Below are 107,850 nucleotides of genomic sequence, written 5' to 3' on the forward strand. Positions count from 1 at the left end.
CCGTCGCACGGGGCCGTGTCCGCCCTGCCGGCCGTGCCGTCAGGCGTCGACCTTCTCCATGACCTCGTCGGACACGTCGAAGTTGGCGAAGACGTTCTGCACGTCGTCGCTGTCCTCCAGCGCGTCGATGAGCTTGAAGATCTTGCGGGCGCCCTCTTCGTCCAGTTCGACCTGCATGGTCGGCAGGAAGTTGGCCTCGGCGGAGTCGTAGTCGATGCCCGCCTCCTGGAGCGCGGTGCGCACCGCGACCATGTCGGTGGCCTCGCTGACCACCTCGAAGGTCTCGCCGAGGTCGTTGACCTCCTCGGCGCCCGCGTCGAGGACCGCGCCGAGGACGTCGTCCTCGCCCAGCTCGCCCTTGGGCACGATCACGACGCCCTTGCGGTTGAACAGGTACGAGACGGAGCCCGGGTCGGCCATCGAGCCGCCGTTCCGGGTCATCGCGACACGTACGTCGGAAGCGGCACGGTTGCGGTTGTCCGTGAGGCACTCGATGAGCACCGCGACACCGTTGGGGCCGTAACCCTCGTACATGATCGTCTCGTAGTCGGCGCCGCCCGCTTCGAGACCGCCACCGCGCTTGACCGCGGAGTCGATGTTCTTGTTCGGGACGGAGCTCTTCTTCGCCTTCTGGATGGCGTCGACGAGCGTGGGGTTGCCGTCGGGGTCCACGCCGCCGGAACGCGCCGCGACCTCGATGTTCTTGATCAGCTTCGCGAAGAGCTTGCCGCGCTTGGCGTCAATCACGGCCTTCTTGTGCTTCGTCGTAGCCCATTTAGAGTGGCCGGACATCTGCCTTCTCCTTCGCGTCACCAAAATCGAGTCGAACCCGAGAGATCCTACCGGGGTCCGCTCAGTTCACCGCGCGCACCATGTCCACGAACAGAGCGTGTACGCGATGATCGCCGGTCAGTTCGGGATGGAACGACGTAGCGAGGACATTTCGCTGCCGTACGGAGACGATGTGTCCGCCGTGCTCCGCGATGACCTCGGCCTCGGCTCCGACGGACTCGACCCAGGGCGCCCGGATGAACACGCCCTCCACGGGACCGCCGTCGATCCCGTCGACCTCGACCGCCGCCTCGAACGACTCGTTCTGCCGCCCGAAGGCGTTGCGCCGCACGATCATGTCGATGCCGCCGACGGTCTCCTGACCCGAGCGGGGGTCGAGGATCTTCTCGGCCAGCAGGATCATTCCGGCGCAGGTGCCGTAGACCGGCATCCCGGCCCGGACCCGCTCGCGCAGCGGCTCCATCATGCCGAAGAGCACGGCCAGTTTGGACATGGTGGTGGACTCGCCGCCCGGGATGACCAGGCCGTCGACCTCGGAGAGCTCCTCGGGGCGCCGGACCGGCCTGGCCACGGCGTCCGCCGAGGCCAGGGCGATCAGGTGCTCCCGTACGTCGCCCTGGAGAGCCAGAACACCGATCAGGGGGGTGTCGCTCATCAGTGGTTACCAGCCGCGGTTGGCGTAGCGCTCGGACTCGGGCAGCGTGTCGCAGTTGATGCCGACCATGGCCTCGCCCAGGTTGCGGGAGGCGTCCGCGATGACCTTCGGGTCGTCGTAGAAGGTGGTGGCCTTCACGATCGCGGCGGCGCGCTTGGCCGGGTCGCCGGACTTGAAGATGCCGGAGCCGACGAAGACGCCTTCGGCGCCGAGCTGGCGCATCAGCGCGGCGTCGGCGGGGGTGGCGACGCCACCGGCGGAGAACAGCACGACCGGCAGCTTGCCGAGCTCCGCGACCTCCTTGACCAGCTCGTACGGAGCACGCAGGTCCTTGGCGGCGGCGTACAGCTCGTTGTTGTCGAAGCCGCGCAGCCGGGCGATCTCGTTCTTGATCTGGCGCAGGTGGCGGACGGCCTCGACGACGTTGCCGGTGCCGGCCTCGCCCTTCGAGCGGATCATGGCCGCGCCCTCGGCGATCCGGCGCAGGGCCTCGCCCAGGTTGGTGGCGCCGCAGACGAAGGGGGTGGTGAAGGCGAACTTGTCGCTGTGGTTGACCTCGTCGGCCGGGGTCAGGACCTCGGACTCGTCGATGTAGTCGACGCCGAGGGACTGGAGCACCTGGGCCTCGACGAAGTGGCCGATGCGGGACTTGGCCATGACGGGGATGGAGACGGCCCCGATGATCTCCTCGATCATGTTGGGGTCGGACATCCGGGCCACGCCGCCGTCCTTGCGGATGTCGGCGGGGACCCGCTCCAGGGCCATGACGGCCACGGCGCCCGCGTCCTCGGCGATCTTCGCCTGCTCGGCGTCGACGACGTCCATGATCACGCCGCCCTTGAGCTGCTCGGCCATGCCGCGCTTGACGCGGGCGGTGCCGGTTGCGGGGTACTCGGCGGACTGCGGGGTGCTGGGAAGCGTGGACACGGGACCTCACTCGGTTTAAGACGCTGGATACTGCATCGCCGAGCAAACGCTGTGGGACCAGTCCACAGCAAGGGCCAATGGGCAGGGCGTGGATCGTTTTGGCCCTGGACCGTTCCCCGACTCAGGTGCCGGGGCGGTCCGCGAGAGCCACCGGCGGGGCGTCGTCCATCTCGAAGGCGAGCGGGAACGGCGCGTGCCCGGCCAGCTTGAAGAGCCGGACAGTACGGTGCCGGCGCAGGGCGCGGGCGGCGCGCACGGAGTCGTTGTGGAAGCGCCGGGCCATGGGGACGCGGCGTACGGCGGCGGCCAGTTCGGTGGCCGCCTCCTCGCCGCCGGGGATCTCCTTCACCACCTCGACCTGGGCCGGTTCACCGAAGACGGCGCGCAGGGCGGTGCTCAGTTCGCTCTCGGCGACCTCGCGGTGGTCCTCCTCGGCCTGCCGGGCGGCGTGCGCGGCCTCGTACAGGACGATCGAGGCGGCCGGATCCAGGACGCCGGAGGTGGCCAGCTCCTGGGTGACCGAGGCGCGGCGCAGCAGTTGGGCGTCGAGGGCGGCGCGGGCGGCGTCGATCCGGGAGTGCAGGCGGTCGAGCCGGCCGGCGGTCCAGCTGAGGTACACGCCGACCGCGATGAGGGCGAGGACGATCCAGACGATGAGGGTTACGGTCACGGGCCCACACGCTACCGTCGCCGGAGGCCCCGGCCCGCACCCCCGTCAGGAACGGGCTCCCCGGGGCTCACTCCCGCGCGAGTCCGAACCGGGCCCGCAGCCCCGGGCGTTCGTCCGCCGCGACCGAGGCGGCCCCGTCGGTCACCGTCTCGTACACCGCGAGGATGTCGGCCCCCACCGTCGCCCAGTCGAAGCGCCGTACATGGGCCTCGCCGCGCTCGCGCAGTCCGGCCCGGCGCTCCGGGTCGCCCAGCAGCCGGATCGCGGCGGCGGCCAGCGCGTCGGCGTCCTCGTTGGCGAACAGGTCGCCCGCCGCGCCCTGGTCCAGCACCTGCGCGAAGGCCTCCAGGTCGCTCGCCAGCACCGGCGCTCCGGCCGACAGCGCCTCGACCAGGATGATGCCGAAGCTCTCACCGCCGGTGTTGGGGGCCACGTACACATCGACGCTGCGCAGCAGCCGGGCCTTGTCCTCGTCGCTCACCATGCCGAGGAACTCGACTCGCTCGCGCAGTTCCTTCGGCAGCGAGGCCACCGCCTCCTCCTCGTCACCGCGCCCGGCGACCAGCAGCCGGGCCTCGGGGTGGGCGGCGAGGATCGCGGGCAGCGCCTTCATCAGGACGGGCAGGCCCTTGCGGGGTTCGTCGATGCGACCGATGAAGCCGAGGGTCCGGCCCTGCCATTCGGCCTTCGGCTCGGCCTTGGCGAAGAAGCCGACGTCGACGCCGTTGGGGATGAGGACGGCGTCCCCGCCGAGGTGCTCGACCAGCGTGCGCCGGGCGTACTCACTGACGGCGATCCGAGCACTGATCTTCTCCAGCGCGGGCTGGAGGATCGGGTACGCGGCGATCATCGCCCGGGAACGCGGGTTGGAGGTGTGGAAGGTGGCCACGATCGGCCCCTGCGCCGCCCAGCAGGCCAGCAGGCCCAGCGACGGTGAGGTCGGCTCGTGGATGTGGATGACGTCGAACGTGCCGTCGTGCAGCCAGCGCCGCACCCGGGCCGCCGACAGGAAGCCGAAGTTCAGCCGGGCGACGGAGCCGTTGTACGGGACGGGAACGGCCCGGCCCGCCGAGACCACGTAGGGCGGCAGCGGTGTCTCGTCGTCGGCGGGGGCCAGGACGGAGACCTCGTGGCCGAGCCGGATCAGGTGTTCGGCCAGGTCCCTGATGTGGAACTGCACACCGCCCGGCACGTCCCAGGAGTACGGGCAGACGATGCCGATCTTCACGTGGGTTCCCCCCGGGGGTCCAGGTCGTCCAGCCAGAGCCGCTGGAGCATGTGCCAGTCCTCCGGGTGCTCGGCGATGCCATCGGCGAAGGCGTCGGCCAGTGCCTGGGTCATGGCGGAGGTCCGCTCGGCGCGGGTGCCCTCCCGCGTCGCCTCGACCGCCGGGTGGATGCGCGCCTTCATCACCGGTGTGCCGTCGTACCAGAGGGTCACCGGCAGCAGCAGCGCGCCCGTCTGCTGGGCGAGCAGCGCCGGGCCCGCGGGCATCCGCGCGGTGGAGCCGAAGAACGACACCTCGACGCCGGACGCGGACAGGTCCCGGTCGGCCACCAGGCAGATCAGGCCGCCCGCGCGCAGCCGCCGGGCCAGGGTGCCGAAGGCGGCTCCGCCGCTGTGCGGCAGGACCTCCATGCCCAGGCCCTCGCGGTAGGCGACGAACCGGTCGTAGAGCGTCGCGGGCTCCAGGCGTTCGGCGACGGTGGTGAAGGGGACCTTCAGGTCGGTGGTGACCCAGGCTCCCGCGAGGTCCCAGTTGCCCAGGTGCGGCAGGGCGATGATCACGCCGTTTCCGGCGTCCAAGCCCTCGGTGAGGTGGTGCACGTCGGCTACGTCGATGCTGTCCTTGATGCGCTCCGGGGTCCAGGTCGGCAGCCGGAACGACTCCCTCCAGTAGCGCATGTAGGAGCGCATACCGGCGCGGGACAGCTCGGCCAGTCGCTCCGGCCCCGCGTCGGGGACGACCCGGGCCAGGTTCGACTCCAGGCGCAGCACGCTCTTGCCGCGCCGCTTCCACGCCTGGTCGGCGATGGTGCGGAAGAGGCGGGCGGCGGCGGGCTCGGGCAGCTTCTTGACGGCGCTCCAGCCCAGCCCGTACAGCCCGTCGGTGATCCGGCCCTTCAGGTCGGACGCGCCGGCGCTCACCGGTCGGCCTCGCTCCCCTGGCCGGCGGAACCGGTGGAGGACGCGTCCGCGGCGGCCTGTCCCCCGGCGGCGGCCTCCGCGGCGTCCGCCTCGGCGGATTCGCGGCGTACGGTCACCACGCGCTGGATCAACGTCACCAGGCTGCCCGCGGCGACGATCCACAGGGCGATCGGCAGCAGGACGTCGATACCGGGGACACCGAACGCGTGCAGTCCGGCGAGACCGGCGGCGACCAGCGAGATCACCAGGCGTTCGGCGCGCTCCACGAGGCCGTTGACCGCGACCGGCAGGCCGATCGACTCGCCGCGCGCCTTGGTGTACGAGACCACCTGGCCGCTGGCCAGGCAGAAGATCGCGACGGCACACAGGATGTTGTCGTCGCCGCTGCCCGCGTACCAGAGGGCGAAGCCGGCGAAGATCGCCCCGTCGGCGACCCGGTCCAGCGTCGAGTCGAGGAACGCGCCCCACCGGCTGGAGATCCCGGCCTGCCGCGCCATGTTGCCGTCGACGAGGTCGGAGAAGACGAAGATCGTGATGACGATCGTGCCCCAGAAGAACTCCCCCATCGGGAAAAAGACCAGCGCACCTGCCATCACTCCGGCCGTGCCGATGAGAGTGACCGCGTCGGGGCTGACCCCGAGGCGGAGCAGCAGAGCGGCGAACGGTGTGAGGACACGCGTGAAGAATGCACGCGCGTACTTGTTCAGCATGGCCTTCCCGAGGGTTCGGTTGGCCGAGCGGCCCCTACGGCCACCGGCTGGCCCATCGTAGTCACCACCGGTGCCTTCCACCTGACGGGCACCCGCCGCCGGGCGTCACGCGGGCTTCCCGCACCGGCCGGACGGCGCGCGTGCGCGACGTATGGACGCGGTCCCGCTCCGGTGCCAAGCTCGAAGGACCGCGGGCGTCGCCGAAGCCGCCGCGGCGGCCTCCCCGTGCCCGTGACCACCGCTGCTCCGCGCGCGGTCGCCCTCCCCCGCACCGCGCCATCGACCGGGAGGCACGCATCATGGGCGACAAGGCACACGCACACCCCGGGGCCGCCGGAGGAGCACCGACGGCCGGCCACCCCTCCGCCGTACGGAACGTGGTGCTGGTCGGCCCCAGCGGATCGGGCAAGACCACACTGGTCGAGGCGCTGGCCCTGACGGCGGGCGCCGTGAACCGGGCCGGGCGGGTCGAGGACGGGGCGACCGTCTCCGACTACGACGAGATCGAGCAGCGCCGACGGCGTTCCGTACAGCTCTCGCTGGTCCCGGTGGCCTGGGGCGGCTGCAAGATCAATCTGCTGGACACCCCCGGCTACGCGGACTTCGTCGGGGAGTTGCGGGCCGGTCTGCGTGCGGCGGACGCGGCCCTCTTCGTCGTCTCCGCGGCCACGGACGCGGCGTCCGTGGCCGCGACCACCCGGGCCGCCTGGGAGGAGTGCGCGCTCGTCGGCATGCCGCGCGCGATCGTCGTCACGCACCTGGACACCGCCCGCACCTCCTACCGGGAGATGAACCGGATCTGCGCCGAGGCCTTCGGGGGCGATGACCCCGACGCCGTACTGCCGCTGTACCTGCCGGTGCTGGGGCCCGAGGGTGCCGACGGGCACGCCCCGCTGACCGGGCTCACCGGGCTGCTGAGCCGGCGGATCCTCGACTACTCCTCCGGGGAACGCGCCGAGCTGCCGCCCGCCCCCGACCAGGAGGAACCGCTGCGGGAGGCCCGGGACCGGCTGATCGAGGGGATCGTCGCCGAGAGCGAGGACGAGTCCCTGATGGACCGCTATCTCGCCGGCGAGGACATCGACGTCGCGGCACTGATCGGCGATCTGGAACAGGCCGTCGCCCGGGGTTCCTTCCACCCCGTCCTCACCGCGGCCCCGGCGGCCGAGGGCGCCCGCCAGGGCATCGGCACCGTGGAGCTGCTGGAGCTGATCACCCGCGGCTTCCCGACCCCGCTGGAGCGCACTCCGCCCGTCGTCACCACCCCGTCGGGCAAGCCTCGGACCGCTCCGGTCTGCGATCCGGAGGGTCCGCTGGTCGCCGAGGTCGTCAAGACGGCCTCCGACCCGTACGTGGGCCGGGTCTCGCTGGTCCGCGTCTTCTCCGGCACCCTGCGTCCCGACGACTCCGTGCACCTGTGCGGCCACGGCCTGACCGCGACGGGGCACGCGCCGCGCCCCTGTCACGAGGCGGAGATCCGCGTCGGGGCGCTCACCTCGCCGTTCGGCCGCCGGCAGCACGCCCTGGACCGGTGCGTCGCGGGCGATCTGGCGTGCGTGGCCCGGCTCGGCGAGGCGGAGACCGGCGACACGCTCTCCCCGGTCGGCGACCCCGTCCTGATCGAGCCCTGGTCGACACCGGACGCGCTTCTCCCGCTGGCCGTACGGGCGCACGGCAAGGCGGACGAGGACAAGCTGTCGCAGGGCCTGGCCCGACTGGTCGCCGAGGACCCCACGCTGCGCCTCGAACAGAACCCGGACACCGGTCAGGTCGTCCTGTGGTGCCTGGGCGAGGCCCATCAGGAGCTCGCCCTGGAGCGGCTGCGCAACCGTTACGGCGTCCAGGTCGACGCGGAGCCGCACCGGGTGCCGCTGCGGGAGACGTTCGCCGGGCGGGCGGCCGGGCGCGGACGGCACGTCAAGCAGTCGGGCGGGCACGGACAGTTCGCGATCTGCGAGATCGAGGTGGAGCCGCTGCCGCCGGGCTCGGGCATCGAGTTCATCGACAAGGTCGTCGGCGGTTCGGTGCCGCGTCAGTTCATTCCCTCGGTGGAGAAGGGTGTGCGGGCCCAGGCTGCCCGGGGGCTGGCCGCCGGGCACCCCCTGGTCGACGTCCGCGTCACGCTGCTGGACGGCAAGGCGCACTCGGTGGACTCCTCCGACACCGCCTTCCAGACCGCCGGGGCGCTCGCGCTGCGGGAGGCCGCGTCCGACACCCGTATCCAGCTCCTGGAACCGGTCTGCGAGGTGAGCGTCCTGGTCCCGGACGACTACGTGGGCCCGGTGATGAGCGACCTGTCGGGGCGGCGGGGCCGGGTCGTGGGCACCGAGCAGAATCCGGGCGGGCGCACCCTCGTACGGGCCGAGGTGCCGGAGATCGAGGTCGGCCGGTACGCGGTGGACCTGCGCTCCCTGTCGCACGGCACCGGCCGCTTCGACCGCGCCTACACCCGGCACGAGGCGATGCCGCCGCAGGTCGCCGAACGGGTCCGCGCGGAACGGGCGGACGGGGCACCCGGCGCGTGACCGGCGCACTGTCGCACACGCCGCCCGCGTCCACACCGGTGGCAGGTGGTGCGGCGATCCGGACGATACGCTGTGGTCGCAGCTCAGAAGGTATGCCGCGTACGGTAGTTGGGCACACCGCAGGAGCAGACGTGCGGCGAGTGGGGGCGACAGGTGGCCAACGACGGATTCGACTTCTCACCCGGGGCCCAGATCCCGATCCAGGGTTCGGGCGGCCAGAGCGTGGCGACCAACGCCCTGGCCTCGGCGGCGTATCGGGACAGTCCGGTGGAGACGATCCTCGACGCCAACAGCGAGTGGCACAAATCGGAAGTAAAGCCGGGCTCCTCCAAACTCTTCAAGTCCGACTACTTCAAGCCGAATCTCGGTGAGGCGTTCGCCCGTGCCGTCCAGGAGCGCATGCTCGGCGGCGCCCGCAAGGCGCTCATCCAGTCCTTCGGCACGGACCCGCAGACCGTGGTGGAGCACTGCCTGTCGGCGAACAACCTGCGCAAGGCCCGGGACACCCGGCTCACCCTGGTGACCGTGGTGTGCGGTGTCCTGTTCCTGCCCGGCATGCTGGCCTGGGTGATCGCCTTCCGGATCCGGGACGTGCTCGACAAGTCCAAGGACACGGCGTTCCGTGCGGTCGGCACGGTGCTCCTGGCCGCCTTCGGGATCGGCGCGGCGGTCCTGATGGTCAAGCTCCCCCTGGACGGGCTGCTCGCGCTCTACCTCCGGGGCGCGCTCGTCGCCCCGGTGATCGGCTGGCTGATCGCCAAGCGGATCGCGGAGACCTCGGCCAAGGACATGCGGGCCCGCTGGGAGGGCCTGCTCTCCGGCACCGGGGTGATCGCGAAGATCCCCGAGGCGGTGCCGAAGAACCCCAACGAGACCGCGCGGGAGGCCCTGCGCCAGGGTCTGGAGAAGCTGTCGGCCGAGCAGCAGTCGAACGCCGTCTTCTACGCCGGTCCCAAGGGCGTCCTCGGGATGGGCACCCGCTGGGGCAGCTGGCAGCTGGCCGAGGAGCTGCTCCCCAAGGACCCGGCGAAGGAGATCCACCAGTTCCGCAGCTGGGACCTGATCCGGATCATCCACGACCAGCTGAAGATGCTGGAGCGCGGACCGCTGAACACTGGCGGCTTCCCCAAGCCGTCCGTGAAGCACTGGGTCGTCTCGCCCATCGGGGAGAACGCCGACTCCGTCACGCGCCCCGAGGGGGAGGACGTCGCCACCTTCCAGGTGAAGCCCCACGAGATACAGCGGATCTGCAACCACCAGCAGTTCGGCAGCGGTGACCGGCACTATCTGGGCGTCCAGTTCACCCTGTGGGACGGCCAGCTGGTGATCACCATGATGATCACCGTCACCGTGCTCCACGAGACCCTGCGCATCGAGGTCACGGGCCATGCGCTGGGGCCCGTCCACGGCTTGTTCCTCTCCAAGCCGGCGGCGAAGAAGAAGACGGTCAACAAGACCGTCCGCTTCTGGGAGACCCGGGACGTCCAACTGGCCCTCGTGGACGCCAAGGAGGTCGTGCGGCTCGCCCTGCGGGCCCCGCTCACCTGGTATCCGCCGCTGCTGGACTACCTGGGCGGGAAGATAGTGCTGCCCGAGCCGTTCGGGCTGCGGCACGCCTGGGCGGCCAAGCCGTGGAACCACCGCTTCATGGCGGACGACGCGATGCGCGCCGCCACCCCGGTGCTGCGGGCCGTCCACACGGCGGCGATGCGCGTCCTCACGGAGAACGGCGTCGACACGGAGCGCTTCGACAACCGCTCGATGGTACTGAGCGGCCTCGTTCAGGACTCGGCCCCGCGCAAGGCCGACGTCTACGACGCGTAGCCGGACGGGAGGGGAGGCCCGGCCGGGCCTCCCCTCCCCCGTACAGCACGCGCTCAGCGGGCCGGCAGTTCGCCCGTCGGCCAGGCGTCGGCCAGCATCGCCCGGGTGTCGCCCAGCAGCTGGGGCAGCACCTTGGTGTGGCCGATGACCGGCATGAAGTTGGTGTCTCCGCCCCAGCGCGGCACCAGGTGCTGGTGCAGATGTGCGGCGATCCCGGCCCCGGCCACCGAGCCCTGGTTCATGCCGATGTTGAAGCCGTGCGCCCCGGAGGCCGCCCTCAGCGCGACCATCGCCCGCTTGGTGAAGTCCGCCAACTCCGCCGTCTCCGGGCCGTCCAGTTCGGTGTAGTCGGCCACATGCCGGTAGGGAACGACCATGAGGTGGCCGCCGTTGTACGGATACAGGTTCAGCACCGCGTAGACGTGCTCCCCGCGTGCCACGACGAGCCCGTCCACGTCGGATTTCGCGGGGATCGAACAGAACGGACAGCCGTCCTCGGCACCCGGGCCGTCCGGCTTGTTCTCGCCCTGGATGTACGCCATCCGATGGGGCGTCCACAGACGCTGAAACGCGTCGGGCGTCCCCACGCCGATCTGCTGCTCCGGCTCACTCGTCATGCCGATCAGCATATTGCGTCACCCCGGCGGAGCGTGTCGCCGGGGCCGCACCGCCCGGCAGCCCGCGATGCTGAGGCGATGAGCGACCGATCCGCCCCGGAGGCACCCGCCCGGCTGATCCGCTGGGAGCAACGCACGGAGGTTCCCCTCTTCGCCGCGGGGCTGCTCTTCCTGGCGGGGTACGCGGTCCGGGTGCTGACCCCGCACGAGGCCGAGCCCTGGAACGACATCGCCCTGATCCTCGTCTGGTCGACCTGGCTGCTCTTCCTCGCGGACTATGTGACGCGGCTGCGGCTCAGTGGTCCGGGCGCGCGCTTCGTCCGCGTCCACTGGCTCGACACCCTGGTCCTGCTGCTCCCGCTGCTGCGCCCGCTGCGCATGGTCCAGGTCTACACGGCGGTGCAGCGACGACGTGACCGGCCGCGGCTCAACCTGTACGCGCGGGTGATCTCGTATGCGGGCCTGACCTCCGTCCTGCTCGGCTTCTCCGCCGCGCTCGCGGTCTACCACCTGGAGCACACGGCCCCCGACGCCTCCATCCGTACCTTCGGCGATGCGGTGTGGTGGGCGTGCGCGACGCTCACGACGGTCGGTTACGGGGACGCCGCCCCGGTCACGTTCTGGGGCCGGACGGTCGCGGCGGGGCTGATGGCCGGCGGTCTGGCGCTGCTCGGCGCGGTCACGGGGTCGTTCTCGTCCTGGCTGATCCAGGTGTTCACCCGGGAGGACGAGAAACGGCCCCCGGAGCGCGGGTAGCGCTCCGGGGGCCGTCTCCCACCGGTCGGATCAGACCTGTACTCGGTCCTCGACGGCCTTCGCGATCTTGGCGATGGCGTCGTCGACAGGAATGCCGTTCTCCTGCGAACCGTCGCGGTAGCGGAAGGAGACGGCGCCGTTGGCCATGTCCTCGTCACCAGCGATGATCATGAAGGGCACCTTGGCCTTCTGCTGGTTGCGGATCTTCTTCTGCATCCGGTCGGACGAGGCGTCCACGTCCACCCGCAGCCCCTGCTTGCGCGCCTTGGCTGCGAACTCCTGGAGGTAGGGGATGTGGGCGTCGCCGATCGGGATGCCGACGGCCTGGACCGGGGCGAGCCAGACCGGGAACGTGCCCGCGTAGTGCTCCAGGAGCACGGCGAAGAACCGCTCGATGGAGCCGAACAGGGCACGGTGGATCATGACCGGGCGCTGCTTGGAGCCGTCCGGGCCGGTGTACTCCAGGTCGAAGCGCTCCGGCAGGTTGAAGTCGAGCTGCACGGTCGACATCTGCCAGGTGCGGCCGATGGCGTCCTTGCACTGCACGGAGATCTTCGGGCCGTAGAACGCGGCGCCGCCCGGGTCGGGGACCAGGGGCAGACCCTGCTTCTCGGCGACCTGCCGCAGCGTCTCGGTGGCCTCTTCCCAGGTGTCGTCGGAGCCGACGTACTTCTCCGGGTCCTTGGTGGAGAGCTCCAGGTAGAAGTCGGTGAGCCCGTAGTCACGGAGCAGGTTCAGCACGAAGGTGAGCGTGCGGTCGAGCTCCTCCGCCATCTGCTCCTTGGTGCAGTAGATGTGCGCGTCGTCCTGCGTGAAGCCGCGCGAGCGGGTCAGGCCGTGCACGACGCCCGACTTCTCGTAGCGATACACCGTGCCGAACTCGAAGAGGCGCAGCGGCAGTTCGCGGTAGGAGCGGCCGCGCGCGTCGAAGATCAGGTTGTGCATCGGGCAGTTCATCGGCTTGAGGTAGTAGTCCACCCCGTCGTCGAGCTGCATGGGGGGGTACATGCCGTCGGCGTACCAGTCCAGGTGGCCGGACTTCTCGAAGAGCTTGCCCTTGGTGGCGTGCGGGCTGTAGACGAACTCGTAGCCCTCCTCCTCGTGACGGCGGCGTGAGTAGTCCTCCATGGCCCGGCGGATGACGCCACCCTTGGGGTGGAAGACCGCGAGGCCGGGGCCGATCTCGTCGGGGAAGGAGAAGAGGTCCAGCTCGCTGCCGAGCTTGCGGTGGTCGCGCTTGGCGGCCTCCTCCAGGAACTCCAGGTGCGCCTTCAGCTCGTCCTTGGTCGGCCAGGCGGTGCCGTAGATGCGCTGGAGCATCGGGTTCTTCTCACTGCCGCGCCAGTACGCGGCGGCGTTGCGCATCAGCTTGAACGCCGGGATGAACCGGGTGGTGGGCAGGTGCGGACCCCGGCAGAGGTCCTTCCAGCACAGGTCACCGGTCTTCGGGTCGAGGTTGTCGTAGATGGTCAGCTCGCCGCCGCCCACTTCGACGTCCGCGCCGTCGTCCGAGGAGGCCGAGCCCTTGATGCCGATGAGCTCCAGCTTGTACGGTTCGTCGGCCAGCTCCTCGCGGGCATCCTCGTCGGAGACCACGCGACGCGAGAACTTCTGGCCCCGCTTCTGGATCTCCTGCATCTTCTTCTCGACGGCCTTGAGGTCCTCGGGCGTGAACGGCTTCTCGACGTCGAAGTCGTAGTAGAAGCCGTCCTTGACCGGCGGGCCGATGCCGAGCTTGGCTTCGGGGAAGAGCTCCTGCACGGCCTGGGCCATGACGTGCGCGGTGGAGTGGCGCAGGATGTTGAGACCGTCCTCGGAGGAGATCTCCACCGGCTCGACGCTCTCTCCGTCCCGGAGCTCGTAGGAGAGGTCCTTCAGCTCGCCGCCGATACGCGCGGCGACGACGGTGCGCTGACCGGGGAAGAGCTCGCCGGCCGTCGTGCCCGTCGTCACCACGTGCTCTTCCCGCTCGGAATCGCGTTGGATGATCACACGGACGTCTGACACCGGTCTCTCCTGTCTGAGGGGGCGCCTGCCTTCACATGGCCAAGCAATGCGAATCGTACCGAGCCGTACGCCCCCGACGCGAACGCCTTCCTGGTGGGGCCGGGGCCCGGCGTTCGGATCAGGCTGGATCAGGGACACGACAACGCAGCAGATGCGCGTGCCGGGGCCCGCGAGCCCGGCATGATCCGAACGACAGGCCCTACGGCTCCTCCCCCGCGCACGCCTCCTCGAAGAAGTCCACGTTCTCCTGGAGGGCCTTCATCAGCCGGTCCCGTTCGGCCTCGTCGACCTGGACGGGCGCGACCTGCGAGGCCCCGGTGAGCCGCCGGAAGCCGCCCCGGTTCTCCAGCCGCCCCTCCACCTGCAGCGGCAGCCCCACGAGGTGGGCGTGGCCCGCGATGCGGTACGCCTCCTCGTCCAGCTCCACACGGACGTGCGCGACCTCGGCCCCGGCCAGCACCCGCAGCCGTACGATCCCGGCACCGCGCGGCCCCGAGCGGCGCAGCCGGACCACCGCGCCGGTCAGCCGCACCTGCACAGCGGGTTCGTCGCGGAGGTAGCGGGCTCCGGCGGCACGCAGGGCCGGGAGGTCACCCGGGGAGAACTCGACGGGGGCGGGGCGGACCGGGCAGCCGTCCGGGGTGCCCGCCGCGGGCGCCCACCGCAGGTCGATCCCGGCCCCCTCGGTGCCGCACACCAGGGCGATCAGCGCCTCGGTCAGCTCCCGGCCGACGCCCGCCGCGACCGCGCTGTCGAAGGCCTCCATGCCGCCGGTGGCCCGCTGGTAGTCCACCGCCTCGCGGGTGGCGTGCAGGGCGTGGCAGAGCCGGACGGCGACGGCGCGTCCGGAGGAGACGGGGACGTACGCGGTGAGGCCCCGGCCATCGGCTCCGGGCCCGATCAGGGCGTCGTCCAGGGCGGCCCGCGCCTTCCTGCGGTGCCGGGCCCCGTGGTAGCCGGCCCGGCCGCGGGCCGCGAGGGCCCCGGCCATGAGGACCTGCCGGGCGGCCGAGCGCAGCTCCTCCGCCTCGGTCCAGCCCGAGGCGCCCGCGGCCGCTGCCACCGAATCGGGGACCTCGCGCCACCAGCGGATCTCGTCGCTGGGCACGGTGAGGGAGACCAGGACGTCGCGGGCGGAGGGGTCGGCGCTGCGGCCGAGGGCGTCGAGGGCCTCCTCGATCAGCTCCCCGCTGTCGGGAAAGGCCACGCTCTCGGGCACCAGCAGGCTCGTCGCCCCGGCGGCGGATCCGGGCGGGGTCCAGCGGCCGTACCGTCCCGGTGCTCCCCCGCGCCGCTGCCAGCCGTGCCGGCGCAGGAGGGCGGCGAGAACGGCGGGATCGGGTAGCTCCGCACCGGCCACGGCGACCGGCCGCGGCCCGGGACGGGCGGGGGGATGCGAGCGGGCGGCGGGCAGTCCCGCTCCGCCCGTGGGCTCGTCCATCGACCGGTGCATCAGGGTCTCCCTCCGGCCCCGACCCGGGCCATGATGTCGCAGAGTGCGCGGTCGTCGAAGATCCGCGAGGTCGGGATGCGCACAGTGGTCCGGTGCCGGCCCGTCACCGCGTGGCCGGCCAGGTTGGTCCAGTAGCAGCAGTGGCGCAGGTCGAGGCTCCCGGGCCCGGCGCGCAGCCAGTCGTCCTGGCTGCGGGGCACGAGCATCACGACCAGGATCTTGTGCACCGACACCGGGCTGCGGGCGAGCTTGACGAGGTGGGCGTTGTCGAGCGTGAAGGAGAACGCCCCGCCCGCCGGGTGCGGCGGTATCTGGTAGGTGCACTTGAGCTGCACCTTGATGGTCACTTCGTCGTCGACGGTGTGGGCCGGGGCGCCGTGGCTGACGTGCCAGTCGATGCCGTTGTCGGGGAAGGGCTGGGACAGCGAGCATCCCGCCGCCGCCGCGACGGCGTGCAGATAGCCCACCTGAAGGGTCTCCATGCAGGCGGTGGTGGCGAGGGAGCCGCGCAGCGGCGCGTCCGGCTGCCGCGGCAGCCGCGGCCCGAAGGCCTCGGCGCGGGTGGGTCCCCCGGGGTCGGGCTGCGCGAGCGCCATGGCTCCGTGTGCCTTCCGGGCGTGCCGATCGATGGCAGGTGGCCTGCCGGCGGGGTGTCGTGGGCTGGGCGGATCGACGGACGTCGGAGGTAACTTCCGTACGTCTCAACTGTGTTGTCACCGCATCGGACCGCCCGCAAACGGCGTATCAGGCAAACAGCCCGGGTATCACCGATATCGGGCAGAGGAATCATTCCATCTGCCGTGCAGGTGCGAGGAGTTCGGGGATGATGCACTGGTTCGAGGGGCCACTGGCCGCTTTTGACACGGAGACGACAGGCGTGGACGTCGAGCAGGACCGGATCGTTTCGGCCGCTCTCGTCGCGCAGGACACCGCGGGCGGTCGCGTCCGCGTCACCCGCTGGCTGGTCAATCCGGGGGTTCCGGTCCCGCCCGGGGCGACCGAGATCCACGGTCTGACCGACGATCACCTTCAGCGCAAAGGGCGTTGGCCCGCCCCGGTGATGGACGAGATGGCCCGCTCGCTGGCGGAGAGCTGCGCGACGGGCCGGCCGCTGGTCGTGATGAACGCCCCCTTCGACCTGACGCTGCTGGACCGGGAGCTGAGGCGGCACCGGGCATCGTCACTGGCCGGCTATCTGGACGGCGTACCGATGCGCGTAGTGGATCCGCGGGTGCTGGACAAACACCTGGACCGCTACCGCAAGGGCCGCCGCACGCTCACCGATCTCTGCGCGCGTTACGAGGTGGTGCTCGACGGGGCCCACGACGCGGCGGCCGACGCCACCGCCTCGCTGGAGCTGGTGCGGGCGGTGTGCCGGCGCTTCTCGGCCCGGATGGAACGGCTGTCGCCGTCCGAGCTGCACACCCTCCAGGCGACCTGGCACGCGGCCCAGGCGCGTGGCCTGGAGGCGTGGTTCGCGAAGAACGGGACGCCGGAGGCGGTGGACCCCGCGTGGCCGCTGCGCCCGGAACTGCCCGCGGCGGCTTGAGGGGGTCGAGGGGGTGGGACATGCGAAAGCCGGTCCGCGTGATGCTGGCGGACCGGCTTTCCCCGGTGGGCGATACTGGGTTCGAACCAGTGACCTCTTCGGTGTGAACGAAGCGCTCTCCCACTGAGCTAATCGCCCGGGAACGGGTTGAACCATACAGGGCTCCGTGGGCTTCGTTCAAACTCCTTCCGGTAGCGCTCTACTCAGGACGTCGTGGCCGGGAAGTGAGTATCCGAGCGCATGTACGGGCAGCATGGCCGGGGCCACACTCCCGTACATGGAACATGTGCCCCCGCCCGCCGAGGAACTGGCCCGCCTCGACCGAGAACTGGCCGAGCTGGACGCCCGCAGGGCCCAGCTGCTGACCCGGCGTGCCTGGCTGCTCGCCGCGCTGCGGCCGCCCGCGCCGACGGCCGCCCCGGGCTGGAACCCGTCGGGCTGGGGCGCACCTCACGGCGCCCCCTCGCAGCCGTGGGGCTACGTGCCGAAGCAGCCGTCCGCCCCGCGCAGCGCCCAGAACGTCCTGCTGACCCTGGGCGGCCTGCTGCTGACCATCGCGGCCGTCGCGTTCACGCTGGTGAGCTGGGGATCGATGGGGATCGGCGGCCGGTCGGCCGTGCTGGCCGCGATGACCCTGGGGGCGCTGATCGCACCGGCGGTGCTGCTGCGGCGGAAGCTGGCCGCCACCGCCGAGGCACTGGCGGCCCTGGCCCTGGTGTTGACGCTGCTGGACGTCTACGCGGTCCACGCGGTGGCCGCGCCCGGTACGGACGGGCTCGGTTTCACGGCCGTCGCCTCGGTGGTGCTCGCGGCGCTGTGGACGGCGTACGGGCTGACGCTGGGCAAGCTGCGCCTGCCGTTGCCGGCCGCCGTGGTGCTGGCCCAGTGGCCGCTGCTGTTCTGGGCGTGGGCCGCCGGCGCACCGGCGCTGGTGGTCGGGTGGGCGCTGCTGGCCACGGCGGTGCTGGACGGGACGATCGCGCTGCGGGGCAAGGGCACCGGGGTGCGGGTCACGGCGTGCGTCGGCGGGTCGGTGATGGGCTTCTCCGCCCTGCTGGTGGGCCTGGCACTGTCCATGACGGCTTCCGGTCCGCTCGGGGCGGTGGCTCCGGGCGCGGTGCTGCTGGCGGCCGCGGCGGCGGCCCTGGCCGGGGCCTGGCGCGCGCCCAAGGGGTTCGCGCAGCTGGGCGGCGTGGTGGTCGGCCTCGCCGCGGTGGCCGCGGTGGGAGGCGTACCGGTGGCAGCGGTGCCGGACGCCTGGCACATGCCGGCGTACCTGCTGTGCGGCCTCGCCCTGATGGCGGTCGTACGGACGCGGCTGCCGAGGAACGCGACCCGCGGGGTGCTGGCGGCGTCGGGGGCGGTGGCGGCCTGGGCCCTGGTGTGGACGCTGCCGCCGCTCGCGACGGTGCTGCTGGGCCCGGTGACGCTGCTGTCGGACGTGTGGGCGGGGGCGCCGGAGGGCTTCCGGTCCGCGCTGGGGTCGACGCTGCCGTGGCCGGAGCAGGCCGGGGCCCCGGTGGTGCTCGCCCTGGTGGCCGGGCTGCTGGGGTCGGCGTACCGGTGGTGGCCGTCGGTCGTGCGGATCACCGCGCCGTTGGCCGCACGGGTGGAGACACCCGGGCCGGACACGGCGGCTGGTACGCCGGGCACGGCCTGGACGGCGCCGCCCGGTGCCGGGGTGCCCTGGTACACCGCCGGTGGGGCCGGTGCCCGCAGGCGGCCTTCCGGGGCAGCCGTTCGCGGGGCCGTAGGTGCGGGGGCGGTGGCACTCGGCTGGGGCGCGTTCCTGCTGGCCGGGGCCCTGCTGGACGTGCCCTACGCGCTCGCGGTGGCCGGGGAGACGGCTCTGGTGGGCGGTCTGCTCGCCCTGGCGGTCCGGGGTACCGGGAGCGACCGGGACGCGACGGCGGCCGTGCCGGTGACCGCGCTGGTGGCGGCGGTGTCCGGGGCGGTGAGCGTCGGGGTGCTGTCGCTGGCGTCCGAGGGGGCCTCCTACGCGGTGTTCGGCACGCTGGCGGTGCTGTTCGCCGGGGCGGCGGTCCGGGCTGGGGGGTGCCTTGTCGATCAGGGTCGGATAGGCCGCGGCGTCTGGTGCGGTGCATCGCAAGGCGCTGGAACGTCCTCATCGCGGAGCGATTCGGGCGTTTCGGCAACGCCGCGAGGTGCCGTGCCAGGCGTCGCGGACCCGGCCATGATCGACAAGACACCCCCCAGGGCCGAGGTGCCGCGCGCGGTGTTCGCGGTCGCGGCGGTGGTCTGGGCCACCGTGCTGACGGGGTTCGCGGGCCGGTCCCTGGGGCTCGCCCCGCACGAGGCCGCGCCGCTGCTGCTCGTGGTGCCCGCGCTGACCGTGTTGCTCGGGGCACGGCTGCGGCGGAACCCGACGGCGTTGCCGGTGGAGCTGACGGGCGCGACGGGTGCACTGGTGGCCGTGGGGCTCGCGGTGTCCGACGAGCCGTTCCTGGCCCTGGTGCTGGCGCTGTGCGGGGTGCTGGCGGCGGGAGCGGCGGTGCGGCCCGAGCGGCGGCCGGCGGCGGGCTACCTGGCGGCGGCGCTGTTCGTGCTGGCCACCTGGGTGCGGCTGGCGGCCTCGGAAGTGTCGTTCCCGGAGGCGTACACGCTGCCGGTGACCGTGCCCGCGCTGGTGGTCGGGGTCCTGCGGCGGCGCAGGGACCCGGAGGCGTCCTCGTGGACGGCGTACGGGCCGGGGCTCGCGGCGACGTTGCTGCCGAGCCTGGCGGTCGCCTGGACCGACACGGACTGGCTCCGGCCGCTGTTGCTGGGGGTGGCGGCGCTGGTCGTCACGCTGCTGGGCGCGCGCTACCGCCTCCAGGCGCTGCTGCTGCTCGGCGGGGCGGTGCTGGCGCTGGACGGGCTGCACGAGCTGGCACCGTACGTGCTGCAGGTGGCGGGGGCGCTCCCCCGCTGGCTGCCGCCGGCCCTGGCCGGGCTGCTGTTGCTGATGGTGGGAGCGACGTACGAGCAGCGGCTGCGCGACGCCCGCCGGCTGAAGGACGCGCTGGGGCGGATGCGGTGAGCCGCGCCGATCCGGGGGCCGCTGTTCACGGCGGCTCCCGGGCCGGACGGAAACCGCGCCTCCCGGTCCGGGCAAAAGCGGGCCGGGCAACGCAGAGGGCCCGGGAGACGGATTCCGTCTCCCGGGCCCTCTGTCCGGGTGGGCGATACTGGGTTCGAACCAGTGACCTCTTCGGTGTGAACGAAGCGCTCTCCCACTGAGCTAATCGCCCGGGCGCACCGCAAACATTACCCCATGTCAGCGGTGCTCCAGGACCGTCCCCGGGCTACTCGCTGATCTTCCACGGCATGGTGAGCCCGAACTTCCAGACGTAGATCCCGACCAGCACCGCCATGATCACGAGCCCCACCGTGGTGAGGATGATGTTGCGCCGCCGGACCTTGGGATCGAGGGCCCGCTGCGCCGCCTCGGTGACCTTGCGCTTGGTCCAGCGCAGCACCAGCTGGGCCCAGACGAACTCGGTCGCCCAGATCGCCATGCCGCCGAAGATCACCAGCCAGCCGGGGCCGGGCAGCACCAGCATGAGCACGCCCGCGGTCACGACGCCGAGCCCGACGATGAAAACGCCGGCCTGCCAGCTCAGGTGGAGTGCTTTTGATGCCTTGATGAAACCCGGCGCCCGCGAGCCCAGCTCGCGTTCCGCCCGGTCCGATTCCCCCGTGGCGGATGCCGGGGCCGCCTTCTCGGCGACCTCACTCCGCTCGTCACTCTCCGCGTTCATGAAGCTCAACTTACCCGACCTGTCTTCGTCACCGGAATGGGCGCATAACCCAAAGTTACACGCCGCTGAGCGAGGGGCTCGAAGCATCACAAATGGGTCAGAGGGGTTTACAACGCCACCGTAGGTGGCATGTCGATTTCGCCGACGTGCGAATCCCCGAGCGCACACTGAGCGAAAGGCCCTGGCGCTTATGAACACCACGGTCAGCTGCGAGCTGCACCTGCGCCTCGTTGTGTCGAGCGAGTCCTCACTGCCTGTACCCGCGGGCCTGCGGTATGACACGGCCGATCCCTATGCCGTGCACGCCACCTTCCACACCGGAGCGGAGGAGACGGTCGAATGGGTTTTCGCCCGTGACCTCCTCGCCGAGGGGCTGCACCGGCCCACCGGCACCGGAGACGTCCGCGTCTGGCCATCCCGTAGTCACGGCCAAGGCGTCGTATGCATCGCCCTGAGTTCCCCGGAGGGAGAAGCCCTGCTCGAAGCTCCGGCGCGGGCCCTGGAGTCGTTCCTGAAGAGGACCGACGCCGCGGTTCCGCCCGGCACCGAGCATCGTCACTTCGATCTCGACACGGAGCTCTCCCACATCCTGGCCGAGAGCTGAGCCAGGCAGAGAGCCGCTCGACGCCGTCGACTCGGGGAGACGACGTCGTGCCGACAACCGCATAGGGCAGACACCGGCGCCGTCGTCGCGGAATCCACCGCGACGACGGCGCCGGTGCGCCCGCAGGACCCCTCCCCCTCCCGGGAGCCGGAGAAGCTGATTCCGCTCGTCGGCGGGTCCGCACCGGGCCCGGCGCCGATTGGCCGAGCCAGTAGAGTCAGCCGCCATCGGCAGGCGCCCGCCCGCCGGAAGGCCAGGGAGCGAAGCGTGCTGATCCCCCACGACACCCGGATCGCCCTCGACACGGTGGTCGATCTGGTGAACACCGCACCGGAGAGCCGGCCGCCTCGGGACGGGCTCGCGGGCGGATCCGAGGACGGTCTCGCCGATATCGCCGCGCTGTACGCCTTCGCGGAGCGGCATCTCATCAGCGGGGTCGGCGCACTCGGCGAGAAGGACCTCACCGCCGTGCGCGACGTACGGGCCCGGTTCGCCGAGGTCTTCGCGGCACCCGACCCCCGCACCGCCGCCGACCTGGTCAACCGGCTCGTCGCGGCGGCCGGGACCACCCCGCAGCTCACCGACCACGACGGCTACGACTGGCACGTGCACTACTTCGCCCCGGACGCCTCGATCGCCGACCATCTCGCGGCCGACTGCGGCATGGCACTGGCCTTCATCATCGTGGCGGGCGAGCAGGAGCGGCTGCGGCGCTGCGAGGCGCCGGACTGCGGGCACGCGTTCGTCGACCTGTCGCGCAACCGCTCCCGCCGCTACTGCTCCAGCCGTACGTGCGGAAACCGGCTCCATGTGGCGGCCTACCGGGCCCGGCGCAAGGAAGCCACGGGCTGACGCCCACCCCGCCCCGCACAGCCTCCCGACGTGTCACAGCACGAAGAGATCGTGCAGGGCGGCCATCAGCAGCAGACCCCCGATCACCGTCAGGAAGATCATCAGGGGCGGCTGGGAGAGCGCGAAGAGACAGCCGCGGGGCTCTTCGGCGGGGGGTGCGGGGGCATCGCCCCGGGAAGTGTCCACCATCTCGGGGTGATCATGACGCACCCGCGGCCGGGTTGGCGATCAACCAAGGTCATTCCCCCGGGAGTTCACCGTCCCGTGGCCCTCGGTAATCGCTCCGTCGTACGGGTCGCCGTCAGGCATTCGGACCGGCGGCCCGAGCACCGGGCCCGCGGGGCCCGGCCGACGTCTCAGATGCCGTGCTTCTTGAGGATCGCCTCGATGTCGCTGAAGTCGTCGCCGGGCGCGGCGGCCCCCTGCTTCTTCTTCGACTGCGCCTGCGGCTGCGGCTGCGGCTGCGAGGCCGCTGCCGGTCCGGCCGTGGCGCTGGCGCCGGCGCCGGCGCCGAGCGAGGGAGCGGAGGCGGCCGGGGCGACCGCCTCGTTCCGCCCGGCAGCCCGTGCGGCCTTGCGTTCCGCGCGGGTGGTGCCGCTGCGGCGCTCGATGGCGCGGGTGGTCATGAACAGCAGCCACGAGAGGCCGAGCACCCCGAAGCCGAGCCAGACACTCGGCTTGAAGGCGATCCCGGCGACCCACTCGACGACCCCGGTCAGCACGAGCCCGACCGGGACGAGGGAGTAGGCGGCGATCCTCGTCGCCGTGAGGAACCGTTTGCGGTACGCGGTCACGGCGGCGATGCCCAGGCCGGCCGCCGACACCGCGGAACAGATGGTCTCGGCAAGCATCAGGGCCTCCACGCGCAGGGGATACGTCCCTTCCATCCTGCACCGGCGAGCACCGTAGGGGCCATGGCGGCGGTCCACCTCAGGGACATTTCAGGGCCGGGCTCCTCCCCAGGGGGTGCCCGGGTCCCGATTGGGACGCGCCCGCCCGGCCTGAAAGACTGGCCGCATGAGCGATTCCACCCCCGCGGCACCGGTCGTCCTCGACCTCTGGTGCGATCTCGAATGCCCCGACTGCCACCGCGCCCTCGACGATGTGCACGCCCTCCGCGCCCGGTACGGGGACCGCGTCGAGATCCGGCTGCGGCACTTCCCGCTGGAGAAGCACAAGCACGCCTACGCCGCGGCCCAGGCCGCCGAGGAGGCGACCGACCAGGGCAAGGGCTGGCCGTACATCGAGGCCCTGCTGTCCCGCACCGCCGATCTCGGCCGCACGGGCGAGCCGGCACTCCTCGACGTGGCACGCGAACTGGACCTGGACGCCGAGGAGTTCGACACCGCGCTGATCGACGGCCGGCATCTGCTGATCGTCGACGCCGACCAGGCGGAGGGCAAGGCGATCGGCGTTACCGGCACGCCCACCTATGTGATCGGCGACGAGCGGCTGGACGGCGGCAAGAGCCAGGACGGGCTGCGCGAACGGATCGAGGAGATCCTCGACCGCACCCTGGCCTCGCGGGACCGGTAGTCGCGGAACCCGCACCGCAGGACCGGCATCGCGGGGGCCCGCCTACAACGCCTTGGCCAGGTTGTACCGCGTCGTCGTGTAGCCGAGGGACTCGTACAGCCGCAGGGCCGGGGTGTTGGAGGCGAAGACGTGCAGGCCGAGCCGGTCCGCGCCCCAGGCGCGGGTGACGTCCTCGGCGACCAGCATCAGGGCCCGGCCGTGGCCCCGGCCCCGGTGCTCCTCGCGCACCTCGACGTCGAAGACGAATCCGGACGGGCCCCCCGTCGGCAGCTCCCGCAGGGCCACCCACACATGGCCGACGACCTCGCCCGCGTGCAACAGCATCCGGAAGCGCACCCCCTTGGTCGCCAGCCCGTCCGGCAGGAGGGCTGCGTGGTCGGTCTCGGACTTGCGCCGGGCCTGCTCGGGCGGCACTCCGCGGTCGGCCCAGTCCTGCGCGTACGTCCGCACCGCGTCCTGCCGCCAGGCGGCGAACTCCTCCTCGCTCATCGCGCGCGAGGTGAGGCCCACGGGGAGCGGGGCGGCGTCCGGGCCGAGGTCCTTGGCCATGTTGCGGCTGCGTTCGGCGTAGCCGAGGGCGGCCGCGAGCCGCCGGGCAGGGTCGTTGCCGGCGGGGACCTCCACCCGTACCCGGGTACAGCCCCACCCCCGCAGCACCTCCTCGGCGGCGAGCGCGGCGATGGTGCCCCGGCCACGCCTGCGCCGGGACTCCTCCACGCTGAGGGAGCCCAGTACCCCGGCGGTCGCGCCGAACGCGTCGTCGGTGCTGATCACGACGGCGCCGACCGGCCGCCCGTTGTCGCACACGTCGTAGTGGCGGGCCCGCGCCCCGTCGGCGCCTTGCTGAAGCGGCCCGGAAGGCCGGAGTGTCGTGGTCATCAAGGGTTTGTATCCCCTGTGCGACGCCCCGTCACGCGCTTTTCGGGGCCGCCGGGGTCTTCTACGGGTCGAGCCCGGGTGCCCGTTACGGGTCGAGGTCGTCGCCGGCCCGCTCGGCGAAGATCCGCATGGCCTTCGCCGTCACCGGTCCGCTCTCCGGGGACAGCTCGCGGTCGTCGACCCGGTGCACCGCCTGGATGTCGCGGAGCGTCGAGGTCAGGAACACCTCGTCGGCCTCGTCGAGGACGTCCATCGGGAGGTCGGTCTCCTCGGCCCCGGTCCACTCCACGGCCAGCGCGCGGGTGATCCCGGCGAGACAGCCGGAGGCCACCGGCGGGGTGTGGATGCGGCCGTCCAGGACGACGAACACATTGGATCCGGTGCCTTCGCAGAGGCGGTCGGCCGTGTTGGGGAACAACGCCTCGGACGCGCCCCGTTCCCGCGCCCGTGCCAGGGCGACGACGTTCTCGGCGTACGAGGTGGTCTTCAGGCCCGCGAGCGCGCCGCGTTCGTTGCGCGTCCAGGGGACGGTGATCACCGCCGTGCTGTCCGGGCGGCGACTCACCCCGTCGAGGGCGACGACAAGGCTCGGCCCGTCGGTGCCCCGGTCCGAGCCGAGCGGGGACAGCCCGCCGGTGTAGGTGATCCGCAGGCGTCCCAGGGCGACGGGGTTGGCGTCGATGACCGCGGCGGCGGCGCGACGGACCTCGTCGTGGTCGGGGTCGGGCAGGCCCAGGCCCCGGGCGGACCGGGTGAGGCGGTCGAGGTGCCGGGTCAGGGCGAAGGGGCGCCCCTCGCTCGTACGCACCGTCTCGAAGATGCCGTCGCCCACGGTCAGCCCATGGTCGAGCACCGAAAGCCGGGCGTCGTCGGCGTCCCGCAGTCCGCCGTTGACCCAGATCCTCATATCGCGGTCCTTCCTGTCTCCTCGAACGCCCCTGACGCTACAGCGAGCAGCCGGGAGGCCTTGAGTTCGGTCTCGTCCCATTCGCGCTCCGGGTCGGATCCCCAGGTGATCCCGGCCCCGGTCCCGAACCGCAGCAGCGGCGCGGGCCCGGCCCGGTCGATCCAGAACGTCCGTATCCCGACGGCGAGCGAGGCCGTACCCCGGTCGGCGTCGACCCAGCCGACCGCACCGCAGTACGGCCCGCGCGGGGCCCGCTCCAGCTCGGCGATGATCCGCAGCGCGCTGGACTTCGGCGCCCCGGTGACCGAGCCGGGCGGGAAGGCCGCCGAGAACAGCTCGGGCCAGCCCGCCCCGTCGGCCAGCCGGCCCCGGACGGTGGAGACGAGGTGGACGAGGCCCGGGTGCTTCTCCACCACGCAGAGATCGGGCACGCTCACGCTTCCGGTGGCACAGACCCGGCCCAGGTCGTTGCGGACCAGGTCCACGATCATCACGTTCTCCGCATGGTCCTTCGCCAGCAGATCGTTCTCGGTCCGGCCGGTGCCCTTGATCGGCCCGGACTCCACGGTCCGCCCGTCGCGCCGCAGGAAGAGTTCCGGGGACGCGGTGGCGACCTCCACCCCGTGGCCGGGCAGCCGGATCGTTCCCGCGTACGGTGCGGGGTTGCCACGGGCGAGCAGGGAGGTCAGGGCGTCGATGTCGGCCCCGGCCCCGCCGCCGGGGAGCGGTGCGGAAAGCACCCGGCAGAGGTTGGCCTGATAGACGTCGCCCGCCGCGATGTGTTCACGGATCCGCCGTACGCCCGCTGTGTAGGCGTCACGGTCCAGCGAGGAGTTCCAGTCCCCGGTGGCGGGCCCACGCCAGGCTCCGGGCGCGGGAGGAGGCACCGGCTCCTTGCGTACGTCGGAGAAGCGGGCGCAGACGATACGGCCTTCAAAATCGGCGCATACCGCCCAGAAACCGGATGAATCGAGAGCCGCAGGATCGCGGGTCACATCCTGCAGACCGGAGGCGATGAGGCCGTCGAAGCGGGCCAAGGGGGCGAGATCGGACACGCGAATGAGTCTAGGACGGTGTGCGGTGACCTGCGCCGGGGCGAGGTCACCGCAGCACGCTGCACAAACGCGTTTTTGTACTGGCCCGGGAATCCGCTAGAGTTCAACACGTCGCCGGGACGCGCAAGCAGTCCGGGAAAGACAAGCGGACGTAGCTCAGTTGGTAGAGCGCAACCTTGCCAAGGTTGAGGTCGCCAGTTCGAACCTGGTCGTCCGCTCGCAGAAGGTGGGGATTCTTCCCGAACCCCCACCCCTGGTGGAGTGGCCGAGAGGCGAGGCAACGGCCTGCAAAGCCGTCTACACGGGTTCAAATCCCGTCTCCACCTCCAAGGACGATTAGCTCAGCGGGAGAGCGCTTCCCTGACACGGAAGAGGTCACTGGTTCAATCCCAGTATCGTCCACTGATCCGCAAGGATCATCGGTCCGCAAGGATCTCCGCGCGATTAGCTCAGCGGGAGAGCGCTTCCCTGACACGGAAGAGGTCACTGGTTCAATCCCAGTATCGCGCACGCAGTACACGCAGTTTCACCCCGCGCGATTAGCTCAGCGGGAGAGCGCTTCCCTGACACGGAAGAGGTCACTGGTTCAATCCCAGTATCGCGCACCACCGAGAACCCCTGGTCGTCTCCACGACCGGGGGTTCTTTCGTCGTACGGTCCGTCCCCCTGAGCGGCCCGGCGACGCGGTGACCGCCGGGCTGCTCAGGACGCTCAGGACGCTCAGGACGCTCAGGACGAGAACAGCATCCGGCCGAAGCCCTTCTGGCGGCGGTGGCCGTAGTGCCCGCCGTGCTGCGGTGCGCCCCAGGCCGGGGCGTGGGCGGCGGGAGCGGCCGGGTACGCCTGTGGGGCGGGAGCTGCCGGGTAGCCCCCGGGGGCGGGGGGCGCGGGCGGAGCCTGCTGGGACCACTGGGACTCCAGGCGGGTCAGCGACTCCAGCTCGCCGTAGTCGAGGAATATCCCCCGGCAACCGCTGCACTGCTCGATCTGGACGCCGTTGCGGTTGTACGTGTTCATCTGCGCGTGACACTTCGGGCACTGCATCATCGGCTCGGCTCCTCGCCCTCGTTGTGCCGTCGCCGGAATGCCTGCCCGGCGGCGGTCCGTTCACCCTACGACGCGTGGTCGGCGGCCAACTCGGACGGCAACGTAGCGATTCGGGCACAGGATTCGATCATCAACTGTTCGAGCTCGTCCGGATCCCGTTGCTCCGCGGCGCACTTGGCCAGGGCGAGGGCCGCCGTCTGCACCGTCAGCGCGCGGGCGGGGACGTCCAGTTCGGGCCAGGGGTCCCCGGCGGCGGGAACCGCGGGTCCCCCGGCGGAACGGTAGGCGTCCAGGCAGGCGGACCAGTCCTCGGGAGCCAGGAGTCCGGCCGCGTACCAGGCCGCGGGCCGGGCGAGGTCCCACGCCGGGTCGCCCGCCCCCGCGTCATCAACGTCGATGAGCAGCCAGGGCCCGTCCGGCGCGGGATGACGGACGAGCTGGCCCAGGTGCAGGTCTCCGTGGCACAGGAAGCCGGCCCTCCGCAAGGGCGCCGGGGACTCGCCCCGGGCCCAGGCCGGCAGGGCGCGCCAGCCGGCCAGCACGGGCAGGACGGCCGGGTCGCCGGGAAGGGCGGCGCGCATCCGGGCGACGGCCCTCGCCGCCTTGGCCGGTCCACGCATCGGCGGGATCCGGAACGGGGGCTCCGTCCGGTGGAGGCGGGCGAGCAGCACGGCTGCCTCGGCCCAGGGAGCCGCCTCGGGGTCGGTGGGGTCCACGGGCTCGCCGAACGGCCAGAGCGTGACCGGGCGGGGAGCGGGCGCGGGGCGCTCGGGGGGCTCAGACCGCTGGGGGGCGCCGGAGGGCTCTGGGTGCCCGGGGGCGGTGAGCGACTGCCCTGGGGCAGTGAGCGGCGGGAGCAGGATCCCGGTGAGCTGCGGGGCGGCGGCCAGGGCGGTCCGGGCCGCCAGTGCCTCGCGGTCGGTGTCGGCGGCGTGGGCCTTCGCCACGATCGCGCCGCTGCGGACCACCGTGCCGTCGGGCCGGTCCGCGAGGACCTGCGGCGGCCCGCACACGCAACGTGTCCTGGTGGGGTGCGAGAGGCGGTGCGCGAGGGTGCCCAGGTCATGGACGACTGAGGTCTCGGTGGTGGTCAACGGCTCCCCCGGCGTCGGTCGGCCCGGCCGTGGCACCGGTCCTGCGGTGAGCGTAACGCGAGAGCCGGTCCGGACCGTGCTGGTGCTGTGCGTGGGCCTGAACCGGGAAGCGCCTGAGCCCGGACAGCGCGATGCCCGGTCAGCTCCCCAGCTGACCGGACAAACGCTGCCGTCCGCCGCACCCCCGTCCCCACGGGGCTGTTGGCCGGATGCGTGGGTCCGGACCGCTCTTCCGGACCCCGGGCGCCGCTCAGCGCCCCAGCATCACCGCCACGGACGACGCATGTGTGACCACCGCGTCCCAGCCGCCGAAGACGACCACGAGCAGGGCCGCCAGGGGAAGGACCATCGCCGTCGCCACCAAGGGGTGACGGGTGCCGGACGAGCGGGCGCCGAGCGCGGCGTACGCCTCGCGTCCCTGCATACGGACCATCGTCCGCGTTGCCGTGTCCGACATGGTTCCTCTCCTGACCTGATGGGGGGCGGCGGGCGTGTGACCTCGGGGGACGAGTGCTGCGCCCGCCGCTTGATCTCAACATTAGGTAAGCGGCGAGCACAGGGCGTCATGCCCGCGTACCGAATCCCAGGCCTCCCGGAGGATGAGCCGTCGTCGATCGGCGTACTCCCCTGGGTGGAGACGGACCACCGGGGGCCGGGGTCATCCCGGAGGGGACGCCGGGCCGGGCCGGCACGTGCCCAGTACCTGATTCGGTAACGTTCTTCGGTACGTGACCCGTCGGCCCCGCGGGCACGCCCGGTGGGTGACTTCACTCACGCCCGCCGCCCCCGACGGGCGGCCACCCCTGTGCCGGCGGCCGCCCGGGACAGCACTACCCCGTATGCCGGGACGGTGGTCACCGCCTCCGTGACGACCGCGTCCCGGCGTCCCGCAGTGATCCAATCGCCCTTGCCCGACGGCCCCTTGAGCGGGCCGGCCGTCTGAGGGGCCCGGATCCGCCGCGCCCTGACCCCTCTTCACCCCTCCCGTACGGCACGGACAATCGAATCCCCGGCGAGGGCGCGGCCTCTGAGCGTGCCGGGCGCGGGGTACGTAAGCTGTGCCTCGTCAGGCGGACCAGGCAGCGGGGATGGGCAGACGATGGCGATGATGCGGCTCCGGCGCGAGGACCCGCGTCTCGTCGGCTCGTTCCGGCTGCACCGGCGGCTCGGCGCGGGTGGCATGGGCGTCGTCTACCTCGGCTCCGACCGGCGCGGCCAGCGGGTCGCGCTCAAGGTGATCCGGCCCGACCTGGCGGAGGATCAGGAGTTCCGTTCGCGGTTCGCACGCGAGGTGTCGGCGGCCCGGCGGATCCGCGGCGGCTGCACGGCCCGGCTGGTCGCCGCCGATCTGGAGGCGGACCGCCCGTGGTTCGCGACGCAGTACGTGCCCGGCCCCTCACTGCACGACAAGGTCGCCGAGGAGGGCCCCCTGGCCGCCGCCGAGGTCGCCTCGATCGGGGCGGCGCTCTCCGAGGGTCTGGTGGCGGTGCACGAGGCGGGGGTGGTCCACCGCGACCTGAAGCCGTCGAACATCCTCCTCTCCCCCAAGGGCCCCCGCATCATCGACTTCGGCATCGCCTGGGCGACCGGGGCGAGCACGCTCACCCATGTCGGTACGGCGGTGGGGTCGCCCGGGTTCCTCGCGCCCGAGCAGGTGCGGGGCGCGGCGGTGACGCCCGCGACGGACGTCTTCTCGCTCGGCGCGACACTGGCGTACGCGGCGATGGCCGACTCCCCCTTCGGACACGGCAGTTCCGAGGTGATGCTGTACCGCGTCGTGCACGAGGAGCCGCAGCTCCACGATGTGCACCACGCGCTGGCCCCCCTGGTGCGCGCCTGTCTGGCGAAGGACCCGGAGGAGCGGCCCAGCACGCTTCAACTGTCCATGCGTCTCAAGGAGATCGCGGCGCGCGAGGCGCAGGGGCTGCATGAGAGCCGGCCGCCCTTCCAGCGCTCCGCCCAGGAAGCCGACCGGCCGACCGGGCGGATGGCCGATCCGTACGCCGAGCAGCACACCCGCCGTTCGGATGGCCCGTCCGCCTCCCGCCCCCAGCCGGGCAGGCGCGGCGCGCCCGCTCGTTCGGGGCCATCGCGCACCGGTGGCTCGCGCCCGCAGCAGGCGTCGCGCAACACGACGCGTTCCGGGGGGAAGCGGCAGGGGCCCCCGGCCGGGACGAACGGCCGGCCCGGGACCCGCTCCGGGGGCCGCACGACCTCGGCGGGGCGTGGTCCGGCCAACCCTCGGCTGCTGCGTCAGCGGCTGGTGGTGTTCGTCGTGGTGACCCTGCTGGTGGCGCTGGGCATCGCGGCGGCGCAGGGCTGTCAGGGGCCGGCCCGAGGTCTCGGCGGGAGCGAGCAGCCGGAGCGGGCGCCCCGGGCGCAGGCCTGGCAGGACGACTCCGGCGGCTCCGGCGATCATCAGGTCCGGGGTACGCAGGGGGCGACGCGGTCGTCCTGACGCCAGGACCCGGCGGGGGCTTGCCCGTACTCAGCTCTCCGGGCGTCCCGTGGCCACCGCGTAGAACGCGACGGCCGCCGCCGCGCCCACGTTCAGCGAGTCGACGCCGTGCGCCATCGGGATGCGGACCCATGCGTCGGCGGCCATCAGAGCCTGTGTGGACAGGCCGTCGCCCTCCGCGCCGAGCATCAGCGCCACCCGTTCCAACCGGTGCGGGGCCGCCTCGTCGATGCTGGTGGCCTTGGTGTCCGGAGTGAGGGCGAGGAGCCGGAAGCCGGCCTCCCGTACCCCTTCCAACCCCTTGGGCCAGGCTTCCAGCCGGGCGTAGGGGACGGAGAAGACCGCGCCCATGGAGACCTTGACGGAGCGCCGGTAGAGCGGGTCGGCGCAGTCCGGTGAGAGCAGGACCGCGTCCATGCCCAGGGCCGCCGCGCTGCGGAAGATGGCACCGATGTTGGTGTGGTCGTTCACCGACTCCATGACCACCACCCGGCGCGCGGTGGCGAGCAGTTCGTCGGAGGCGGGCAGCGGCTTGCGCTGCATGGAGGCGAGCGCACCGCGGTGTACGTGGTAGCCGGTGACGCGTTCGGCGAGCTCGGGAGCGACGGCGTACACCGGGGCCGGGACCTCGTCGATGACGTCGCGCATGACGTCGACCCACTTGGCCGAGAGCAGCATGGACCGCATCTCGTACCCGGTCTGCCGGGCGCGTCGGATCACCTTCTCGCCCTCGGCGATGAAGAGGCCTTCGGCCGGTTCGCGTCGTCGTCGCAGCTCCACGTCGGTCAGGCCGATGTAGTCGCTCAGCCGCGGGTCGTCGGGGTCGTCGACGGTGATGAGATCTGCCACAGGGTGATACTGCCTTGTCCGGTGTGTGGTGCCAACGTCTGGGATCGAGATATGTAACCGCGGGTTACTTCGCTGCTGGTCACTCGGCCGGATCCGGGGCGGTCCTCGGTGCGGAGTCCGGGCCGACCGCGACGACCTCGCCGACGACGATCACGGCGGGCGGGCGCACGTCCTCGGCGACCGCCCGCTCGCCGACGTCCGCGAGGGTCGCGTCGACCCGGCGCTGGGCGGCGGTGGTGCCCTCCTGGACGAGGGCCACCGGGGTGGCCGGGTCCTTGCCGTGGGCGATCAGGGCGGCGGCGATGGCGCCGATCTTGTCGACGGCCATCAGCAGGACGAGGGTGCCGCGCAGCCGGGCGATGGCCGCCCAGTCGACCAGCGAGCGCGGGTCCTCGGGGGCGACATGGCCGCTGACCACGGTGAACTCATGGGCGACGCCTCGGTGGGTGACCGGGATGCCGGCCGCACCGGGGACGGAGATGGTGCTGGAGATCCCGGGGACGACCGTGCAGGCAATGCCCTCGGCGGCCAGTGCCTGGGCCTCCTCCATGCCTCGGCCGAAGACGAACGGGTCGCCGCCCTTGAGCCTGACCACGGACTTGCCCGCCTTGGCGTGCTCGATCAGCGCCTGGTTGATCGCCTCCTGGGCCATGAACCGCCCGTACGGGATCTTCGCGGCGTCGATCACCTCGACGTGCGGCGGGAGTTCGTCGAGCAGGTCGCGGGGGCCGAGGCGGTCGGCGATGACCACGTCGGCCTCGGCGAGGAGGCGGCGGCCGCGAACCGTGATCAGGTCCGGGTCGCCGGGGCCGCCGCCGACGAGCGCGACGCCGGGGGCGCGGGTGCGGTGGTGCGGGGCTGCGAGGGTGCCGTCGCGCAGGCCCTCGACGATGGCGTCGCGGATGGCGGCGGAGTGCCGGGGGTCGCGGCCCTGGGAGGTGGTGGTGAGGACGGCGACGGTCACGTTCTCGCTGCGGCCGGTGGCCGGGGTCCAGGCGGTGGCGGCCTCGGCGTCGTCGGCCCGGACGCACCAGGTGCGGCTGCGCTCGGCCTCGGCGGATGCGGCGTCGTTGGCCGTGGTGTCGGAGGAGGCGATCAGGGCGTACCAGGTGTCGGCGAGGTCGCCGTCCTGGTAGCGGCGACGCTCCCAGCGGATCTCCCCGGCGTCCGCCATGGCCTCGACGGAGGGCGTCGCGGAGGGGGAGACCAGGGTGATGACGGCACCGGTGGCGATGAGCTGCGGCAGCCGCCGCTGGGCGACCTGGCCGCCGCCGACGACGACGACCCGACGGCCGTGCAGGCGCAGTCCTACGGGGTACGCGGGGTGGTCGGCGCGGTCTGCGTGACCTGCGCGGTCGGCGTGGTCGGCGTGCTCGGCCATGGCGGTACGGGCTCCTCGTGCGGGTGCTGCGTAGGCCGCTGCGGCGGTGAAGCGGCTGTGACGTGCGGAAAGTGGGGTTTCCGAATGGGGAACACGATACGGGGTGGGGGTGGGAGGGGCCCCGGGGCGGTCGGGGGCGCCTGCGGCGGGCCTTGTCCCCTACCCGCCCCTTCCCGAGACCGGGGCTCCGCCCCGGGCCCCCTCCTGTCCTCAGGCGCCGGACGGGCTCGGGTTCGGGGCTTCACCCCCGGCCACGCTCTTCGAACGCCGGAAAGGCTGGGTAGGAGGGCCGGGGCGGGGCCGGCTACTTCTCCGTCACGCCCGCCGAGTCGAATGTCGCCACCTCGTGCATCGCGCGCGCCGCGCTCTGCACGATCGGGAGCGCCAGCAGCGCGCCGGTGCCCTCGCCCAGGCGCAGGTCGAGGTCGACCAGCGGGCGCAGGCCCAGCTTGTTCAGCGCGGCGACATGGCCGGGCTCGGCGCTGCGGTGGCCGGCGATGCAGGCTGCCAGCGCCTCGGGGGCGATGGCGCGGGCGACCAGGGCCGCCGCGCCCGCGCTCACACCGTCCAGGATCACCGGCGTACGCAGGGAGGCTCCGCCGAGGAGGAAGCCCGCCATCGCCGCGTGCTCCAGGCCGCCGACCGCCGCGAGCACGCCGATCGGGTCGGCCGGGTCCGGCTGGTGCAGGTCGAGGGCGCGGCGGACGACGTCGACCTTGCGGGCGTGCATCTCGTCGTTGATGCCGGTCCCCCGGCCAGTCACCTCGGAGGCGTCGATCCCGGTGTACACGCAGATCAGCGCAGCCGACGCGGTGGTGTTGGCGATGCCCATCTCGCCGGTGAGCAGGGCCTTGTTGCCCGCCGCCACCAGGTCGCGGGCGGTCTCGATGCCCACCTCGATCGCGGCCAGGACCTCTTCGCGGCTGAGCGCGGGGCCCGTGGTGAAGTCCGCCGTTCCGGGCCGCACCTTGCGGGGCAGCAGGCCGGGGGTCGCGGGCAGGTCCGAGGCCACACCGACGTCCACCACGCAGACCTCCGCGCCGACCTGGGCCGCGAACGCGTTGCAGACAGCTCCGCCGCCCAGGAAGTTCGCCACCATCTGGGCGGTGACCTCCTGCGGCCAGGCGGTGACGCCCTGGGCGTGCACCCCGTGGTCACCGGCGAAGATCGCGACCGCCGCGGGCTCCGGGATCGGCGGCGGGCACATCCGGGAGAGCCCGGACAGCTGCGCGGAGATGATCTCCAGCATGCCGAGCGCACCGGCGGGCTTCGTCATCCGCTTCTGGCGTTCCCACGCCTCGCCGAGCGCCTTCGCGTCCAGCGGGCGAATCGCGGAGATCGTCTCCTGGAGCAGGTCGTGCGGTTCGGCGCCGGGCAGCGCGCGACGGCCGTACGTCTCCTCGTGGACGACCCAGGACAGCGGGCGGCGCTTGGACCAGCCCGCCTGCATCAGCTCGGGCTCCTCGGGGAACTCGTCGACGTAACCGACGCAGAGGTAGGCCACCACTTCGAGGTGCTCGGGCAGGCCCAGCGCGCGGACCATCTCCCGCTCGTCGAAGAAACTGACCCAGCCGACGCCGAGGCCCTCGGCGCGGGCCGCGAGCCACAGGTTCTCGACGGCCAGGGCCGAGGAGTACGGCGCCATCTGCGGCTGGGTGTGCCGGCCGAGGGTGTGGCGGCCGCCGCGGGTGGGGTCGGCGGTCACGACGATGTTGACCGGGGTGTCGAGGATCGCCTCGATCTTCAGTTCCTTGAACTGCTTCGCCCGGCCCTTGGGCAGCGACTTGGCGTAGGCGTCGCGCTGGCTCTGGGCCAGTTCGTGCATGGAGCGGCGCGTCTCCGCCGAGCGGATGACGACGAAGTCCCACGGCTGCGAGTGGCCGACGCTCGGCGCGGTGTGCGCCGCCTCCAGCACCCGGAGCAGGACCTCGTGCGGAATCGGGTCGCTGCGGAAGCCGTTGCGGATGTCCCGGCGCTCGCGCATGACCCGGAGCACCGCTTCCCGTTCGGCGTCGTCGTAGCCGGGGGCGGGCGGGGTGAACGGTTCGGCGGGCTCCTCGGGCTGCTGTGCCGGGCCGTCCTGCTGCGGAGCCTCGATGCTCTGCGGTGCCCCGGTCGGTGCCTCGGTCTCCTGCGGTGCCTCGGTGTCCTGCGGTGCCTCGGCCGGTGTCTGCTGGGCGGGCTCCGGCGGCTCCAAGAGCTCCGGCGTCTCGATGACCTCGGGGCCGGTGCCGTCCTCGGCTTCGGGTGCGACCACGTGGGCTGCTTCTGATTCTGCTTCGTCTGCCGCTTCTGCCGCCGTTGCCTCTGCGTGCTCGGGGGCGGGCTGGACCGCGGGTTCGGGGGCAGGGGCCGGGGCGGCCTCCTGCTCCGCTACGGGGAGCTGCTGGGCCGTCGGCTCCGGCGCGTCCGCTCCTTCAGCCACCGACTCCTCGGCGACCGGGGCGGGCTGTACGGGCTCGGGTGCGATCGGCGTGGCCACCTGCTCCACCACGACCGTCTCCGGAGCCGCGACGGCCTCCGGGTTCTCGGTCACCACTGCGGCCGGCACCGGCTCGACGGGCTGCGTCGCCTGCTCGGGCTGCGCCACCGGCTCGGCGACGGGCGGAGCCTGGGCCTGGGCCTGGGCCTGCGTCTGGGCCTGGACCTGGGGTTCGGGGGCAGGGGGTGCCTCCACCGGGGCGGCCTGTGCCTCGGGCTCCGGGGCCACCGCCACACCGTGCGTCTCGGGGGTGGCCGCCACCTCGTCGGCCGGGGGCTGGACAGGTGCGTCCGCAGGAGTCTCCGGCTGGGTCGCCTCGGGCTCCGGGACGACGACCGGTCCGGCCGGAGGCAGCTCCACGGCGGCGGCCGGCTCGGGGACGACCGTTTCTGCCGGGGCAGCCTCCGGCTGCGCAGCGGCAGCGGACTGCACCGGCTGGTCCAGCTGTACGACCGGGGCTGCCGCGGCCGCCGGGGCGGACACCGCCACCGGCTGTTCGGTCTCGACCACCGCAGGCTCCACCACCACCTGGGCCACCACCGGCTGCTCGGTCTCGACCATCTGCTCCGGCTGCTGAGCTGCCTCCGGCTCCGCGGCCACCGGCTCCGCGACGAACTGCTCCGGCTGCGGCTGCGGCGGATGTGCCCCCCACGGGGCGCCGGCCTGCGGCGGGATCTCGCCCAGCTGCGGGCCCGGCAGGGCCGAGGGGTCCTCGGCCGGGGCGTCGAAGTACTCGGGGCCCGTCGTCGGCGGGCCCGCGTGGCGTGCGGGGGCGGTCCGGGTGGCTCCGGCCGGGCCGCGGTCGGCCAGCGAGCGCACGACGCCGCCCTGCGTACCGCCGTACGTCGGGGCCTCGGCCGGAGCGGGGCCCCGGTGCAGGGGGCGGCGGGCGGGGGCGGCGGCCGCGTGTGCGCCGACCGGTGCGGGCGCGGGCGCCGGGATCCGTACGCCGTTGAGGTCCACGGAGCCGGAGTCACGGCCACCGGACTCGTGGGTGCCGTGCGTCTCGGCGGAAGCAGGAGCGGGGGCGGGGGCGGGCTGGCCCTGCTGCCCGGGAACCTGCGGCTGGGGCTGCTGCCCACCGTGCTCGGGCGCGGGCGGCGCGGCGGGCTGGCCCTGCGCGGGAGCCGGGGCGGCCTGCGGGTCGCTCCAGGCGCCCTGGGAGGTCGGCATCAGCAGAAGGTCGTCGTCCTCGGGGGTGTGCTCGGAGGGGTCGAGGAAGGTGTGCGCGTCCGGGGCGGGGATGCCCGGCTGCTCCACCATGCCTGCGTTCTCCGGCAGTCCCTCGCCCGGGATCTGGCCGGTGTCAGTCATGCGTACCCCTCGCCCATCGTCAGTGCTCCTTCGCCCTTCGCCCGGGATGCCGAGCCACGGCACGCCGGTGCTCGTCACCAAGAACGAGCGGGCTCGCCGCGCGGCACGAAACGCCCGCGGGGCTTCCTATTCTCGCGGCCGTTCGCCGCCGCGACAGGCAGTTCTGCCACGGCTCACTGTGGACTGCGCCACGTTGCGCGTCCCCCGGGTGGTGCCGTACCACAGTGCGGACCAAAACGGTCCACTTTTCCGGACATTGACGAACGAAGCGACGAACGGCCGGGCGCGGTACAACAATCGGCCAGCCTACCTCGCGTACCGGGCCGAACGGGTCAGGGGGCGAGGTCCGAACGCCGCGCGGACAGCAGGAACACGACCGACCTTTCGCGCTCGGTCCAGGCGGTGGTGTCCAGGTCGACGGACTGGAGCAGTGCGCATTCGACCGTGTAGCCGTTGCCGGTGAGCGCACCGCCGAGGGCCTCGGCCTCGTCCCGGGTCGAGGCGTGGGTCACGATGCGTTCGGGGCGGCGGTCGGTGACCGCGGTGGCCACCGGCACTCCCCCGCCGCCGATCCGTACGACGTCCGGTTCGGGCAGCCGTTCCAGGACGTGCGGAGCGCGGCCCCGGACGACCTGGACCGGGACACCGAAGGCGCGGGCGGCGGCCTCGGTGCGGGCGCAGGCGGCCGGGTCGGCGTCCACGGCCAGGACGGCCGCGCCGAAGCGGGCCGCCTCGACGGCCAGGGCGCCGCTGCCGGAGCCGATGTCCCAGACCAGGTCGCCGGTGCGGGGGCCGAGGCGGGCGAGCTGGGCGGCGCGCAGGCCGGGGAACTCGCCCTCGCCGGACTCCTGCATCCGCTCGGCCCCGGCGGCCCGGTAGGCCCCGGCAGGCAGAGCCCAGCCCCGTATCCCCTGGGGATAAGCGGGCTGGCGGCCGGCGATCCAGGCTCCGGCGGCGGTGGTCTCGGGGCCGCCGCCGATGACGATGACGACGTTGGGGTCGCGCCAGGCGTGGTCGGCCGCCTTGTCGGAGGTGAGAACGGTGACGCGCTCGCGGTCGGTGCCGAGTTCCTCGCAGATCACGAAGGTTCGGTGGACGCCGTCGAGGAGGAGGGCCAGTTCGGCGGGTCCGGCGCCCGGTGAGGTGAGGACGGCGACCTTGTGGTGGGCCCGGCAGACGTTGACCGCGCGGCGCAGGGTGCGGGGGTGGGCGACGACGATCTGGGCATCGTCCCAGGGCATGCCGGCCCGGGCGAAGGCGGCGGCCACGGAGGAGACGGCGGGGACGACCTCTACCTCCAGGCCGTGTTCGCGCGCACGCAGGGTGCGGACCACGCCGAAGAAGCCGGGGTCGCCGTCGGCGAGGACCACGGCGCTGCCGCGGTGTCCGGCGATCCTGCGGGCGGCCAGGTCGACGCTGCCGAGGCGGACGCGTTCGGCGTTCGGGGGCACTTCCGGCAGGGCGAGGTGGTGGGCGGCGCCCGCGACGAGCGTGGCGGCCGAGAGCGCGGCCGTGGCCGCTCTGGTCAGTGGCGAGCCGTCCCAGCCGATCACCGTGACCCGGTCGGCCATCGTCGTCTGTCTCCTGGGGTGTCGGAGGGAGCGGGGCGGTTGCCCGTGCACTGCCGGGCAGGGGTGAGGGTATCCGGTCCGGACCTGGGGCCCGCGGGTGGCCTCGGGCGCTACCTCCAGTCGTTGTACGTGCCGTAGTCGCCGGCGTCGGCGAGCTGTTCGGCGATGCCTTCCAGGTCCTCGGGGAGGAGTCCCCAGACGATCAGGTCGGTGCGGATGTCGGTCCAGCCGCCGTCGGTGCCGTTCTCGGTCCGGGTACGGGCGATGCGGGCGTTGCGCAGGACGCCCTCGCTGATGCAGCCGAGCTTCTGGGCGACCTGCTGGGAGGCGGTGTTGTCGGCGGGGGTGCGCAACTCGATGCGTTCGAAGCCCTGGTCGCGGAAGAGCCATTCGGCTATGGCGAGCACGGATTCGGTGGCGTACCCCTCGCCGCGTGCCCAGGGGGCGGTGATGTAGCGGACCTCGGTGGCCCGGGTGCGCCAGTCGGTGTTGAGGAGGCGGACGCTGCCGACGAGCCGCTGGGTGAGGAACTCGGTGACGGCGAGGGCGATGCCGTGGCCGGCGGTGCGTTCGGCAGGAGCGATCCTGCGGACCCAGCGTTCGGCGTCGACCTGGGTGTACGGGTTCGGCCCGTCCATCCACGCGGTGACCATCTCGTCGTTCATCATCTCGATGTACGCGGGGATGTCGGCCATCTCGAAGGGACGCATCACCAACCTGTCCGTGCTGATGGAGATGGACGGAAAGGTGGTAGTCATGCGCAGCTCCATGCCGAGGACCGGGTAAAAACACAGCATGCAGCATCGGGTCCGCCTTGCGCATGGGCGGGTCGGCACGACGGAGCCCCGCACCTCCGGGGAGGGAAGTACGGGGCTCCGTCGGCAAGTGCCGGGCTGGTGTCAGGACTTGGCGGGGGTACCGAAGGCCGGGACGATCGACCCCTGGTAGGTGTCCTCGACGAACTTCTTGACCTCGTCGGAGTTGAGGAGCTTCGCGAGCTTCTCGACGCGCGGGTCCTTCTCGTTGCCGTCCTTGACCGCCAGGAAGTTGGCGTACGGGTTGCCCTCGGCCTTCTCCAGGGCGAGGGAGTCCTTGCCGGGCTTCAGCTCGGCCTCGATGGCGTAGTTGCCGTTGATGACGGCGGCGTCCACGTCGTCCAGGGCGCGGGGCACGGTGGCGGCCTCCAGCTCCTTGAACTCCAGGCCCTTCTTGTCGGTGATGTCGCTCAGCTTGGCGCTGGTGCCGACGCCGTCCTTGACGGTGATCAGGCCGTTCTCGGCGAGCAGCTGGAGGGCGCGGCCGCCGTTGGTGGTGTCGTTGGGGACGGCGATGGTCTGTCCGGCCTTGATGTCCTTCAGGTCCTTGACCGTCTTGGAGTAGAGGCCGAGCGGCTCCAGGTGCACGTCGACCACGGGCACGATGGTGGTCTTCTGCTTCGCGTTGAAGTCGTCCAGGTAGGGCTTGTGCTGGAAGAAGTTGGCGTCGACCTGCCCGTTCTGGGTGGCGGTGTTCGGCAGGACGTAGTCCGTGAACTCCTTGACCTCCAGCTTGAGGCCCTCCTTCGCCGCCAGGTTCTTCTTGACGAAGTTCAGGATGTCCGCGTGCGGGGTCGGGGAGGCGGCGACGACCAGGGCCTTGGAGGTGTCGGCGTTCGCGCCGGTCTCGCTCTTGGACGCCGGGTCGGAGTCCGTACCGCAGGCGCCGAGGCCCAGGGCGAGGGCGGCGGCGGAAGCGACAGCTGCGGTGATCTTGATGTTCTTGCGCACGAAAAGTGCCTCTTTCTTGTGGTGGTGGTGCGCCCGGACAAGGAGTTCGGGCTCGGTGGGAAGGAAAGTCGGGGGTGGCGGCCTCAGGAGGCGGTGCGGCCGCGGCGGGCCAGCAGCCGGACGGTGAGGTCGCCGATCAGCTGGATCACGGTGACGATGACGATCAGCAGCGCGACGGTGATCAGCATGAACTGGTTGTCGAAGCGCTGGAATCCGTAGGTGACGGCCTTGGAGCCGAGCCCTTCGCCGCCGACCGCGCCGGCCATCGCGGAGTAGCCGATGAGCACGATGAGGGTGGTGGTGACTCCCGAGACGAGCGAGGGCAGGGCCTGCGGGAGGAGCACCTTGCGGACGATCGTGGGGATGGAGCCGCCCATCGACTGCACCGCTTCGACGAGCCCGTGGTCGACCTCGCGGATCGCCGTCTCGACGAGCCGGGCGAAGAACGGGATGGCGCCGACGGCGAGCGGCACGATCATCGCGGTGGGGCCGATGAAGGTGCCGACCACCCAGGTGGTGAAGGGGATCAGGGCGATCAGCAGGATGATGAACGGCAGCGAGCGGCCGATGTTCACGATCACGCCGATGACCTTGTTCACCACGGTGTTCTGCAGCAGTCCGCCCTTGTCGGTGAGGACCAGCAGGACGCCGAGCGGCAGTCCGCCGGCGACGGTGACCAGCGCGGACCACAGCACCATGTAGAGGGTGTCGACGGTGCCCTGGGTCAGCAGGGGCTGCATTTCGGACCAGGTCACTTGACGGCCTCCTTGGTGAGCGGGGCGGGCGTCTGCGCCGGCACGACGGTGATGGTGTCCTGCGGACCGTTCGCGTACTCGACGACCTCGGCCCGCAGGCCCTGCTCGCGCAGGAAGCCGATGGGGACGACGTTCTCCTCGAAGCGGCCGGGCAGCTCGATGCGCATCCGGCCGATCTGCTTGCCGCCGACGGTGTCCATCGCGGCGCCGAGGATCGAGATGTCGATGTTGTACGTACGGGAGAGCTGGGAGATGACCGGCTGGGAGGCCGACTCCCCCTGGAAGGTGACGTCCACGACCGTGCGGTCCGGGCCGGAGGCGTTCCCGCCCACCGGGAACAGTTCGTGGGCCAGTTCGGAGCCGGGGGTGGCGAGGAGTTCGCCGACGGTCCCGGACTCGACGATCCGGCCGCGCCGCATGAGGGCCGCGGAGTCGCAGATGGTCTTGACGACGTCCATCTCGTGGGTGATGAGCAGGACGGTCAGGCCGAGCTGCTGGTTGAGGTCGCGCAGCAGCTGGAGGATGGAGCGGGTGGTCTCGGGGTCGAGCGCGGAGGTCGCCTCGTCCGAGAGCAGCACCTGGGGGTCGCCCGCGAGGGCGCGGGCTATGCCCACGCGCTGCTTCTGGCCGCCGGAGAGCTGACCGGGGTAGGACTTCGCCCTTTCGGCGAGGCCGACCAGGTCGAGGAGGTCCTTGGCCTTGCGGGTGCGCTCCTGGCCGTCGATGCCGAGGATCTCCAGCGGCAGCTTCACATTGTCCAGGACGGTGCGGGAGTCCAGCAGGTTGAAGTGCTGGAAGACCATGCCGATGCGGGTGCGCGCCCGGCGCAGCTCCGCACTCGCCCGCCGGCCGCGGCCTGCGAGGGCGGTGAGGTCCTGGCCGGCCACCGTCACGGTGCCGGAGGTGGGGCGTTCCAGGAGGTTGACGCAGCGGATCAGGGAGGATTTTCCGGCGCCGCTCTGTCCGATGACGCCGTACACCTCGCCTTCGCGGACGTGCAGGTCGACGCCGTCGAGTGCGGTGACCTCACGGTCGCGCGACTGGTAGACCTTCGTGAGGCCCGTCGTGGTGATCACAGGGGTTTCCGTCACTGTCGAGTGCGCGGCGCGGTGTCCGCCGGGCACGGGGCATTCGTCTGAAGAGACTGTTCGGGCTGTTCGGCCGGGGGTCTCGGCATGGCTGTACGCGGCGGTCGCCGGGGGGGGGGCAGCACATGCGCGGGCGCGCTCGTTCCGCGTGGTGCGGACGGCGCAGGCTCGGTCTCGCTTCGGGGCGCGAGGCTCAGGCGGGGGCCCTCAGAAGGCGCGCATTCGACACATACAACGAGCACCGGGCGTGCTGATCGCCTCGGTCGCAAGGGTGCGGCTGCTCGTCGTGGTCATGGGCCAAGTAAAACAGACGTGACGACTCCACGGTCCCCGCCGTCCGCATAGCGGACAGTGCTGGATGGCCGGACGGCCACGCTCCGGTTCTGTCACCCCATGGTCGGCGTGCGGCTGTGACCTGCGGTGACAAGGGTTCTACAGGGGTACGCCCCAAGGCGTCCGGGCGTCCGGGGAGCGGAACCTCGTCCGCCGGTTGTGGCCAAGGCCACGACGCTCGCCGCCGGGGCGGCGGCCGCTCATCCGGTCCGTTCCCGGTCCGTTCCCGGGCTGCTTCCGGCCCGGTCCGTCGTGGCCGGGGCCGCACGCGGGCGGGCGTTCCGTCCGTAATACCCTCGACTCATGCTTGACGCCCTGACGGTCGCGGTCGCCGTGGCCGCGCTCGCCCTCGCCGCCTGGTGCGGACACGCCGCCTACCGGGACCAGCCGACGAAGGACTGGCATTTCATCGGGATGGCGGTCGTCTCCGTGCTGGCGCTGGCCCAGTTGGTGGTGGGCGTCGTGCAGCTGGCGCGCGGGGAGCGGCCGGAGCAGGGGATGGCGGTGTTCATCGCCTATCTGATCGGTTCGTTCGCCGCCGTGCCCGCGGCAGGGTTTCTGTCGTTGACCGAGCGGACCCGCTGGGGCTCGGTCACGGTGGCGGCGGGCGCGGTCGTGCTGGCGGTTCTGGAAGTCCGGCTCTATGACATCTGGGGAAACTGACGTGAGCGACACCGACCGCCCCGAGGTGGCCACGACCCCCAAGCCGTCCTTCGACCTGGGCACCGGTCCCGGCCGGGTCCTGGTCTGGTTCTACGGGGTGTTCACGGTCGCGGCGGCCTCACGCACCATCGTCGAGATGATCAGGGGCTTCGACCGGGCGCCGCTGGCGTACGCGCTCTCGGCGGTCGCGGCGCTGGTCTACGGCTTCATCACGTACTCCCTGGTGCGCGGCGGGGAGAAGGCCCGTCAGGCGGCGCTGGTGTGCTGTGCCGCCGAGCTGCTGGGCGTGCTGGTCGTCGGCGCGTGGACGCTGGCGGAGCCGGCCGCCTTCCCGGACTCGACGGTGTGGTCGGACTTCGGGATGGGCTACCTCTTCATCCCGGTGATCCTGCCGGTCACGGGGATGATCTGGCTGCGCCGCGCGAAGACGGCGGCGGTCTGAGGGACCGCTCCCGCCGCGCGCGGCGCACGGTCAGGCGCTGGTCACGTAGTCCCGGTCCGCGGCGTCCTTCTCCAGCAGGACCATCCGGACGCCGTCCGCTCCGGTGACGGCCCCGACCTGGGCGTATCCGGCCCGCCGGTAGAGCCGCAGATTGCCTTCGCTGCGGTGTCCGCTGTGCAGCCGGAAGCGGGTCGCCGCCCGCTCGGCGGAGAGCGCCGACTCGGCGGCCAGCAGCAGCCGGGCGCCGAGGCCGTGGCCCTGGAGCCGGGGGTGGACGCAGAGCTTGCCGATGAGGCCCGTGCCGTCGGGGTCGGTGAATCCTCGGACCGAGCCGACGACTTCGTCCCCGAGCCGGGCCACGAACGCCAGGTCGTCGGCGACTTCGGCGCGCAGCGAATCGAGGCTCTGGACGAGCGGGTCGATCCGGTAGTTGTCGTACAGCTCCGCCTCGCGCTGGAAGCAGAGGTACTGAAGTCTGAATATCTGCTCGACGTCCTGTGCCGTCGCCGCCGAGATGGTCACGCTCATGCCCATGTGTGCACGCCTCCCGCTCACCTGTCCGCCGGTTGCCTACCGCTCCCTATCCCCGCACGGATGGGGCGACAACCTCCGCAGCCAGCATTCTGCGCAGACATCCAAGGCAACGGGAACGGATCGGGCCCAAGCTCCCCTGTGACATACCCAACTCCCCTGCGATTTCCCGGTAGGTCGGGTCGTTGGGGGCGAGCATCGCCTCCAGCAGCCGGGGGCAGCGTCCTGGCAGCCGCGCCACCGCGGAGCGCAGCGCCCGGCGTTCGGCGCCCCCGAGGGCGGCGCGTTCCGGACAGTCGGCCGATCCGGCGGCGGGTTCCGTTCCGGCGTACGGGCGTTCCCGCCGGGCCGCGCGGCGTCCTCGGCGGGCCTCCGCCCGTACGGTGTCGCGCACCCAGCGGGCCGCGTCGGCGGGCGGTCCGACCGCCGCGGGGCGCTCCAGCAGCCGTACCCACACGCCCTGTTCGAGGTCGGCGGGGTCGAGCCCGGCGGCCGGGGCCTCCGCCCTCGCCTCGGCGCGGACCAGGGGTTGCAGGGCGCGGACGACGCGGTCGGTGGAGGCGGCCGGGTCGAGGTCATGATCGAGAAGCGTCATGCCCCGGCGGACGTACCGGTGGCGGCCGTTGGTTGCCCCGAAGGCGCGGCACCACCCGACCGGGGCATGCCGGGGCCGGCGGCTGACGGCGGCCCGGGGCGCCGCTCCCGTATGCGGGTAACGGCGCCCGGGGCACCGCATCTCGCGTACGGGAGGTGCGGCGCGCCGGGCGCCGTACGGTGTCAGCGCCCGGCGCGGTCCGCCGCCGCGAGCAGGGCCGTGTCCGGGTGGTCGGCGAAGATGCCGTCGATGCCGGTGGCGAGGTAGGCGGCGCAGGCGCCGAACACGTCCCCGTAGGCGTTGGGGTCGGTGCCGCGTCGGAAGTCGGCGGGCAGGAAGCTGTTCTCGTTGCGCATCGTGTACGGGTGCAGCAGCAGGCCCTTGGCGTGCGCGTCCCGTACGAGCGTGGTCGGGGTGGTGAGCCGCCCCGAGGCGTCCTTGGGGATGACGAGGTCGAGGGTGGGACCGATGCCCTGCGCGAAGGAGGCCATCCACCTCAGCCCGGCGGGCTTCACCAGGTCGGCGACGGTGCGCGGGTCGCCCGACTCGACGAAGTCCCAGGGGCGCGCCTTCGGGCCGGACAGCAGCACGATACGCGGGGTGGCGACGAGGCGCGCGAGGCGCTGGACCGAGCTGGGCTCGAAGGACTGGAGGATGAGCGCGGAGTTCCTGCGGTCCCGGCCGTAACGACGCAGCAGCCGGGCGAGCGGCTCCTCCAGGCCGAGACCCAGCTTCCGGAAGTACGTGGGGTGCTTGGTCTCCACGTACAGCCAGACCGGCTTGCCGCGCTTGCGGCCCTCCCTCTCCGCCCAGCGCAGGACCTCCTCGAAGGTGGGGATCGTCCAGCGGCCGTCGTAGAGGGTGTTGTCCGGGCGGTTGCCCGGGATGCGCTCCTTGGCCCGCAGGGTCTTGAGCTCGGCGAGGGTGAAGTCCTCGGTGAACCAGCCGGTCAGGGAGTGGCCGTCGATGCTCTTGGTGGCCTTGCGGCCGGCGAACTCGGGGTGGTCGGCGACGTCGGTGGTGGCGGTGATGTCGTTCTCGTGGCGGCAGACGAGGTGGCCGTCCTTGGTCGGCACGAGGTCCTGCTCGACGATGTGCGCCCCCATGTCGAGGGCCAGCTGATAGGAGCCGAGGGTGTGCTCGGGACGGTAGCCGCTGGCTCCGCGGTGGCCGATCACCGTCGGCACGGGCAGATCGCGCAGCGATCCGTGGCCGCCACCGTGACCGCGGCCCCGCTCGGCGGCCTGGGCGGCGGCGGGCAGGCCCAGGGCCGCGGTGCCGAGGACCGCGGCGCCCAGAAGGGTCCGCCGGCCGGGGGTCGTCCGCGCACGCTCCGTCATGAATGCTCCTCGCTTGGTGATGTCCGGGTCCGGTCGGGAGAGGCCCGATCGTAGGCTGGGAGCCGTACGAGAGGGCGGATCCTCGGCCAACATGGCGGAAACACATGTCAACACCGCGTATCCGTTTCGTGAACCCGATGTGCGATCAGCGCATACCCGCGAGTATCGTCCTCACCTGCACCGACCATCATCCGTCGGCACCGGCCACCGCCCGGTGGACCTCGATCCACCGCGGCCGGCCCGGCCACGACACCGGAGGAACCGTTGTCCCGTCTCACGGTCATCAAGGCAGTGCTCGGACCGATTCTGCGCCTGATGTTCCGCCCACAGGTGGAAGGCGTCGAGAACATTCCCGGGACCGGGCCGGTGATCCTCGCGGGCAACCACCTCACGTTCATCGACTCGATGATCATGCCGATCTGCTGCGACCGGCCGGTGTTCTACATCGGCAAGGACGAGTACGTCACGGGCAAGGGCCTCAAGGGCAAGCTGATGGCCTGGTTCTTCACCGGCTGCGGCATGATCCCGGTGGACCGGGACGGCGGCCGGGGCGGGGTCGCGGCGCTGATGACCGGACGCCGGGTGCTGGAGGAGGGGCAGGCCTTCGCGATCTACCCCGAGGGCACCCGCTCCCCCGACGGCCGGCTCTACCGGGGCCGTACGGGCATCGCGCGGCTGACGCTGATGACGGGTGCGCCGGTGATCCCGTTCGCGATGATCGGCACCGACAAGCTGCAGCCGGGCGGCGCGGGCCTGCCCCGGCCGGGCAAGGTCACGGTGCGCTTCGGCGAGCCGATGGAGTTCTCCCGGTACGAGGGCATGGACCGCGACCGCTATGTGCTGCGGGCGGTGACCGACTCGGTGATGGCCGAGGTGATGCGGCTGTCCGGCCAGGAGTACGTGGACATGTACGCGACGAAGGCCAAGGCCGCCTGACCCGTTCGACGGCCACGGAGAACACCGCCCGACCGTCGGCACAGTCACGGAGAGGGGCCCGCACCCCCGGATGGGTGCGGGCCCCTCTCCGTACGGCCCAACGGCCTACGGGTGCTCGGCGCCTTCCTCCAGCTTCTGGCCCCGCAGCAGGAACCAGGCGGCGACGGCCGCCGCCAGCAGCACCGCCGCACCGACGCCCGCGGCCGACCGCAGTCCGTCGACGAACGCCTCCTGGGCCGCCGAGACCAGCGGCCCAGCCTGGGCTGCGGACAGTGCCCCGGCGGCCTCGACCGCCCCGCCCAGCGACTCGTGGGCGGCCGACTCGACGTCGGCCGGGATGCCGGACGGGGTCGGGAAGCCCCGGTAGACACCGGTGACGATGGAGCCGAGCAGGGCGATGCCGAGGGCCGCGCCCAGTTCGTACGCGGTCTCGGAGACGGCGGACGCGGAGCCCGCCTGCTCCTTCGGGACGCTGGAGAGGATCACGTCGGCGGTGACGGTGAAGGCGAAGCCCGCGCCGACGCCTACGACCAGCAGCATGGCGCCGAGCAGCGGATAGCCGGTGTGCTGGTCGAGCAGGGTCACACTGCCCAGGGCCAGCCCGACCGCGGCCAGGCCGCCCGAGACGACGACGCGGACCGTGAAGCGGCGGGCGGCGAAGCCGGCCAGCAGACCGGCGGTCACCGCGCCGATCGCGGCGGGCAGTTCGGCGAGTCCGGCCTCCAGCGGGCCCCGGCCCTGCACCAGTTGCAGGAACTGGGAGAGGAAGAAGACCAGACCCGACAGGCCGAGGATGGTCAGCAGGTCGGCGAGGACCGCGCCGGAGAAGCCCCGGTGGTGGAAGAGCCGCATGTCCAGCAGGGGTGCCGGCAGACGCAGTTGCCTGCGGACGAACCAGGTGAGCGCGGCGGCGCCGAGGACGGCCGCCGCCCCGGCCTCCCAGCTCACCCCGTGCGAGGCCGCCTCCTTGATGGCGTACACGACACCGATCATGCCGACCAGGGAGAGCGCGACGCTGAGCATGTCCCACGGGCCGGGGGCCGGGTTCTTGGACTCGGGGATCAGCTTGATGCCGACGACGACCAGGACGGCCATCACGGGCAGATTGATGAGGAAGACCGAACCCCACCAGAAGTGTTCGAGCAGGAACCCGCCGACGACCGGACCGACGGCCGCACCCGCCGAGGCCATGGCGCCCCAGATCCCGATGGCGAGGCTGCGCTCGCGCGGGTCGTGGAAGAGGTTGCGGATCAGGGCGAGGGTGGACGGCATCAGGGTGGCGCCCGCGACACCGAGCAGCGCCCGGGCCACGATCATCATCTCGGGCGTGGTCGCGTACGCGTTGAGCACGGAGACCGCGCCGAACGCGACGGCACCGACCAGCAGCAGCTTCTTGCGGCCGATGCGGTCGCCGAGGCTGCCCATCGAGACGAGCAGGCCGGCGATGACGAAGGAGTAGACGTCACCGATCCAGAGCAGCTGGGTGCCGGTGGGTTCGAGGTCCTCACTGAGGAACGGGGTGGCGAGACCGAGGACGGTCGCGTCCACGGCCACCAGCAGCACGGCGAGGACGAGGACGGCGAGCGCGATCCACCGCCCCGGGCGGCGTACCTCGTCCGCGGTGTCCTGGTTCTGGTCGGTGCTGGTCATTGCTCCACGCTCCGGCGTGCTCCGCCGAGCAGCAACTCGACGATCATGTGCTGGAAATCCTGTGCGGCGACCCGTCCCGCCTGGACGGCCCAGGCGCCGGTGCCGACGAGCCCGTAGAGGGCTTCCGTCAGCCAGGCGGGGGTGAGGTCGATTCGGAATTCGCCGCGTTCCTGGCCGCGGCGGAAGAAGGCGGAGACGCGGGCGTCGGCCCGGTTCCAGCCCTCGTTGACCTCGTCGCCCTCGAAGAGCTGGTTCTCGTTGACGAGGAAGGACAGCAGTCCGGCGCTGGGCTCGACGGCCGCGATGAGGCGGCGCAGCCCCTCCTCGGAGGTGTCCTCGTCGAGCCGGGCGGCGTCCAGGGCCGCCTCGAACTCCTGGATGCCGAGATCCTCCAGCGCCTTCACCAGGGCGTCGCGCCCGGCGAAGTGGCGGTGGAGCGTGGCCCGGCCGATGCCCGCCGCCTTGGCGACCTCGTCCATGGTGGCGGTCGATTTGTGGGTCAGCAGGGCGGCGGCGCTGCGCAGCACCTGCTCACGGTCGAGAGTCATGAGACGACTGTAACCCATATGAGACACGCCCGTCTCACTGGAAGGGCTGACGCCCCCGACGAGGTGCCACCGGAGAGGAAGAGGTGCCGCACGAGAGGAAGGGGGAACAAAAAAAGTGGCCGGAGGTAGAACCACTCCTTGCCACTCCTAACCTATTGCGCATGGGGGGCCTTGCGGCAAGGCCCCCATGCGCCGCAGAATCGTCCGCCGAAGCCCGGATGCAGGAAGTCGACTTCCGGTGTTCCGGATCGTTCGACGTCGGCGAAGGGGGAACGATGATGATCGACGTGATTGTCGTCGGCGGCGGGCCCACCGGACTGATGCTGGCCGCCGAGCTGCGGCTGGCCGGAGTGCACACGGTCGTGCTGGAGAAGCTGGCGGAGCCGACCCGGGAGTCCCGGGGGCGCGGACTGCATGTGCGCAGCGTCGAGGTGATGGACCAGCGCGGGCTGCTGGACCGGTTCCTCGCGGTCAGTGAGAAATTTCAGGTGGGCGGCTTCTTCGGCGGCATTCAGAAACCGTGGCCGGACCGCCTGGACACCGCGCATCCGTACGGCCTTTCCACCCTGCAGCCGGTGACCGAGCGGCTGCTTCGCGAACGTGCCGTCGAGCTGGGCGCCGAGATCCGGCGCGGCTGCGAGGTGGCCGGGCTGATCCAGGGTGCGGAGGGAGTGACCGTCGAGCTGGTGGACGGCACACGCCTGCGCTCGCGGTACGCCGTCGGGTGCGACGGCGGCCGCAGCACGGTGCGCAAGCAGCTCGGCGTGGACTTCGCCAGCAGCCCGCCACGGTCGAGACGCTGCTCGGCGACATGGAGATGACCGAGGCCCCGGAGACGGTCGCCGCCGTCGTCGAGGAGGTCCGCAGGACGCAGCCGCGGTTCGGCACCATCCCCAACGGCGACGGCACCTTCCGCGTGATCGTGCCCGCCGAAGGGGTGTCCGAGGACCGGGCGACGGCACCGACGCCGGAGGAGTTCAAGCAGCGGCTGCGAACCGTCGCGGGCACCGACTTCGGCGTCCACTCGCCCCGCTGGCTGTCCCGGTTCGGCGACGCCACCAGGCAGGCCGAGCGCTACCGGGTCGGCCGGGTCCTGCTGGCCGGCGACGCGGCGCACATCCACCCGCCGACCGGCGGACAGGGGCTCAACCTCGGGGTGCAGGACGCGTTCAACCTCGGCTGGAAGCTGGCCGCGACGGTCAACGGCCGGGCCCCCGACGGGCTGCTGGACAGCTACCACGCCGAGCGGCACCCGGTGGGCGCGTGCGTCCTTGCCAACACCCGGGCGCAGATCACCCTGCTGGGCACCGATCCGGGCGCGGTCGCACTGCGGGAGCTGCTCTCCCGGCTGATGGACTTCGAGGAGGTCAACGCGTACATGACCGGGATGGTCACCGCGGTCGACGTCCGCTACGACTTCGGCAAGGGCCATGACCTGCTCGGCCGGCGGATGTGCGACCTGCCGCTGAAGCAGGGCCGTCTCTACGACCTCATGCACGACGGCCGCGGGCTGCTCCTCGACACCACCGGCCGGCTGTCCGTGGCGGGCTGGGCGGACCGGGTCGACCAGGTCGTCGACGTCGCCGGGGGCCTCGACGCCCCCGCCGTACTGCTGCGGCCGGACGGCCATGTGGCCTGGGCCGGCGAGGACCCGGCTGAGCTGCTCGACGCGATGGCCCGGCGGTTCGGGGCACCCGCTGCCTGACCGCGCACCACACCTCGTGGCCCCGGCCGAGCGCCCCCTCCCTGCCGCCCCTCCCCGCCGCGCCCTGCCCGGCCCGACCCGGGGGAACACCGCCGCCTGAACGTACATGCGCACCGCAGATCGGAACCGATGACGTGAACCCCCTGACCACCAGCGCGTTCGAACTCCCCGACCGCCTCTCCCCCAAGGCCGACCCGGCGCTGATCGCCGATGACGAGCAGCACTTCGCGGCCATCGCCCACTGCCTGGAACAGTCGATCGCCGAGCTGACCGACCGGCTCGCGGCCGAACGCAGGGCGCCCGGCGGGGCAAGTCGGCAGGCGATGGACCGGGATGTGGAGATCCACCGGCTGTCCGCCCGGCTGCGCGCCCTGCGCCAGTTCGGCCTGGATCTGTGCCTCGGACACATGGTCGCCGCGGACGGCTCCGGGCCGCTGTACGTGGGCCGGCTCGGGCTGACCGACAGCACGGGCCGCCGGCTGCTGCTCGACTGGCTCCCCCGCGGCCGAGCCGTTCTTCGGAGCCACCCATGCCGACCCGATGGGCCTGGCGAGCCGCCGGCGCTACCGCTGGAACGGCGGCCGGATCAACGACTACTGGGACGAGGTGTTCGCGCCGGAAGGCTTCGCCGGGCACGCCGCGCTGGACGACCAGTCCGCGTTCATCGCCAGTCTGGGCGGCAACCGGTCGGCCCGGATGCGCGATGTGCTGGGCACCATCCAGGCCGACCAGGACGCCGTCATCCGGGCGGGCTCCCGGGGCACGCTCGTCGTCGACGGCGGGCCGGGCACCGGGAAGACCGTCGTCGCGCTGCACCGCTCCGCCTATCTCCTGTACTCCGACCCTCGCCTGGGGCACCGCCGGGGCGGTGTGCTGTTCGTCGGGCCGCACGAGCCCTATCTGGGGTACGTCGCCGACGTCCTGCCGAGCCTCGGGGAGGAGGGCGTGCAGACGTGCACCCTGCGGGACCTGGTCGCCGAGGGAGCGGCGGCAGCGGCGGCAGTGGCCGAGACCGATCCGGAGGTGGCACGTCTGAAGGCGTCGGCGGACCTCCGGGCCGTGCTCCCCGACGCCAATGTGCCGGCCTCCGTCCGCAGCAGCGGCGTCCCCGTCACCCACGGGGCCGTCGAGGACCTGGACAGGGTCCTCGACGGCTGGCTCGCCGCGCACGACGACGGGATCGCCTGTGTCATCGGCGACCCCGCGTTCCGGGCGACGCCCCCCGCCTGCGGTCGCTGACCCCGGAGCTGTCGAAGGGCCTGGAATTCGACCTGGTCGTCCTCGTCGACCCGGAGCGGTTCGGCGAGGGCGTCAAGGGGGCGGTGGACCGCTATGTCGCGATGACCCGGGCGACCCGGGAACTCGTCGTCCTGACGAGCTCCTGAGGGCCGGCCGGGCGGACTGCGGCGCCAGGGCGGTCCGGCGGGGCGGGTTTCAGTGCCAGGGCAGGCCGGCGCGGTGCCGCCAGTAGGCCTCCGGCTCCTCGACCAGGGCGTCGAGGCGCGCCCGCTGCTCGTCGTCCAGGTCGACGACGGCGGCGTGCAGATTGCCGGAGAGCTGGCCCACCGTGGCGGCGCCGGAGAGCACGACGTCCGCCCAGGGCTGGTGGAGGACCAGTGCGAGCGCCACCGCGTCGCCGCCCACTCCCGCGCCGACGGCGATCTCCTGGAACAGGGCGGGTGCCTCGTCCCCGGCCAGGCGTCCGTTGGCCATGCCCTCCTTGACGATCACGGTGACCCCCGCGTCGTGGGCCTCGGCGAGCGCGGGCGCGGCCGAGGTCTCCAAGGCGTTGAAGGTGGCCTGGACCGTACGGAAGAGGGGTTCGCCGTCGACCGTGACGGCGAGTGCGGCCCGGATCGCCTCGGCCTGGGCGGGCCCGCTGGTGGAGAGGCCGACGGTGACGCCGTCGGCGGCGAGTGCGGCCAGGCGTTCGTGGAGCTCCTTGTCGGCTAGGGCCGGGCTGTCGGGGGTGAGCGAATGGATCTGGTAGAGGCTGAGCCGGTCGCCGATCAGGGCCCGGGTCTCGGCGTACTGGCGCTCGAAGGTGGCGAGGCCATGGTCCTTGACCTCGTGTTCCTCGGCCTCGACGCCCCAGTCGGCGGTGTAGGTGTAGCCCCATTTACTGCCGACGACGAGGTCGGTGAACGAGGGCCGGGCGTTCAGCCACTCGGCGAGGAACTCCTCGGCGCGGCCGTAGGAGCGGGCGGTGTCGACGTACCGGACGCCCTGGGCGTAGGCGGCGTCCAGCAGCTCGTGGGTGCGGGCGCGCAGGGCGTCGACGTCCCGGTCGGCGGGCAGGTCCCGGTCTCGGTGGAGATTGATGTAGCCGGGCCTCCCGACGGCAGCCAGGCCCAGTCCGATGTGGGCAGTCGGGGTCGTCGCGGCGGCCAGGGCGGCGAAGGGCATCGCGGGCTCCTCGGGTCGGGTTCGGTTACTCCTACCCCGGTGAGCGCGGCCCGCGACACCCTTCGTCCATCCGGTGCGGCACCGCTTCCCGCGCGCACCCTGCCCGGCACTCCTACGCGCGGGCGGTCGCCCAGGCGTGCTGGGCGGCCAGGTCTTCCTTCACCTCGGCGAGCTGGACGGCGACGGCGGAGGGCGCCGTTCCGCCCCGGCCGTCGCGGGAGGCGAGGGCACCCCGCACGTTGAGCACCGTGCGGACCTCGGGGGTGAGGTGCTCGGAGATCCTGGCGAACTGGTCGTCGGTGAGCTGGTCGAGCTCGATGCCGTGCTGCTCGCACTCCTTGACGCAGGCGCCGGCCACCTCGTGCGCCACCCGGAAGGGGACACCCTGCTTGACCAGCCACTCCGCGATGTCGGTCGCGAGCGAGAAGCCCGCCGGGGCCAGCTCCTCCATGCGCTCGCGGTTGACGGTGAGGGTGGCCATCATGCCGGTGAAGGCGGGCAGCAGGACCTCCAGCTGGTCGCAGGAGTCGAAGACGGGCTCCTTGTCCTCCTGGAGGTCCCGGTTGTACGCGAGCGGGAGCGCCTTGAGCGTGGCGAGCAGGCCGGTCAGATTGCCGATGAGGCGGCCGGACTTGCCCCGGGCCAGCTCAGCGATGTCCGGGTTCTTCTTCTGCGGCATGATCGAGGAGCCGGTGGAGAAGGCGTCGTGCAGGGTGACGAAGGAGAACTCCTTCGTGTTCCAGATGATGACCTCCTCGGCGATCCGGGAGAGGTTGACGCCGATCATCGCGGTGATGAAGGCGAACTCCGCGACGAAGTCCCGCGAGGCGGTGCCGTCGATGGAGTTGGCGACCGAACCGTGCTCGAAGCCCAGGTCGGCGGCGACCGCCTCCGGGTCGAGCCCGAGCGAGGACCCGGCGAGCGCCCCGGAGCCGTACGGGGAGACGGCCGTGCGCTCGTCCCACTGGCGCAGCCGCTCGGCGTCCCGGGAGAGGGACTGCACATGGGCCAGCACATGGTGGGCGAAGAGGACGGGCTGGGCGTGCTGGAGGTGGGTCCGGCCCGGCATCGCGACGTCCGCGTGGGCTTCGGCGAGGCCGACCAGCGCGCTCTGGAGGTCGGCGATCAGGCCGCCGATGGTCCGGGCGTGGTCGCGCAGGTACATCCGGAAGAGCGTGGCGATCTGGTCGTTCCGCGACCGGCCGGCCCGCAGCTTGCCGCCGAGGTCCGCGCCGAGGCGCTCGAGGAGTCCGCGCTCCAGGGCGGTGTGGACGTCCTCGTCCGCGATGGTTCCGGTGAAGGAGCCGTCCGCCACATCGGCTTCGAGCCGGTCGAGGCCTTCCCGCATCCGGGTCAGCTCGTCCTCGGTGAGCAGGCCCGCCTTGTTGAGGACGCGGGCGTGGGCGCGGGAGCCGGCGATGTCGTACGGCGCGAGCCGCCAGTCGAAGTGGACGGACGCCGACAGCTTGGCCAGCGCCTCGGCCGGTCCGTCGGCGAAACGCGCGCCCCAGAGCCGGACGTCACCGTTGTTGCTGCTCACTGCGTGCTCCTCAAAGGCAAAGGCAAAGTGCGGATATGCGGCCGCCTCCCTGCCGCGTGACGACGGGAAGGCGGCTGTACAACGAGCGGGGTCGGGCGAGGTCGCGTCAGGCTAGGCCTGCAGATCACGCTTCGCGGCGATCTTCGAGGAGAGACCGAAGATCTCGATGAAGCCCTGCGCCTTGGACTGGTCGAAGGTGTCGCCCGAGTCGTAGGTGGCGAGGTTGAAGTCGTACAGCGACTCGCTGGACTTCCGGCCGGTGACGACGGCGCGGCCGGCGTGGAGGGTCATCCGGATGTCGCCGGTGACATGCTGGTTGGCCTCGTTGATGAAGCCGTCCAGGGCCCGCTTCAGCGGGGAGAACCACAGGCCGTCGTAGACCATCTCGCCCCAGCGCTGCTCGACCTGCCGCTTGTAGCGGGCCAGCTCGCGCTCGACGGTGACGTTCTCCAGTTCCTGGTGGGCGGTGATCAGCGCGATCGCGCCGGGTGCCTCGTACACCTCGCGGGACTTGATGCCCACGAGCCGGTCCTCGACCATGTCGATCCGGCCGATGCCCTGGGCGCCGGCCCGCTCGTTGAGCTGCTGGATCGCTTGGAGGACGGTGACGGGACGGCCGTCGATGGCGACGGGCACGCCCTCCTTGAAGGAGATGACGACCTCGTCGGCCTCGCGCGGGGTGGCGGGGTTCTCGGTGTACTCGTAGATGTCCTCGATCGGCGCGTTCCAGATGTCCTCCAGGAAGCCCGTCTCCACGGCGCGCCCGAAGACGTTCTGGTCGATGGAGTACGGGGACTTCTTGGTGGTCGCGATCGGGAGGTTCTTCTCCTCGCAGAAGGCGATCGCCTTGTCCCGGGTCATCGCGTAGTCGCGGACCGGGGCGATGCACTTCAGGTCGGGGCCGAGCGCGGAGATGCCGGCCTCGAAGCGGACCTGGTCGTTGCCCTTGCCGGTGCAGCCGTGGGCGACGATCCCGGCGTTGTGCTTGTGGGCGGCGGCGACGAGGTGCTTGACGATGGTCGGCCGGGAGAGGGCCGAGACCAGCGGGTAGCGGTCCATGTAGAGGGCGTTGGCCTTGATCGCCGGGAGGCAGTACTCCTCGGCGAACTCGTCCTTGGCGTCCGCGACCTCGGCTTCGACGGCACCACAGGCGAGCGCGCGCTTGCGGATGACGTCCAGGTCCTCGCCACCCTGGCCGACGTCCACGGCAACGGCGATGACCTCGGCACCCGTCTCCTCGGCGATCCAGCCGATGGCGACGGAGGTGTCCAGGCCGCCCGAGTAGGCGAGTACGACGCGCTCGGTCACGGGTTTCTCCTTACGGTGCAATCACTGATGGGCATAACTATGCAGTCCTCTGTATGCTTTGTCAAAACAGCAGGTCAGGGCGGTCGAGGTGATCGCACAGCCGGAAATCTCCGGTGCTTGTCGGCCGGAAAGCCCCAAGAGGGTGTCTGACAACAGGGAGGGGCCGCGGTGAACAACGGTGAGCGCAGGGCGCTGGAGGCTGTGGTGCTCGTGTCCGAGGGCGTGCCGCCGGACGAGGCGCTGGAGACGGGTTCGGCCGACGCGTGGGTGGCCTTCGACGCCGCCGTACGGGAACTCTCCCACCACCCCTGGAGACTGCCGCACCTGGACGAGAAGCCGGGGCGGCCGTGGTTTTCCGCTCCGTTCGGCCCTCGCCCCGCACCGCCGCCGCGTCCGCAGGCGCTGGCCCTGTGCCACCCGGACGGAAGGGTCCGCGAGGCGGCACTGGACGGGACCGACGCCGCCCCAGAGCTGCACCCGCTCCTGGTGGTGCGGTGCGCGGACTGGGCCGAGCCGGTGCGCGAGCGGGCCAGGCTGCTGCTCGGCGAGCTGTCCGCGAGCGAGCTGCTTCCGCTCACCGAGCTGATTCTGCGGTTGTCCCGGCGCACTCAGGGCCGCTTCGCCCGCGCACTGCTGGAGCGCGCGCTGCGGAAGTGGCCGGCGGCGGACGTCATGGCCCTGATGGCGCATCAAGACCGTGCGACGTACCGGCTCGCGTACCGGAGCGCTGTGGACCGAGGGCTGCTGACGCCGCCGGAGAAGGCCGCCACGGCGGCGGCCAGCGGCGATGTCACGCTTCAGGACCTCTGCGCGGAGGCCGCCGTCGCCGCGCTGACCGACCCGCCGGAGAAGGCCGCCGCCGAAGAAGCCGCATGGAACGGCGGCGACGCGCCGGCGGCCGACCGGGCCGACGAGCGGGGCGCTGTGCTGGACCGGCTGCTGACGGCACGCGCCGCACGGGTGCGCGCGGCGGGAATGACCGCGTTGCGGCGGACCGGGCGGCACGGTGAGGCACGGATGTTCCTCGCCGACCGCTCCCCCTCGTACGGGCCTGCGCGCGCTATGTGCTGCGGCAGGGCGGCGTCGAACCGCTCCCCGTCTACCGGGAGCTGTGCGCCGAACCGGCCGTGCATCCGGCGGCGGCCGCCGGACTCGGCGAGTGCGGCGAACGCACGACGGACACGCGAACGCTGTGGCTCCTGACCGAACACCCGCTGCCCGCCGTACGCCTGAACGCGATCACCGGACTGCGCGCACTGGACGAGGCGGTACGCGAGCGGCTGACGCCGTTGCTGGACGACCCGAGCCCGGCCGTGGTGCGGGCGGCGACCCGGGCCCTGCTGCCGGAGGCCGCCGGGATTCCGGAGCCCCTGCTGCGCGAGCGGTCCGCGCCGGACCGGCCGCGCGCGGTGCGGGTGTCGGCCGAACGGCTGCTGCGGGCGGCGGAGCGGCACCGCAGGCCGACGCCCGGATACTGAAATGCCCTGCTCACCGGCCCCATCGGAGAGGGATAATCACCTCATGGGAAAAACGCATGAGCGCATCGAAGGACGACTCAGAACCTTCATCGAGGAACAGCACATCTTCTTCACGGCCACCGCCCCGCTGGACTCCGACGGCACCGTGAACCTCTCCCCCAAGGGCCTCACCGGTTCCTTCACCGTCCTCGACGAGCGGACCGTCGCCTATCTGGACTTCGCCGGGAGCAACGCCGAGACCGTCGCCCACCTCCGCGAGAACGGACGCATCACCCTGATGTGGTGCGCTTTCCAGGGCCCGCCGAACATCGTGCGGGTACACGGCCGCGGTGAGCCGGTCTTCCGCGACGACCCCCGTTTCCCCGGGCTCCTCGACCGTTTCCCCGGCGTCGATCCCGCCCCGCACGGGTTGCGCGCGATCATCGTGGTGACCGCCGAACTGATCCGTGACACCTGCGGGTTCGGCGTGCCGTTCCTGAGCTACGACGAGGACCGCACGCTGCACGCGGACCGGTTCGAGCGCGACGACGACGAGAGCCTCAGCGCCTACTTCGCGAAGAAGCCGGACATCGCGACGAGCATCGACGGTCTGCCGGGCCTGCCGCTCCCGCTTCCGCCCCTGCCGGCCGCGCTTCCGGAGTGAGCCGCTGGGCCGTACGGAGCAGGTCCGGTGGGGCGTGTCCGCCGGCCGCCGTACGGTCCGGAACATGCGCAGATCACTGGTGACCGCCGCCGTACTCCTCGCCCTGGCCGGCTCCCTCGGGGCCGGGCCCGGCGGAGCCGATGGCCCTCCCCTGCCGTACCGGCTGGCGGACACGGGCGGCGGCTCCCAGCTGATCACCGCCGAGGCCCCGGACAGCGGCTCCACGACAGGCACGGTGACCTGGTGGGAGCGGCGCGGGGTCCGGTGGGTGGAGGCCGGGTCCGCACCCGCGCGGTTCGGGGCGAACGGGCTGGCCGATGGCGCCACCCGCGAGCAGGGCACGAGCACCACGCCGACCGGGCTGTACGACCTGCCGTACGCCTTCGGCATCCAGGACGCCCCGGCCGGCACGATGTACCCGTACCGCGAGGTGGCGGAGGACTCCTGGTGGTGCCAGGACAACGCCTCGCGCGCGTACAACCGTTGGGTGGAACCACGTCCGGCTGACTGCCGGGCGGCGGAGGCCGAGCACCTGGTCTCCTACGGCACGCAGTACGCCCGGGCGCTGGTGATCGGCTTCAACTACGACCGTCCCGTACGCGGCCGGGGCGCGGGGATCTTCCTGCATGTGAACGGACGCGGGGCGACGGCCGGCTGTGTCTCGGTCCCGGCGGACGCGATGGCGGAGATCCTCGCCTGGGCGGACCCGGAGCGCGAACCGCACATCGCGGTCGGGACCGGTTCGGGCCCGACCGCGATCACGCGCTACTAGGGAGTGTCCGGCGGGTCGGGGCCGGACAGGCCGCGACGTCCGGTGCGGTGCATCGCAATGCGCCGCACCAGGCGCCGCGGACCTGGCCGGGATCGGCCGGACACGCCCTGGCGGCGCGTGCCACCGAAAGATTCAGCGGTCGTTCTGAGCGAGCCTCAGCAGATGGTCGGCGAGCGCCTGACCGCCGTTCGGGTCGCGGCTGATGAGCATCAGCGTGTCGTCACCCGCGATGGTGCCGAGGATGTCGTGCAGTTCGGCCTGGTCGATGGCCGAGGCGAGGAACTGGGCCGCGCCCGGCGGGGTGCGCAGCACCACGAGGTTGGCCGAGGCCTCCGCCGAGATGAGCAGTTCGGCCGAGAGCCGGCGCATCCGCTCCTCCTTGGCCGAGCCGCCCAGCGGCGCCTGCGGGGTGCGGAATCCGCCCTCGCTGGGCACCGCGTAGATCAGCTCGCCGCCGGTGTTACGGATCTTCACCGCGCCCAGCTCGTCGAGGTCACGGGAGAGCGTCGCCTGGGTGACGCTCAGCCCGTCGTCGGCGAGGAGCTTGGCCAGCTGGCTCTGCGAGCGGACCGGCTGCCGGTTCAGGATGTCCACGATCCGGCGGTGGCGGGCGGTGCGGGTCTGCGGCACGGACGGCCCGCCGTGCTCGGTTTCCTGCGCCTCGGTCATCGTCGTCGCCTCATTCTCCGGATGGTCATGCTCCGGATCGTCCGTCCCCGTGTGCCGCGTCGAGAGCGCTCGGCAGGATCTCCAGGAACGCGTCCACCTCCGCGTCACCGATGATCAGCGGCGGCATGAGCCGTACGACATCGGGGGCGGGCGCGTTCACCAGGAGGCCGGCTCCCTGGGCCGCCTGCTGCACCTGCGGTGCGAGGGGTCCGGTGAGCACGATACCCAGCAGCAGGCCACTGCCGCGGACATGGGAGACCAGCGGATGCCCCAGCGCCCCCACGCCGTCGCGGATCCTCTCCCCGAGCCGCTTGACGTTGTCGAGCGCGCCGTCGGCCGCGAGGGTGTCGATCACGGCGAGTCCGGCGGCGCAGGCGACCGGGTTGCCGCCGAAGGTGGTGCCGTGGTGACCCGGCTTCAGCAGGTCGGCGGCCGGGCCGAAGGCAACGGTCGCGCCGATCGGCAGACCGCCGCCGAGGCCCTTGGCCAGAGTGACGAGGTCGGGCTCGACGCCTTGGTGGGCCTGGTGCTCGAACCACTGGCCGCAGCGGCCGATGCCGGTCTGGACCTCGTCCAGGACGAGCAGGGCGCCGGTCGCCCGAGTGATCTCCCGGGCGGCTTCCAGATAGCCCTTGGGCGGCACGACGACACCGTTCTCGCCCTGGATCGGCTCGATGACGACCAGCGCGGTGTAGGTGGTCACCGCGGCCCGCAGCGCGTCCACGTCCCCGTACGGCACATGCGTGACATCGCCGGGCAGCGGCCGGAACGGCTCCTGCTTCCCCGGCTGACCGGTGAGGGCGAGCGCGCCCATCGTCCGGCCGTGGAAGCCGCCGTCGGTGGCGACCATGTGGGTGCGCCCGGTGAGCCGGCCGATCTTGAAGGCCGCCTCGTTGGCCTCCGCGCCGGAATTGGCGAAGAAGACCCGGCCGCGGCGGCCGAAGAGCTGGAGCAGCCGCTCGGCGAGCGCGACGGGCGGCTCGGAGATGAACAGGTTCGATACATGGCCGAGGGAGGCGATCTGTGTGGAGACGGCCTCGACGACGGCGGGGTGGGCGTGGCCGAGTGCGTTGACCGCGATGCCGCCGACGAAGTCGAGGTAGCGGTTGCCGTCCTCGTCCCAGACATGCGCCCCTTCGCCGTGGACGAGCGGCAGGCGGGGCGTGCCGTAGTTGTCCATCAGCGCGCCCTGCCACCGCGAGGTGAGTCCGGTGCCGGTCATGATGCCCCCTGCTGCTGGTGTCCGTCGGCGGCCTGTACGTCGATGGGGGCGTCCGGCACGACCATCGTGCCGATGCCCTCGTCGGTGAAGATCTCCAGCAGGATCGAGTGCTGGACCCGGCCGTCGATGACGCGGGCGGTCTCGACGCCGTTGCGCACGGCGTGCAGGCAGCCCTGCATCTTGGGGACCATGCCGCTGGACAGCTCGGGCAGCAGCTTCTCCAGCTGGCTCGCGGTGAGCCGGCTGATGACGTCGTCGCTGTTGGGCCAGTCCTCGTACAGCCCCTCGACATCGGTGAGGACCATCAGCGTCTCGGCGTTCAGGGCGGCGGCGAGCGCGGCGGCCGCGGTGTCGGCGTTGACGTTGTAGACGTGGTGGTCGTCGGCGGAGCGGGCGATGGAGGAGACGACCGGGATGCGGCCGTCGTCCAGCAGCGCCTGGATGGCCCCGGTGTCGATGGCGGTGATCTCGCCGACCCGGCCGATGTCGACGAGCTCGCCGTCGATGGTGGGCCGGTGCTGGGTGGCGGTGATGGTGTGGGCGTCCTCGCCGGTCATGCCGACGGCGAGCGGGCCGTGCTGGTTGAGGAGGCCGACGAGCTCGCGCTGGACCTGTCCGGCGAGCACCATCCGGACGACGTCCATCGCCTCGGGAGTGGTGACCCGCAGCCCGGCCTTGAACTCGCTGACCAGGCCCTGCTTGTCGAGCTGGGCGCTGATCTGGGGGCCCCCGCCGTGCACGACGACGGGCTTGAGGCCGGCGTGCCGCAGGAAGACGACGTCCTGGGCGAAGGCGGCCTTCAGCTCCTCGTCGATCATGGCGTTGCCGCCGAACTTGATGACGACGGTCCTGCCGTGGTGCCGGGTCAGCCAGGGCAGCGCCTCGATGAGGATCTGCGCCTTCGGGAGTGCGGTGTGCTTCCGCGCGGCGCTCATGAGCTGTACGCGCTGTTCTCGTGGACGTAGTCCGCGGTGAGGTCGTTGGCCCAGATGACGGCCGACTCGGTGCCCGCGGCCAGGTCGGCGGTGACCTTGACTTCCCGGTAGCGCATGTCGACGAGGTCGCGGTCCTCGCCCACTTGGCCGCTCTTGCAGACCCAGACGTCGTTGATGGCGACGTTGAGCCGGTCCGGCTCGAAGGCGGCCTTCGTGGTGCCGATGGCGGAGAGGACACGGCCCCAGTTGGGGTCCTCGCCGTGGATCGCGCACTTGAGGAGGTTGTTGCGGGCGATGGACCGGCCGACCTCGACGGCGTCGTCCTCGGTGGCCGCGTTGATCACCTCGATCCGGATGTCCTTGGACGCGCCTTCGGCGTCGCCGATGAGCTGCCGGGCGAGGTCCGCGCAGACCGTCCGTACGGCTTCGGCGAACTCGGCCTGTTCCGGGGAGATACCACTGGCGCCGGAGGCGAGCAGCAGCACGGTGTCGTTGGTGGACATGCAGCCGTCGGAGTCGACCCGGTCGAAGGTGGTGCGGGTGGCCTCGCGCAGTGCGGCGTCCAGCTGCTGTGCGGGGACGTCGGCGTCGGTGGTGAGGACGACGAGCATGGTGGCCAGGCCCGGGGCGAGCATGCCCGCGCCCTTGGCCATGCCGCCGACGGTCCAGCCCTCGCCGCCCGCGACGGCCGTCTTGTGCACGGTGTCGGTGGTCTTGATGGCGATGGCGGCCTTCTCACCGCCGTGCTCGCTGAGGGCTGCGGCGGCCTGCTCGATGCCGGGGAGCAGTTTGTCCATGGGAAGCAGGAGACCGATGAGCCCGGTGGAGGCGACGGCGATCTCGCCGGCGCTGTGGCCGTCGAGCACCTCGGCGGCCTTCTCGGCGGTGGCGTGGGTGTCCTGGAAGCCCTTGGGCCCCGTACAGGCGTTGGCGCCACCGGAGTTGAGGACGACGGCGGTGACCTCACCGCCCTTGAGGACCTGCTCCGACCAGAGCACCGGGGCGGCCTTGACACGGTTGGAGGTGAAGACGCCCGCGGCGGCGCGGCGCGGCCCGTTGTTGACCACGAGGGCCAGGTCCGGGTTCCCGCTGTCCTTGATTCCCGCGGCGATGCCCGCCGCCGAGAACCCCTGTGCTGCCGTGACGCTCACGGTGCCACTCCGATCGTCGAAAGACCTGTGTCCTCGGGAAGTCCGAGGGCGATGTTCATGCTCTGCAGGGCACCGCCCGCGGTGCCCTTGGCGAGATTGTCGATGGCGCAGATGACCACGATCCGTCCGGCGGCCTCGTCGTGGGCGACCTGGACCTGTACGGCGTTGGAGCCGTACACCGCGGCGGTGGCGGGCCACTGCCCCTCGGGCAGGAGGTCCACGAACGGCTCGTCCGCGAACGCCTTCCCGTACACCGCGCGCAGGCTCTGAGCGCTCACGCCGGGCTTCGCCTTCGCGCTGCACGTGGCGAGGATGCCGCGTGGCATGGGCGCGAGGGTGGGCGTGAAAGAGACGGTGACCGGCTCGCCGGCGGCGGCGCTGAGGTTCTGGATCATCTCGGGCGTGTGACGGTGCCCGCCGCCGACGCCGTACGGGGTCATGTTGCCCATCACCTCGGAGCCGAGCAGATGCGGCTTGACCGCTTTGCCCGCACCGGAGGTGCCCGACGCGGCGACGATCACGGCTTCCGGCTCGGCGAGGGAGGCCGCGTACGCGGGGAAGAGCGCGAGGGACACGGCGGTCGGGTAGCACCCGGGCACCGCGATCCGCCGCGACCCGGCGAGCGCGGCCCGTCCGCCCGGCAGCTCCGGCAGCCCGTAGGGCCAGGTCCCGGCGTGCGGGGACCCGTAGAACGTCTCCCAGTCACCGGCGTCCTTCAGTCGGAAGTCAGCCCCCATGTCGACGACGAGGACCTGCTCCCCGAGCTGCTCGGCGACGGCGGCGGACTGCCCGTGCGGGAGCGCCAGGAAGACGACGTCGTGCCCGGCGAGGACCTCGGCGGTGGTGGGCTCCAGCACACGGTCGGCCAGGGGCCGCAGATGCGGCTGGAGTGATCCGAGGGCCTGCCCGGCGTTGGAGTGCCCGGCGAGGGCGCCGATCTCGACCTCCGGGTGTGCCAGCAGAAGGCGGAGCAGCTCCCCGCCAGCGTATCCGCTCGCCCCTGCCACTGCTGCTCGTACCACCATCGGTAACCCTCCTGATCGATGGCATGACTATACGCAATGACGCAGTTTTATGCAAAACTCCTTACCGGGACGGTCGGAGCGGCACCGAGACCGAGCGTCCGAGTTGGCCCTTTGGTGCTTGAGCTGGCCCGTCGGAGCGCCGGTGTCGGCCCGCAGTCGAGGACCTCGTTCAAGGCCGCTGCGGTGACCGGCCCCGGAGCGGGACCTTGAAGGACATCCGTGACCTCGGTGATCGCACCGCTATGGCCGCCCATCAACACAAGTACGGCATCCTCGCCGAGGGCAGCCTGGGCGGCTAACCTCTCCGCTGGGGCCCGCCACGGAGCCGCCGTCACCGCCGACGACGCCTTCACCACCTGCTACGGCGTGCCGGCCCGGGTGTCTACGTCGGTGCCCTGACCATCGCGCCCCTGATCGCCCGCGGCGAGGTGTCCGCCGCGGCTCAGGCCGCCTTCGAGTCGGCCGACGGTCCGCAGTTCAAGGTCGTCGACCCGGACGACCTCGCAACGGACTACTGGAGCATGTACACCAGGCGCGACCGCGTCGAGCAGTTCCACCCCGCGACGGTGACTCCGCAAGCCGCCGCGTAGCGCCCGCGACGCCGAGCAGAAAACAGCCTCATCATTGGTGGGACTGAGCGTTCCACGGCGCCGACCGACGACTGTGGTGCCCAACCGTGAAGCTGATCAGCAGAGCGGGGGGCGCTTCGTCCTCCAAGATCTCGACCAGCGAGTCGAAGGCCGTCGGAGCCTCGCCGTTGCGCTTGGGGCTGAGTCCCGGTTCCGTGTCGGCCTGCCTTGACCAGCGGGTTCGCCTGGCTGAAAGTGGATCTCCTGATCGACTGGGGCGGGAAACATGACACTTGACGAATACGCCGACCGCTGCGAGGAGCTCTTCGCAGTGGGCGGGTTCACGGAGGTCCGGAAGGTGGCGGAGTCCGGTCTGGAGGAGCTCGGACCCGATCCGGTGCTCTACCGGTGGCTCGGCCTCGCGCACGCGGCGGAGGACGAGGACGACCACGACGCCGACGCGGAGCAGGCCTACGAGACCGGGCTCGCACAGTGGCCGGACGACCTCGGACTGCTCGTCTCCTACCTGGAGTTGTGTCTGCGGGCCGACACGTGGACGTACCCCGGGCGCGCCACTCGGGTGAAACGGCTCAAGGAGCGGATCGCGGGGCTGGCGCCCGCGGGATCACCCGAGGCTGCACGGGTGGAGGCCGCGCTCGGCTGGGCCGGGCGGGGCTACTGGCAGGACGTACGGGAGAGGACGGCCGCCGCGAGGACAGATCGAGCAGCCCTGACGTCCCACAGTGCTGATGTCGCTGAAGCGCTGGAGCAGGGCGGCCAGGCGCCCGCCCACCCGGAGGATCTGCGGGCCGCCGAGGTCGCGGCCGCCCTGGAGTTGCTGGCCGGTCCGTGGCGGGCCCCGTTCCGGCTGATGGTCCGCCACCGGGCGGCCGCGTACGTCACTGCTTTTGTGCTGGTCCTCGCCACCAACAAGGCACTGGTGCTGAGCGGGGCTGTTTCCTACAGTGTGTGGGGCTGGATCTGGTTCGTGCCCCTCCTGCTGGCCGAATCGAAGCTCAGGCAGGCCCGGCGGCTGGCCCGGCAGCGAGTGATCGCCGCGATGGAGGCCCGGCACGCCGATGCCGCCGCGGCCGGCTGAGGGCTGCCCCGTAGTCCCTGGCGGGCACACGACGACAGCCCTCGGGTTCCCACAACGGGTCGAGCATGGCGGCCGCGACGGCCGGTGCCGGGTGCCCTCGCAGCGCGAAGCGCCTTCGCCACGCGGTCCGCCGAAGAGCAGGAGCCCATGACCCGCGCCGCCCTGATCTCCGTCACCGCTGAGACGGCCCGGACGCACCCGCACACTCCGGACCTTCTGGCGCCGACGCGGGGCCCGCGCTGCTGATCGACGTTCGGCCGGCGTGGCCGGTCGAGGGCCGGCATGAGAGGTCAGGCCGTGAGCAGGGCTTCCGACTCGCCCCTGGGATCCGGAGTACTCAGTGCGGCGAGATAGCGCTCGGCGTCGAGGGCTGCCGAGGCACCGCTGCCGGCGGCGGTGACGGCCTGCCGGTAGGTGTGGTCGACGACGTCGCCCGCGCCGAAGACGCCCGGGATGTTCGTGCGGGTCGAAGGTGAGGCCACCTGGAGGTATCCGGAATCGTCCAGGTCGAGCCGGCCTCGGAAGAGTTCGGTTCGTGGGTCGTGGCCGATCGCGATGAACAGCCCGGTGACAGCGAGCTCGCGGACGGCTCCGGTGAAGACGTCCCGCAGTACGACGCCGCCGAGCATGGGGCCGTCCTTCCTGAGGGCGGCGACTTCGGTGTCGAAGGCGAAGGAGATCTTGTCGTCGCCGAAGGCCCGGTCCTGCATCACTTTGGACGCACGGAGAGCCGAGCGGCGGTGGACGACGGTCACCGACTTGGCGAAACGGGTGAGGAAGGTGGCCTCCTCCATAGCGGTGTCGCCGCCGCCGACCACAACGATGTCGCGGCCCCTGAAGAAGAAGCCGTCGCATGTCGCGCACCAGGACACCCCGCGTCCGGAGAGTTCCTCCTCGCCGGGGATGCCGAGCTTTCGGTAGCCGGAGCCGGTCGCGATGATCACCGTTCGCGCCCGGTGGACGGTGCCGGACGCGTCGGTGAGGAACTTGACCGGGCCGGCGAGGTCGACGAAGGTGATGTCGTCGTCGATCATCTCCGCGCCGAACCTCTCGGCCTGGGCCCGCATCCGGTTCATCAGATCGGGGCCGTCGACACCGCCGGGGAAACCGGGGAAGTTCTCCACCTCGGTCGTGGTCGTCAGGGAGCCGCCGACAAAGACGCTGCTGCCGAACAGCAGGGGCTTCAGCTGGGCGCGGGCGGCGTAGAGAGCGGCGGTGTATCCGGCGGGGCCGGAGCCGATGATGACGACATCGCGTATCGCGCTCACGCCGTGGCCTCCGGCGCGATCTCCGCGATCAGATCCTCGACGAGGGTCTTGATCTCGTCGCGGATCGGGCGGACGGCGGCCACGCCCTGGCCGGCGGGGTCCTCCAGCTTCCAGTCGAGGTAGCGCTTGCCGGGGAAGACGGGGCAGGTGTCGCCGCAGCCCATGGTGATGCAGACGTCGGACTCGCGGACCGCGTCGACCGTGAGGACCTTCGGCGTCTCGGCGGAGATGTCGATCCCCGCCTCGGCCATCGCCTCGACGGCGGCGGGGTTGACGGCGTCGCCGGGATTCGAGCCCGCGGAGCGGACCTCGACGCGGCCCCCGGCCAGGTGGGTCAGCCAGGCGGCGGCCATCTGGGAGCGGCCGGCGTTGTGGACGCAGACGAACAGGACGGACGGCTTGTCGGCCATGGTGATCGTTCTCCTGTCGCGGCGGAGCTCGACTCCGCCAGTAACTTCAGCCCCCGCTGGTATCAGCGAGCGGTGATGTGAGAGTATCAGCGCATGATGACTTCAGTCGACACTGACGTGATTCGGGTTCTGGGTGACCCGCTGCGCATGCAGGTGGTCACCCTGCTGGCCCAGGAGACGCTCTGCATGTCGCATCTGGTCGAGGAGACCGGTGCGAAGCAGACGAATCTGTCCAACCACATGAAGGTCCTGCGTGAGGCGGGGCTGGTGGAGACCGAGCCGTGCGGCCGGTTCACCTACTTCAAGCTGCGCCCCGAGCTTCTGGCCTCCGTGTCCGCGCAGTTCGCTGAGCTCGCCGAGTCCGCCCGCACCGCCGCCGAGAACAAGAGGGCCTGTCCGTGACCTCCACCGAGCCCACCGCCACCCGCACCGCCCCGCACGCCGGGGGCGACGACTCGATCGTCAAGAAGCTCTCCACCCTCGACCGCTACCTCGCCGTGTGGATCCTGCTCGCCATGGCCGTCGGCCTGGGGCTGGGCCGCATCGTTCCGGGGATGAACGACGCGCTCGCGAAGATCGAGGTCGGCGGCATCTCGCTGCCGATCGCCCTGGGTCTGCTGGTGATGATGTATCCGGTGCTGGCCAAGGTCCGCTACGACCGGCTCGACACGGTCACCGGCGACCGCAAGCTGATGGTGTCCTCGCTGGTCATCAACTGGCTCGTCGGCCCGGCGGTCATGTTCGCCCTGGCGTGGATCTTCCTGCCGGACCTGCCCGAGTACCGCACCGGCCTGATCATCGTGGGCCTCGCCCGCTGCATCGCCATGGTCATCATCTGGAACGACCTCGCCTGCGGCGACCGGGAGGCCGCAGCCGTCCTCGTCGCCCTGAACTCGGTCTTCCAGGTCCTGGTCTTCGGCGTGCTGGGCTGGTTCTACCTCGACCTGCTGCCCCAGTGGCTCGGCCTCGGCGACGGACAAGGACTGGACGTACCCGTCTGGCACATCGCCCTGAACGTCGTCGTCTTCCTCGGTGTGCCCCTGCTCGCAGGGTTCCTCACCCGCCGCATCGGCGAGAAGAAGATGGGCCGCGAATCCTACGAGCAGAAGTTCCTGCCGAAGATCGGCCCCTGGGCCCTGTACGGCCTGCTGTTCACGATCGTCATCCTCTTCGCCCTCCAGGGGAAGACGATCACCTCGCAGCCTCTCGACGTCGTACGGATCGCCCTGCCGCTTCTCGTCTACTTCGCGATCATGTTCTTCGGGTCCTTCCTCCTCGGCAAGAGCCTCGGCCTCGCCTACGACCGTACGAGCACCCTCGCGTTCACCGCGGCCGGCAACAACTTCGAACTCGCCATCGCCGTCGCCATCGCCACCTTCGGCGTCACCTCCGGACAGGCCCTCTCCGGAGTCGTCGGGCCGCTCATCGAGGTCCCCGTGCTGATCGGCCTCGTCTACGTCGCCCTCGCCTGGCGCAAGAAGTTCGCCCCCGACGCCGTCACCACGCCCGGGAGGGAAAGCTGATGCACTGCCTGGAATGCCACGCCGAAGGAAGGGGCAGCAACGCTGTCGGCGTATGCCACACCTGCGGGGCCGCGGTCCGCGCACAGCACGTCCGCACGGTGACCCGAAGCGTGCGTCACGGCAGCCACATCGGCACCCCCGGCGAACACCAGGAGCGCACCCCGCGGTGCCCGGTCCGCGCCGAAGCCCACAGCCCGGCCGTAGCGGAACGCACCCGGTGACCACCACCGATGTCGTCGTGATCGGCGGCGGGCAGGCAGGGCTCGCCGCCGGATACCACCTGCGCCGCCAGAACCTCGACTTCGTCGTCCTCGACGCCCAGAGCACCGCGGGCGGCGCCTGGCAGCACACCTGGAACTCCCTGCGCCTGTTCTCCCCGGCAGCCTTCTCCTCGCTGCCGGGGCGACTCATGCCGCCGGAGCCCGGCCAGGAGTACCCCGGTGCCGCCCATGTGGTCGGCTACCTGAGCGACTACGAGCAGCGCTACGGCCTGCCGGTCCACCGCCCGGTCACGGTCCGCTCGGTTCACCGCGACGGGACACGGCTTCGGGCGGAGACGGACGCCGGGCACTGGTCGGCGCGGGCGGTGGTCTCGGCGACCGGCACCTGGTGGCGCCCCTTCCTGCCCGCCGTCCCCGGCCAGGAGACGTTCACCGGGCGCCAGTTGCACACCACCGGCTACCGGCGGCCCTCCGACTTCGCCGGACAGCACGTCGTCGTGGTCGGCGGCGGCAACTCCGGCGCCCAGATCACCGCGGACCTCTCCGGACACGGCGGCATCGACCTGACGTGGGTCACCCAGCGCCCGCCCCGCCTCCTCGCCGACGACATCGACGGCCGCGCCCTGTTCGACGCCGCGACCGCCCGGCGCCGTGCCCTGGACGAAGGGCTCACCGACACCGGCGGTGTCGCCTCACTGGGCGACATCGTCGCCGTCCCGCCGGTCCGCACCGCACGGGACGCCGGCCTGCTCAAGGCCCAGCCGATGTTCACCGCCCTCACCGAGGACGGTGTGGAGTGGCCGGACGGAACACGGGCCCGGGCGGCGTCGGTGATCTGGTGCACCGGCTTCCGCCCCGCCCTCTCCCACCTGGCCCCGCTGGGCCTTCGAGGCCGGCGCGGCCACATCGCCACCCGTGGAACCCGGGCCACCGACGAACCGCGCCTGCACCTCCTGGGCTACGGCGACTGGACCGGGCCCGCCTCGGCCACACTGATCGGCGTCGGCCGCCCCGCCCGCGACGCCGCCCGCGAGATCGCCGCCCTGCTGGGCTGACGGCCGGTTCGGGGGTGCCCGACGGCCGCGCTGTCCACCCGGCGCGCCAGGACGGCTCAGTACCGGGCACCGCCGAACCGTTCCCGAGGTGAGCACCTGGTTGACCAGGCCGGCCAAGTACGGCGCCGAGTCCCAGCAGACGTTCCGTCGGCGCGGCCCCGCACAGGGCCGCGCCGACGGCGTACAGGGCGCCGGTACGTCAGAAGAATCAGAAGAAGAGGACCGAACGCACCTTCAGCCGCTCCGAGGCCCCGCCGGTGCGCGGGCGGAGAGGGAAGGAGTCACCCTCGCAGTCGGTGCCGGTGAAGACCTGCGCCCAGGCGTCCGTGCGGTTCTTCGGGGAGTGTCCGGGCTCGGGGTTCTCCTGGCCGACGCCCGGAAGGTCGATGCACCGGCCGCTCGGCGGGCTGTTCAGGAAGCCGGTCGCCTCGTATCCCTCGACGGTCACGTAGTCGTAGCGGAACTGCCCCTCGGCGGCCGAGGCGGAGGAGGGGACGGCGGCGAGAAGCAGCGCGGCACCGAGTACGGCGGGGAGGGCGGAGCGAAAGCGCATGGGTGAAATCCTTCTGGTGGTGGAGGTGTCGCCGTGGCCCTCTCTTCCCGGCAGGCAGGACCGGTCGCGGGTGGGGGCCACACACGGGTACGTGTTTCCGCAGGCGCACTGACGCACGGGCCACCGAAGCGACCGCGCAGTAACCGCGCAGTGACTTTGCGTACGCATGGTGACACACAAAGCGACCGGCCATGATCCACAGCCGGGCGGGGCAGGGTGGGGCGGTCGCGACCCGGTCCCGTGAGCTCCCGCACGCGGCCCGGTCACAGCAGGCCACAGCCCCCGCGCGACTGCGGCCGGTGCTCGCGCTGAACACGCTGCGCGGCCCGGTCGTCCGGCCCCTGCCCCTGCTCGTCGCAGCCGTGGCGGACCGCCTCACCGGCTACCACCCCGACACCCCGGAGCCCCCGGAACGCGGATCGTGGCCCCGCACTCTCGTCGCTACGGCACGTTGAACCGTACGAGCGTCTCGGCGGCCGGCGTGCCGCTGCGCCGCGCGTACGTCATCCGCTCGCGCGCCTCTCGCAGCCCTCGGGGACGGTATCCGGGGCCGCCGCAGCAGCTCTTGTGAAACCCCACGCCTGCGTTCAGCAGCACAGCGAGGGCCCGCCGTGCCGCGACGTCCCGCCGCCGCGGTGCCGCGAACGCCGATCCCGCGTGGATCATCGGCTCCGCACAGTGCGGACAGCTCCGCTGCCTCGCCCTGTCGTGGGGCTGCTTGAACGAGACCCGGCAGGAGAGGCAGACGTACGAGGTCTTCCCATGGCTCACCGGGCTCAGCCTGGAGATCGCACCGGGAGACAGCCACCGACTTGTTCGGCTCCCGTCAGACAACCGTATCGACGCGGCGGGCCCGGCACCCCGGCTGGAACCTCGGCTCGCGGCGTGCGGACGGCACCGCGCCCGGCGCCTCGGTGCAGGGTCTGGCCGGCTCGCCGGGCTGGATCGGCTTCGGAGGCAACGGCGGCGACGAGTTCGCGGTCGATCTGACTCCCGGACCGGCCGGACATCTCGGCCAGATCATCCTGGTCGATCACGAACAGAGCCTCGGTGCCGAACTCGTGGCCGACTCCCTCACCGATGTCGTTCTGGGCCGGGTGCGGAAGGAACGCGGGGGCCTCCACACGGACCGCCCTCCGGCCGTGGCCGGGGTCGGCGCCGGACGCCTTGAGTCCGTCCGGGCCGCCGCCCATCCCGCCCTGGAAGTTCTGTCCATCGATGTCCGGGACGGCACACCGTTCACGCTCGCGCCGGTCGTCGGGCTGCCCCGGCTGCGTACGCTCACCGCCACGCCCGGCGCACTGGCCGATCCCCTGGAGGTCGCCGCGCTCACCGGACTGGAGTTCCTGGAACTCGGCGCGCGGGAATGGCGCGCCCTCCTGGACGCGGGAACCGTTCCGCGCACCCTCAAGGCCGCGGCCATCAGCGTCCGGGACCAGGACCACCTGCCCGTCGTGGCCATCGCCAACGAGATCCTCGCCCTGTACGGTCGGCCACCGGTCCCACAGACACCTCTCGACGGAGACCTCGGCCCCGCGAGCTGACCCGCCCGGAGGCGATACTGGCCGTAGCAGTCCGCCTCGCCTCCGAACCGGCTCCCGGCCGGGGCGGTCCGGTTGGGCCCGCCTTTGTCGATGCCTCCGAGGGGAGCCGTTCATGACCACGGCGAAAGACCTGTTCATCATCGCCATAGATCCAGTACCGGAGCACACCGTGGGGCAGGGCGACCTGTCGCTCGCACTCGCGGGAGCCGAGCTGCTCGATCTCGTCGGTACGGGAGCCATCACCGTGGACGGCGACCTCATCGTGCCGAGCGGGTCGTCGGTGCCGGACGACCGGCTGCTCGGCGAGGCCGCCGCGCTGGTCACCCGGCGACCGCCCCACGAGCGGATCGAGGACTGGCTGTGGCGCCGCGGCCGGGACCTCTCGGCCACCTACCAGGACGCTCTGGAGGAGGACGGCGAACTCACGCAGAAGAGAAGCGGCCGGTTGCCGTTCGGCCCGAAACGCGTGGAGCTGGTCGATACGCCCGGCCGCCGCCGGGCCGTCGGCCGCCGGGAGGAGGGGGAACCCGTCCTGGCCGCCCTCGCATCGGCCGTGGGTATCGACGGCGGTCGGTCCGGCGACGACGAGCCCCGCCTGGACGACGAGACGGTGACGACCGTGGTCGCCACCGTCCATGAGGCGGTGATGGAGCTGGAGGCCGTACGCCAGCGGCGGACCATCGAGAACACGGCCTTCGCCAACGTCTGGCGCGGACCGTGAGCCGGATCCCCCCGACCGAGGCACGCGGCAGGGATGACCTTGACACGGTGACAAGCTCTTCGCTGCTTGCCGAGGAGGTGGTCCCGATGAACGTCCGGGACACGACACGGACACGGTGCGAGCGCTGCGGGGGCTTGAGGACGACCGCGCGTCGGTGCGGTTGCGAGCCGCTCTGGCGGTCGGCTCGACACCGGACCCGCGCTTCGTCGGCGCGCTCGTCGAGCGGTGCGCGGTCGAGCCCGAGTCCTTGCTGCACGACGAGGACCGTGCCGTCGCGCTGACCGCGGCGTACGTTCTTCAGCTGCGCGACGTGGGGTGACGGGCCTTGCCCGGGGTGTCGCCCACGGGGGCCGGTGCGGCGTGTGCCGTCGTGTCGGCCGCCTCCTCCGTCCGTGCCGGGGGCCGCGCCGGATCCCGTGACGCGAGGCCGGTCGGTGGCCGGTCCAGGAGCAGCGGAACGGCCAGGGCGGGCAGCAGCCAGACGAACACGATGAGGCGGTAGCCGAGGAGCTGGTCCAGGTTCGGGTGGCCCGCCTGGTTGAGGAGGCCTGCCGCCCCTGCCGCCAGGGCGACGGGCAGTACCACGGAGCGCCGTCTCAGCAGCGCCCGGGCCGAGAGCGCGAGCAGGACGGGAAGGACCGGGTAGGTGGCCTGGCGCCTGAGCCACGCCGTCCAGAAGACCCGCTCCTGGGCGAAGAACTCGGGCCACGGGTCGGGCCGGTCGGGGCGCTGGTAGTGGTGGGTCAGCAGGTCCTGGGCGCTGTCCTGGCCCATGGGCCAGGACAGGAGATGCGCCCCGGCGTAGATGAGCGCCGCCAGCGCACCGCACAGTCCGGCCGCCCGGAGTACGGGGATGGACCGCCGCCCCTTCAGGCGGAGCCACCCGGACCAGGCCAGGAAGACGCCGGCGAGAGCGGCCGCCAGCAGCAGTGCCTGCGAGTAGCGGACGAGGAACATCAGGGCGAACCCGCCCGCGACGAGCACCGTGCCGGTACGGGGCCGGTCCCGCAGCAGCAGGACGCAGCCGAGGAAGACCGCCGTGCCGAGCGCCAGGGAGAGCCCGTCGCTCAGGGGGTTCATGGCGACGGTACCGGTGGGCAGGGCGAGGTACAGGGCCTGCCCGGCCAGCCCTGCGCGCCGGGAAGCGCCCGCGACACGGAGGGTGAGCAGGACGCAGACGCTTCCGGCCAGCGCGACGACGAGCCCGGCTAGCCAGAGGCCCCAGGTGGGACCGAAGGCGGTCACGAAGGGAACCAGGAACAGCGGATAGCCGGGCCTGGCCTCGAAGATGGCCATGAACCGCTGGTTGGCGAACGGGGCGGTCATCCCCGAGGTGTTGCCGTGGCGGGACCAGTACGCGACCGAGCCGTTCAGCCGGCGCACGCACTGTTCCTCCGATTCGCCCGCGGCCTTCCTGCTGGTCCAGGGGATGGAGTCCAGGGGCGCCTGCTGCCCGCTGGCACAGGAGTAGCCGATGGCCAGCCGGCCCGCGTCCGGACGGCTCTCGCCACGGAGACTCAGGGCGTAGGAGAGGTAGTTCTTCGTATCGGGCGAGGCCCGTCCGGTGACCGCCGTCAGCTGGAGTCCGGCGAAGGCCACGGCGATGAGCAGCATCCCGATGAGGCCGAGGTGCTGGGTTCTGCGGATGTTCGGCATCGGACGGACGCTCCCCTGCATACGGCGGTTGCCTCATCAACGAGAGAACCCCCGTGGGGTGGCGCTCCGGTTCGGCTCCGGAACACGGCACGTACGAGGCCGGGGCGGGCCCGGTGCGCTACCGGCCCTGCGGCTTCCCGCGCTTGCCGCTCCGGCCGCCGGCCCGGCCGCCCGACTGGGGCTTCCTGCCCGCCGCGGGCTTGTTCCGGGCACTGCCCGAACCGGCACCCGTACCGGCCCGCTTGCCCTTGGTCTTGTCCTTGGCCTTCGCCGCGCGTGGCGGGGTGGCCGCGCGGCCACGGGTGCTGTTGACGGTGCGGCCCCGGACGATCCCGATGAACTCCTCCACCAGGTCGGGGGTGACCTCCGCCTCGGGCCAGGACAGCGCGACACGCGACTCCGGGGCCCCCCGGACCGGTCGGTAGGTGAGGTCCTTGCGGTGGTGGAGGCGGGCCAGGGACTGCGGGACGAGCAGGACGCCCACGCCCGCCGCCACCAGCTCGATCGCGTCCGCCGTGGTCGCCGGGCGCTCGATGGCGGGGCGGCCGGGCAGGGTCTCCCAGTCGAGGAGGTCGTCCAGCGGGTGCAGCACGATCTCGTCGGCCAGCTCGGCGAGCGAGACCTCGTCCGCGGCGGTCGCGACATGATCCTTGGGGATCACGACGACGGTCGTCTCGGTATAGAGGGGGATCGCGCTCAGGACGTTCCGGTCGACGGGGAGCCGTACGAGACCGGCGTCGGCGCCGCCGCCCGCCAGCAGCTCCGGCGCCTCGGCTGCGGTGGCCTGGACGAGCTCCAGGGAGGTGCGGGGCAGCCGCTCGTGCCAGACCCTCACCCACTTGGTGGGCGTCACGCCGGGAACGTACGCGAGCCTGAAGGATGAGGGGATGTCCGAGCCTGTCACGGAACCAGGCTACCGGTCGGTGGTCGGAGGTATGTCCCATGGTCGATACCCTGGACCCATGACGTCGCACAAGACCGCCCAGACCATGAAGCCCGCCACGGCGGCGAAGAAGCTGGGTGTGTACCTCCAGGCCACCCCCGCCGTTTTCCAGGAGGGTGCCGTCTCCCGCACCGAGCTCAACGCCCTCCAGACCGACCCGCCCGCCTGGCTGGTGGAGCTGCGCAGCACCGGCCCGCACCCGCGGCCGGTCGTCGCCGCGAAGCTCGGCATCTCCATCGCGGGGCTCGCCCGCGGCGGGGTCACCGAGGCGCTCACCACCGAGCAGATCGACGCGCTGAAGGACGAGATGCCCGAGTGGCTCCGGAAGGAGCGCGCCACGCAGGCCGAGGTGCGCAAGGAGACCGCTCGTATCAAGGAGCGCAACGCCGAGCGGGCCGAGCGGGCCGCGCAGACCAACAACCAGCAGTCCGGCGACCAGTAGTCCGACGATCAGCAGCCCGGCGGTCGGAGCACCCGGGTTCCGCCGCGGGACCCGGGCCCGTCAGGGCCGGCGTCCCCGGCCCTGCGGAAACTCGCCCAGGCTGACCGCGCGATGAATCGTCGCGGCCAGTTCCCGCGCGTCCTCGGTGAACGTGTCCACCCGGATACTCCCCGCGCCGCGTAGTTCGATGGCGAAGCCGAAGCCCATTCCCCGGGCCTCGGCCATCGGGCGTCCGTCCCCTGCCGAAGCGGCCCCGACCCGCACGATGTCCGTCCAGGGAATCAGGGTGGCGGTGCCCGCGACCCGGTGGGTCAGCCCCCGCTCGTGGACGTCGAAGCACTGTTCCCGCGTGCGCAGGGCCTGCGTCAGACGCCACGCCCCGAGGCCAAGACCGACCAGCCCCACCCCGAGCAGCAGGCCCGCCAGCTCGGGCGCGCCGTCGGTGGTGCCGACGGAGGCGATGGTCACGGGCACGCCGAAGGCGAGGCCGACAGCGCCCACGACCAGCAGGATCCCGGCCAGCCGCAGGCGTCTGCTGCCGTCGGTGCGGTGCTCACGGACGAATCCGCCGAGCTCTCGTGCGGCTTCGGTGCGTCGCATCGCGTCCCCCCAGTCGTGAACACCTCAAATTCTGCCCGACCGCGGGGCGCGTGTCAGGAGAACGGCCGGGCGCATGCCACGGGCCCGCGGCCGGCCCGCCCCACCGACGCGCACATCGGTGGAACGGCCCTGCCGCGGGCCCGTCGGGCTGCCGGACCGGTCAGAGAGCGCCGGACTCGGCGATGGTCACCTTGGCGCGGGTCTTGCCGCTGGAGGAGCCCAGCGCCTCGATCTTGCGGACCAGGGCCATGCTGTCGTCGTCGGCGACCTCGCCGAAGACCACGTGCTTGCCGTCCAGCCACGGGGTGAGCACCGTGGTGACGAAGAACTGCGAACCGTTGGTGTTCGGTCCGGCGTTGGCCATCGAGAGCAGGCCGACACGGTCGTGCTTGAGCTTGAAGTTCTCGTCGGCGAACTTCTCGCCGTAGATGCTCTTGCCGCCGGTGCCGTCACCGCGGGTGAAGTCGCCGCCCTGGAGCATGAAGTCCGTGATGACGCGGTGGAAGGACGAGCCGGCGTAGCCGAAGCCCTTCTCGCCGGTGGCGAGCGCGCGGAAGTTCTCCGCCGTCTTGGGGACGACGTCGTCGAACAGGTTGAACGTGATCCGCCCTGCGGGCGCATCGTCGATGGTGATGTCGAAGTAGACCTTGGTTGTCATGGTGACATCCTCACATTCCTGGCAACCGCAGGTGAAACCCGGGTTGGGTCGGCACGTCGGACGTCCTGTTCCGCTCACCTCCCGGCGGTCTCCCCGTGGGCCGCGTAGACGGCGTTCACCAGGGCCGTCTTGCGCGGGTCGTCGGCGAGCCGGGGGCCCATCCGGTTCATGACGTATCCGAGGGCGATTCCGGCATCCGGGTCGGCCAGGCCGCAGGAACCGCCCGCGCCGTCGTGGCCGAGCGCGCGCGGGTCGGGACCGTACGAGCGGTTCGCACCGCTCAGCCAGAGTCCGAGGCCGATCTCCGTCTCGAGTACGAAGCCGTCGCCGAGTACGAGGTCGCGACAGGCTCCCTGCCCTTCGCCGACGCGGACGGCGGCCTTCTCGGAAAGGATCCGGCGGCCGTCGAGGCTGCCGCGTCCGGCCAGGATCCCGTAGAGCGCGGCGACCGCGCGGGCGGTGCCGTGCCCATTGGCGGCGGGGATCTCCGCGGCCCGCCAAGCGGGGGTGTTGGCGGCGGCCCGGCCGGTGGGCGGGTTGAGCAGGGAGGCGACGGCGACCGGAGTCATCCGGCCCAGGAGGGCCGCCTGGGCGGCCCGGTCGGGGCGTTCCTGGACGAGTTCGGCGAGCCGGTGGGTCTCGCTCTCCGGGAGGCCGAAGGTGAAGTCGATGCCCAGCGGGCCCGTGATCTCCTGCCGGAGGAACGCCCCGGGCCGCAGCCCGGCGATCCGGCGGACCACTTCGCCGACGAGGAATCCGTAACTGATCGCGTGGTAGCCGGAGCGGGTGCCCGGCTCCCACCAGGGTGCGGTGGCGGCGAGCCGGGCGCAGGCCGCCTCCCAGTCGTACAGCTCGTCCAGGGTGAGCGGGGTGTCGGGTCCGGCCACTCCGGAGCGGTGCGAGAGGAGGTGGCGTAAGAGGACGGATTCCTTGCCGCTCGCGGCGAACTCCGGCCAGTACGCGGCGACCGGGGCGTCGAGGTCGAGCAGGCCCCGGTCGGCCAGGACATGGGCGCAGAGCGCGGTCGGGCCCTTTCCGGTGGACCAGACGTTGACCAGGGTGTCCCGCTCCCAGGGGCGGGTGCGGGCCGCGTCGGCCCAGCCGCCCCAGAGGTCCACCACCGGTTCGCCGTCGACCAGGACGGTCACCGCCGCGCCCAGTTCGCCGCGGTCCGTGAAGTTCTCCCCGAAGGCGTCCCGGACCCCGGCGTACCGGTCGTCGCAGTGGCCGTGGATCTGCGGCACGGGACCTCTCTCGTCGCGGGCGCGGGTCCGGCGGCAGAACCGGATGCCCCGCAACGTACCGACTGGTCGGACCGGACGGAAGAGGCCGTGGCGCCAGAGGTTCGGGGCCACCGGCCCCTCCCTGGTCAGCGGATGCCCGCCTCCAGGCTCAGGCTCCAGCGGCCCGGCAGGCCGGTCAGCGTGATGGTGGAGAGCGGACGGACGTCGACGTTCCAGTACGCGGACGGCGGGGCGTTCAGGGCGTAGACGAGGGCCGCCCGGATCACGTCGGGTTCGGCGACCGCGACGACGAGGCCGTCGGCTGCCGGGCGGGTGTCCAGCCAGCCGCCCACCCTCCCGATGAAGCCGAGCATCGACTCGCCGCCGTGCGGGGCGCTGCCCGGGTCGGCGAGCCAGCGGTCCACGGCGGCCGGTTCCCGGGCGGTGACCTCGCCCAGGGTCAGCCCCCGCCAGCGGCCCATGTCACAGTCACGCAGGGCCGGTTGCGCCATCGGCGCGAAGCCGAGGGCGTCCCCGGTGGCGCGGCTGCGCGGAGTGGGCGAGCAGTAGCGCAGCTCGGCGGCTGCGAGCGGGACGAGCGTGTGGGCGACGAGCTGCACCTCGTGCCAGCCGGCCTGATCGAGCGGCCGGTCGTCGTCGAAGCGTTCGGCCAGCCGGGAGGAGCTGCGTGCCGCTGCGACCAGGGAGACCCGAAGCGTCATGGCGGGATCGTGGGGCCGAACGCCCGTTTGGTCAAGGGGTCGCGCGAGCCGGGCATGATCCGAACGAGAGGCCTGGGGTCTTTCGTTTGGATCAGGTCGGATCAGGGAGCGGGGTCCGGTGCGTGCAGCTGCAAGGCGGAGGAGGGAGTCACTGCGGAGCATTGGCGACTGACGACAACGCCGCAGATGCGCGTGCCGGCCCCCGCGAGCCGGGCATGATCCGAACGAGAGGCCTGGGGTCTTTCGTTTGGATCAGGTCGGATCAGGGAGCGGGGTCTGGTGCGTGCAGCTGCAAGGCGGAGGAGGGAGTCACTGCGGAGCATTGGCGACTGACGACAACGCCGCAGATGCGCGTGCCGGACCCCGCGAGCCCGACATGATCCGAACGAGAGGCCCTAGCTACCCAGGAGGCTGTCGAAGGCGGTACGGAGGCGGCGGAGGCCCTCCGCGATCTCGGCCGCTCCGGACACCGCGGCGAAGCTCAGGCGGACGTGTCCGGCCGGGGGTTCGGCGCAGAAGTAGGGGCGGCCGGGGGCGATGGCGACCGAGGCGCGCAGGGCGGCCGAGACGACGGCCGGCTCGTCGGTGCCCGTTCCCGCGCCGCTGCCCGGGAGCCGGAGCCAGAGACTGCCGCCGCCCGCCGGTAGGTGCGGCAGCGCGAGTTCCGGCAGTTCGCTGCTCAGGGCGGCCGCCATGACCGTACGGCGGTGTCCCAGCTCGGTGGCGACGGCGGCCAGGTGGCGGCCCCAGGACGGGGAGCCGACCAGTTCCAGCGCGGCTTCCTGGAGCGGCCGGGGCACGAAGAAGCTGTCGACGACCTGGATGGCCCGCAGGCGTTCCAGCACCGGGCCACGGGCGGCCAGCGCGCCGACCCGGAGGCTGGGCGAGGTGACCTTGGTCAGCGAGCAGACGTGGACGACGACGCCGTCGGGATCGTCGGCGGCCAGCGGCGCGGGGAGCGGTCCGGCGTCGTCGTGGACGAGCCTGCGGGCGAAGTCGTCCTCGACCACGAACGCGCCGGCCGCACGGGCGATGGCCAGGATCTCGGGTCGGCGGGCGGGCGCGAGGGTGGCCCCGGTGGGGTTCTGGAAGAGCGGCTGGGTGACGAAGACCCGGGCGCCGGTGGCCCGGAACGCGTCGGCGAGCAGTTCGGGGCGGACCCCGTCGGCGTCCATCGGCACGGGGACGGGGCGCAGTCCGGTGGCGCGGGCGGCGGCGAGCATCCCGGGGTAGGTGGGCGACTCCACGAGGACCGGGGCGCCGGGCGGGGCGAGCGCGCGCAGCGCGGTGGCCAGCGCGCTCTGGCCACCCGCGGTGATCAGGACGTCGGTGCCGGAGACGGCGGGGCCGATCTCGCGGGCGAACCAGGACCGCAGTTCGGGCAGTCCGTCCGTCGGGGGGCGGCCCCAGGCGCCCGGCCTGCGGCCCGCGCGGGCCAGGGCCGCGGAGAGCGCCCGCTCGGGCTGGAGCGAGGCGTGGAGATAGCCGCCGTTGAACTCGATGACGCCGGGCGGCGGTGCGGCGAGGGTGACCAGCACCCCGGAGGCGTCGACCGTACGGGGCACCACCTCGGGTCCGCCGTCGCCGCTCAGCGACACCTCCTGCCAGGACGTGTCGCCCGGCGCGGGCAGTGCGGCGCGCGGGTGCGCCCGGAAGGCGCCGGAGCCGGGCCGGGTGACGACGAGCCCCTCGGCGGCGAGCTGGGCGATGGCGCGGGAGACGGTGACCGGGCTGACCCGGAACCGTTCGACGAGCGCACGGCTGGACGGCAGCTTTCCATCGGGCGAGTAGCGGTTGAGTTCGATTCGCAGGGAAGTGACCAGTTCGGCGACGCTGCTACGCTCTTGCATGAGAGTAGAGAATAGCGCTACCCATCCTTCATCGATAGCGGTCGGCGATCCGGCGGCCACCCCGCAGGCCGCTTCGGCGATCACCCGTAAGGCGGCCGGGAGCGGGTCGGCGAGCGGTCCCGCACCGGCACCCTCGGCCGGCCGGGGCGGCACCGTGCTCGCCGGGCTCGGCGTCGTGGCGTTCTCGCTCACCTTCCCCGCCACGGCCTGGGGTCTGGAAAGCTTCGGCCCCTGGTCCCTGGTCGCTCTGCGCAGCGTGCTCGCCGCCCTGATCGCGGGCGGTGTGCTGCTGGCCGCACGGGTGCCGCTGCCCCAGCGCCGGCACTGGGCCGGGCTCGCGGTCGTCGGGGGCGGGGTGGTGGTGGGCTTCCCGCTGCTGACGACGCTGGCCCTGCAGACGTCCACCACCTCGCACGCGGCCGTGGTCGTGGGCCTGCTGCCGCTGACCACGGCGGTACTGGGGTCCCTGCGCACCGGTGAGCAGCCCTCGCGCACGTTCTGGATCGCGGCCCTCGCCGGGGCGGCCGTGGTGATCTCCTTCACCGTGCGGCAGAGCGGCGGGGCCCTCGCCTCCGGCGATCTGTATCTGTTCGGCGCGCTGCTCGTGTGCGCAGCCGGGTACACCGAGGGAGGCAGGCTGGCCCGGGTGATGCCGGGATGGCAGGTGATCGGCTGGGCACTGGTCCTGTGCCTGCCGCTCGCGGTGGCGGGCAGCCTGGTGGCCCTGCCGCTCGAACCCGTGCACCTGAGCGCCCACGGCGTCCTCGGCCTGGTCTGGGTCGCCGCCGGATCGACCTTCCTCGGACTGTACGTCTGGTACCGGGGCATGGCGGCGATCGGCGTCGCCCGGGCCAGTCAGCTCCAGCTCGCCCAGCCGCTGCTGACGCTCGGATGGTCCTTCCTCCTGCTCGGCGAGGAGATGTCGGCCGCTGCTCCGGTCGCGGCGGTGGCCGTGCTGGTCTGCATCGCCGCCACCCAGCGGGCCGGTCGCCGCGCTGCGGGGGTGTCCCGGCCCGTACGGTCATAGACTTGTCGACACGGATCACCATCACCCCTGTGAGGAGGTCGCTCCCGATGGAGGCACACACGGGCGACCGGTTGCTGATGCACGGCAGGACCGTGGGACAGCACGACCGGGTCGCAGAGATCATCGAAGTGCTCGGCGACGGGGGCGCTCCCCCGTACCGGCTCCGCTTCGAGGACGGCCGTGAACACCTGATGTCACCGGGCCCCGACAGCGTCGTCCAGCACATGGAACCGCCGAAGGACGGGCAGCCGCAGTAGGGAGCGCCGGGCCGGGGCCGCACGTCCGGTCTCCGGCCCCCGCGCGCCTCGGCCGCCGGAGACCATGCCCCGGCTCACCCCGAAGGACGTCCGCGGTGCGGGTAGGTGCGGCCCCGGTCCGGGAAGAGCCGGACGCGGTCCGTGTAGTGGTCGGCCACCACACGCCGCATCGCGCCGATCCGGTCCGCCAGCACGCTCTTCCCGGAGAAGAAGACATGGCCGCCCACCTCCTCGTGATCCCGGGCGAGGGTGAGGTGGCGGGAGAGTTCCGCCGGGTCCTGCCAGGGGGCCGGCTGGGCGGGGTCGCCCGCCTTGTACAACGCCTCGCCCACGTACAGGTCGACGCCCGCGCCCCGGACGGTCCCGCTCCACCAGGCGAGGACCTTGGCGTAGTCGGCGGCGGCGAGTCCGATGTGCCAGTAGATCTGCGGGCAGATGTAGTCGACCCACCCTTCCTTGACCCATCTACGGGTGTCGGCGTGCAGGTCGTCGTAGGTCTGCACGCCCGCCCGGGTGTCCGAACCCCGCGGGTCGGTCTCCGCGTTGCGCCAGACGGCGAAGGGGCTGATGCCGAAGCGGACGTGCGGCTTGATCCGCCGGATCCGCTGCCCCGTCTCGCGCACCAGCCGGTCGGTGTTGTCACGCCGCCAGGCCGCCCGGTCGGCGAAGCCGCCGCCGTACCGTTCGAACGCAGCGTCGTCGTCGAAGGACCGGCCGACCACCGGATACGGGTAGAAGTAGTCGTCCCAGTGCACCGCGTCGATGTCGTAGCGGCGCACCGCGTCCAGCATCGCGTCCTGGACGAAACGGCGGACCTCCGGCAGCCCGGGGTTGTAGTAGAGCTTCCCGCCGTACGGCACGACCCATCCCGGGTTCAGCCGAGCCGGGTGGGAGGCGACGAGGCGGGTGGGGTCCGTGTGGTTCGCCACCCGGTAGGGGTTGAACCAGGCGTGCAGCTCCAGGCTCCGGTCGTGCGCCGCGCGCACCGCCGTGCCGAGCGGATCCCAGCCCGGGTCCTCGCCCTGGGTCCCGGCGAGACAGGCGGCCCACGGCTCGTACGGCGAGGGCCACAGGGCGTCGGCGGTCGGCCGGACCTGGAGCACCACCGCGTTGAGCCGTAGCTCGACCGCCCGGTCCAGATACACGAACAGCTCGGCCTCCTGCCGCGCCGCCGTGAGACCCGGCTCGGACGGCCAGTCGATGTTGGCGACCGTGGCGACCCACATGCCACGCACCTGCCCCGGCGCCGGCTCCGGCTGGCCGCCGCCCCTTCTCCTCCCCGCCACCGGAGAGGCGACCGCGTCACCGGCCGTCGTCATCGCCGCCAGCAGTCCGGCCGCGCTCAGCACGAAGGCCCTCCTGGCCACACCCGTACGCCGCATACCGGCCCGCCTCTCTCCGCCACGTCCCGCACCCGACTCCGGCCCCGACAGCTCTACGTAACCGCATCATGCCCGTCCGTGGCCTCCATGACCCGCGGGACGTCCGTGTCGGCATTCGGAGTAACGTCGTGGGGTCGAGGCGGGCACCGGAATCACACGGGACCCTGCGATACGGAGTACAGCGAAAGGCACGAGGTGACGGACTCTATGGCCGACATTGCACGCGTCGGAGTGGTGGGCTGTGGCCAGATGGGCGCAGGTATCGCGGAGGTGTGCGCGCGCAGCGGCCTCGAAGTGATGGTCGCCGAGACCACCGGCGAAGCGCTGGAGATCGGCCGCACCCGTCTGCACAACTCCCTCTCGAAGGCCGCCGAGCGCGGCAAGATCAGCGCGGAGGAGCGGGACGAGACCCTTGGCCGCCTGAGCTTCACGACCGATCTCGGGGAGTTCGCCGACCGCGATCTCGTCATCGAGGCCGTCGTGGAGAACGAGCAGGTCAAGACCGAGATCTTCCAGGTGCTCGACCAGGTGGTGACCCGGCAGGACGCGATCCTGGCCTCCAACACCTCCTCGATCCCGCTGGTGAAGCTGGCCGTCGCCACCTCGCGCCCGGACCGGGTCATCGGCATCCACTTCTTCAACCCGGCCCCGGTGCAGAAGCTCGTCGAGCTGATCCCGGCGCTGACCACCTCGGACGAGACGATCGCGCGCGCCGAGGCCGTCGTGCAGGACGTGCTCGGCAAGCACCCGATCCGCGCCCAGGACCGGTCCGGCTTCGTCGTGAACGCGCTGCTGATCCCGTACCTCCTCTCCGCGATCCGGATGTTCGAGTCGGGCATCGCCAGCCGCGAGGACATCGACAACGGCATGGAGATGGGCTGCGCCCACCCGATGGGGCCGCTGAAGCTCGCGGACCTGATCGGCCTGGACACCGTGGCCTCGGTCGCCGACTCGATGTACGCCGAGTACAAGGAGCCGCTGTACGCCGCTCCCCCGCTGCTCCAGCGGATGGTCGACGCGGGGCGCCTCGGCCGCAAGACGGGGTCGGGCTTCTACGCCTACTGACCGTCCCCCGGGCGGGCCCGTCGCTCACGTCGGCGGGCCCGCCCGGGGCATGTTCTCCTAGGTCAGAGCCGTGTGCGGCTCCGAAAGAGCCTCGTCTTTCACTGCCGACCCGACCCCGTGCCGAAGCGCTATGGAGCGACGGCGCGGATGCGTGGGCCCGAAGCCCGGGGACTTTCAGCGCTGTCGCAGCCTTCCGTGCTTGTACTGCGAAAACTCCCTCGGATGTCCCTCCGACAGAGCTGAAAGTCCCTGAAAAGTCCCTGCGACTCGGACCTGGGGCCTACGCGTTGCGAGTACACGAGCGGTCCCGACACACCGCGCCCGGGAGTGCCGCCAGATGTTGTTTCGCCTGTTCAGAAGGCACTGGTTGGGTGCGCTCATGTTGTCCCGTGTCGGCATGTCCAGAGGGGTCCGCGCCTCCTTCGCCCTCACTGACTGGCATCGGATGGAGACGCGGGCGCCCTGGCGTACGGGCTCAGTCAGGCAGCGCCGGGGTCCTCCAGCACCACCATGACCATCACCGGAAGATCGGTGTCATGCTGGATCACACCGGCGGTCAGAATCCTGCCGTCGAGGACCCACTTCTTCAGCTTGATGAACTCGTCCCTGTCCGCCTCCGTCACCTCTGCCTCGATGAGGTGGCCGGCAAACGGGGACTCCTCGATCTCGGGGAGGAAGTCGGCCAGCGCCTGCTCTCCCTGCTCGTAGACGGCTTCCACGTCGTCGAAGTAGCCCGACTCGTCGATGTCGCGGATCCAGACGAAGAACGAGACGCTGACCGCCCCACCCCCGAACGACTGGATCCACCCCCCGACGCCGCCCTTGTCCCACGACGTCTCCACGCCGTCACGGATCTTGCCCCCGGGCGTCCACTGCTGAGCCGCGAACAGCGCCGCCGCAGCCTCGGCGGTCAGCGGGGTGATGTTCCTGAGCTCTTCCAGCATTGCGATCACTTCAGCCATGAACTCATTCCACTCATGCCGTTGCCGGGCACGTGATACGCCTTCAGCTGCCCGCTGGCGTAGGCCTCGGAAAAGGACTTGGACAGCACTTCGTTCACATGCGCGGCACCCCATTCATTGGACACCATATGGCGGACTCCCTTGCCTCCCAGGTCCTCGTTGAGGGCGAGCAGCTTGTCTGCCTGCGCGACAATCCGGCTCTCGTTGCAATGCTTGAAATCGGGGTTGTACGGGGACTTCTTCCATTCACCGAGGTTCGCTGTCGGCCGGGGCGGTGAAATGACAGACCAAGCCCGTGCCGGGATCGGTGACGGTGTAGTCGCCGGTCACGTCACGGGCCAGCAGTGTGCGGGCGGTCCCGGACTCCGGTTCGGTCGGGGCGCCTGGGGCGGGGTGCGGATAGGCGATCAGGAGGCCGGCTGCGGTGACGTGGACGACGCCGGCAGCGTCGATCTCCAGGCTCGTCGACGGTGGAGGTCCAAGAGGGGCCGAGGAACCGGCCTGCCGGCAGACCGGACTCGGCGCGGCGGGTGAAGACCAGCGGCCGGGCTGAACAGATGATCCACCACATCAGAGGTACCCGGAGGTGCCGCGGCCGCTTCCGGTGCACACTGGGCACCAAGAGGCGTCGAGTCCTGTTTGGAGGCGGAAGAGTGAACGCCGGCAGTGGTAGACGGCGCCTGCCCGGCCGGGGCTCCGCCGGGCGACGCTCGGTCGGCGCGAACGTGCGGTTCCGCCGGAGCAGAGGCGTTCTGCCGCCGGACCGGTTCACCACCCGCAGCCGTCTTGCCTGGCTGAATTCCGCCAGTTCCCGCATCGGCACGACCCTGGACCTGGAGCGCACCGCACAAGAACTCGCCGAGTTCACCGTGCCCCGTTTCGCCGACGGGGCTGCCGTGGACATCCTCGAGAGTGTCCTGCGGGGTGACGAGGGCTCCCGGAAGACCGAGCCCGGCATTCCGCAGATGCGGGCCACGGCGCTGTGCGCCATCGAGGAGCTCTCCAACCTGGAGCCGACCCCGGTGGGTGAGATCTTCGTGCACGCCAAGCAGCCGCACGAGACGCTGCTCCACCGGTACGTCCTCCGGCAGGGCAAGCCGGTGCTGCTGAGCAGGGTGCGCGACGACGACTTCATCCGCGTCGCGCCCACCGCGAGCGCCGCCGCGCAGTTGCGTGCCGCCGGCGTGCACAGCTACCTGGCCGTGCCCTTGATCGCCCGTGGGCTGCTGCTCGGCAGCGCCGACTTCGTGCGCGGCCGCGGAACCCCGCCGTTCTCCACCACCGACCTGGCGCTGGCGGAGCAGCTCGCCTCCAAGGCGGCGGTCTTCATCGACAACGCGCGTCTGTACGGACGGGAGCGCGAGCACGTCGTCTCGTTGCAGCGCTCCTTGCTGCCGCGCGTCACCCCGGCGACGCCGGGCCTACTGGTGCACTCCGAGTACGCGCCCGCGGCGGCGCATCACGGCGTGGGTGGGGACTGGTACGACGTGATGGCCCTGCCCGGCGGAAGGACGGCCCTGATGGTGGGCGACGTGATGGGACACGGGCTGCCAGCCGCCGCCACCATGGGGCGCCTGCGGACGGTGGCCCGCACGCTGATGACCCTGGACATGGCCCCCGAGCGGATCCTCGCGCGGCTCGACCTGGCCACCCGAGACCTGGAGGACGAGCAGGTCTCCACCTGCCTGTGCGCGGTCTACGACCCCGCCGACTCCTCCTACACGCTGGCGAGTGCCGGGCACCTGCCGCCGCTGCTCCTCGACGGGCAGGGCGCCGCCGACCTCGTCCCGGTGCCGACCGGCGCGCCGCTGGGGGCGGGCGTGATTCCGTACGACCCCCTGCGGCTGCGCGTCCCGGACGGCGCCCACCTGGTCATGTACACGGACGGCCTGATCAAGTCCCGGGACCAGGACGTGGACGCCCAGTTGGACCGGCTGCGTACGGCGGCGCTGAGCCTGCCGCCCGGGTCGCTGGAGAAGGGGGGTCTGGTGGAGCGCGCCCCGGCCGCCGCCGCCCGGTTCGACGAGGCGGTGCTCCTCGTCACCACGAGCGCCGCACTCCCGGCTGGAGACCTGCGGGTGTGGGAGCTGCCGCAGGACGGCCGGGCCGCCTCGGCCGCCCGTGGCCTCGTCACCGGGCAGCTCGCCGCATGGGGCCTTGAGGAACTCGCCGACGTATCCGAGCTCGTCGTCTCCGAACTGGTCGGCAACGCACTGCGCTACGGGAACGGCCCCGGCAAGCTGCGGCTGCTGCGCGGGGAACGCCTCGTCGTGGAGGTGTCGGACACCGGCCCCGACCTGCCCCAGATCCAGCACGCGGACCTCAGCGACGAGGGCGGACGGGGGCTTCAGCTCATCAACATGCTGTGCCGCCGCTGGGGTTCGTCCCGCACGGTCACCGGCAAGGTGGTCTGGGCAGAACAGAACATGCCGTCCTCGGTCCTAGAAGACCGATGAAGATCTTGAAGTCATGCCCGACTTGAGCCAATTAATACCGATTGATATTTACTGGCGATCCGGGGCAAGTCGGGCGGTCGGAGCAAGCTCGTCGTCCTCATCATCGGAGCCGGCCTGCTCTACGTGGCGGTTGCGCATCCCTCTCTCGCGACCCCGCTCGCAGTCGCGGTGGCCGGCGTGACCCTCGTCGTCACGGTCGTGGGTGCGATTGGCGCCTTCCTCGCCATCTCCAGGAGGTGGTTTCCCGGCGCGCACTCGGTGTGTTCCCTCTACTGCAGCAAACGAGCGAGCGTGGGGGACTGCAGACGATCGGCTCTGTCTCGCATTCGGTGGTGGCTCTGTGTGGTGAAGGGGCGTTGGTATCGATGTGATGGATGTCAACCAGCTTGTGCAGATGGTCTTTTCGGGGATATCTTCGCTGGTCACTGAGGATGTGGTCTACGACCAGCGCACGCACCCCTCATGAACGACCCGGGGCGGGCAGGCCCTCTGCGCCACCTCCACGCGGAGGCGGGGCGCATACAATCCTCACCGGGCTCATCGTCGGGGCCTGGATCTGGTCCACCTTGTTCGGCGTCGACTGGGCGATCTTCGTCATGCGGGACTACCGCTTCCCTCGCCCCTCGTAACCAGTGTCGTCAACGGGGCCACCCTCGGACTCCTTGAGCTCCGTGGCCTGATTCTCGACGAGCGACGGGTCGCTGAGCGTGACCGCATGTACGTCCGCACACAGGCTGACCAGCCACCTGCTCACCGCCACCGCGCTCGGTGCCGTATGCGTCGGGCCGGTCGGTGGTGGGGCCGTGCTCGTCCTGCTCACACCCCCTCGCCTGGGTACTCGTCGCACATGGCCCGCTCCCCTACGGGCCGCCGGGCCCGCCCTTCAGGACGAGCCGAGCGCGGCCGATGACGCCCCGGGCGAACGGGGCACGCCAGTCGTCGAGTGACCCATAGCACTTTCGGTTACCGAACACGCATACTTCGCGCCACTGAGGGCAGATGTCCCGATCGCCAGTCGATGCTGCTGGGGAAAACACGTTGGTAACGGAAGGCAATAGTCGGCGTGTCGGTAGAAAAGACCATTCATGTGGACGGAAAGCGGCGAAACGCCCTTCCCGGTACCACGCGCGACATCCTCGGCCCGGCCGATGCCACGCCGTTCGCCGTCGTGGCGGAGGGCGCGGCCGAGGACGCCGACGCCGCGCTCGGTGCCGCGCGTGCCGCTTTCGACTCCGGACCCTGGCCGCGTACCCTGGCCGCCGAGCGCGCACGCCTCTTACTCCGGGGCGAAGCGCTCCTGCGGCGCGAACGCGAGGAAATGGGTCTCCTGGAGAGCCGGGACACCCGAAAGACCCTCGAAGAGGGCCGCGTCACCGCCCACGGGCCCGTGGGCGTCTGCGCGCTGATCACCCCCTGGAACCGTCCTCCTCTCCAGACCAGATGGAAGACCGCCCGACGCTCGCCGCGGGCAACGCCTTCGTGATCGAACCGAGTGAGATCACCCCGTTTACCACCGTCGCCCTGATGCGGCTGCTCACCGAGGCCGGACCGCCCGTCGGCGCCGGCGACCCCGTCGGCGCGGGCATGGCCGAACATCCCGCCGTCGACCTCGTGACCGTTACTGCTGGAACAACCGCACCGGGAGGTGATGCGTGATGACCGCCACCGAACCGGTCTTCGCCGTACGTAATCTCTGGAAGGTCTTCGGACCCAAGGCCGACCGCATACCCGGCGACAAGGAACTCGCCGGGCTCTCCGCCGAGGAGCTGCGCGCTCGCACCGGCTGCACCGCGGCCGTCCGTGACGTCTCCTTCGACGTCCGCAAGGGCGAGGTATTCGTCGTCATGGGCCTCTCCGGCTCCGGCAAGTCGACCCTCGTCCGCTGTCTGACCCGGCTCATCGAGCCGACCAGCGGCGAACTCGCCATGGACGGCGAGGACGTCATCTCCATGGACAGGAACCGGCTGCGCGAGCTGCGCCGGCACCGCGCCGCCATGGTCTTCCAGCACTTCGGTCTGCTGCCCCACCGGTCCGTCATCGACAACGTCGCCTACGGCCTGGAGATCCAGGGCATGGCCCGCGCCGAACGCCGCGCCAAGGCCGCCGAGGTCGTCGCCAAGGTCAGCCTCGCCGGCATGGAGGAGCGCCGCCCCGGCCAGCTCTCCGGCGGGCAGCAGCAGCGCGTCGGCCTCGCCCGCGCCCTCGCCGTCGACCCCGAGGTGCTCCTCTTCGACGAACCGTTCAGCGCGCTCGACCCGTTGATCCGCCGTGACATGCAGGAGGAGGTCATCCGCCTGCACCGTGAAGAGGGCCGCACCATGGTCTTCATCACCCACGACCTCAATGAGGCACTGCGCCTCGGCGACCGGATCGCCCTGATGCGCGACGGCATGATCGTGCAGCTCGGCACGCCCGAGGAGATCGTCGCCAATCCGGCCGACGACTACGTACGCGACTTCGTCCGGGACGTACCGCGTGAGCAGGTCATCTCCGTACGGCGGGCCATGCGTCCCGTCGAGCCGGGGGAGAATGAGTCGGGGGTGGCCCTCGCCCCCGAGACGCTGGTGTCCGAAGCGATCGAGGCCGTCGCCCGCAGCGGCGAGTACTGCCGCGTCGTCGACGACGGACGCACTCTCGGCATCGTCGGCCACGAACAGCTCCTCGCTGTCGTCGCCGGGCTCGACGACGACAGCGAGCCGGAGCCCAAGAAGGTGGCGGCCGTATGAGCGGCGCCCCGAATCCCGTCATCGACCAACGGGACACCACCCGCACGTCCGACCCGCACCTGATCAAGGACGGGGACGGCACCGGCACGCCCGGCCCGCTCTCCCGGGTCGCAGGGAACCCGAAGACGATGCTGCTGATCGCGGTTGTCCTCGTCGCCGTCGTCAGCGCCGTCGTCACTGGCACCGGCAGCGGGGTGTGGCCGTCCGGCCTGACCACCGACGTCCAGTCCCCGCTCGACGATCTCAACCGCTGGCTCGTCGACAACCGCACCACCCACCCCCTCTTCCTCTACTTCCTGCTGCACATCAGCAACACGGCCGAAAGCTCGGTCGAGGGTGTGCTCAGCCTGCTGGAGGGCCTCGGCTTCATCGGGGTGACCCTCGCCGCCGTACTGATCGCCTGGTACGCCGGAGGGGCCGGCCTGCACCGCCGGGCCCTGCGCACCGCGGGCACCGCGCTCGGCACCTTCGCGGTGGTCGGGCTCCTCGGCATGTGGGAGCCGGCCATGGAGACGCTGGCCCTGATGATCGTCTCGGTCGCCGTCTCGGCTGTCGTCGGAGCCCTCCTCGGGCTCGTCGCCGGGCTCTCCGACCGAGGCGAGCGCATGCTGCGCGTGGTGTTCGACACGATGCAGGTGCTGCCCGCCTTCGCGTATCTGCTGCCGTTCGTCCTGATCTTCGACATCGGTACGCCGTCGGTCTTCGTCGCCACGGTCATCTTCGCGGCTCCGCCGATGGCCCGGCTCACCGCACTCGGCCTGCGCGGCGCCGACCCGGCGGCTCTGGAGGCGTCCGCCTCGCTCGGGGCGAGCTCCCTGCAGCAGCTGTTCACCGCACGCCTGCCGCTCGCCCGCAAGCAGATGCTCCTGGGCCTCAACCAGACGATCATGATGTGTCTGTCCATGGTCGTTCTCGCCTCGCTGATCGGCGCGGGCGGTCTCGGTGACGAGATCTTCACCGCGCTCTCCACCGTCGACGTCGGCCTCGCCCTGCCCGCCGGTATCGCGGTCGTCCTCATCGCCGTCTGGCTGGACCGGACGACAGCCGCGGCCGGCGAGCAGCTCGACGACCCGGCCGGCGGACACCGCGGCGCCTGGTATCTGATCTGGCCCGGCATTGCCGTCGCTGTCGGCGGCAGCGCCCTCCTCGGGTCCCTCCTCGGCCGGCAGACATGGCCCGACGCCTGGACCGTCTCCATCAGCGAGCCGGTCAACTCCGTCGTCAACTGGATCGAGCGCGAACTCGGCTCCGGCATCCCCGTCCTCGGCGGCACGCTCACCTGGGCCGAGAACTTCGCCATCTGGGTCATCAACCCGATGCGCGACGTCCTGCTTGCCACTCCCTGGTGGGCGATGCTGACTCTCGCGGGTGTGCTCGCCTTCCGCGCCGGACGCTGGCGTGCCACCGTCACCGTCGTGCTTGCGCTGAGCGCGATCGGCGTCATGGGTCTGTGGAACCGCTCCATGGACACTCTGTCCCAGGTGCTCGCCGCGCTCGTCGTCACGCTGCTGATCGGCTTCGCCATCGGCATTCTGGCGGCCCGCGCGGGCCGGGTGGAACGGCTGATCAGGCCGGTGCTCGACGTCATGCAGACCATGCCGCAGTTCATCTATCTGATCCCGGTGATCGCGCTGTTCAGCGGTGGCCGCACGGCCGCCGTCGCCGCGGCGGTCGTCTACGCGCTGCCAGCCGTGGTTCGTATCACCACTCAGGGAATCAAGCAGATCGACCCGTCGGCCCTGGAGGCTGCCCGTTCACTCGGCGCCAGCACGGGACAGCAACTGCGCCAGGTCCAGATCCCGCTGGCCCGTCCCGCACTGCAACTCGCCCTGAACCAGGGATTGGTGCTCGTCCTCGCGATCGTCGTCATCGGCGGCATGATCGGCGGCGGCGCGCTCGGCGTCGATGTGGTCAAGGGGCTCGCCAAGGGTGATCTGGGGCTCGGGATGACCGCCGGTATCGCGATCGTCTGCCTGGGGCTGCTGCTCGACCGGATCTCGCAGCCGGCGACGACGGCGAAAGAACGCGCCGAGGCCTCTCAATAGTCCCCTCGGCTGCCGTCCATCACGCAACTCATCAAGCTCACCCATCTCTCCCGACTCATGGAAGAAAAGGAAACAGAATCGTGAACTACAAGCGGATACGCACCACCCTCGTCGCCGGAGTCGGCGCGCTCGGAATGTTCGCCCTCAGCGCCTGCGGAGCAGCCGAGACCGAGTCGGCCTCCTCCGGGGACGAGGTCACCCTGACCGTCCCGTCGTGGGTCGGCGCCCGCGCCAACGCCGAGGTTGCCAAGGTGGTCCTGGAGCAGGAGCTGGACGTCAAGGTCAAGCTCCAGCAGCTGGACGAGCCGGTCGCTTTCGACGCGCTGAACAACGGCAAGGCCGACGCGATCCTGGAGGACTGGGGCGGCTCCCCGAAGAAGGAGCAGCTCTACGTCGAGGAGAAGAAGACGATCGTCAAGGGCGGCGACCTCGGTGTCGACGGCCACATCGGCTGGTTCGTGCCGAAGTATTACGCGGATGAGAACCCGGAGATCCTCGACGCGAAGAACTTCAATAAGTTCGCGAAGGACTTCACGTCCGCCAACAGCGGCGACAAGGGTGAGTTCCTTGGTGCGGCTCCGTCGTACACCACGTACGACGAGCACATCATCAAGAACCTCGGCCTGAATCTCAAGGTCAAGGAAACGGGCAACGAAGCCGCCCAGATCAAGGAGATTCAGCAGAAGTACCGCGACAAGGAGCCGTTCATCACCTACTGGTGGGACCCCCAGTGGCTGAACGCCGACATCGACCTGGTCGAGGTCAAGCTGCCGGAATACACCGAGGGCTGCAACGAGCCCGAGACGGCGACGGACTGCGCGTACGCCGTCACCCCCCTCCAGAAGTACCTGAACGCCGACTTCGCGAAGGACGGCGGCGACGCGGCCGAGTTCATCAAGAACTTCAACTGGTCGACCGAGGAGCAGAACAAGGTCGCCAAGTGGGTAGCGAAGGACAAGATGTCCGGCAAGGAAGCCGCTGAGAAGTGGGTCAAGGAGAACAAGGACGTATGGGAGGCTTGGCTGCCGAAGAAGTAACGGCGGTCGGGAACGGCAGCTGAGAACGGCGACCGAGGGACGTACGTCCACGAGGGCGGCCAGGGTGCTCCACGTACCCCGGCCGCCCTCGGTGCCGTCTCCGTCGCCCGCGTGGCCGGGGCGTCGGGGTCCTGCACGTCTACCTGGTCGGGTCTGTCAGACGTTCGGCTCTGTCCCACATTCGGTGGTGACGGATCGTGCCCGTTGAGCATCTCGACCCCTCGGAAGGTGCGGTCGGCGTCCCGGCCTCGCTGTCTGGCAATGCCGCCGCACAACCGACGTAACCGCAGGTCACAGGGGTACGCGCAGCGCCGACCAGTCGTACGCCGAGTACAGGAGCCGCTGTACGCCGCTCCCCCGCCGCTCCAGCGGATGGTCGACGCGGGGCGCCTCGGCCGCAAGACGGGGTCGGGCTTCTACCCGTACGCCTGAGGTCACGTTCGCCTGAGATCACGTACGCCTGAGCCGCCCGTTCGATTCGCTGTCAGGAGCCGGTCCCCGGCAACCCCGGGGCCGGCTCCTCGCGCGTAACAGGACGCCCGTACGGGGCCGCTCGTACGGGGCCGGGGTCAGCCCAGTCTCAGGTGGTGCAGCATCAGCAGGGCCGCCACCATGTTCGCGGCGGGCACCTCGCCCCGGGCGATCATGTCCGGGACCACCTTGAGCGGTATCCACTCGCGGCGTGAGGACTCGAAGGCGTCCCTGGGGTGCCCGGTCCAGTGCGCCTCGTCGGACCAGTACAGGTGATGGCGGGCGTCGGTGAGGCCGTTCGACGGTTCCACGGTGAGCAGCGGGCGCAGCTCGCCGGGGCGCCAGCCGGTCTCCTCCTCCATCTCACGGGCCGCCGCCACCGCGATGTCCTCGCCTTCCTCGACGATGCCCGCGGCCAGTTCCCACCCCCAGCTGTCGGTGATGAACCGGTGCCGCCAGAGCAGCAGCACCTCGTTCACCTCGTTGACGACGGTGGCGGCCGCGACGGGGCGCTGCCGGATCACGAAGTGGTCGAGGTGGCTGCCGTCGGGGAGCTGGACGTCCGCCAGATTCACCCGGAACCACGGGTTCTGATACACATTCTGTTCGCTTAAGTTCGTCCACTGCACAGTTGTGCCGCCTTTCGACATGTTGGGGGTCAACATGTCAGCAGGCTCGGCTGCCGGGGTAACGAACGACGGGGCGTCGGTGGAGCTCACAGAGGCACGCGGAGCGCCTCGTCGATGAGGTCGGTGGTCCCCACGGCGTCGGCGCAGCCGCTCGCGGCCAGCTCGTTGCGGACCTGCCGCAGCCGGTCGCGCAGCCGCTGGGACTCCATTCCCCGGGCTCTCATCGCCATTTCGGCAGCTGTACCGGCCGCGCGGTCCGCCTCGCCCTGCACCAGCTCGATATGGCTCAACATCGCGAGACGGTGCACGCGCCCCCGGTCGTGCGCCGGGGCGCTCACCGCGGAGGCCGCGTGCTCCCGGGCGGCCGGCAGGTCCCCGAGACCGAGCAGCGCCTCCGCCACCTGGACGTCGACCAGACCGGGCTGGACGTACCCCGTCTCGTCCGGCTCCCGGCCGGTGTGGATCCGGCCCGCCTGGGCCTCGGCCCGCCCGATGCAGGCCCGGGCGCTCGCCGCGTCGCCGAGCCGGGCGTACGCCTTGGCCTGCATGGCGTGCAGGTCGGCGGCGAGCGCGGGGGTGATGTGGCCCCCGGCTGCCCGCAGCGCGGCCTCGGCGAAGGCGATGGAACGGCGGTAGTCACCCAGGAACAGTGACTGGGTGACCAGCAGGGCGATCACATAGCCGCCGAGCCCCCGGTCCCCACTGGACTTGGCCAGCCGCAGCGCCTGGTGGAAGTAGCGCTGGGCGAGCCCGTGGGCATCGGAGTCGTAGGCGCAGATTCCGGCCACCGCCACCAGCCCGGCGGTCGCCCGGTGCAGGCTCCGGCCCAGGGCGTCGCTGTAACCGCCGCGCAGCAGCGGCGCGGCCTCCGCGTCGAGGAAGCGGACGATCCGGGACCTGGTCGCGATACCGCCCGTCTTGCGGTACATCTGCTCGTAGTGGTCGCGGGCCGCCTTGAGCATCGCGATGTGGGCCGCGCTCACCCGGCCCGGCCCCGGCCGCGAGACGTCGGTGTCCTCCGGAGGGTTCTCCCACTCCCAGACCGGCATCACCGCCGGGGTGCCCGTGACGGTGGGCACGGTGGCCAGGTGCGGGCGCTGTTGTTCGTCGGAGCGCCACAGGGCGGTGGCCCGCTCGACGAACCCGGAGAGGGAGGCGCCCTCGGCGCCGGCCTCCGTCCCCGACGCGGCGAATGCGCCCATCCCGACGTCGTCGAGCCCGACGGGCCGCCCCAGCCGGCCGGCCAGCACCTCGCAGATCAGGTCGGGCACCTGCCCGCGCGGGCGCTGGCCCTTGAGCCAGCGGGAGACCGCCGTGTGTTCGTACCGCAGGCTCAGCCCGCGGGTCAGGCCCGCCCGGTTGACGTGACCGGCGAGGCCCGCACGGGACACACCGGCCTCCTCGATCAAGGCTTCGAGCAGGACATTGGGCTCCATCGTCCCCCCAGGTGCGTGTCGCAAGGAGCCTAGTGGAGCACGATTCACACGGGGTGTGAACGGAATGCCCGAACCCTCCTGCTGTGCGCTCTGCCGCGCGGGCCCCCGGCTCGGTTGAATGAGCTTCCTCGCAAGAGGCGGCCCGGGTCGTCGGCTCCCCCTCGTAAACGGCCCACGACCCGCACCCGCGCCGTCCGCGTTGCTGACCTGCCCGACACTCCGAGGCGGCGCGGACGGCGCCCGGACCGCACGGCCCACTGACCGACGACGAAGGAGGGTGGCTGCGGAACGGAGGCCGGAACCGCGTTCCTCCCGGTTCCGCTCCGGGTCCGGCGTGTGGTCCCTCCGTCGCTCGGCGGGGACAGGAGAAGGGGCGTATCCGGTGGCCGGATACGCCCCTTCTCAACGCTGTCGCAGGCGCTACGCGCCTCGCAGCACCGCGCCCGTGCGCTCGGCGGCCAGGGCCACCGCGCTGTCGCGGGCGGCCGAGGCCTCCTCGACGGTCAGCGTGCGGTCGGCGGCGCGGAAGCGCAGCGCGTACGCCAGGGACTTGTTGCCCCCGCCGATCTGCTCACCGGTGAAGACGTCGAACAGCCGCAGCGATTCGAGCAGTTCGCCCGCGCCCTCGCGCAGCGCCCGCTCCACGTCGGCGGCCGGGACGTCCCCTGCGACGACGAGCGCGACGTCCTGGGTCGCCACCGGGAAGGTGGAGATCCGGGGCGCCTGGAGCGCTCCGTCGACGGCCTGCTCCAGGACGTCGAGCTCGACCTCGGCGGCGCACGTCCGCTCGGGCAGGTGGAGCGCTTTGATCACCCGGGGGTGCAGTTCGCCCGCGTGTCCGAAGAGGGTCTCCTCGCCGTTCACGGTGACGTACAGCGCGGCGCAGCGGCCCGGATGCCACGGGGCGTGCTGGTCGGCGCGGACGATGACCTCCACACCGGCCTCCGCGGCGATCGAGCGGGCCGCCTCGACGGCGTCCGCCCAGGTCGCCGGGGTGCCCTTGCCCCACCAGCTGGCCTGCTCGCGGGCGCCCGCGAGGACGACGGCGGCACGGCGCGGCTGACGCGGCAGGGCCGCGTTCAGACCGGCGATCTCCTCGTCGGTGGGCCGGCGGTCGACGGGCAGCCGGACGGCGGCCGTCTCCGCGCCGGTCGGCCTGAAGACAAGGCCGGTCTCGAAGAGCGCCAGATCGTGGCTGCCGCGGCCGTCGTTGCGCCGCAGTGCGCCGAGGAGGCCCGGCAGCAGCGTGGTGCGCAGCGCCGGCTCCTCGTCGGAGATCGGGTTGACGAGCTTGACCGTGCGGCGACGGGCGTCGTCCGCCTCCAGGCCGAGCTGGTCCAGGACCGCGTCGCCGATGAACGGGTAGCTCAGCGCCTCGACGTAGCCGACGCCGGCCAGCGCCCGGCCGATGCGGCGGTGCAGCCGCTGGCGGTCGGTGAGACCGCGGCCGGAGGGGGGCGTCGGCAGGGTGGAGGGCAGGTTCTCGTAGCCCTCCAGCCGGATGACCTCTTCGGCGAGGTCGTTCGGCTCGTTCAGGTCGGGCCGCCAGGACGGGACGGTGACGATCAGCTCGTCCTGCCCGTAGACGTCGCAGCCGACCTGCTGGAGGCGGCGGACGACGGTCTCGCGGCCGTAGCCCACCCCGGCGACCCGGTCGGGGTGGTCGGCGGACATCGCAATGGTGCGCGGCGCGGAGGGCGAGGTGATCTCGGTGACCCCGGCCTCGGCGGTGCCACCCGCGAGGAGGACCAGCAGGTCGACCGTGCGCTGCGCGGCAGCGGCGGCGGCCTGCGGGTCGACGCCGCGCTCGAAGCGCTTGGACGCCTCGGAGGACAGCTTGTGGCGGCGCGCGGTGCGGGCGATCGAGATCGCGTCGAAGTGCGCGGCCTCGATGACGACCTCGGTGGTCAGCGCGTGCTCGCCGTCCGCGTCGGCGATCTCGGTGTTGGCGCCGCCCATGACGCCCGCGAGGCCGATCGGCCCGCGGTCGTCGGTGATGACCAGGTCCTCGGCGTCCAGCACACGCACGGTGCCGTCCAGCGTGGTGAGCTTCTCGCCCTGCGCGGCGCGGCGCACGCCGATCGGCCCCTCGACCCGGGTGCGGTCGTAGGCGTGCAGGGGCTGGCCGAGCTCCAGCATCACGTAGTTGGTGATGTCGACTGCCAGCGAGATGGGCCGCATCCCGGCCTTCTGGAGGCGGCGGCGCATCCAGATCGGGGAGCGGGCCTCGGTCTGGAGACCGGTGACGGTGCGCGCGGTGAAGCGGTCGCAGCGAGACGGGTCGGAGATCTTGACCGGGTAGCCGTACGCGTTCGGCGCGGGCACGTCCAGGAGCGCCGGGTCGCGCAGCGGCAGCCCGTACGCGATGGCCGTCTCGCGGGCGACGCCGCGCATCGACAGGCAGTAGCCGCGGTCCGGGGTGACGGCGATGTCGAGCACCTCGTCGACGAGCTGGAGCAGCTCGATCGCGTCGGTGCCGACCTCGTGCTCCGGCGGCAGCACGATGATGCCGTGCGTGCCGTCGTCGCCCATGCCGAGCTCGTCGGTGGAACAGATCATGCCGTGCGAGGTCTTGCCGTACGTCTTGCGTGCGGCGATCGCGAAGTCGCCGGGCAGGACCGCGCCCGGGAGGACCACGACGACCTTGTCGCCGACCGAGAAGTTACGGGCGCCGCAGACGATCTCCTGCGGTTCGCCGGTGCCGTTGGCGGAGCCGACGTCGACCGTGCAGAAGCGGATGGGCTTCTTGAAGCCCTCCAGCTCCTCGATGGTCAGGACCTGTCCGACGACCAGGGGGCCCTTGAGGCCCGCACCGACCTGCTCGACGGTCTCGACCTCAAGCCCTACGGAGACGAGCTTGGCCTGTACGTCACGGCCGGTCTCCGTCGCCGGCAGGTCGACGTACTCCCGCAGCCAGGAAAGCGGGACGCGCATCAGATCTCCATCCCGAACGGCCGGGTGAACCGGACGTCACCCTCGACCATGTCTCGCATGTCTTCGACGTTGTGGCGGAACATCAGCATCCGTTCGATGCCGAACCCGAAGGCGAATCCGCTGTACTTCTGGGGGTCGACGCCGCAGGCGGTGAGCACCTTGGGGTTGACCATGCCGCAGCCGCCGAGCTCGATCCAGCCCTCGCTGCCGCAGGTACGGCAGGGACGGTCCGGGTTGCCGACGGACTCGCCGCGGCAGACGTAGCAGACCATGTCCATCTCGGCGGACGGCTCGGTGAACGGGAAGAAGTTCGGCCGCAGCCGGGTCTTCATGTCCGGTCCGAAGAGCGCCTGGACCATGTGGTCGAGGGTGCCCTTGAGGTCGGCCATGGTGAGGCCCTCGTCGACGGCGAGCAGCTCGATCTGGTGGAAGACCGGAGTGTGCGTGGCGTCCAGCTCGTCGGTGCGGTAGACCCGGCCGGGGCAGACCACGTAGACGGGGGGCTTGCGCTCCAGGAGCGAGCGGGCCTGGACCGGGGAGGTGTGCGTACGCAGCACGACGCCGGACTCGTCGCCCTCGGTCGCCTTCCCGTCGGGCGTGGTGCCCTGCACGAAGAACGTGTCCTGCATCTGGCGGGCCGGGTGGTCGGGCACGAAGTTCAGGGCGTCGAAGTTGAACCACTCCGCCTCGACCTCGGGGCCCTCGGCGATCTCGTAGCCCATGGCCACGAAGACGTCCGCGACGCGCTCCATGATGGTCGTCAGGGGGTGGCGGGCGCCGGCCGGGGTGCGGTCGTAGGGCAGCGTGACGTCCACGGCCTCCTCGACGAGCACCCGGGCGTCCCGCTCGGCCTCCAGCTCCGCTTGGCGGGCGGCGAGCGCCTTGGAGACGGCGCCGCGGGCCTGGCCCACGCGCTTGCCCGCCTCGGCCTTGGCTTGCGGGGGCAGGGCGCCGATCTCGCGGTTGGCGAGGGACAGCGGCGAGGTACCTCCGGTGTGCGCGGTCTTCGCCTGGGCGAGCGCGTCGAGGTCACCGGCGGCGGCGAAGGCGGCGAACGCCTCGTCCCGCAGGCGCTCGATCTCTTCCGGTTTCAGTGCCTCGACCTCGACTGGGTCGTACGACTTGTTCGGTGCCGACATCTCTTCCCGTGCTTCCGATTGGCTGGTGGCGCGACCCGGCTCGACGACCGCAGGACGCAAAGGTGCCAAAGGTCGAGTCTAAAGGCCGCAGGACGTTCGGGGAGCCCGTGGGCGGCTCACGCCCTCCCGTCGCCCACCGCCACCCTGGCTGATTGCTACGCAAACCCCTCTAGTTCAGATAGGCGGGCATGCTCACGGGCAGAATAAATCGGAACTCCGCCCCGCCGCCGGGCCCCCGGTCGACGGTGATCGTGCCGCCGTGGGCCTCGACGATGCCCTTGACGATGTAGAGGCCCAGGCCCGTGCCGCCGCGCTTGCTCCCCCGCCAGAAGCGGGTGAAGACGCGGCCCATCGACTCCTCGGGGATGCCGGGGCCTTCGTCGCTCACGGTGACAGCCGTTCCCATCTCGTCGCACGCACCCGGCGCGGGTGCGGGGGCGATCTCAATGGTGACGGTTCCCTCGCCGTGGCGCACCGCGTTTTCCAGGAGGTTCCCGAGGACCTGGTCGACCTTGTCGGGGTCGGCCCACAGGGCGGGCAGCGGCCCCCTGGCCCGGACCCGGAAACGCTCGGGGGTCTGGCCCCCCGCGATGAGCGCCTGGATGTGCCGTGCCACGGCGGCGGAGACGTCGACGGGCTGGCGGCGCAGCTCCAGCCGGCCGGAGTCGATCCGGGAGATGTCGAGCAGCTCGGCGATGAGCCGGGTGACCCGGCCGGCGTCGGCGTCGACGGTCTCCAGCATCAGCCGCTTCTGGTCGTCGGTGAACCGCTCCCACTTGGCGAGCAGGGTCGCGGTGAACCCTTTGACGGAGGTCAGCGGGGAGCGCAGCTCGTGGGCGACCGTGGCGATCAGCTCGGCGTGGCTGCGTTCGGTACGCCGACGGGCCTCGGTGCCGCGCAGCGAGACCACGACCCGGCGCACCGGGCCGAGCGGATGCTCACGTACGTAGCGGGCGGACACCAGCACCTCACGGCCGCCGGGCAACAGCAGGTTCCGCTCGGGCTGGCCGCTACGGGTGGCGAGACCGCCGTACGGGTCGGTCAGCCTCCACCAGCGCTTGCCCTTGAGATCCTCCAGCGGGAGGGCGGCCTCCAGGGGGCGGCCGATCGCGTCGGCGCGCGGGGTGGCGGTGATGCGGGCGGCGGCGGCGTTGAAGCAGATGACGTGCCCGCTCGCGTCGGCGACGACGAGACCGTCGGGAAGGTCGTCCGGGTCGATGCCGGGGGCGCCCTGGCCAAGGCCGGCGCCGAGACCGTCCGGACCGACCGCCGTCCCGTCCGGCTCGTCGCCCGCAGCACGTGGTGCGGTGGTGTGCGCCGGTCGCGGCGAGCTCATGCCGACAGCCATCTTCCCGTATCCCCACCTCTCGAACCGGTGCAGTGGGCCCCCGAGTTCGTCACCCTACTAGGCGGCGGCGAACCGGCGACACCCTGTGGGGGCGCGGAGAGGAGCGCGCCGGTGGGAGGGGCGCGGGAATGGCCGGGATCGCGTGCTGACGGGCCGTCGAGGCGGCGCGGTGTCAGAGGCTGTCGGGTGACCTCGGGTCGGACAGCGGACGCGGCCCGGCGCGTGCGATTCCGAGGCGGAGGAGGGAGGCGACACGGGTGGGGCCTCCCCCGGTCGAACGGAGCCGAGAGCTTGGGGAAGTCGTCGACCGACGACAGCGCCGGAAGCGCGCGTGCCAGGGCGTGGCCGCCCCGGCCGAGGTCACCCGCCGGCCTCTTACGCGTCGGGGGCGCGCCGCGGACGCTGCGCGCGGGCGGAGGCGTACAGGCAGACGGCGGCGGCGGTGGCGAGGTTGAGACTCTCGGCCTTGCCGTGGATGGGGACGCGGACGACGGCGTCGGCGAGCGCGCGGGTCTCCTCGGGGAGCCCCCAAGCCTCGTTGCCGAAGACCCAGGCGGTGGGGCCGCCCATGGTGCCCTCGTCCAGTTCGCCGTCCAGGTCGTCGGTCCCGGCCCCGTCGGCGGCGAGGATGCGCACCCCGGCGTTCCGGAGGCCCCGCACGGCCTGTTCGACGGGGACGCCGACGGCGACGGGCAGGTGGTAGAGCGAACCGGCCGAGGCGCGTACGGACTTGGGGTTGTAGAGGTCGACCGAGGCGTCGGTCAGGATCACCGCGTCCGCACCCGCGGCGTCCGCGCAGCGCAGTACCGTACCGGCGTTCCCGGGGTCGCGTACGTTGGCCAGGACGGCCACCAGCGTGGGCTGCGCGGCGAGAATCTCCTGGAACGGGGTGTCCAGGAAGCGGCAGACGCCGATGAGGCCCTGCGGGGTGACGGTCTGCGAGACGTCGGCGAGGACGTCGTCGCCGGCCAGGTGCACCCGGGCACCCGCCCTGTGGGCGGCCTCGACGATGTCGGTGTACCGGTCGGCGGCCTCGGGGGTCGCGAACAGTTCGATGAGGGTCGACTCCCCGTCACCGCCCCGGTGCGCGGCGGCCTCGCGTACGGCCTGGGGCCCCTCGGCGATGAACCTGCGCTCCTTGCCGCGGAAGGTGCGGCGGGCCAGCCGGCGGGCGGCGGCGACCCGGGAGGAACGCGGGGAGATCAGTTCGGGGGTGCCCATGGTCGGCGGCGAGCCTCTCTGCGTACGGCTGTGACGGTGTGGTGTGGCGTCGGCGGGTCAACGCACCGGACCCGCAGGCGGCATGCGCCTGCGGGTCCGGTTCGCGTACCTGGAAGGGGGTGCCTGGATCAGGCGGCCTTCGGGGCGTTGACGTCGCTCGGGAGGGCCTTCTGAGCGACCTCGACGAGGGAGGCGAACGCGTTGGCGTCGTTGACCGCGAGCTCGGCCAGAATCTTGCGGTCCACCTCGATGTTGGCGGCCTTCAGACCCTGGATGAGGCGGTTGTACGTCATGCCGTTCTGGCGGGCAGCGGCGTTGATGCGCTGGATCCACAGCTGACGGAAGTCGCCCTTGCGCTTCTTGCGGTCGTTGTAGTTGTAGACCAGGGAGTGGGTGACCTGCTCCTTGGCCTTGCGGTACAGGCGCGAGCGCTGCCCGCGGTAGCCCTTGGCCGCCTCGAGGATTGCCCGGCGCTTCTTGTGGGCGTTGACTGCCCGCTTGACGCGTGCCACTTGTTAACTCCTTGTAGCGGGGCCGTGGGTGTCCTCACACGGCCCGGAAACGAATTGGTCCCGGTGTGATCGAGGTCGTGCCTCCGGGGCGAGCCGGAGGCCGAACCTCACTTGCCGAGAAGCTTCTTGATCTTCTTGGCGTCGGCCGGAGCCACGACGACCGTGCCGGTCAGCGAGCGGGTCTTCTTGGACGACTTGTGCTCGAGAAGGTGGCGCTTGCCGGCCCTCTCGCGGAGCACCTTGCCGGAGCCGGTGATCTTGAAGCGCTTGCTGGCACCGCTGTGCGTCTTGTTCTTCGGCATCGCGCCGTTCTCTCCTCGTCAGTGGCGCCCCTCACGGTGCGGGGCACCGGACTGCAGGGGCGTCAGATCTCTATGGGATTCCGGGATGACCCGGGGGCGCCTGGATGGCGGCCCCCGAAGGTCACGCCTCGGAAGGTGTCTCGGCCGGAGCCTCGACCGCTTCGGCCGGAGCCTCGGCGGTGTCGCCCTCGGACGGTGCGTCGGTCGTGCCCTGACGCTCCGCCTTGCGGGCGGCCTGGGCCTCACGGGCCTCGGCCATGGCTTCGGTCTTCTTCTTGTGCGGGCCCAGAACCATGATCATGTTCCGGCCGTCCTGCTTCGGGTTGGACTCGATGAAGCCCAGGTCCTCCACGTCCGAAGCGAGACGCTGGAGCAGTCGGAAGCCCAGCTCGGGGCGGGACTGCTCACGACCACGGAACATGATCGTGATCTTGACCTTGTCGCCCTGCTTGAGGAACCGGACGACGTGACCCTTCTTGGTGTCATAGTCGTGCGGGTCGATCTTCGGCCGGAGCTTCATCTCCTTGATGACCGTGTGCGCCTGGTTCTTGCGCGCCTCACGGGCCTTCATGGCCGACTCGTACTTGAACTTCCCGTAGTCCATGAGCTTGCACACGGGCGGACGGGCTGTCGCCGCCACCTCGACCAGGTCGAGGTCATACTCCTGTGCGAGTTCCAGGGCCTTGGCAAGCGGAACAATCCCGACCTGCTCGCCACTGGGACCGACAAGTCGGACCTCGGGAACGCGAATCCGGTCGTTGATGCGGGGCTCGGCGCTGATGGATCCTCCTCGGTAGCACCACGCGACCGCCTGGCGGACAGCCGCGTAACGTCTTATGAACGTCAAGACCAACCGAGCCGAAGCGCAAAAATGCCCCGGACGGGACACAGGCGAGGCTCCAGGAACTACCGGAGCACCGCCGCGGTCAACCGCGGGGCGCATCTGACGGCTCCATCGTCCGTACGGAACGATGGGCACCGCCTGACCGGTGACCCGCCGTCCGGTGAGGACAGCCAGGTGGGAGATCGGAGCCTCCACTTGTGGGCCGGGCACATCGATGTCCGGCCGGTCGTTACACAAGGTTAGCAGCCCGGCCCCGGGTGCGCTAATCCTGCGCCCGGCCGCTGTCGGGACCGCCCTCCCGCGCGGTCCTGACAGCGGCTCCCGCGCGCGGGAGGGCGGCGGCCTGGCCTTATCGTGTGGGCATGAGTGACGCGACCCCCAGCAGTGAGAACCCCGGCTTCGACGACATGGCCCGCGACATCGCGGAGGTCCCCGCGGTCGAGGTGATCGTGACGGTCGCCGTCAACCTGATGAGCGCAGCCGCCGTGAAGCTCGGCCTCACCGAGGAGGGCGAACAGCACAAGGACCTCGACGAGGCCCGCAAGCTGGTCCAGGCACTGGCCGGGCTGCTCGACGCGAGCGCCACGGAGATCAGCACCTTCCACGCCTCGCCGCTGCGCGACGGCCTGAAGTCCCTCCAGCTCGCTTTCCGTGAGGCCTCGCTGGTCCCGGACGAGCCCGGCCACGGCCCCGGCGAGAAGTACACCGGCCCGGTCTACGGCTAGCATCCCCCTCCCCCGTACGCCAGGGAGCCCGCCGTCCCCCCGTGGGGCGGCGGGCTCCCTCGTGTGCGCGGCCGGGACGGTTCGCGGTTCCTCAGATGGCGTCCTCGGTCTCTTCGGGCAGGACGTTGGGGAAGGGGTGGGTGAGCCGGTGGACGTAGGCGGCGACGACTCCGCCGACCAGGGGCGCGACGAGGAACAGCCAGAGCTGGGAGAGCGCGGCGCCGCCCGCGAAGAGCGCCGGACCGAGGCTCCGCGCCGGGTTGACCGAGGTACCGGTCAGCGGAATGCCCACCAGGTGGATCGCGGCGAGCGTCAGGCCGATGGGCAGCCCGTCGAAGCCGGTGACCGCGACCTTGTGGGTCACCGCGAGGACGACGTAGACGAGCAGGAACGTGAGCACCACCTCGGCGAGGAACGCGCCGCCGATGTTGATGCCGACGGCCGACCGGTCGTCGTAGCCGTTGGTGCCGAACTCGCCACTGGTCTCCAGACCCGGGATCTGCTTCGCCAGCAGGAACAGCAGGGCCGCGCCGACGATCGCGCCGAGGATCTGGGCCACCCAGCGCTCGACGGCCGTACGGATGCCGATCCGGCCCGCCATATACATGCCCAGCGTCACCGCGGGGTTGATATGACAGCCGGAGATCGGGCCGAGCGCATAGGCGAGCGCGAGGAGGATGAAGCCGAAGGTGAGGGCGATGCCCACCGTGCCGAGGTATTCGACGGCGACCACCGCGGACCCCACGGCGAAGAACACCAGCAGCAGGGTGCCGAGGAACTCTGACGCCACAATCCGCTTCTGCATGGAACCACCTCGCGAGCTTGGTCGGTCGGCCGGATTCATCCGAATTCCCGACCATTCTCACGGCGGCGGGCGCTTCGCGCCCGTCGGGCCGGAATCGACCCGACGCGTCAGCGGGCGAAGAGGGGCTCCCCCGGTGTGGCCGTGCCGGCGGGGAGAAGGGCCAGGTCCAGGCCGCTCACCAGACGGGCCCGCAGCACCTCGCTGGCCGACAGCGCGCGGGCGATCCGGCGGGCCGCCTCGGCGGGCACCGCGTCCGGGGCGAGGACGAGCGCGAGGGTCCCGTCCGCGCTGCCCGGCCCGAGGTGGGCACGGACCACGGCGGGGTCGGCGGCCACGGCCTCCCGTACGGCGTCGATGACCGCGGGATCCTGGAGCGGGTCGGTGCTGGTGCGGTTCTCGGCGAGGGCCAGGAGCGCCTGCCCGCTCAGCTCGAACGCGACGGGCCCGGCGAGGTCCAGCACGACGGTGTCGGCCTTCTCGTGGGCGGCGGCCTGGAGGGCCTGGTGCAGCGGTACGGCGACGGGGCGCGCCTCCGGGTCCCAGAGCGCCAGCGACGCGGTCGAGGTGAAGGCGGGGAGCGCGCGCCGGTCGCCGGCCCGGAGGGTGGGTACGGCCATGTCGCTGGTCTTCTCGCGCCGGAGCCCCTTCTCGTCCTCCTCGACCTCGCCGAGAACGGCGACGACGGGGACCAGGAGCCGGGCGTCGCGCAGGGCCGCGAGGACCGGGCCGACGGCGCCACGGTCCCGGGACCAGGCGCCCAGGGCCCTGGTCAGGGCGGGGGACGCCGAGCCGTCGTCGTCGGAGAAACCGGGGTCCGGGATGTTCTTGAGCTCCACGGGACGAGGGTAGTGCCTGGCTCCTCGCGGTTCGCCCGCAGGTGGGGCCGGGCGGAGAGCCCAGCGCCCCGCCGTCGCGGGCCTCAGCACCCGGTGGCCCCGGCCGGCAGGGCGTGCGCCTCGTCGCGGGCGTGGGCGACGGGATCCGGGAAGACCTTCAGGCCGTGGGCGGCCAGGGCCCCTTTGTGCAGCAGCATGAGCGCGCAGGCCGGACCGCTGCTGCGGCGATACGTCACCGCCCGGCAGTGGCTCGGCCTGTGCCCGGGGGTGAACGTGGTCGCCGTGGTCACGCTGGCCGACGCCTCGGCCGACGCCGGGGTGACCTGGTGGGCCCACGCCCTGCCGTTCGTCGGCATGCTGTCGCTGGTGGCCGCCACCTTCCTGGAGAGCCGTTCCGCCACCCGGGTGGCCCCTTCGGTGTCGCTGACCGTCCACCGCGCCGCCAGCACCGTGGTCTTCACGGGCTGTACTGGCGGATCCTGCGGCGCTCGGGCGTCACCGCGATCAGCACGCTCATGTTCCTGATGGCTCCCGTCACGGCCGTCCGGGGAGCGCTGACGCTCGGGGAGCCGTTCGGCCCCCGGACCGTGCTCGGCCTGGTGGCGGTGGTCGTGGTGCACCGCGGGGCCGCCCCGCGCGGCGACGGGCCCGCCGGGTCTGCCTCCGGGCCGGATCCGGCCCGGCGTGAGCGGACGGACGCTGTGCCCGGG

The 107,850-nt window shown here is 71.8% G+C and carries 100 protein-coding genes, 7 tRNA genes and 7 pseudogenes; 45 read left to right on the forward strand and 69 right to left on the reverse strand.

Translation table 11 applies throughout. The features are described 5' to 3' along the window. Positions 1–39: 39 nt before the first annotated feature. From B9S58_RS34065 to pgsA, 7 genes are all read right to left on the reverse strand, one after another. Entirely contained in the window at positions 40–792 is a 753-nt protein-coding gene (locus B9S58_RS34065; RefSeq protein WP_026242063.1) for a YebC/PmpR family DNA-binding transcriptional regulator, read from the reverse strand. 61 nt (positions 793–853) lie between these two features. Next, entirely contained in the window at positions 854–1,447 is a 594-nt protein-coding gene (pdxT, locus tag B9S58_RS34070) for a pyridoxal 5'-phosphate synthase glutaminase subunit PdxT (protein ID WP_103535750.1), read from the reverse strand. 6 nt (positions 1,448–1,453) lie between these two features. Further along, complete coding sequence (gene pdxS / locus B9S58_RS34075; RefSeq protein WP_018960500.1) at positions 1,454–2,374, reverse strand: pyridoxal 5'-phosphate synthase lyase subunit PdxS; 921 nt, start codon at positions 2,372–2,374, stop codon at positions 1,454–1,456. 121 nt (positions 2,375–2,495) lie between these two features. Then, entirely contained in the window at positions 2,496–3,044 is a 549-nt protein-coding gene (locus B9S58_RS34080) for a hypothetical protein (RefSeq protein ID WP_103535751.1), read from the reverse strand. Between the two features lie 67 nt (positions 3,045–3,111). Continuing rightward, positions 3,112–4,272 (reverse strand): glycosyltransferase family 4 protein, encoded by a 1,161-nt coding sequence (locus tag B9S58_RS34085; protein WP_103535752.1) that lies wholly within the window; start codon positions 4,270–4,272, stop codon positions 3,112–3,114. Then, positions 4,269–5,192 (reverse strand): phosphatidylinositol mannoside acyltransferase, encoded by a 924-nt coding sequence (locus tag B9S58_RS34090; protein WP_103535753.1) that lies wholly within the window; start codon positions 5,190–5,192, stop codon positions 4,269–4,271. Before B9S58_RS34090 ends, B9S58_RS34085 begins: the two co-directional genes overlap by 4 nt. After that, positions 5,189–5,902 (reverse strand): phosphatidylinositol phosphate synthase, encoded by a 714-nt coding sequence (gene pgsA, locus B9S58_RS34095; protein ID WP_103535754.1) that lies wholly within the window; start codon positions 5,900–5,902, stop codon positions 5,189–5,191. The genes B9S58_RS34090 and pgsA overlap by 4 nt, the downstream gene beginning before the upstream one ends. A gap of 299 nt (positions 5,903–6,201) precedes the next feature. Between pgsA and B9S58_RS34100 the strand changes: the two genes are divergently transcribed. Both B9S58_RS34100 and B9S58_RS34105 read left to right on the forward strand, forming a co-directional pair. Next, positions 6,202–8,427 carry an elongation factor G-like protein EF-G2 gene (locus B9S58_RS34100; RefSeq protein WP_103535755.1) on the forward strand — a complete coding sequence of 742 codons (2,226 nt, stop codon included), beginning with the start codon at positions 6,202–6,204 and terminating at the stop codon, positions 8,425–8,427. Between the two features lie 153 nt (positions 8,428–8,580). Then, complete coding sequence (locus B9S58_RS34105) at positions 8,581–10,251, forward strand: hypothetical protein (protein ID WP_103535756.1); 1,671 nt, start codon at positions 8,581–8,583, stop codon at positions 10,249–10,251. Between the two features lie 53 nt (positions 10,252–10,304). On the opposite strand, the gene B9S58_RS34110 is transcribed toward B9S58_RS34105, so the two are convergent. Continuing rightward, complete coding sequence (locus B9S58_RS34110) at positions 10,305–10,880, reverse strand: HIT domain-containing protein (protein ID WP_103535757.1); 576 nt, start codon at positions 10,878–10,880, stop codon at positions 10,305–10,307. A gap of 66 nt (positions 10,881–10,946) precedes the next feature. Between B9S58_RS34110 and B9S58_RS34115 the strand changes: the two genes are divergently transcribed. Next, entirely contained in the window at positions 10,947–11,624 is a 678-nt protein-coding gene (locus B9S58_RS34115) for a potassium channel family protein (protein WP_103535758.1), read from the forward strand. A 30-nt stretch (positions 11,625–11,654) separates the two neighbouring features. Here B9S58_RS34115 and thrS read toward each other — a convergent pair whose 3' ends face one another. From thrS to B9S58_RS34130, 3 genes are all read right to left on the reverse strand, one after another. Continuing rightward, positions 11,655–13,631, reverse strand: a complete 1,977-nt coding sequence (thrS, locus tag B9S58_RS34120; RefSeq protein ID WP_103535759.1) for a threonine--tRNA ligase — start codon at positions 13,629–13,631, stop codon at positions 11,655–11,657. A 199-nt stretch (positions 13,632–13,830) separates the two neighbouring features. After that, positions 13,831–15,084, reverse strand: a complete 1,254-nt coding sequence (locus B9S58_RS34125) for a hypothetical protein (protein WP_103535760.1) — start codon at positions 15,082–15,084, stop codon at positions 13,831–13,833. Further along, positions 15,084–15,680, reverse strand: a complete 597-nt coding sequence (locus B9S58_RS34130; protein WP_103535761.1) for a DUF4365 domain-containing protein — start codon at positions 15,678–15,680, stop codon at positions 15,084–15,086. Before B9S58_RS34130 ends, B9S58_RS34125 begins: the two co-directional genes overlap by 1 nt. Before the next feature lie 227 nt (positions 15,681–15,907). On the opposite strand from B9S58_RS34130, the gene B9S58_RS34135 reads away from it, so the two are divergent. Beyond that, entirely contained in the window at positions 15,908–16,633 is a 726-nt protein-coding gene (locus B9S58_RS34135) for a 3'-5' exonuclease (protein WP_103535762.1), read from the forward strand. Positions 16,634–16,699: 66 nt separating this feature from the next. Here B9S58_RS34135 and B9S58_RS34140 read toward each other — a convergent pair. Further along, positions 16,700–16,771 (reverse strand) — tRNA-Val (locus B9S58_RS34140). A 139-nt stretch (positions 16,772–16,910) separates the two neighbouring features. Between B9S58_RS34140 and B9S58_RS38340 the strand changes: the two genes are divergently transcribed. Beyond that, positions 16,911–19,673 (forward strand): SCO7613 C-terminal domain-containing membrane protein, encoded by a 2,763-nt coding sequence (locus B9S58_RS38340; RefSeq protein ID WP_181009551.1) that lies wholly within the window; start codon positions 16,911–16,913, stop codon positions 19,671–19,673. Between the two features lie 139 nt (positions 19,674–19,812). On the opposite strand, the gene B9S58_RS34150 is transcribed toward B9S58_RS38340, so the two are convergent. Together B9S58_RS34150 and B9S58_RS34155 are read right to left on the reverse strand one after the other, a co-directional pair. After that, positions 19,813–19,884, reverse strand: a tRNA-Val gene (locus B9S58_RS34150). A 54-nt stretch (positions 19,885–19,938) separates the two neighbouring features. After that, positions 19,939–20,394, reverse strand: a complete 456-nt coding sequence (locus tag B9S58_RS34155) for a TIGR02611 family protein (RefSeq protein ID WP_103535763.1) — start codon at positions 20,392–20,394, stop codon at positions 19,939–19,941. Between the two features lie 190 nt (positions 20,395–20,584). Here B9S58_RS34155 and B9S58_RS34160 point away from each other — a divergent pair, with 190 nt between their 5' ends. Beyond that, positions 20,585–20,998: an SsgA family sporulation/cell division regulator gene (locus tag B9S58_RS34160; RefSeq protein ID WP_003959770.1), complete on the forward strand. Its 414-nt coding sequence runs from the start codon at positions 20,585–20,587 to the stop codon at positions 20,996–20,998. 267 nt (positions 20,999–21,265) lie between these two features. After that, the gene (locus B9S58_RS34165) at positions 21,266–21,850 is read left to right on the forward strand and encodes a CGNR zinc finger domain-containing protein (RefSeq protein ID WP_103535764.1); all 585 of its coding nucleotides are present in this window, start codon (positions 21,266–21,268) and stop codon (positions 21,848–21,850) included. 33 nt (positions 21,851–21,883) lie between these two features. Here the strand turns inward: B9S58_RS34165 and B9S58_RS38345 are convergent, their stop codons facing one another. After that, positions 21,884–22,039: a hypothetical protein gene (locus tag B9S58_RS38345; protein ID WP_164494018.1), complete on the reverse strand. Its 156-nt coding sequence runs from the start codon at positions 22,037–22,039 to the stop codon at positions 21,884–21,886. A gap of 167 nt (positions 22,040–22,206) precedes the next feature. Beyond that, a complete protein-coding gene (locus tag B9S58_RS34170) occupies positions 22,207–22,701 on the reverse strand; it encodes a hypothetical protein (protein WP_103535828.1) in 495 nt (164 codons plus the stop codon). Between the two features lie 166 nt (positions 22,702–22,867). On the opposite strand from B9S58_RS34170, the gene B9S58_RS34175 reads away from it, so the two are divergent. Beyond that, complete coding sequence (locus B9S58_RS34175) at positions 22,868–23,386, forward strand: DsbA family protein (RefSeq protein WP_103535765.1); 519 nt, start codon at positions 22,868–22,870, stop codon at positions 23,384–23,386. 42 nt (positions 23,387–23,428) lie between these two features. Here B9S58_RS34175 and B9S58_RS34180 read toward each other — a convergent pair whose 3' ends face one another. The 3 genes from B9S58_RS34180 to B9S58_RS34190 all read right to left on the reverse strand — a co-directional run bounded on the left by B9S58_RS34180 (position 23,429) and on the right by B9S58_RS34190 (position 26,227). After that, entirely contained in the window at positions 23,429–24,265 is an 837-nt protein-coding gene (locus B9S58_RS34180) for a GNAT family N-acetyltransferase (RefSeq protein WP_103535766.1), read from the reverse strand. 85 nt (positions 24,266–24,350) lie between these two features. After that, on the reverse strand, positions 24,351–25,172 hold the full coding sequence (locus B9S58_RS34185) for an aminotransferase class IV (protein ID WP_103535767.1): 822 nt from the start codon (positions 25,170–25,172) through the stop codon (positions 24,351–24,353). Next, positions 25,169–26,227 carry a chorismate-binding protein gene (locus B9S58_RS34190; protein WP_181009552.1) on the reverse strand — a complete coding sequence of 353 codons (1,059 nt, stop codon included), beginning with the start codon at positions 26,225–26,227 and terminating at the stop codon, positions 25,169–25,171. Before B9S58_RS34190 ends, B9S58_RS34185 begins: the two co-directional genes overlap by 4 nt. Before the next feature lie 145 nt (positions 26,228–26,372). Between B9S58_RS34190 and B9S58_RS34195 the strand changes: the two genes are divergently transcribed. From B9S58_RS34195 to B9S58_RS34215, 5 genes are all read left to right on the forward strand, one after another. Then, a tRNA-Gly gene (locus B9S58_RS34195) sits at positions 26,373–26,445 on the forward strand. Between the two features lie 37 nt (positions 26,446–26,482). After that, positions 26,483–26,556 (forward strand) — tRNA-Cys (locus tag B9S58_RS34200). Position 26,557: 1 nt separating this feature from the next. Beyond that, positions 26,558–26,629: transfer RNA gene (locus B9S58_RS34205), tRNA-Val, on the forward strand. A gap of 36 nt (positions 26,630–26,665) precedes the next feature. After that, a tRNA-Val gene (locus B9S58_RS34210) sits at positions 26,666–26,737 on the forward strand. 23 nt (positions 26,738–26,760) lie between these two features. Continuing rightward, a tRNA-Val gene (locus B9S58_RS34215) sits at positions 26,761–26,835 on the forward strand. Between the two features lie 121 nt (positions 26,836–26,956). Here B9S58_RS34215 and B9S58_RS34220 read toward each other — a convergent pair. From B9S58_RS34220 to B9S58_RS34230, 3 genes are all read right to left on the reverse strand, one after another. Next, a complete protein-coding gene (locus B9S58_RS34220) occupies positions 26,957–27,274 on the reverse strand; it encodes a zf-TFIIB domain-containing protein (RefSeq protein WP_103535768.1) in 318 nt (105 codons plus the stop codon). Between the two features lie 65 nt (positions 27,275–27,339). After that, positions 27,340–28,368, reverse strand: coding sequence for a phosphotransferase family protein (locus tag B9S58_RS34225; protein WP_103535769.1), 1,029 nt, complete (start codon positions 28,366–28,368; stop codon positions 27,340–27,342). 250 nt (positions 28,369–28,618) lie between these two features. After that, the gene (locus B9S58_RS34230; RefSeq protein ID WP_103535770.1) at positions 28,619–28,825 is read right to left on the reverse strand and encodes a hypothetical protein; all 207 of its coding nucleotides are present in this window, start codon (positions 28,823–28,825) and stop codon (positions 28,619–28,621) included. A 642-nt stretch (positions 28,826–29,467) separates the two neighbouring features. Between B9S58_RS34230 and B9S58_RS34235 the strand changes: the two genes are divergently transcribed. Further along, on the forward strand, positions 29,468–30,826 hold the full coding sequence (locus tag B9S58_RS34235; RefSeq protein ID WP_258045196.1) for a serine/threonine protein kinase: 1,359 nt from the start codon (positions 29,468–29,470) through the stop codon (positions 30,824–30,826). Between the two features lie 30 nt (positions 30,827–30,856). Here B9S58_RS34235 and B9S58_RS34240 read toward each other — a convergent pair whose 3' ends face one another. From B9S58_RS34240 to B9S58_RS34275, 8 genes are all read right to left on the reverse strand, one after another. Continuing rightward, on the reverse strand, positions 30,857–31,675 hold the full coding sequence (locus tag B9S58_RS34240) for an RNA methyltransferase (protein WP_103535771.1): 819 nt from the start codon (positions 31,673–31,675) through the stop codon (positions 30,857–30,859). 79 nt (positions 31,676–31,754) lie between these two features. After that, entirely contained in the window at positions 31,755–33,056 is a 1,302-nt protein-coding gene (cobA, locus tag B9S58_RS34245; protein WP_103535772.1) for a uroporphyrinogen-III C-methyltransferase, read from the reverse strand. Between the two features lie 304 nt (positions 33,057–33,360). Then, positions 33,361–36,852 carry a nicotinate-nucleotide--dimethylbenzimidazole phosphoribosyltransferase gene (gene cobT / locus B9S58_RS34250; RefSeq protein ID WP_103535773.1) on the reverse strand — a complete coding sequence of 1,164 codons (3,492 nt, stop codon included), beginning with the start codon at positions 36,850–36,852 and terminating at the stop codon, positions 33,361–33,363. Positions 36,853–37,184: 332 nt separating this feature from the next. Then, positions 37,185–38,423: a precorrin-6y C5,15-methyltransferase (decarboxylating) subunit CbiE gene (gene cbiE / locus B9S58_RS34255; RefSeq protein ID WP_103535774.1), complete on the reverse strand. Its 1,239-nt coding sequence runs from the start codon at positions 38,421–38,423 to the stop codon at positions 37,185–37,187. A gap of 110 nt (positions 38,424–38,533) precedes the next feature. Next, on the reverse strand, positions 38,534–39,220 hold the full coding sequence (locus B9S58_RS34260) for a GNAT family N-acetyltransferase (protein ID WP_103535775.1): 687 nt from the start codon (positions 39,218–39,220) through the stop codon (positions 38,534–38,536). A gap of 102 nt (positions 39,221–39,322) precedes the next feature. Next, positions 39,323–40,189 carry a MetQ/NlpA family ABC transporter substrate-binding protein gene (locus B9S58_RS34265; RefSeq protein WP_103535776.1) on the reverse strand — a complete coding sequence of 289 codons (867 nt, stop codon included), beginning with the start codon at positions 40,187–40,189 and terminating at the stop codon, positions 39,323–39,325. Between the two features lie 83 nt (positions 40,190–40,272). Continuing rightward, positions 40,273–40,944, reverse strand: coding sequence for a methionine ABC transporter permease (locus B9S58_RS34270; RefSeq protein WP_069755887.1), 672 nt, complete (start codon positions 40,942–40,944; stop codon positions 40,273–40,275). Beyond that, complete coding sequence (locus B9S58_RS34275) at positions 40,941–42,020, reverse strand: methionine ABC transporter ATP-binding protein (RefSeq protein WP_103535777.1); 1,080 nt, start codon at positions 42,018–42,020, stop codon at positions 40,941–40,943. Before B9S58_RS34275 ends, B9S58_RS34270 begins: the two co-directional genes overlap by 4 nt. 648 nt (positions 42,021–42,668) lie before the next feature. Between B9S58_RS34275 and B9S58_RS34280 the strand changes: the two genes are divergently transcribed. Both B9S58_RS34280 and B9S58_RS34285 read left to right on the forward strand, forming a co-directional pair. After that, the gene (locus B9S58_RS34280) at positions 42,669–43,028 is read left to right on the forward strand and encodes a hypothetical protein (protein ID WP_103507461.1); all 360 of its coding nucleotides are present in this window, start codon (positions 42,669–42,671) and stop codon (positions 43,026–43,028) included. A 1-nt stretch (position 43,029) separates the two neighbouring features. After that, on the forward strand, positions 43,030–43,470 hold the full coding sequence (locus B9S58_RS34285; protein WP_103535778.1) for a hypothetical protein: 441 nt from the start codon (positions 43,030–43,032) through the stop codon (positions 43,468–43,470). A 30-nt stretch (positions 43,471–43,500) separates the two neighbouring features. On the opposite strand, the gene B9S58_RS34290 is transcribed toward B9S58_RS34285, so the two are convergent. The 3 genes from B9S58_RS34290 to B9S58_RS34300 form a co-directional block, all read right to left on the reverse strand. Beyond that, complete coding sequence (locus B9S58_RS34290; protein WP_103535779.1) at positions 43,501–44,004, reverse strand: GNAT family N-acetyltransferase; 504 nt, start codon at positions 44,002–44,004, stop codon at positions 43,501–43,503. Between the two features lie 46 nt (positions 44,005–44,050). Then, positions 44,051–44,596: a sigma-70 family RNA polymerase sigma factor gene (locus B9S58_RS34295; RefSeq protein ID WP_103535780.1), complete on the reverse strand. Its 546-nt coding sequence runs from the start codon at positions 44,594–44,596 to the stop codon at positions 44,051–44,053. A gap of 182 nt (positions 44,597–44,778) precedes the next feature. Further along, positions 44,779–45,936: a glycerophosphodiester phosphodiesterase gene (locus B9S58_RS34300; RefSeq protein ID WP_103535781.1), complete on the reverse strand. Its 1,158-nt coding sequence runs from the start codon at positions 45,934–45,936 to the stop codon at positions 44,779–44,781. Between the two features lie 264 nt (positions 45,937–46,200). Here B9S58_RS34300 and B9S58_RS34305 point away from each other — a divergent pair, with 264 nt between their 5' ends. Further along, positions 46,201–46,872 (forward strand): 1-acyl-sn-glycerol-3-phosphate acyltransferase, encoded by a 672-nt coding sequence (locus B9S58_RS34305; RefSeq protein ID WP_050359578.1) that lies wholly within the window; start codon positions 46,201–46,203, stop codon positions 46,870–46,872. A 105-nt stretch (positions 46,873–46,977) separates the two neighbouring features. On the opposite strand, the gene B9S58_RS34310 is transcribed toward B9S58_RS34305, so the two are convergent. After that, positions 46,978–48,522 (reverse strand): MFS transporter, encoded by a 1,545-nt coding sequence (locus tag B9S58_RS34310; RefSeq protein WP_103535782.1) that lies wholly within the window; start codon positions 48,520–48,522, stop codon positions 46,978–46,980. Then, positions 48,519–49,070, reverse strand: a complete 552-nt coding sequence (locus B9S58_RS34315) for a TetR/AcrR family transcriptional regulator (protein ID WP_103535783.1) — start codon at positions 49,068–49,070, stop codon at positions 48,519–48,521. Before B9S58_RS34315 ends, B9S58_RS34310 begins: the two co-directional genes overlap by 4 nt. 278 nt (positions 49,071–49,348) lie before the next feature. Between B9S58_RS34315 and rox the strand changes: the two are divergent. Beyond that, positions 49,349–50,775: pseudogene (rox, locus tag B9S58_RS40100) on the forward strand (rifampin monooxygenase). A gap of 134 nt (positions 50,776–50,909) precedes the next feature. Further along, positions 50,910–52,160, forward strand: a pseudogene (locus tag B9S58_RS34325) (hypothetical protein). Between the two features lie 49 nt (positions 52,161–52,209). On the opposite strand, the gene B9S58_RS34330 reads toward B9S58_RS34325, so the two are convergent. The 3 genes from B9S58_RS34330 to B9S58_RS34340 form a co-directional block, all read right to left on the reverse strand. Continuing rightward, the gene (locus B9S58_RS34330) at positions 52,210–53,181 is read right to left on the reverse strand and encodes an aldo/keto reductase (protein ID WP_103535784.1); all 972 of its coding nucleotides are present in this window, start codon (positions 53,179–53,181) and stop codon (positions 52,210–52,212) included. Positions 53,182–53,293: 112 nt separating this feature from the next. After that, positions 53,294–54,721 (reverse strand): argininosuccinate lyase, encoded by a 1,428-nt coding sequence (gene argH / locus B9S58_RS34335; RefSeq protein WP_103535785.1) that lies wholly within the window; start codon positions 54,719–54,721, stop codon positions 53,294–53,296. Between the two features lie 111 nt (positions 54,722–54,832). Next, positions 54,833–56,029, reverse strand: coding sequence for an argininosuccinate synthase (locus tag B9S58_RS34340; protein WP_103535786.1), 1,197 nt, complete (start codon positions 56,027–56,029; stop codon positions 54,833–54,835). A gap of 168 nt (positions 56,030–56,197) precedes the next feature. Here B9S58_RS34340 and B9S58_RS34345 point away from each other — a divergent pair, with 168 nt between their 5' ends. The 4 genes from B9S58_RS34345 (at position 56,198) to B9S58_RS34355 (ending at position 58,922) form a co-directional block, all read left to right on the forward strand. Next, the gene (locus B9S58_RS34345) at positions 56,198–57,232 is read left to right on the forward strand and encodes a hypothetical protein (RefSeq protein WP_258045200.1); all 1,035 of its coding nucleotides are present in this window, start codon (positions 56,198–56,200) and stop codon (positions 57,230–57,232) included. Continuing rightward, on the forward strand, positions 57,157–57,507 hold the full coding sequence (locus B9S58_RS39800; protein ID WP_258045201.1) for a HEAT repeat domain-containing protein: 351 nt from the start codon (positions 57,157–57,159) through the stop codon (positions 57,505–57,507). The genes B9S58_RS34345 and B9S58_RS39800 overlap by 76 nt, the downstream gene beginning before the upstream one ends. Before the next feature lie 43 nt (positions 57,508–57,550). Then, positions 57,551–58,150 (forward strand): pyridoxamine 5'-phosphate oxidase family protein, encoded by a 600-nt coding sequence (locus B9S58_RS34350; RefSeq protein WP_103535787.1) that lies wholly within the window; start codon positions 57,551–57,553, stop codon positions 58,148–58,150. A gap of 64 nt (positions 58,151–58,214) precedes the next feature. Beyond that, positions 58,215–58,922, forward strand: a complete 708-nt coding sequence (locus tag B9S58_RS34355; RefSeq protein ID WP_103535830.1) for a L,D-transpeptidase — start codon at positions 58,215–58,217, stop codon at positions 58,920–58,922. Positions 58,923–59,054: 132 nt separating this feature from the next. Here B9S58_RS34355 and B9S58_RS34360 read toward each other — a convergent pair whose 3' ends face one another. From B9S58_RS34360 to argC, 5 genes are read right to left on the reverse strand one after another with little or no spacing between them, the layout of a single operon-like run. Beyond that, positions 59,055–59,591 carry an arginine repressor gene (locus tag B9S58_RS34360; RefSeq protein WP_019764598.1) on the reverse strand — a complete coding sequence of 179 codons (537 nt, stop codon included), beginning with the start codon at positions 59,589–59,591 and terminating at the stop codon, positions 59,055–59,057. 25 nt (positions 59,592–59,616) lie between these two features. Beyond that, positions 59,617–60,813 (reverse strand): acetylornithine transaminase, encoded by a 1,197-nt coding sequence (locus tag B9S58_RS34365; protein WP_103535788.1) that lies wholly within the window; start codon positions 60,811–60,813, stop codon positions 59,617–59,619. Continuing rightward, positions 60,810–61,748, reverse strand: coding sequence for an acetylglutamate kinase (gene argB / locus B9S58_RS34370; protein ID WP_103535789.1), 939 nt, complete (start codon positions 61,746–61,748; stop codon positions 60,810–60,812). The genes B9S58_RS34365 and argB overlap by 4 nt, the downstream gene beginning before the upstream one ends. Next, positions 61,745–62,899, reverse strand: coding sequence for a bifunctional glutamate N-acetyltransferase/amino-acid acetyltransferase ArgJ (argJ, locus tag B9S58_RS34375; RefSeq protein WP_103535790.1), 1,155 nt, complete (start codon positions 62,897–62,899; stop codon positions 61,745–61,747). Before argJ ends, argB begins: the two co-directional genes overlap by 4 nt. Beyond that, positions 62,896–63,924 carry an N-acetyl-gamma-glutamyl-phosphate reductase gene (argC, locus tag B9S58_RS34380; RefSeq protein ID WP_103535791.1) on the reverse strand — a complete coding sequence of 343 codons (1,029 nt, stop codon included), beginning with the start codon at positions 63,922–63,924 and terminating at the stop codon, positions 62,896–62,898. The genes argJ and argC overlap by 4 nt, the downstream gene beginning before the upstream one ends. 428 nt (positions 63,925–64,352) lie before the next feature. On the opposite strand from argC, the gene B9S58_RS34385 reads away from it, so the two are divergent. Both B9S58_RS34385 and B9S58_RS34390 read left to right on the forward strand, forming a co-directional pair. Beyond that, positions 64,353–64,514, forward strand: a complete 162-nt coding sequence (locus tag B9S58_RS34385; protein WP_181009553.1) for a hypothetical protein — start codon at positions 64,353–64,355, stop codon at positions 64,512–64,514. A gap of 265 nt (positions 64,515–64,779) precedes the next feature. Continuing rightward, positions 64,780–65,592 (forward strand): hypothetical protein, encoded by an 813-nt coding sequence (locus tag B9S58_RS34390; RefSeq protein WP_103535792.1) that lies wholly within the window; start codon positions 64,780–64,782, stop codon positions 65,590–65,592. A gap of 290 nt (positions 65,593–65,882) precedes the next feature. On the opposite strand, the gene trxB is transcribed toward B9S58_RS34390, so the two are convergent. Further along, on the reverse strand, positions 65,883–66,860 hold the full coding sequence (trxB, locus tag B9S58_RS34395) for a thioredoxin-disulfide reductase (protein ID WP_103535793.1): 978 nt from the start codon (positions 66,858–66,860) through the stop codon (positions 65,883–65,885). Beyond that, on the reverse strand, positions 66,857–67,270 hold the full coding sequence (locus B9S58_RS34400; protein WP_103535794.1) for an arsenate reductase ArsC: 414 nt from the start codon (positions 67,268–67,270) through the stop codon (positions 66,857–66,859). The genes trxB and B9S58_RS34400 overlap by 4 nt, the downstream gene beginning before the upstream one ends. Positions 67,271–67,363: 93 nt before the next feature. On the opposite strand from B9S58_RS34400, the gene B9S58_RS34405 reads away from it, so the two are divergent. The 4 genes from B9S58_RS34405 to B9S58_RS34415 are packed head-to-tail and all read left to right on the forward strand — an operon-like array spanning position 67,364 to position 70,069. Next, a complete protein-coding gene (locus B9S58_RS34405) occupies positions 67,364–67,672 on the forward strand; it encodes a helix-turn-helix transcriptional regulator (RefSeq protein ID WP_103535795.1) in 309 nt (102 codons plus the stop codon). Beyond that, positions 67,669–68,793 (forward strand): ACR3 family arsenite efflux transporter, encoded by a 1,125-nt coding sequence (gene arsB, locus B9S58_RS34410; RefSeq protein ID WP_103535796.1) that lies wholly within the window; start codon positions 67,669–67,671, stop codon positions 68,791–68,793. Before B9S58_RS34405 ends, arsB begins: the two co-directional genes overlap by 4 nt. Beyond that, entirely contained in the window at positions 68,793–69,014 is a 222-nt protein-coding gene (locus B9S58_RS40375; protein WP_374935732.1) for a DUF2180 family protein, read from the forward strand. Before arsB ends, B9S58_RS40375 begins: the two co-directional genes overlap by 1 nt. After that, a complete protein-coding gene (locus B9S58_RS34415; RefSeq protein ID WP_258045202.1) occupies positions 69,011–70,069 on the forward strand; it encodes an ArsO family NAD(P)H-dependent flavin-containing monooxygenase in 1,059 nt (352 codons plus the stop codon). Before B9S58_RS40375 ends, B9S58_RS34415 begins: the two co-directional genes overlap by 4 nt. 208 nt (positions 70,070–70,277) lie before the next feature. On the opposite strand, the gene B9S58_RS34420 is transcribed toward B9S58_RS34415, so the two are convergent. Further along, on the reverse strand, positions 70,278–70,622 hold the full coding sequence (locus B9S58_RS34420; protein ID WP_103535798.1) for a hypothetical protein: 345 nt from the start codon (positions 70,620–70,622) through the stop codon (positions 70,278–70,280). Positions 70,623–70,813: 191 nt separating this feature from the next. Between B9S58_RS34420 and B9S58_RS34425 the strand changes: the two genes are divergently transcribed. After that, positions 70,814–71,077: a hypothetical protein gene (locus B9S58_RS34425; RefSeq protein ID WP_103535799.1), complete on the forward strand. Its 264-nt coding sequence runs from the start codon at positions 70,814–70,816 to the stop codon at positions 71,075–71,077. On the opposite strand, the gene B9S58_RS34430 is transcribed toward B9S58_RS34425, so the two are convergent. Continuing rightward, the gene (locus tag B9S58_RS34430) at positions 71,064–71,393 is read right to left on the reverse strand and encodes a deoxyxylulose-5-phosphate synthase (RefSeq protein WP_103535800.1); all 330 of its coding nucleotides are present in this window, start codon (positions 71,391–71,393) and stop codon (positions 71,064–71,066) included. The two genes, B9S58_RS34425 and B9S58_RS34430, sit on opposite strands and share 14 nt — an antisense overlap. 41 nt (positions 71,394–71,434) lie before the next feature. Between B9S58_RS34430 and B9S58_RS34435 the strand changes: the two genes are divergently transcribed. The 3 genes and pseudogenes from B9S58_RS34435 to B9S58_RS37670 form a co-directional block, all read left to right on the forward strand. Next, a complete protein-coding gene (locus tag B9S58_RS34435) occupies positions 71,435–72,166 on the forward strand; it encodes an SMI1/KNR4 family protein (RefSeq protein WP_103535801.1) in 732 nt (243 codons plus the stop codon). Positions 72,167–72,278: 112 nt separating this feature from the next. After that, complete coding sequence (locus B9S58_RS34440) at positions 72,279–72,887, forward strand: GPP34 family phosphoprotein (RefSeq protein WP_103535802.1); 609 nt, start codon at positions 72,279–72,281, stop codon at positions 72,885–72,887. A gap of 86 nt (positions 72,888–72,973) precedes the next feature. Further along, positions 72,974–73,146 (forward strand): annotated as a pseudogene (locus B9S58_RS37670) (HEAT repeat domain-containing protein); the annotation flags it as partial. 38 nt (positions 73,147–73,184) lie between these two features. Here the strand turns inward: B9S58_RS37670 and B9S58_RS34450 are convergent. Beyond that, positions 73,185–74,543, reverse strand: a complete 1,359-nt coding sequence (locus tag B9S58_RS34450; RefSeq protein ID WP_103535831.1) for a glycosyltransferase family 39 protein — start codon at positions 74,541–74,543, stop codon at positions 73,185–73,187. Between the two features lie 118 nt (positions 74,544–74,661). Further along, on the reverse strand, positions 74,662–75,447 hold the full coding sequence (locus B9S58_RS34455) for a LysR family substrate-binding domain-containing protein (protein ID WP_103535804.1): 786 nt from the start codon (positions 75,445–75,447) through the stop codon (positions 74,662–74,664). 58 nt (positions 75,448–75,505) lie between these two features. Between B9S58_RS34455 and B9S58_RS34460 the strand changes: the two genes are divergently transcribed. Continuing rightward, positions 75,506–75,928 carry a DUF5997 family protein gene (locus B9S58_RS34460; RefSeq protein WP_103535805.1) on the forward strand — a complete coding sequence of 141 codons (423 nt, stop codon included), beginning with the start codon at positions 75,506–75,508 and terminating at the stop codon, positions 75,926–75,928. A gap of 60 nt (positions 75,929–75,988) precedes the next feature. Here B9S58_RS34460 and B9S58_RS34465 read toward each other — a convergent pair whose 3' ends face one another. From B9S58_RS34465 to B9S58_RS34490, 5 genes are all read right to left on the reverse strand, one after another. After that, a complete protein-coding gene (locus B9S58_RS34465) occupies positions 75,989–76,528 on the reverse strand; it encodes a hypothetical protein (RefSeq protein WP_103535806.1) in 540 nt (179 codons plus the stop codon). Between the two features lie 160 nt (positions 76,529–76,688). Next, positions 76,689–77,186: a peptidylprolyl isomerase gene (locus tag B9S58_RS34470; protein WP_103535807.1), complete on the reverse strand. Its 498-nt coding sequence runs from the start codon at positions 77,184–77,186 to the stop codon at positions 76,689–76,691. A 74-nt stretch (positions 77,187–77,260) separates the two neighbouring features. Further along, positions 77,261–78,430, reverse strand: a complete 1,170-nt coding sequence (locus tag B9S58_RS34475) for a serine hydrolase domain-containing protein (RefSeq protein WP_103535832.1) — start codon at positions 78,428–78,430, stop codon at positions 77,261–77,263. 125 nt (positions 78,431–78,555) lie between these two features. After that, entirely contained in the window at positions 78,556–79,131 is a 576-nt protein-coding gene (locus B9S58_RS34480) for a histidine phosphatase family protein (RefSeq protein WP_103535808.1), read from the reverse strand. 395 nt (positions 79,132–79,526) lie between these two features. Beyond that, positions 79,527–81,134, reverse strand: a complete 1,608-nt coding sequence (locus B9S58_RS34490; RefSeq protein ID WP_374935735.1) for a PLP-dependent aminotransferase family protein — start codon at positions 81,132–81,134, stop codon at positions 79,527–79,529. A 1-nt stretch (position 81,135) separates the two neighbouring features. Here B9S58_RS34490 and B9S58_RS34495 point away from each other — a divergent pair, with 1 nt between their 5' ends. After that, complete coding sequence (locus tag B9S58_RS34495; RefSeq protein ID WP_374935733.1) at positions 81,136–82,008, forward strand: DMT family transporter; 873 nt, start codon at positions 81,136–81,138, stop codon at positions 82,006–82,008. A gap of 47 nt (positions 82,009–82,055) precedes the next feature. Further along, positions 82,056–82,265: a DUF1918 domain-containing protein gene (locus B9S58_RS34500; protein WP_103535812.1), complete on the forward strand. Its 210-nt coding sequence runs from the start codon at positions 82,056–82,058 to the stop codon at positions 82,263–82,265. Positions 82,266–82,339: 74 nt separating this feature from the next. On the opposite strand, the gene B9S58_RS34505 is transcribed toward B9S58_RS34500, so the two are convergent. Beyond that, positions 82,340–83,614 (reverse strand): glycoside hydrolase family 10 protein, encoded by a 1,275-nt coding sequence (locus B9S58_RS34505; protein WP_103535813.1) that lies wholly within the window; start codon positions 83,612–83,614, stop codon positions 82,340–82,342. Positions 83,615–83,854: 240 nt separating this feature from the next. Here B9S58_RS34505 and B9S58_RS34510 point away from each other — a divergent pair, with 240 nt between their 5' ends. Next, on the forward strand, positions 83,855–84,712 hold the full coding sequence (locus tag B9S58_RS34510) for a 3-hydroxybutyryl-CoA dehydrogenase (protein ID WP_103535814.1): 858 nt from the start codon (positions 83,855–83,857) through the stop codon (positions 84,710–84,712). Positions 84,713–85,191: 479 nt separating this feature from the next. Here the strand turns inward: B9S58_RS34510 and B9S58_RS34515 are convergent, their stop codons facing one another. The 3 genes and pseudogenes from B9S58_RS34515 to B9S58_RS39810 all read right to left on the reverse strand — a co-directional run. Then, complete coding sequence (locus B9S58_RS34515) at positions 85,192–85,674, reverse strand: hypothetical protein (RefSeq protein WP_103535815.1); 483 nt, start codon at positions 85,672–85,674, stop codon at positions 85,192–85,194. Next, a complete protein-coding gene (locus B9S58_RS39805) occupies positions 85,662–85,802 on the reverse strand; it encodes a hypothetical protein (protein WP_258045203.1) in 141 nt (46 codons plus the stop codon). Before B9S58_RS39805 ends, B9S58_RS34515 begins: the two co-directional genes overlap by 13 nt. A gap of 124 nt (positions 85,803–85,926) precedes the next feature. Next, positions 85,927–86,218 (reverse strand): annotated as a pseudogene (locus B9S58_RS39810) (DUF6531 domain-containing protein); the annotation flags it as partial. 109 nt (positions 86,219–86,327) lie between these two features. Here B9S58_RS39810 and B9S58_RS34530 point away from each other — a divergent pair. From B9S58_RS34530 to B9S58_RS34555, 6 genes and pseudogenes are all read left to right on the forward strand, one after another. Continuing rightward, on the forward strand, positions 86,328–88,130 hold the full coding sequence (locus B9S58_RS34530; RefSeq protein WP_103535816.1) for a SpoIIE family protein phosphatase: 1,803 nt from the start codon (positions 86,328–86,330) through the stop codon (positions 88,128–88,130). 1,063 nt (positions 88,131–89,193) lie between these two features. Continuing rightward, positions 89,194–89,759, forward strand: a pseudogene (locus B9S58_RS34535) (aldehyde dehydrogenase family protein); the annotation flags it as partial. Between the two features lie 26 nt (positions 89,760–89,785). After that, complete coding sequence (locus B9S58_RS34540; protein ID WP_103535817.1) at positions 89,786–90,856, forward strand: glycine betaine/L-proline ABC transporter ATP-binding protein; 1,071 nt, start codon at positions 89,786–89,788, stop codon at positions 90,854–90,856. Then, positions 90,853–92,901 (forward strand): ABC transporter permease subunit, encoded by a 2,049-nt coding sequence (locus tag B9S58_RS34545; protein WP_103535818.1) that lies wholly within the window; start codon positions 90,853–90,855, stop codon positions 92,899–92,901. The genes B9S58_RS34540 and B9S58_RS34545 overlap by 4 nt, the downstream gene beginning before the upstream one ends. 80 nt (positions 92,902–92,981) lie before the next feature. Beyond that, entirely contained in the window at positions 92,982–93,938 is a 957-nt protein-coding gene (locus B9S58_RS34550; protein WP_181009554.1) for a glycine betaine ABC transporter substrate-binding protein, read from the forward strand. A 310-nt stretch (positions 93,939–94,248) separates the two neighbouring features. Continuing rightward, a pseudogene (locus B9S58_RS34555) lies at positions 94,249–94,370 on the forward strand (3-hydroxyacyl-CoA dehydrogenase family protein); the annotation flags it as partial. Between the two features lie 137 nt (positions 94,371–94,507). Here B9S58_RS34555 and B9S58_RS34560 read toward each other — a convergent pair. From B9S58_RS34560 to infC, 9 genes are all read right to left on the reverse strand, one after another. After that, positions 94,508–95,038, reverse strand: coding sequence for an NUDIX hydrolase (locus tag B9S58_RS34560; protein WP_103535819.1), 531 nt, complete (start codon positions 95,036–95,038; stop codon positions 94,508–94,510). A gap of 86 nt (positions 95,039–95,124) precedes the next feature. After that, on the reverse strand, positions 95,125–96,474 hold the full coding sequence (locus tag B9S58_RS34565) for a transcriptional regulator (protein ID WP_103535820.1): 1,350 nt from the start codon (positions 96,472–96,474) through the stop codon (positions 95,125–95,127). Positions 96,475–96,894: 420 nt separating this feature from the next. Beyond that, a complete protein-coding gene (gene pheT / locus B9S58_RS34570) occupies positions 96,895–99,408 on the reverse strand; it encodes a phenylalanine--tRNA ligase subunit beta (protein WP_103535821.1) in 2,514 nt (837 codons plus the stop codon). Further along, entirely contained in the window at positions 99,408–100,547 is a 1,140-nt protein-coding gene (gene pheS, locus B9S58_RS34575) for a phenylalanine--tRNA ligase subunit alpha (RefSeq protein WP_030632315.1), read from the reverse strand. Before pheS ends, pheT begins: the two co-directional genes overlap by 1 nt. A 169-nt stretch (positions 100,548–100,716) precedes the next feature. Then, the gene (locus B9S58_RS34580; protein WP_103535822.1) at positions 100,717–101,895 is read right to left on the reverse strand and encodes an ATP-binding protein; all 1,179 of its coding nucleotides are present in this window, start codon (positions 101,893–101,895) and stop codon (positions 100,717–100,719) included. A gap of 375 nt (positions 101,896–102,270) precedes the next feature. Continuing rightward, positions 102,271–103,116, reverse strand: a complete 846-nt coding sequence (locus tag B9S58_RS34585; RefSeq protein ID WP_103535823.1) for an RNA methyltransferase — start codon at positions 103,114–103,116, stop codon at positions 102,271–102,273. A gap of 128 nt (positions 103,117–103,244) precedes the next feature. After that, the gene (gene rplT, locus B9S58_RS34590; protein WP_030583499.1) at positions 103,245–103,628 is read right to left on the reverse strand and encodes a 50S ribosomal protein L20; all 384 of its coding nucleotides are present in this window, start codon (positions 103,626–103,628) and stop codon (positions 103,245–103,247) included. Positions 103,629–103,735: 107 nt separating this feature from the next. Continuing rightward, entirely contained in the window at positions 103,736–103,930 is a 195-nt protein-coding gene (gene rpmI, locus B9S58_RS34595) for a 50S ribosomal protein L35 (RefSeq protein WP_003970213.1), read from the reverse strand. Between the two features lie 121 nt (positions 103,931–104,051). Further along, positions 104,052–104,777: a translation initiation factor IF-3 gene (gene infC, locus B9S58_RS34600; protein WP_374935734.1), complete on the reverse strand. Its 726-nt coding sequence runs from the start codon at positions 104,775–104,777 to the stop codon at positions 104,052–104,054. A gap of 359 nt (positions 104,778–105,136) precedes the next feature. Between infC and B9S58_RS34610 the strand changes: the two genes are divergently transcribed. Then, positions 105,137–105,499 (forward strand): DUF1844 domain-containing protein, encoded by a 363-nt coding sequence (locus B9S58_RS34610; protein WP_010057174.1) that lies wholly within the window; start codon positions 105,137–105,139, stop codon positions 105,497–105,499. Between the two features lie 91 nt (positions 105,500–105,590). Here B9S58_RS34610 and B9S58_RS34615 read toward each other — a convergent pair whose 3' ends face one another. Beyond that, entirely contained in the window at positions 105,591–106,304 is a 714-nt protein-coding gene (locus B9S58_RS34615; RefSeq protein ID WP_103535824.1) for an MIP family channel protein, read from the reverse strand. A gap of 107 nt (positions 106,305–106,411) precedes the next feature. Next, entirely contained in the window at positions 106,412–107,140 is a 729-nt protein-coding gene (locus B9S58_RS34620) for an SseB family protein (RefSeq protein ID WP_103535825.1), read from the reverse strand. Positions 107,141–107,341: 201 nt separating this feature from the next. Here B9S58_RS34620 and B9S58_RS34630 point away from each other — a divergent pair. Next, positions 107,342–107,850 (forward strand): annotated as a pseudogene (locus B9S58_RS34630) (EamA family transporter); the annotation flags it as partial.

It is taken from the genome of Streptomyces sp. SM11, from assembly GCF_002910905.1.
Taxonomy (GTDB): domain Bacteria; phylum Actinomycetota; class Actinomycetes; order Streptomycetales; family Streptomycetaceae; genus Streptomyces.

Excerpts from the sequence above, each read along its gene's own strand:
- B9S58_RS40375 (WP_374935732.1), top strand. The coding sequence starts at position 68,793 with ATGCACTGCCTGGAATGCCACGCCGAAGGAAGGGGCAGCAACGCTGTC.
- B9S58_RS34110 (WP_103535757.1), bottom strand. The coding sequence starts at position 10,880 with ATGCTGATCGGCATGACGAGTGAGCCGGAGCAGCAGATCGGCGTGGGG.
- B9S58_RS34365 (WP_103535788.1), bottom strand. The coding sequence starts at position 60,813 with ATGACCGGCACCGGACTCACCTCGCGGTGGCAGGGCGCGCTGATGGAC.
- B9S58_RS34425 (WP_103535799.1), top strand. The coding sequence starts at position 70,814 with ATGATCCACAGCCGGGCGGGGCAGGGTGGGGCGGTCGCGACCCGGTCC.
- B9S58_RS34155 (WP_103535763.1), bottom strand. The coding sequence starts at position 20,394 with ATGAACGCGGAGAGTGACGAGCGGAGTGAGGTCGCCGAGAAGGCGGCC.
- B9S58_RS34440 (WP_103535802.1), top strand. The coding sequence starts at position 72,279 with ATGACCACGGCGAAAGACCTGTTCATCATCGCCATAGATCCAGTACCG.
- B9S58_RS34610 (WP_010057174.1), top strand. The coding sequence starts at position 105,137 with ATGAGTGACGCGACCCCCAGCAGTGAGAACCCCGGCTTCGACGACATG.
- B9S58_RS34540 (WP_103535817.1), top strand. The coding sequence starts at position 89,786 with ATGACCGCCACCGAACCGGTCTTCGCCGTACGTAATCTCTGGAAGGTC.
- B9S58_RS34065 (WP_026242063.1), bottom strand. The coding sequence starts at position 792 with ATGTCCGGCCACTCTAAATGGGCTACGACGAAGCACAAGAAGGCCGTG.
- B9S58_RS34460 (WP_103535805.1), top strand. The coding sequence starts at position 75,506 with ATGACGTCGCACAAGACCGCCCAGACCATGAAGCCCGCCACGGCGGCG.
- B9S58_RS34480 (WP_103535808.1), bottom strand. The coding sequence starts at position 79,131 with ATGACGCTTCGGGTCTCCCTGGTCGCAGCGGCACGCAGCTCCTCCCGG.
- B9S58_RS34280 (WP_103507461.1), top strand. The coding sequence starts at position 42,669 with ATGCTTGACGCCCTGACGGTCGCGGTCGCCGTGGCCGCGCTCGCCCTC.
- B9S58_RS34185 (WP_103535767.1), bottom strand. The coding sequence starts at position 25,172 with ATGAGGATCTGGGTCAACGGCGGACTGCGGGACGCCGACGACGCCCGG.
- B9S58_RS34500 (WP_103535812.1), top strand. The coding sequence starts at position 82,056 with ATGGAGGCACACACGGGCGACCGGTTGCTGATGCACGGCAGGACCGTG.
- pheT (WP_103535821.1), bottom strand. The coding sequence starts at position 99,408 with ATGCGCGTCCCGCTTTCCTGGCTGCGGGAGTACGTCGACCTGCCGGCG.
- B9S58_RS34400 (WP_103535794.1), bottom strand. The coding sequence starts at position 67,270 with ATGGCCGACAAGCCGTCCGTCCTGTTCGTCTGCGTCCACAACGCCGGC.
- B9S58_RS34160 (WP_003959770.1), top strand. The coding sequence starts at position 20,585 with ATGAACACCACGGTCAGCTGCGAGCTGCACCTGCGCCTCGTTGTGTCG.
- pdxT (WP_103535750.1), bottom strand. The coding sequence starts at position 1,447 with ATGAGCGACACCCCCCTGATCGGTGTTCTGGCTCTCCAGGGCGACGTA.
- B9S58_RS34510 (WP_103535814.1), top strand. The coding sequence starts at position 83,855 with ATGGCCGACATTGCACGCGTCGGAGTGGTGGGCTGTGGCCAGATGGGC.
- B9S58_RS34565 (WP_103535820.1), bottom strand. The coding sequence starts at position 96,474 with ATGGAGCCCAATGTCCTGCTCGAAGCCTTGATCGAGGAGGCCGGTGTG.
- B9S58_RS34115 (WP_103535758.1), top strand. The coding sequence starts at position 10,947 with ATGAGCGACCGATCCGCCCCGGAGGCACCCGCCCGGCTGATCCGCTGG.
- pgsA (WP_103535754.1), bottom strand. The coding sequence starts at position 5,902 with ATGCTGAACAAGTACGCGCGTGCATTCTTCACGCGTGTCCTCACACCG.
- B9S58_RS34175 (WP_103535765.1), top strand. The coding sequence starts at position 22,868 with ATGAGCGATTCCACCCCCGCGGCACCGGTCGTCCTCGACCTCTGGTGC.
- B9S58_RS34355 (WP_103535830.1), top strand. The coding sequence starts at position 58,215 with ATGCGCAGATCACTGGTGACCGCCGCCGTACTCCTCGCCCTGGCCGGC.
- B9S58_RS34585 (WP_103535823.1), bottom strand. The coding sequence starts at position 103,116 with ATGGGCACCCCCGAACTGATCTCCCCGCGTTCCTCCCGGGTCGCCGCC.
- B9S58_RS34545 (WP_103535818.1), top strand. The coding sequence starts at position 90,853 with ATGAGCGGCGCCCCGAATCCCGTCATCGACCAACGGGACACCACCCGC.
- argC (WP_103535791.1), bottom strand. The coding sequence starts at position 63,924 with ATGGTGGTACGAGCAGCAGTGGCAGGGGCGAGCGGATACGCTGGCGGG.
- B9S58_RS38345 (WP_164494018.1), bottom strand. The coding sequence starts at position 22,039 with ATGGTGGACACTTCCCGGGGCGATGCCCCCGCACCCCCCGCCGAAGAG.
- B9S58_RS34465 (WP_103535806.1), bottom strand. The coding sequence starts at position 76,528 with ATGCGACGCACCGAAGCCGCACGAGAGCTCGGCGGATTCGTCCGTGAG.
- B9S58_RS34615 (WP_103535824.1), bottom strand. The coding sequence starts at position 106,304 with ATGCAGAAGCGGATTGTGGCGTCAGAGTTCCTCGGCACCCTGCTGCTG.
- B9S58_RS34405 (WP_103535795.1), top strand. The coding sequence starts at position 67,364 with ATGATGACTTCAGTCGACACTGACGTGATTCGGGTTCTGGGTGACCCG.
- B9S58_RS34470 (WP_103535807.1), bottom strand. The coding sequence starts at position 77,186 with ATGACAACCAAGGTCTACTTCGACATCACCATCGACGATGCGCCCGCA.
- B9S58_RS34100 (WP_103535755.1), top strand. The coding sequence starts at position 6,202 with ATGGGCGACAAGGCACACGCACACCCCGGGGCCGCCGGAGGAGCACCG.
- B9S58_RS39805 (WP_258045203.1), bottom strand. The coding sequence starts at position 85,802 with ATGGTGTCCAATGAATGGGGTGCCGCGCATGTGAACGAAGTGCTGTCC.
- B9S58_RS38340 (WP_181009551.1), top strand. The coding sequence starts at position 16,911 with ATGGAACATGTGCCCCCGCCCGCCGAGGAACTGGCCCGCCTCGACCGA.
- B9S58_RS34580 (WP_103535822.1), bottom strand. The coding sequence starts at position 101,895 with ATGGCTGTCGGCATGAGCTCGCCGCGACCGGCGCACACCACCGCACCA.
- B9S58_RS34235 (WP_258045196.1), top strand. The coding sequence starts at position 29,468 with ATGGCGATGATGCGGCTCCGGCGCGAGGACCCGCGTCTCGTCGGCTCG.
- B9S58_RS34260 (WP_103535775.1), bottom strand. The coding sequence starts at position 39,220 with ATGCTGTGTTTTTACCCGGTCCTCGGCATGGAGCTGCGCATGACTACC.
- B9S58_RS34350 (WP_103535787.1), top strand. The coding sequence starts at position 57,551 with ATGGGAAAAACGCATGAGCGCATCGAAGGACGACTCAGAACCTTCATC.
- B9S58_RS34300 (WP_103535781.1), bottom strand. The coding sequence starts at position 45,936 with ATGACGGAGCGTGCGCGGACGACCCCCGGCCGGCGGACCCTTCTGGGC.
- B9S58_RS34360 (WP_019764598.1), bottom strand. The coding sequence starts at position 59,591 with ATGACCGAGGCGCAGGAAACCGAGCACGGCGGGCCGTCCGTGCCGCAG.
- cobT (WP_103535773.1), bottom strand. The coding sequence starts at position 36,852 with ATGACTGACACCGGCCAGATCCCGGGCGAGGGACTGCCGGAGAACGCA.
- B9S58_RS34220 (WP_103535768.1), bottom strand. The coding sequence starts at position 27,274 with ATGATGCAGTGCCCGAAGTGTCACGCGCAGATGAACACGTACAACCGC.
- B9S58_RS34170 (WP_103535828.1), bottom strand. The coding sequence starts at position 22,701 with ATGCTTGCCGAGACCATCTGTTCCGCGGTGTCGGCGGCCGGCCTGGGC.
- rpmI (WP_003970213.1), bottom strand. The coding sequence starts at position 103,930 with ATGCCGAAGAACAAGACGCACAGCGGTGCCAGCAAGCGCTTCAAGATC.
- B9S58_RS34315 (WP_103535783.1), bottom strand. The coding sequence starts at position 49,070 with ATGACTCTCGACCGTGAGCAGGTGCTGCGCAGCGCCGCCGCCCTGCTG.
- B9S58_RS34290 (WP_103535779.1), bottom strand. The coding sequence starts at position 44,004 with ATGGGCATGAGCGTGACCATCTCGGCGGCGACGGCACAGGACGTCGAG.
- B9S58_RS34135 (WP_103535762.1), top strand. The coding sequence starts at position 15,908 with ATGATGCACTGGTTCGAGGGGCCACTGGCCGCTTTTGACACGGAGACG.
- B9S58_RS34450 (WP_103535831.1), bottom strand. The coding sequence starts at position 74,543 with ATGCCGAACATCCGCAGAACCCAGCACCTCGGCCTCATCGGGATGCTG.
- B9S58_RS34310 (WP_103535782.1), bottom strand. The coding sequence starts at position 48,522 with ATGACCAGCACCGACCAGAACCAGGACACCGCGGACGAGGTACGCCGC.
- cobA (WP_103535772.1), bottom strand. The coding sequence starts at position 33,056 with ATGGCCGAGCACGCCGACCACGCCGACCGCGCAGGTCACGCAGACCGC.
- B9S58_RS34180 (WP_103535766.1), bottom strand. The coding sequence starts at position 24,265 with ATGACCACGACACTCCGGCCTTCCGGGCCGCTTCAGCAAGGCGCCGAC.
- B9S58_RS34420 (WP_103535798.1), bottom strand. The coding sequence starts at position 70,622 with ATGCGCTTTCGCTCCGCCCTCCCCGCCGTACTCGGTGCCGCGCTGCTT.
- B9S58_RS34295 (WP_103535780.1), bottom strand. The coding sequence starts at position 44,596 with ATGACGCTTCTCGATCATGACCTCGACCCGGCCGCCTCCACCGACCGC.
- cbiE (WP_103535774.1), bottom strand. The coding sequence starts at position 38,423 with ATGGCCGACCGGGTCACGGTGATCGGCTGGGACGGCTCGCCACTGACC.
- B9S58_RS34130 (WP_103535761.1), bottom strand. The coding sequence starts at position 15,680 with ATGGCGCTCGCGCAGCCCGACCCCGGGGGACCCACCCGCGCCGAGGCC.
- B9S58_RS34125 (WP_103535760.1), bottom strand. The coding sequence starts at position 15,084 with ATGCACCGGTCGATGGACGAGCCCACGGGCGGAGCGGGACTGCCCGCC.
- argB (WP_103535789.1), bottom strand. The coding sequence starts at position 61,748 with ATGAGCGCCGCGCGGAAGCACACCGCACTCCCGAAGGCGCAGATCCTC.
- B9S58_RS34330 (WP_103535784.1), bottom strand. The coding sequence starts at position 53,181 with ATGCCCTTCGCCGCCCTGGCCGCCGCGACGACCCCGACTGCCCACATC.
- B9S58_RS34390 (WP_103535792.1), top strand. The coding sequence starts at position 64,780 with ATGACACTTGACGAATACGCCGACCGCTGCGAGGAGCTCTTCGCAGTG.
- B9S58_RS34515 (WP_103535815.1), bottom strand. The coding sequence starts at position 85,674 with ATGGCTGAAGTGATCGCAATGCTGGAAGAGCTCAGGAACATCACCCCG.
- B9S58_RS34230 (WP_103535770.1), bottom strand. The coding sequence starts at position 28,825 with ATGTCGGACACGGCAACGCGGACGATGGTCCGTATGCAGGGACGCGAG.
- pheS (WP_030632315.1), bottom strand. The coding sequence starts at position 100,547 with ATGTCGGCACCGAACAAGTCGTACGACCCAGTCGAGGTCGAGGCACTG.